Raw genomic sequence first — 113,191 nt, forward strand, 5'->3', positions numbered from 1 at the left:
TCGCCATGACGCGCCAGCTGCCAGGCCTCGATTTCCGCACCGCGAAGCTTCGGCAAGATATCCCTGGCGGTGGCCACCAGACGCTCGCCGGATGCCGTCAATACCAGGCGTCGCCCTTCCCGCAGGAACAGCGACACCCCCAGCCGACGCTCCATCTCGCGGATGCGATGCGTCGCCGCCGGCTGTGTCACACCGATCGCCGCGGCCGCCTCATGAACCGTACCGTGCGTCGCGATGGCATCGATCAGCACATAGAACTTGATATCCAGCATGGCGTTGCTCGCCTGGCCGACAGGAACCAGCCATCTTACCCAAGACGTGGATCGCCGACGACCGGCGCGGTCAGGCCTTTTCTTCACCGTATCGAAGCGGATTCCACGACGTGCGGGAACGGATTTCCAACCACAAGGCTGGTAGCGTCACGGCCCTGACCCTATAATGCGGCCCCACTTTTCCCAGCAGGATCCCGTCGTGATCGAGAATCTTCGCAACATCGCCATCATCGCTCACGTCGACCACGGCAAGACCACCCTGGTCGACAAGCTCCTCCAGCAGTCCGGCACCCTGGACCGCAAGGCTGAGGGCCAGGAACGCATCATGGACTCCAACGACCAGGAGAAGGAGCGCGGCATCACCATCCTGGCCAAGAACACGGCGATTCGTTGGCATAGTCCGGAAGACCGCGACTACCACATCAACATCGTCGATACGCCGGGACACGCCGATTTCGGCGGCGAAGTCGAACGCGTGATGTCGATGGTCGACTCGGTGTTGCTGATGGTCGACGCCGTCGATGGCCCCATGCCGCAGACTCGCTTCGTCACCCAGAAGGCCTTCGATCAGGGCCTCAAGCCGATCGTGGTGGTCAACAAGATCGACCGTCCGGGTGCACGCCCTGACTGGGTCATCGACCAGATCTTCGACCTGTTCGACAACCTCGGTGCCAGCGACGAACAGCTCGACTTCCCGATCATCTACTGCTCGGCCCTCAACGGCGTGGCCGGTGAAGAGCCGGACCAGCTCACCGACGACATGACGCCGATGTTCCGCGCCATCGTCGACATCGTCGAGCCGCCCAAGGTCGAGCTCAACGGCTCGCTGCAGATGCAGGTCTCGGCGCTGGACTACAACAGCTACGTCGGCGTCATCGGCCTGGGTCGCATCACGCGTGGCGCCCTGCGCCCCGGCCAGCAGGTCACCGTGGTCACCAAGGAAGGCAAGGAACGGCGTGGCAAGGTCGGCCAGGTGATGACTCACCTCGGCCTTGAACGCGTGCAGACCGACGAAGCTACCGCCGGCGACATCGTCTGCATCACCGGCATCGAGAACCTGGCGATCTCCGACACCATCTGTGATCCGAGCAACGTCGAAGCTCTGCCGGCCCTGACCGTCGATGAGCCGACCGTCTCCATGACCTTCCAGGTCAACGACTCGCCCTTCGCCGGCAAGGATGGCAAGTTCGTCACCAGCCGCAACATCAAGGACCGCCTCGACCAGGAACTGATCCACAACGTGGCATTGCGCGTCGAGCAAGGCGACAGCCCCGAGAAGTTCAAGGTCTCCGGTCGTGGCGAGCTGCACCTCTCCGTGCTGATCGAGAGCATGCGCCGCGAAGGCTTCGAGCTGGCCGTGGGCCGCCCCGAGGTGATCATCCGCGAGATCGACGGTGTGTCTCAGGAGCCCTACGAAGAAGTCATCATCGACTGCGAGGAGGAGCACCAGGGCGCCATCATGGAAGAGCTCGGCTACCGCAAGGGCGAGCTCAAGAACATGAACCCCGACGGCAAGGGCCGGGTGCGCCTGGACTTCATCATCCCCGCGCGCGGGCTGATCGGCTTCCGCGGCCAGTTCCTGACCCTGACATCCGGCACCGGCATCCTGACCAGCCGCTTCGATCAGTATGGCCCGCTCAAGCCCGACGCCTCCGTCGAGCGGCGCAACGGCGTACTGGTCTCCATGGTCAGCGGCAAGGCCCTGGCCTACGCGCTCTTTGCCCTGCAGGACCGCGGCAAGCTGATCGTCGAGCACGGCACCGAAGTCTACGAAGGCATGCTGATCGGCATCAACAACCGTGCCGAAGACATGGTCGTGAACCCGACCAAGGCCAAGAAGCTCGACAACATGCGCTCCTCCGGCAGTGACGAGGCCCTGGTTCTGACACCGCCGGTACGCTTCTCACTGGAGCAAGCCGTCGAATTCCTCGACGACGACGAACTGGTGGAGGTCACCCCCAACCACATTCGTCTGCGCAAGAAACTGCTCACCGAGAACGAGCGCAAGCGCGCCAAGAAGAAGTAATTGCCCCCACAGGTGGCAAAATGAGAGGGAGGGGGCCGCGCGCCCCCTCCCTCTCGTTCAGGCAGGACAAATATTCTGATTGACGCGGAACACGTTGTCCGGATCGTAGTGCCCCTTGATCCGCGCCAGTCGTTCGTAATTTGATCCGTAGGTCGCCTGAATACGTTCGCTGCCTTCTTCCATCATGAAGTTGACGTAGCCGCCCCCGGCATTGAACGGGTGGAGTGCCTCCCAGTAATCGCGCGCCCACTGGGTGACGGCGTCGGCATTGGCCGGATTCCGGTCGATCCCCGCGATGACCATCGACCAGGTGGCATCCCGGCAACGCCAGGCCATGGCGTCACTCTGGGTGTCATGTACAGCCCCGTCTATCGGGTACAAGTGCATGAGCGACAGACTGCCCGAAGGAATCCGGGAAGCGTGCTCGATGTGCGCGTCGATAGCGTCGTCGTGAAGCTCGTGAACGAAATCGCCTTTCCAGTACCACTGCAGCCCCTTGGGCAGAATGGCATCGAAAGCCGACTGCCAGGCAGGAAACGGCATGGACATCATGCCGTCCAGTAACGGCTCGGGAAGCGCCTCTCTCACCGACTTCATGACGGTCCGCCCTTCCTCCTCGGCGCCATTGTAGCAACACATCAAGGCGCAGACGGGGCGATCCCACAATGCCTCAGGGAAGGGGGCCACAGAGGGTACACGCTTCAGCCCCAGGAACATGCCCAGCGCTCGGGGGGCCTTGGGAAGGAAGTCGCGATACCAGGCCATGATGTCCCGGGCATGGGCCATGTCCCAGAAAATAGGGCCGGCATACACCGTATGCACCGGGTGAGCCTGGAGCAGGAAACTGGTGACGATACCGAAATTGCCGCCACCGCCTCGCAGCGCCCAGAACAGGTCATCATGCCGATTGATGCTAGCGATCACGATCCGCCCATCGGCGAGGACGACTTCGGCTTCGATCAGGTTATCGACCGTCAGTCCATGCAACCGGCTCAGATAGCCATGGCCACCCCCGAGGGTCAGCCCGGCGATGCCGGTGGTACTGACTATCCCGGCCGGGACCGCCAATCCATAGGCGTGGGTCGCGTGATCCAGGTCACCCTGGGTACAGCCGGGCTGAACCCTGACCGTATCGCTGTCTGGATCGACATAAATGCCTTTCATCGTGGACAGGTCAATCAGCAGACCGTCATCGCAGCTTCCCAGCCCCGGACCGTTGTGACCGCAGCCCCGGACCGCGATCAATAGCCCCTGTTCCCGCCCGAACTGGACGGCGGTAACGACATCTGCCGTATCGGTGCATCGCACGATAAGCCGAGGGCGTTTATCGATCATCCCATTGTAAAGGGCTCGGATCTCATCGTAGGTCGTGTCACCCGGCTTGATGATATCGCCCCGGAACTGCGCCTCAAGCGTCTCGATTGCTGCAGTATCCATTTCCGATCACCTCCTTGGCCGTATTGGTGTGTGGAGGACCAGGCCCGACAGCGACGGGCCTGAATGTCACGGTAGAAGGGCCAAGAAAGCGCGTCATGAGGCAGGTGTCCCGACGCGTACCAGAAAATCGCAACAATCCTGGGGCAGATGTCCCGACGGGGTATCAGGAGTGGCCAAACCCCGCTTCACGGGCCTTGACGATCAATTCCGACCGGCTGGAGGCCGCCAGCTTGCCGCCAATATTGCTGACGTGGTTCCTGACGGTCTTGGGGGCGATGGAAAATTCTCTGGCCATCTCCGAATTCGTCAATCCACGGGCAATGGCGTCCAGCATCGTCCGTTCGCGATGGGTGAGCGCGTCAAAACCAGGGGGCAACCACGATGTCTCGGCCGACATGCCGGCCAGAAATTGTCGCAACTCGGCCACCAGGACAGGCCAGCCGCTGTCCGACAGTTGGAGGATGTGGTTTTCGCCGTCCAACGGCAGGAATCTAGCGCCATGGATCTGGGCCGCCAGACTACGTCCGGCCTCGAAGGGCACCATTCGGTCGCCTTTGACATGCGCCACCAGCGTGGGAGCTTCAATCCTCTGCAACTGGCTCCGGATATCCAGCTCATGGAAACCACGCCACAGCCGGACAGCATCATCCGGCTCAGCCGTCAGGCGCTGCAACTGTTCCCACCAGGTAACCTGCTCCCCGGCCTCCCTTGGCGACATCAGGCGGGCAAACACTTCACGAAATGCGCCGCTACGACGTCCCCAGCCAACATCAATCAAGCGCTCCAGTGCTCGCGCTTCGTCGGCTTTGTCTTTCGAGACACCCGCCGTGTAAGCGCCATTCGAATAGGCATTGTAAAGAATGAGGTGACTGACCCGTTCGGGGTACCGTGCCGCATAGGCAGCGGCCACCGCACCACCCTGGCAGATGCCGAACAACGGGAAGCGCCGCCAGCCCAGGGCATTGGCCACCGCTTCCAGGTCCTGGACCCAGGCCTCCACTCCCTGACCCGGTACCTGATGATCGGAAAGGCCGGAGCCACGGATATCGAAGCGCCCCAGTGTATGGTCACGCGTCAGCTCCCGAAGCCAATGCCGCCAGACCGGGCTGTCCCAGTCGCGCTCCAGGTGCGTCATCCAGCCGCCCACGCGCAACAGTGGCGGGCCTCGTCCCGCCGTCGCGTAAGCGATGCAGACGCCATCCGGCGTCGTGCAAAAATTGATCATCTGCCTCATATAACGAGGCTAGCGTATTCGCTCACCGCGTGCGAAACGCCATGTTTCCTCTCCCCCGACGAAGTCGGCCACGACATCCTTTTGCCCGCCCCCCAACAGCGGCTAGTCTAGAAGGACATCCCCGCAGTGCGAGATACCACCATGCACAAGCACATCGACTGGGACGATCCCGGCGTCCAAGGCGTTCTGCGCTTCTATGCCGACCATCCCGATGACATGCCGGAGCCTCATGTGGGCAGCATCATCACCGGCCTGTATCGTGGCTCCTCGGTGCGCGTGCGGGTCGAAGCACGCATCGAGGATACCAGTATCGGCGACGTGGTCGCCCTGATCGCGCCGGACAACGGCCGTCGGCAGAAGAGCGTCGGTGAGCTCGAGCTGGGCGACACCGTGCGCCTCGCCGATACCCACCGCGCCATGGAGCCGAACCATCCTCACGAGGACGACGACGAAGAACAGGACTGAATTCCGCGTGCGGTTACCATCCTCCGCCACCAACGACGCCTAAACGCTTGTCGACTAGCCAAGCACCGCCCCTGTGTCGCAAAGTTGACGGCGATTCGGCTGGCCCCCCGGCGCGGACATCTTCCAGCCTTGGGCAATCGCGGAACCTCCATGAGCACGAACAACATCTGGACACACAAGGGTACCTTCCTGCTGGCCGCCGTCGGTTCGGCGGTAGGGCTCGGCAATCTCTGGCGTTTCCCCTATCTGGCGGGCGAGAACGGCGGTGGCGCCTTCCTGCTGATCTACATCGTGACGCTCTTTGCGGTCGGCGTGCCCATCCTGATCGCCGAGATCCTGCTCGGCCGCAGCAGTCGTCGCAGCCCGATCATGGGCATGCGCTTTCTGAGCCGCACGCATGACACCTCGCGGGCCTGGGAGTCGATCGGCTGGGTGGGCGCCGCCTCGGCTTTCATCATTCTCAGCTTCTATTCGGTCATCGCCGGCTGGTCCCTGCACTACACCTGGCGCATGCTCACCGGCTCGCTGGCCGGCGCCGATGCCGCCACTATCGCCAGCGGCTTCGACGCCCTGCTGGCCTCCCCGGCCCTGCTGACGCTCTACCACACCCTGTTCATCGCCGCCTCGGGCCTGATTGTCGGGCTCGGTATCCACCGAGGCATCGAGAACGGCCTGCGCGTACTGATGCCGGCACTGCTTGCCATCCTGCTGGTCATCCTGGCCTACAGCGTCATGAACGGCGACATCGGCACGGCATCAGACTTCCTGTTCACCTTCCAGCTGGGCGACCTCAGCCTCGAGGGCTGGCTGGCCGCCATGGGCCAGTCCTTCTTCACCCTGAGCCTCGGCATGGGTGCGATCATGGCCTACGGCGCCTATATGCCCGGAGACGCCTCGCTGAGCCGCACCGCCCTGGCCATCGTGGTGATCGACACCGCCGTGGCACTGATTGCAGGGCTGGCAATTTTTGCACTGGTTTTCGGCGCCGGGCTCGCCCCGGATGAGGGGCCCGGGCTGATGTTCGTCACCCTGCCGCTGGCCTTCGCCGAGATGCCCGGCGGCTCGCTGGTGGGCGCCGTCTTTTTCATTCTGGTGCTCGGCGCATCCATCAGCTCGGCCATCTCGATGATCGAACCGGTCGCCGCTTTCCTGGTGGAACGCTTCGACCTCAATCGCGCCCAGGCGGTGGCCGTGATGGCCATCGCCAGTTGGGCTCTGGGGCTGCTCACCGTGTTCAGCTTCAATGTCTGGGCCGACAGCAGCCCCTTCCACGATGTGCTGGGCATCAGCGCCTTCAGCCTGCTGGAACTATTGACCCATATCCTCATGCCCCTGGGCGGGTTGATGATTGCCCTTTTCGCCGGCTGGGCGCTGACCCACGGCGAAGTCATGAAGGAGCTGCGCACCAGCGAAGGCTGGCTCCACACTTGGCGCTTTCTGGTACGCTTCGTTTCCCCGGCGGCGGTGGCCTTCGTGTTCCTGCGAGCCATCCCTCAGGTGGAAGGCTACCTGTTGCCTCTGATCGGCGCCGTGGTGATCGTGGGAGCCTTCGCCGCCAGCCGCACCTTCCTGACGGAGAACCACCAGCCCCCCTGAAGATGCCAATGTGACGAGTGGCGGTCAGTCCCCCTCGGCGACAACAACGAACAAACAGAGACGTAATCACCATGTCTGCCATCATCGACGTACAACACGTCAACAAGGCCTTCGGCGGCCTGCAGGTCATCGACGACTGCTCAATCCAGGTCGAGCAGGGCTCGGTCACCGGCCTGATCGGCCCCAACGGCGCGGGCAAGTCGACCCTGTTCAATATCATTGCCGGCGCCCTGCCGCTGGACAGCGGCCAGGTATGGCTCGACGGCGAGAACATCACCAACCGTTCCGCCAACGACCTCTTCCACAAGGGCCTGCTGCGCACCTTTCAGATCGCCCACGAGTTCGCCAACCTGACGGCGCTGGAAAACCTGATGATGGTGCCGCCCCGCCAGGCCGGCGAGCACCTGTTCAGCACCTGGCTCAGGCCCGGTGCCGTGGGTCGCGAAGAGGCCGAGGTCTGCCGACGGGCCCAGGAAGTCATCGACTTCATCGGCCTGCATCATGTCCGCAACGAGCTGGCCGGCAACCTCTCCGGCGGCCAGAAGAAGCTTCTCGAGCTGGGCCGCACCATGATGACCGACGCCAAGGTGGTACTGCTCGACGAGATCGCCGCCGGGGTCAACCGCACCCTGCTCGGTGACCTCATGCGCAATATCGAACGACTCAACCGCGAGGTCGGCTACACCTTCCTGGTCATCGAACACGACATGGACATGATCGCACGCCTCTGCGACCCGGTGATCGTGCTCGCCCAGGGCAGCGTGATGGTCGAGGGCAGTATCGAGGACATACGCAACGACCAGCGAGTCATCGAAGCCTACTTCGGTGCCAACGTGGCCTGAGCCCTCCAGGCGATTCGGATCACTCGGATAACAACAGCAGCGGGCGACGCCGAGGCGAGCCCGACACAACGCAGAGACCTTTCTATGCCTCTACTCGACGCACGCAATGTGCACGGCGGCTATGGCGGCATGAACATCCTCAACGGGGTGGACATGGCGATCGAGTCCAACGAGATCGGCGTCATCGTCGGTCCCAATGGCGCCGGCAAGTCGACCATGCTCAAAGCCATCTTCGGCCTGCTCGACGTCAGCCAGGGCGAGATCCTGTTGAACGGCGACCCCATCCAGAACCAGGCCCCCAACAAGCTGGTGCGGCGCGGCATGGGCTTCGTGCCCCAGGAGCACAACATCTTCCCGAGCCTCACGGTGAAGGAAAACCTGCAGATGGGCGCCTACCTCAAGCCTGACAACGTCAAGCGCATGCTCGCGCGCATCTACGAGTTCTTTCCGCCCCTGCACGACAAGCGCCACCAGCCGGCCGGCGAGCTCTCCGGCGGGCAACGCCAGATGGTCGCCATGGGACGCGCCCTGATGGCCGAGCCCGACCTGCTGCTGCTCGACGAGCCGACCGCCGGGCTATCACCGCGCTACATGAACGAGATCTTCGCCCGGGTAAAGGAAATCAACGCCGCCGGCGTCGGCATCCTGATGGTCGAGCAGAACGCCAAGCAGGCGCTCGGCATCGCCGACAAGGGCTTCGTGCTGGCCGCCGGCCAGAACCGTTTCACCGACACCGGCGCGGCCCTGCTGGCCGACCCGGACGTCGCCAAGAGCTTTCTGGGCGGCTGAGCCTCGCTCGACGTCGACGGAACCATCTGGAGGCTGTGCCTTGAACGAAATCGTCTTTTTCATCAACAACGTGGTGATCGCCGGCAGCGTCTCCGGCTCGATCTATGCCATGGGCGCCGTGGGCGTGACGCTGATCTTCAGCATCATGCGCTTCGCCCACTTCGCCCATGGCGACATGATGACCTTCGGCGCCTTTATGGTGCTGCTACTGACCACGCTGTTCCCACAAGCCGGCGCGGCCATCGGCGTGCCCACACCGATCCTCATGATGCCTCTGGCCATGGCATTGACCGCGGGGCTGGCGGTCGGCATCGACCGCACTTTCTACAAGCCGCTGCGTGCCCACGGCGTCAAGCCCATCGTCATGGTAATCGCCTCGCTGGGCGTGACCCTGATGCTGCAGGGACTGATCCGGATATTTTCCGGCACCGGCGGCTCCAGCCTTTATGTGGATGACCGCAAGGAGATCTTTCGCCTGCCCATCCCCATCGAGGGAGTACGGGTACCGGTGGTGATCACCGAACCCCAGCTCTACCTGTTCGCCCTGACGCTCATCAGTGTGGTGGCGCTGCACTTTTTCCTCAGCCGTTCGCGGCTGGGCAAGGCCATGCGCGCCATGTCCGACAACCCCGATCTGGCCCAGGCCTCGGGCATCAACACCAACACCATTGTGGCGGTGACCTGGATACTCGCCGGCGGCCTGGCCGCCATCGCCGGCACCCTGTTGTCGCTGGACGTGACCTTCAAGCCTGATCTCAGCTTCTTCCTGCTGCTGCCGATCTTCGCCGCAGCCATCGTCGGCGGCGTGGGCCACCCCTTCGGCGCCATCGCCGGCGGCTTCGTGGTCGGCTTCGCCGAGTCGCTGGCCGTCTTCAATTGGAGCCTGCTGCTCCGCCCCTTCCGCGACAGCCTGCCGGAGTGGCTCGATTTACCGCAAAACCTGGCCTTCGTCGGCACCGAATACAAGATCGTGGTGCCCTTCTTCATCCTCGTTGCCATCCTGGTGTGGCGCCCCACAGGCATCTTCAAGGGCAAGGTGATCACATGACAGAACCACAACGCTCCGATACCGTCGCCGCGCCACGTCGCTTCCCGCTGCGCGAGCTGATCCTCTTACTCGGGTTGCTGGCCGTGGTGTTGGTGGTCTATGCCGCCATGGGGCCCGCCTACGGCACCCGCATGCTGGTGGAGTCGGCCTGCTACGCCATCCTGGCCCTGGGGCTGACCATCCAGTGGGGCTACGCCGGGCAGTTCAACGCCGGCGTCATGGGTTTCGTGGCCCTCGGCGGCTTCTGTGCCATGTTCTTCAGCATTCCGGTCAACGATGCCTTCTGGAACAGCGAGCTGCCCGGCGAGCTGGGGCTGGCACTGCTCTACATGGCCGGCGCCATCGTCCTGGTCGTCGCCGCCACCCGGCTCGACCGGATCGGCGTCCCCAGACTGCTGCGCACCGCCATCGCCGTGGTTCTCGGTGTGGTGCTCTACATGGCAGTGATCACCCACTTCCGCGAGGTCGCCGGCCAGATCGAATCACAGGCCGGCTTCATCGGCGGCATGGCCCTTCCCGTATGGTTCGGCTGGATCATCGGCGGCGCACTGGCCGGCGGGGTCGGTTATTTCATCGGCCATGTCTGCCTGGGGCTGCGCAGCGACTATCTGGCCATCGCCACCATCGGCATCGCCGAGATCATCAAGGCCTTCCTCAAGAACGCCGACTGGCTGACCCGAGGTACGGCCACCGTCTCGCCCCTGCCATGGCCGGTTCCCGGTCCTTCCGAGGTGGGCTTCACCCTGGCGCGGGCCCTGTACCTGTCGGTCACCGCCGTGATCATCGCGGCGATCTTCTTCCTGCTGCACCGCGCCTACAACGCTCCCTGGGGGCGCATGATCCGCGCCATCCGCGACAATGAAGTCTCCGCCGCCGCCATGGGCAAGGACATCAACAAGCGCCGCCTGGAGATCTTCGTGCTGGGCTGCATCCTGATGGGCATCGGCGGCGCCGTGCTGGCCAGCTTCAACAGCATCTTCGATCCGCAGGGCTACCTGCCCCTGAACCACACCTTTCTGGTCCTGGTGATGGTGATTCTCGGCGGACCGGGCAACAACCTGGGCACCATCTTCGGTGCGGTCGCGGTCTACGTCATCTGGATCATGTCGGGACCGTTGGCACTCAGCCTGATGGAGTGGGCTGCCAACGCCGGTGCCGGGGTCTTCGGCTGGGACGTTCCTACCAATCTCGACAGCCGCGCCCTGCAGGCCAGGGTCTTCGTGATCGGCCTGCTGATCAGCCTGGTACTGCGTTTCGCGCCCAAGGGCATGCTGCCCGAGACAGTCAGGCACGTGGATTGAGTGAAGAGTGAGGAGTGAGGAGTGAGGAGTGAGGCGTAAGGAGTGAGGGGTAAGAAAGAAGGAGTAAGGTGCGAGGGGGAGCACACCTACCCCCTCACCGCCTTACTCCTTACTTATCCTTACCCTTTACGTATCAGGCGCGTCGTGGCGCTTACTCGTCTTCGCTGACGTACCCCTGGCTGGTGAAGGCTCCGTCTTCGACCACCATCTCCAGCACCACGCCCGGCACGTCACCGTTCTCGTCGAACTCGTGGGTGCCCGAGGCGCCCTCGTAGTTGATCTCGGTGCCAGCGGCGATCAGCTCCTTGGCCTTCTCCCACTCACCCGGCAGGATGACTTCGCCCGGCGCGGAGGCAACGCTGCGCAGCGCCTCGGAAAGCCCCTCGCGCTCGGCATTGCCGTTCTGCTCGATGGCCAGGCCCAGCAGGAAGGCTGCATCATAAGCCTGAGCGGCGAACACCGCGCTGGGATCGATCTCGGCGGCCTTGGCGGCTTCGTTGAAGATCTCGGTACCCGGCAGCTCCGGGCTACCCGGCCGCGTGGCGATCATGCCGTCGAGCACATCGGCGCCGATCGCCTTGATCAGGCTATCGCCGACCATGCCGTCGGCCCCGATGTACTGGGTGAACATGCCGCTTTCGTAGGCCTGACGCAGCACCGTCTGGCCCGAAGTATCGGCATAGGCCAGAACCACCAGGTTGGGCACACCAGTGGAAGAGAGCCGGCCCAGTTCGGAACGGTAGTCGGCGCGGTTGTCCTCGTGGGGCAGGTTCTCCGCCACCGTGCCACCGCCTTCCTTGAAGGCCGTGGTGAAGGCCTCGTCCAGGCCGCTGCCGTAGTCATTGTTGACGTAGGTGACCACGACCTCTTCGATGCCCTTGTCCAGCAGCAGCTTGGCCAGCATCTTGCCCTGGAAGGCATCCGAGGGCACCGTGCGGAAGACGAGGTCGTTATCGTCGATATCGGTCACTGCCGGTGCCGTGGAAGCCGGCGACACCATGGTCACACCGCCGGGCACCGCCGCGTTGTTGGCCGCCGCAACGGTGGCCCCGGTACACAGGGCCCCGACGATGGCCGTGACCTGCTCGGTATTGACCATGCGATCCGCCGCATTGGACGCCGCCGACGCATCGGAACAGGTCGTGTCCCCGGTGGGCATGGCGATGTCCTCGCCGTCCAGCAGCCCTCCCTGCTCATTGATCTGCTTCACCGCCAGCTGGGCGCCGTCGAAGATCGGCGGCGTCAGGCTCTCGATCCCCCCGGTGAAGCCACCGAGGAAGCCAATCTTCACCTCGGCCTGAGCCAGGCCGGCAAATGCCACGGAGGACGCCGCCACCGCCATCGCTAGAACGCGCTTCTTCATGATTGTTGGTCTCGCTTCTGGTTACACAGGATCACACCCCCTCAATCTGGAAGGTGAGACGATAAAAAACAAGCCGGTTCTGCCAACGTTCGGCACCACACGAGGATGTCGTCCTATACTGAGGTGCCACTCCCCCGCCGGGAACCACGCTTTTCGTTCACCTTCCGACCACCACGACCTACGGGAGCCCTTTCATGAGACGCACCGCGACCCCGACGCTCCGAGGCCTGCTGCTCGGCAGCCTGATGCTTGCCGGCTTCACCGGCACCGCCCTGGCCGATGAGCCCGGCGGTCACGGCATCGACTATCAGGTAGGCGACGAGGCCTTTACCGGCTATCTCGCCAGCGCCCCCGACGAAGCCCGAGGCACCGTGCTGATCGTCCACGACTGGGACGGCCTGACCGACTACGAACGTCAACGCGCCGACATGCTCGCCGCCCAGGGGTATGACGCCTTCGCCATCGACCTCTACGGCAAGGGCAATCGCCCCGTGGAAACCGACGCCAGGAAGGCCGAGACCGCACGGCTCTACGACGACCGCGAACGCATGCGTCGCCTGACCCTGGCCGGCCTGGAGGAAGCACGCCAGCAGGGTGTCGCGCGGCCGACCGTGGTGATGGGCTACTGCTTCGGCGGCGCCGTGGTGCTGGAACTGGCCCGCTCCGCACAGGCCGAGGACGTGCATGGCTACGCCACCTTCCACGGCGGCCTCGGCACACCGGAAGGACAGTCGTATGCCGCCGACACCCCGCCCATCCTGGTCGCCCATGGGGGCGCCGACACCGCCATCACCATGTCCGACGTCGCCTCCCTCGCCGAGGAGCTGGAAACCGCCGGCGTCACCTACGAGATCGAGGTCTACTCCGGCGCCCCCCATGCCTTCACCGTCATCGGCAGCGACCGCTACCAGGCACGTGCCGACGAGAAGTCCTGGGCGGCTTTCCATTCCCTGCTCGACGAAGCCCTGTAGCCAACGCAGTCCACAAGGACGCATTTCTGCAAGTTACGCGCGACTCCTTTCTGTAGAATCCCGCGCTCACCATTGAAATTCACTACCCAAGAGCGCCGATACAGAAAGGAGTCACCTCTTGTCCAATCACGACCCGGCCGCCAGCCCCAATCTCTGGCAGCGCATCCCCCTGTGGCAAAAGATCCTCGCCGGCCTGGTACTGGGCGTGCTGGCCGGCGCCCTGATGGGCGAACAGGCCAGCCTCTTCAAGCCCCTCGGCGATATCTTCATCAACGCCATCAAGATGCTGATCGTACCCTTGGTGTTCTCGACCCTGGTGGTCGGCATCACCGCCATGCGCGACCCGCAGAAGATGGGCCGCATCGGCCTGCGCACCATCGCCCTGTACCTGCTGACCACGGCCTTCGCCATCGCCATCGGCCTGCTCGCCTCCTGGATCTTCCAGCCCGGCGTGGGGCTGGACATGACCTTCGAGTCCGGCGTCGAACCCAAGGAAGCGCCCACCCTGGTGGAAATCCTGGTCGGCCTGGTGCCCCAGAATCCCATCGACGCCCTGGCCAACGGCAACATCCTGCAGATCATCGTCTTCGCCATCGGGCTCGGCATCTCGCTGACCCTGATCGGCGAGAAAGGCGAGCCCGTAGTGAAGGTGTTCGAAAGCTTCGCCGAGGCCATGGTCAAGCTGACCAATATCGTCATGGCCTTTGCGCCTTTCGGCGTCTTCGGGCTGATCGCCCATGTGGCGGGCAACTACGGGCTCGAGGTGTTGCTGCCACTGGCCAAGGTGATCGGCGTGGCCTACCTGGCCAGCGCGCTGCATATCTTGCTGGTCTATTCCGGTCTGCTGGCCTTGCTCGGTCGCCTCAACCCGCTGCGTTACCTGCAAGGCATCCTCGACGCCCTGGTGGTGGCCTACTCCTCGGCCTCCTCCTCCGGCACCCTGCCGGTCTCGCTGCGTTGCGCCCGCAACAACCTCGGCGTCTCGGAAGGGGTGGCCGGCTTCGTACTGCCGGTGGGCGCCACCATCAACATGGACGGTACCGCCATCTATCAGGGCGTGGTCGCGGTGTTCATCGCGCAGTTGCTGGGTGTCGACCTGAGTATGGCCGACTACGGCATGATCATCGTCACCGGCACCCTGGCTTCGATCGGCACCGCCGGCGTGCCCGGCGCGGGCCTGGTGATGCTGTCCATCGTCATGGCCCAGATCGGCCTGCCGCTTGAGGCCATTGCGGTGATTGCGGGTATCGATCGCATCCTCGACATGGCCCGCACCAGCGTCAACGTGGCCGGTGACCTGATGGTTACCACCCTGGTCGGCAAGAGCGAAGGCGAACTGGACGAGAGCGTCTACAACGCCAGAACCCAGCGCTGATTCCCTCCCCGACCGCCGGAAGCAGGAAGGCCGCCACCAGGCAACAGCCGTGGCGGCCTTTGCCATCGCGGCCTCGCCACCTGACGCTCACTCCGCACCGGGACGAGGCGCTCGACGCCAGGCCCCCAGCCGAGGCATCGGCTCGAGCTCGCCCTTGAGATACTGTTCGGTGGTCAGCAGGAACAGGCGCCGAAAAAGATCATGGATGGCCTCCTCCCGGCGCATCGCCAGCAACTCCGGATCATCGTCGCGCTCCAGATCGTCCTTCGGATACTCCCAGGCCATGCGCACCGAGCCCGAGCTGACATCGCAGATCTGCAGGATAGGATTCGTACCGCGAAACGCCGTCTTGATGTGATAGGCCATGTCACTCTCCCTCGCGTTGCCCGCTCTCCGGACCGATACCAATCAGCCCTATGAATGATAACAATTATCATTTTTAAGCTTGGCCAGGGTGCGACAATCTGTCAAGGCGGTCACGAACGAAGCGCGGCCTCCACGATCTCCCTCGCCTCCTCGCTCATCGGCAACGCCAGGGCCAGCTCGCGCGCCTGCGGTGACATCTTGCCCCACGTCTTGCGCACGATGCGGATCAGGTGATCGCGTTCCACCTGACGTGAGAAATCCGCGAAATAGTTCTCCAGGAACACCAGACAGGCACAATCCTCCACCGCCTGGGTACCGGCATCGCGCCCCAGCCCCTGCTTGCGGATCATGCGCGCCACGCGCTCGGCGTCCTCCTCCTCGAAGCCAGCCTCGCACATCAGCTTCGCCGTGGTCTCGCCGGCCCGCTGCCCCTGGTCGCGCCGCCAGGTGAGATACCCCACGCGGCCCTCGGGATACGCATCGCGCGGCACTTCCCAGCGCTGCAGATGCTGGCCGCGCACCGCCAGGCGCACGAGCTCGTCGGGCGATGCCTCGAGACACTCCAGCCAGGCGCTCATACGCCCGGCGTGCCACAACTCCTTGGGCAAGGACTGCCCTTCGACCTCTACCCGGCGCGGATCCTCCGCGTGCAGGGCATCCAGAGCGTCGAGTGCCCGCTGATAGGCAGACGATGATGTCATGATGATCTCCAACTCAAGGCCTTATAGAAACGGTCGCCCCCATGTAAACACGCCGCGCCTGCCAGGGCACCGATTTGCAGGAAGCCCCATAGGGCGGTTAGGTTATTGCACGAACATTCAATAAAAGGATGCCTATGTTTTCACATCGCCCCGCCCTGTCGTCCACGCTCGCCCTGCTGGGCAGCGCCACCCTCATGGCACCGCTCGCCTCCCAGGCCGACGCGCTCGAACAGCAGCGCCAGGACCTCGAAGGCTTTCAGGTCATCGCCCATCGTGGTGCCAGCGGCCACGCGCCCGAACATACCTGGCCCGCCTACGACAAGGCACTGGCCATGGGCGCCGACTACCTCGAGCTGGACGTGCACATGAGCGCCGATGGACAACTGGTCGCCATCCACGACACCACCCTGGACCGCACCACGGACGCTCAGGGGCCGGTGAAGGAACGCCGCCTCGACGAACTCAAGACGCTGGACGCCGGCAGCTGGTTCAACGAGGCCCACCCCGAACGCGCCGACGACGCCTACGCCGGCGCCGAGATCCTCACCCTGGACGAAGTCATCGACCGCTACGGCCAGGATGTGCGCTACTACATCGAAACCAAATCTCCCGAGGATTACCCCGAGCTGCAGGACGCCCTGGTCAGCAAGGTCGAAGCCGAAGGCCTGGTACAATCGGGCTCGGTGATCATCCAGTCCTTCAGCCAGGCCAGCCTGAAGGAAGTGCACGACCTCAACCCCGACATCCCGCTGATCCAGCTGCTCTGGTACTCCCCCGGCGAAGACGGCGAGACGCTCGAAGAATGGACCGGCGTCACCCCCAGCCCGGAGAACATCACCGACGCCGACTTCCAGGCCATCGCCGACTACGCCACAGGCGTCGGCCCCAACTACCTCTACGACGGCCAGCCGGTGATCGACGCCGACTTCATCGACCAGGCCCACGCCAACGACCTGCTGGTGCACATCTACACCATCAACGAGAAAGACCCGATGCGCCAACTGCTCGACTGGGGCGTCGACGGCCTCTTCACCAACTTCCCCGATCGGTTGAAGGACGTCAGGGGAGAGTGAGCTGCCTGGAAAGCAACGCACCCTCCAAGCCGCCCGCGAGGCGGCTTTTCCTTTTCTTGAACTGCCTGAGCGGCAGCGAACGCTAGCATGAGAGGGGCAAGCACGCTGTTTTCTTTCTGAGCTGCCTGGGCGGCAGCGAACGTCGACCTGCGCGTCGAGTACGTCAGCGTCATTTTCTGAGCTGCCTGGGCGGCAGCGAACTCATCGCCACCCAGGTCACCGGTGCTGAGGTCTTTCTGAGCTGCCTGGGCGGCAGCGAACTAGAGCTTATCACAGCTAACCAACTGATTGTTAAAGAGCATCCCTGCAAAGAAAGCGCCACACCCTTTTCCAGGAAGTGGCGTTAACTTATTGATTTTCTATGCCTCAGCAGAGGGTTCTCGAAAAAGGGTCAAAACCAAGGCACGGTCGCTTCACGGCTCAAGCCATAATGATTGAAGCGTCCGGTCGTCGGTTCCGCTTGCAGATTTCCATGCTCAATGAACAGTGCAAAGCGCTGGCCGCTTGAGCGGCTGTTCACCTGCACGAACGGCAGTGAAATCTTTCGTTCAGCGGGTGCCGACATGCATTGGCGCGCCTCTTCTTCGCTGATGTCGTGGCGACGCGCGTAGCGCTTGACCCGGCTTGGACCACCCGTATTGAACTGCCGGCGCACCACGCAACGGTGACTCGCTTCCTCCGGAATCGGCGCAATGTCCGACAACGCTACGTGGTCACGCATACCCGCCAACCAGGAGAGTGCCATGAGTTCTTCGAGCCGACTCTGCTGAGCGTGCAGTCGTAACCGGCCCCCCGGTGTGCGTGCTCGCACGCCGGTCTTGTGATCGGGCAGGCTAACGCCGATGTCATCGGCCTGCAGATCGTAAAGCGCCCGGTGGAGCTTGCTGTAGAGTGCATTCATCAGCATTGCCGCCGGAAACTCGGGGTCAGGGCGTAGCCGAATATCGAGATAATGATCCATGGCTTACCCCGCTTCGCCGAAGACACCACCGCGAATCAAGGTCGCCATCACGAAGTGCTGTTGCTCCGTGTTCGGTACTTGGTCCTTGAGCATCCAGTTATCCAACAGCGAGTAGAAATCCACCTTCTGCTTGGGCTGGCGGTAGGCTGTGCCTTGAGTTGTCACGGAGCCATAAGGTTCGACGGCGATGGGACCAAGATCGCTGCCATCTGCCGGCGCCGGATACCAGGTATCGATGGTGCGGATGGCATTACCGAGCTTCTGTGTATGTATCGCCGCGATGTCTTGCTCTCCCACTTTTACTGTGTATAGAGTCTTACTCTTCTTAATGGCTTTTCCGTTCACAGTCCTTGTCTGGCTCTGGTCAACGATCAGTTCCTGAGAAGGGAAGACCTCCTGCCCGTTACCCACATGCGAAAAGGCAATGACTTCCAGGATCAAATGACGCTCGCCCGCGAGAGCGTCTGCAATATCCTGCGCCAGCTCCGAAGTCTGCGTATCACTGTCAAAGCCGCGGAGCGACAAACTCAGTGCATCGAATGTCCATTCTTTGGCGACGTGGCCCTTTTCCATGCGCCGAATGCGCACCTCGACTTGCTCGGCGCCGACACGGTTACGCCACAAAAATCGCCCATTCGCCAGATTATGGGCATAACGCCGGGCCAGTTCCCCAAACCCGTGCGTCTTCACATAGTCCGCAACGGCCTGTTGCAACTTGGCTTGATAGTCGGCGTTGTTGCACGCCGACGGGATACCAGCGCCGCCAAGCACCCGCAATGTGAAACGTGCCATCAGCGTGTCAGTGTTATGGGGCAAAGTGGCGACATCGACAGTCTGGAGGTTGGGCTTCTCGATTGCGGCATCAAGTTTCGCCGGGTCTTTATGCTCCTTGCTAGTATCCTTGAGGCGATTGGAGATCGTGCCGCGCACCGACTTTTCACGAATCGTCAACGCCTGCCAGTCTTCCAGCGCATCACGCTGCGACCATTGCCCGGCATAGAGCAATGCATCGGAGGGGTCTAGCTTGCGTTCGAAAGCAAGAACGGAAGCGGTTTTAAGTGCGTCGTCTTTCTTAGCCATCTTTCAGCTCCTGGTCATTAGGTGCGCTGGGCACGCTGGATATAGTCATTATTGAGGCGATACAAACCGGCATCGAGATCGTTATCGACATACCAGAGCAAATCCTCAGGGGACGTCAAACGATGAGGACTAACCCACTCGCCAATGGAGTAAATGCTTTCCACAAAACGGAACGGAACTTGCGTATCTCTTGCATTCGCCACGCTACCCGGTTCGAACTGCTTCGAGATCGCGGCATAGCCCACCGGGATCGGAACCAGCCATCCCGGGTAAGGACGCCGTACTTCCCAACGCAACTCGCCACTTTCGGAGTCGACCTGGCATTGATAGTTGAGACGCGAAAGGTCAAGCCAGGCATCCAGCGCTGTCGCGTTTTCGTCTTCAGCTTGTAGAGTACGGGAGTGTTCAGCAAGACGATCATCTCGTAATACCAGGGCGAAGCCTGGCAACCAACGGCGTTTCAAGCGCTTAAAGTGTTTTTCGCGTTCACTGGAATCATCGTCTAGAGCAATCCACGTGGGACGTTGCCGGTCAGGTGAAACCCGAGGGTTCGGCATCACACTGCCACCCGCGATGCGCATCCCGGAAACGATATCTCCTGTCTCTTGAGCGATATGCTGGCGCTGTTCGTCCGAAGCCTTGGCATCGATAGCGAATATCAGGGTAATATCCAGGTGCATACGCCCTTCCTCAACAAAAGAAGGCGTCGTAACGCTGCCATCCGTATTGATTTTCTTTTTCTCAGCATATGTTGAAAGAGGATTACGCGTGAGGTGAAAGGCTCGGGGATAGCCACCCTCGGTCGCTTGCGCCTCGACGTCATGGCACACCACACCGACACGCTCCAACGATACGTTAATATCCGCTGCAGCCAACTTGCGCTCCAATGCATGCATCATGCCCACAAAAGCACTCATGGCCGGGAACCCCCACGTCATAGGACTCGAAATCGCATTAGCGCTTTGTACACGGAGACGCGGCAGTACCAGAAGATTATTAACCTTGCTCATCACCTTCCTCCTGCCAATCGTCGATACTTTCCAGGTCGTCCATCAAGGCTTCCATCCAACGGCGGTCGCTATCCAACAAGCGTTGCTGATTGGCATCCCGGGAAAGTTCCTTGTGCCAGTGGCGAAATTCCACATCGCCCAAAGGCAACTTTCCGCCAAGCGCCTTATTGAGCCAATTGGCGAATCGTCGCCTAACCTCGCCAGGCCAGTCGGTATTATTACGCGCTTCACGAAAGTCGCTATCGTCCTGTGCGCGGCCAGGATCAAGCCAGAAAGCTTCTTCCATCGACAGGCGACAGTTTTCGTCAGCACTCCAGCCCGGCGAGAGCTCATGCATCTGCATCGTAAACAACGCGAGCTCATCCAGGATCATCGCAGTGTAGTCATCGCGCAGATCACGGGTATGCATATCCGTATTGGGGGCGGCTTCAAGAAAGTGCTTCAGGTCACCGACCAACGACCGCACTTCCTTTCGTCGACCAAATATACCGGGTTCGTCTAGTACCGAATCTACCTTTAGCGGCGGACGTATATCGCGTACATTCCAGCGGGGTGGCAACGAGGCCAGCAAGTAATTATTTCCGCCCCTCTCGCTATTCAATTGCGAAATATTCTGTGGCTTTGTGCCGCCCATTTTTTGTGCGGCCATATTGGGGTAATCATGAACTTCTTGTTCGCCAGCACGACCCTCGCGCTTTGCCTTGCGAGCCTCCTTGGCCATATCGCTGAAACGATCATGATTGATTGCCTGAAAGACTCGGTGCGCCAGCGAGGTCGCATAGAGCGGCGCCAATAGGTGGAATTCCTCATTATCGACCGCATCTTCGCCTGTCAGCCAATACACCTGCTTGGCACGGGTATGAGAAGCATGCTCACCGCGAGGCTCGGTAATGGCAGAAAAGGACTGCATCCAGACTTGTGACTGCTCAGGAGTATCGCTCAAGGCACGCGCCAGCTCAGCATCGTCCTCAAGCACCCGCTCCAGCAATGATGTGCCGTCGTACTCGATCTTCAAGAATTTATATACATCGAGAGCCGCGGCATTGCCCACGACATCGCCGTCGAAGTCTATTGGCAACACATGACTTCCCACCACGGAATGCTTGTCAAGAGACTCAGGGGGTGCATATAGGTTAGAGCCCTTGGCATCCGGATGAATGGGTTTTAGGGAGTGGGTCACGACTTGAAGCTGACTGACACGCCGAGCGGCATCCTCAAGCCAGGCATCACGCTGAAACTGTTCAACCAACGCTTGGTACTTGGAACCATCGGGAGCCAGCTTTTCCGCTTTGGCATCGAAGCGTTCCTTTATGAAGCGCTCGATGACCTCGCGTATGCCTGCTGCTTGTTGTGTCATTTCCATAGATCACCTTAATCGACACACTCATTGAATGAATAATAATTTACCGTTCACCTTATATTGCTTTATTTACCAATTCACTCACCTCTTTTTCACAAACCCCAACAAGGGGTGGTAGCACCATCCATGCGTGCTTTCGGGTGCGCTGACGATGCCAAACGTTCGTGCAGCTCGATCAAGCGAGATATCCAGATCCTCGGCGAGGTCGGCAAGCGCCGTCAGGTAGTCGTCGGCTCCCCAGGGTTGAATCCGGTCACCTTGCTCTGACGCCAGATCGACTCGCGTCAGCAGGCTTTCTTCCACCTCCACGTAAAGCGTTTCGCCACGCTTGGTACCGTCCTCAACCCGGTGCAGCGTCCAGGTTTCACCGCCCTCGTCGGGCAACAGGGCCAAGTCCACATCCGTCTGTGTTTGCTGACGGAATGGCTGACGCTGTATCAATACGCCGGTCAAATGCATGCGCGGTACGACATACCAGCTATAAGCCCCCAGTGGCGATAATGGCGGCTTTTTTCCCAACCTGAGTTCTTTCTTGGTCAATGGTGAAGCGGGTTGCTCGATCATCTGCGTTGTCAGACGTTGATGCTCCAGATCCACCAGGCTGTCACGCGGCTGCAAGGTCTCATGCGCCAGCACACGCGGCCGAGCATCGATGACCTGATAGTCTTCCGGCGCAAGCAATGCATTCAGCGAATGGCTATTGAGTCGCCAGGATTCGTCCGTCTCGAACCCCGGGCGCTGGAAGGCGAGGCGCCCGGGGTCTTCCAGATGTTTGAGGTTGGTCTCCAGGAGTTGGATATTCGGCGTATCGCAACGCTTTTCGCGATGCCGCCAGACACGCCCGGCCAGTTGAATGATCGAGCGCATGGAAGAGGGCTCGACAATCGCCCAGTCGTAATCGTGGTCACGACCGACTTCGGTTACCGGCGAGCCTAGAACGATAAATAACTGATCGCTCTCTTCGCTGCTATCCAGCAAGCGACGTATATCCGGTTGTTGAAACACGCGTTCTGGTTCGCCCTCTTTGGGCTCATGGCGCTGCAGTGTTTTATCTAGCCGGCGTTCGATCGCCGAGCGCATGACGAGCGGATGACGGGAGTGATAGACACACAGATGAATCCGCTGGCCATCGAGGGCGCCCAACTGGAACAGTTCAGTGGCGACATCCACCAGAGGGTCGATATTGGCCATGCGTATCAGGCCAAAGCTCACGCGTTTGCCCGTTATCGGGTCGCAAGAATGGTGACGCTCGTGCAGCTGGCCAGCTTGGTCACGTAGCAATCCGGCCAGGCCAGCGCGAATCTCTTCCGGTCGTTTTCCCAGAGACGGCATGGGGATGAGCTCCCCTCGCCGACGCACAGGGCTATCGGCCAAGCGCTTGAGCCGACGCTCAGCAAAAGCGGCATGCGCGGCGCTGAATGCGTCACCATCGGCACAGTCATGATGCTGGCGATCATTCTCATCGAACCACGCGCAACAGATATCCACCGGCAAACCCGGCTCTCCGCGATGGCGTTGGTACGCTTCACGCCCACTGCGGTAGGCATCGTACAAGCCTCGCACCAGAGCGGGAGGCAAGGTGGCCGATGACAGCAACACGCGCGAGCCCAGCAGCCCCGCCCAATGGACCAAGCGTGTTAGCGCAGGCAGATCGTTGATATCGAAGTCGTCGATTTCATCGAGCACCAGGTCGCTGCTCATCAGGCGCAACATGGGGATAATCTGCTGGCCCCCTCGCGTGCTTTCGGTCGCCGGCACCAAGTGATCCACGGTGCATACCAGAATAGGGGCGGCAACCAGTGAGCGCGTTCCCGGCTCATCTCCCAGACGTTTAAGCAGCGGATGACCCTCGAAATTGCCCTCGAACACGACGTGGGCATCTTCATCGATCAGTCCCTGACGAGAGGCGGAGCCGCTGGCCTCGGCTTCACGTTCGTAGTGATCGAAAAGCGCTTTGTTGGCACTGCCACCGACCCTCACCGCGAGTTCGTCTTCTCCCAGGTTGAGGCGTTCACGCAAGGCTTGACCGGTTTGCAAGGTGAGCGTGCGGAGTCCCAGCGCGATACAAAAGCGTGCACCCTGCTCCGGGTCGGCCAGCGCATACAGGATACGTCCGTTGGCCAGCGTCTTACCGCAGCCCGTGGAGGCCATGTTGACTCCGAAAAAACCTTGGCGCTGGCTGCGTTCACGCAGCGACTGGGCAAGATCGAACGCCTTGTCCTGCCAGCGGAAACGCACATGGTTACTACGTTTGCGAAAGCCTTTATGTCGGGCCAGGCGAGGCAGGTGGCTATCAACACTGGGGAGCGCCCGCGCCACCACTGCCGCATGTTTCTCGACACCCAGAATGTGCTCATCCAGCAATTGATTCGGTTGCCCTGTCTTGCGCACGGTATTGGCTACCAGCGGATACTGAGGCTCACCGGGCACACGGTGCACAGGGTCCTCGAGGCTAGAATAGTGATGATCGGCAAGCATCAGGCACAAGCGGGAAAGGTGCATGACATAAGGACTATCGAGCCAGTTGGTGTCGCCGCAAAGACGTGTCAAAAGGCGTTTCGCTTGCTTGGCCGCCCGCTCCTGCCAACGCCGTGTTTCCACCGGTAAGCCATGCTCGAATTGCCAATAGGGCGTGATACGTGCCGACTCTTGTGTTGCGGGAATTTCATTCCACTGCGCATCGATGAGCCCTAGCAGATCATCCAACTGCTCCATTTGTAGCGTGACATTACGGCTCCCCCAGCGGGCCGCCATGTCCGAAGTGTCGTCGGGAGGTTTGAGAGGTAAACGATGGTGGCTAATGACCAGCCAGCCAAGTGCGGCCGCTAACGGCGGCAATCGGCGGAATACAGCAGAAGGATTGGCATCTAGCCCATCGTGCTCCAACTCCTTTAGCCAGTCTTGCGTTTGATAGCGGCCTTCGGCGAGCCGCGTTAACCAGGCCACGTCATCGTCATCACCGACGAAGGCCTGGAAAAGGCGCAGCGACACCCACTCATGGCGATACAAGTTGCGCCCTTCCAGCTTGCCTTGCAGGCGTTGCTGGAAGGCTACGGACGCTTTCCCCAAGTCGTGCAGTAGTGCCGCCATGGACGCCAGCAGACGTATATCCTCGCCACTATGCCAGTCGTTTTCGTCTTCACGACGAAGGATATCCCGCGACGTCGTATTGGTGGGCACCGCTCCTTGCAGGTTGAAGCGCTTGGCATCACCTACCACCCACACCAGTTCACTGTGGTCGTGACCACGAATCCAGTGACACGCCACGGCGGTATTTTTGCGGGCCGTCTTGCGCAACAACTTCCGGAGGGTGTCGAGCCCCTCAAGTGTGATGGGGGTTTGCCAGGTGCGCTCCCCTCGGCGCTCGGCAAATTGATCCAGAATGCGCCGAGTTTCCTTGAGGGCATTCTTGTGACATTGAGAGACCAACAGCACATTCATGCGCCAGGCCCTCCGAGGTCCAGAGCCACGGCTTTTAGCGTATCGATCATGAAATCGAGAGATTCGGTGCGCGTCAGCCGTTCGATACAGGCCTGACGGAACTCCTGCTCTTCGTCGCCCCGCATGGCTGACAAAAACGCTTGCGGAAGAATGATGGCGTCCTTGACCAAGTCAGCGACATCGAAGACCAGCCCACCCCGGCGGGTCTTGCCATGCAGCACCGCCAAGCCATGAGGAATCCCCAATACCCATGTCGCGGTTGCCGCTAACCCATAGGCTAGGTAGTTGCCATGGTCGAGAAACCGGTTGGCAGGGTCGGTTCCGCTACCTCGTTTGGCACGCGTGAATTCGCCGTAACTCACCGCTTGCGTCGCCACTTTGAACAGCATCTTGGTCAAACGCGCTTCGAGGGTCAGCAATTCGACCGTATCGGCCGCATTGGCAATCGCGTTTCTATGCTGTGCCAATACATCACTCAGGTGCTGTGCGGATATTTCAAAGCCCGCTTCCTTGAGAGGTCGACTTTGCCATAGTGTCTCGATACGCGATAACCGAGCCATCTGGAAGGCGCGGGCAGCCTCTAGACGCTTTTCGTCGTCAAACCAGAAGCGCACCCAGTGCTGCAGATATTCAGTCGGTCGATATTCGCTCTGCGGTGTTAGCCAGGCAACATCGACATCCACTTCGTTGGCCGCGAAAAGTGGCGTTCCGCCACCTCCGCAGAAACCAACCAGTACTCCTGCCTTGGCTAGTTCGCGCATCGCGGCTTGGGTAATCGAGGTTCCCGTGCCCAGTAATAATGAAGTGGTGTTGGCAATGGGAATGTTCCAGTAACGCGACTCCTTGCCCTCGTCGGTCACATACTCGACACGGCCACCATTCACCAACACGCGACAATGCTGGAGGTAGTACAGGTTCGCACGCTTCGAGTGCAGAATCGTCTTGAGATCCGATGGAGAAAGGTCATCCATGCTGTTGCCCTTACTGCCCTGTCGTCCTCCCCATCCAAGCACGCCCTTTCTATCCCCGCCACCCATGGACATCCATCCACGATACTCTTCAACCCGGCTACAATTCGGGGCATGATCGTCGGGTTGAATATGGCAACCAAGGATGGAGGCCGTCATGAGTGCGCACACGCCCCTTGCCTGGGACACCCTGGCACGCTATCGGCTGATCGAGATTCTGGCGCTGTGGGAAGGCCGGGTCGTGGCCGGTCAGATCGGTGAGGCGTTCGGGATCGGTCGCCAGCAGGCGCAGAAGGTGCTGCGTCGCTACCGGGACCTGGCCCCGGAGAACCTGACGTACGACGATACCCGCCACGGTTTCCTGCCGAGCCTCGATTTCCTGCCTCGCTTCACCCAGGGCCGGGTCGATGAGTACCTACACCTGCTGAATGCCCACGATACGCTGGGGTCGCCTTTCGCCGGCCTCGGCATGGGGGCGGCGAACACCGAGTCGTTGCCGATGCCGAGCCGGGTGATATCCCCGCACGTAGTACGAGAGGTGGTCAAGGCGGCCCGGGAGGGGCGCCGGCTGGAGGCGACGTATGCGTCCTTCTCGAGCCCGGGGGGCGAGGATCGTATTCTCGTACCGCACACCCTGGTGTTCGCCGCCGGGCGCTGGCATGTGCGAGCCTACTGCGAGAAACATCGCAACTATCGGGATTTCGTGCTCAGCCGCTTTCGCGGCGTGCCGGAGGATGCAGGTCACATGCTCGGTGACCATGGTGCCGAGCACGACGAGCGCTGGCAGACCCGCGTGGCGGTACGCCTGATTCCCGATCGGCGTCTGCCCCGGGCTGAGCGTGACCTGCTGGCACAGGATTACGGCATGCACGACGGCGAGCTGGAGCTGCACTGTCGTGGTGCCCTGGCGCGCTATGCCCTGCGTGAACTGGGCGTCAACCCGCACCATGCGGAGGCCAACCCCCGCGCCCAGCAGATCGAGATTGCCAACCGCGAGTCTCTGGCCTCCTGGATTCTCTGGTCCTGAGCCCTGAGTCCTGATGTCAGGTCGGGGTCGGGCTTAAAAGGTATAGACCACGCCGGCCGTCACCATGTCCAGCTTGCCGATCTCGTCGGTATCGAGGCGCTCGAGCTCCAGGCGACCGGTCAACCCGAGCAGGCCGAACCGCGCACCCACGCCGTAGACGGGGTCGGTGCCGGAGAGATCAGCGCCGATGCCACGGCCGCGACGCTCGGCATCCCAGTCGGCCATGCCGGCCTTGGCATAGAGGCCCAGCGGCCCGAGGCTCCAGCCCAGCACGCCGGTGGCCTGCACGCTCTCGACATCGAGACTGGCCGACTGGCCATTCGCCTCGCCCTCGAGGGTGTCGGCATTGACGTAGGCCAGCTCCGCGCCCACGTCCAGGAAAGGCAACCAGCCAACGTTATAGCCACCCACCAGTTTCCAGTGCTCGGCCTCGTCGTCGAAATTGCCATCGCCATGGGTCTGGCCGACGCCGCCCCCGAGGTAGAGGCCGGTATCGCCGGTGGCCAAGGCATTGGGGGCCGCCAGGGCCAGCAGGCCGGCCACGCCCAGGGCGCCGAGCGTCGGCAATGCGCGTTCGAGAGACATTGCGTCATCCTTGCAGCAAGAGTGAGTGCCCAGTTTATCAGTCCACCCCGTCGAGGGGCCCATGGCAAAACGCCGCCGGCCCCTCGCGGGACCGGCGGCGTATCGCGGCGAGCCTCGGCCTTATCAGGCCGGTGGCTGCTCTGGACTGTCCGGCATATTGATATGGCCGGGCTCCAGCCGGTTGAGGTGCAGGAACTGCATGTGCCGTTCGTACTGGTCGAGCACATCCTCGATGACCTGTTCCTGGCTGTACCCCATCAGGTCATACCCCTGGCTACCTTCCAGCAAGTAGACCTCGACACGATAGTAGCGCTTGTCGGCCTGAGGCGTATGCATGGCGAAGCCTGGCGTGGGGAAGCCCTGACTCCACACCTGATAGGTGAAGTTCTGCTCGTCCTGCAGGTCGACGTTCAGGGACATGTAGTCATAGCCGTTCTGCACGCCCTGATTGACCTCCACCTCGACACCCTGCTCGCCCAGGGAGTCACGCACGGCCTCCAGCGCCGGCAGGCATGTCTCGTTCATGAAGCGCTTGGCCTGCTTCTCGTTGGGGAAACTCATGGATCGCTTGAGGCGGTGCTGCCAGTTATCGCGTCGGCCACGTTCGCCGCCGGTGCGACCGGACAGTTGGCCCGAGAGGCTGAGCAGGCGGCTGTCTTCCTTGAAGGCTTCCATTTTCAGTGCCTTGTGCAACCCGGCGATCATGAAGAACAGCACGATCGAGAAGGGCAGGCCGGTAATGACCACGGCGCTCTGCAAGGCACCCAGTCCCCCGGCGAGCAACAGGGAAAGCGTCAGCACCCCGATCACCATGGACCAGAGGATGCGCATCCAGATCGGGGCATCGGAATTGACGTTCTTCAAGATCGAGGTGAAGTTCGACAGCACCAGGGCACCGGAGTCACCCGAGGTGACGAAGAACACGATGGCCAGGATGCTGACCGCCATCGTCGTGACAATGGGGGCCGGATACTCCTCGAGGAACAGATAGATGCCGGCCGGCGGGTTCTCCATGATGCGCTGGCCGAAGTCCGTGGCACCGTTCATGGCCATGTCGATGGCGCTGTTACCCAGCAGAGACATCCACAGAATCATGAAGATGATCGGCAGTGTCAGCGTGCCCAGCACGAAGGTACGAATGGTGCGGCCACGCGAGATGCGCGCCAGGAAGAGACCGACGAAGGGCCCCCAGGCGATCCACCAGGCCCAGAAGAACAGCGTCCAGGCATTGAGCCAGCCTTCGGGCGGATCGAAGGCATAGGTGTTGAACGACATGCTGACGAAACCGGAGAGGTAATCGCCGATGTTCATCACCAACGCGTTGAGCAGGAAGATGGTCTTGCCGGCGAACAGCACGAACAGCAGCAACAGCACGGCCAGCAGAATGTTGAACTCCGAGAGCCGCCGAATGCCGCGCTCCACCCCGGTGACCGCCGAGATGGTGGCAAACAGCACGATCCCCAGCACCAGCACGACCTGGGTCCAGGTGCTTTCGGGAATGCCGAACATGTAGTCCAGCCCGAAGTTGAGCTGAATGACGCCGATCCCCAGGCTGGCCGCGATGCCGAATACCGTGCCGAGCACGGCCGCCGTGTCGACGACATGCCCGATGGCGCCGTAGATACGTTGCCCGAAGATCGGGTACAGGGCACTGCGAATGGTCAGCGGCAGGTTGTGGCGGTAGCTGAAGAAGGCCAGCGACATGCCCACCAGGGTGTAGATGCCCCAGCCGGACAGGCCCCAATGCAGAAAGGTCAACTGCATGGCGTGGCGTGCCGCGGCAACCTGTCCGTCGGGGGCTTCCGGCGCGTTGTAGAACTGGGTCACTGGCTCGGCCAGGGCAAAGAAGATGACCCCGATGCCGATGCCCGCCGAAAACAGCATGGCGGACCAGGAGAACAGATTGAAGTCGGGTCGCGAGTGCTCAGGGCCGAGGCGAATCTTGCCGTAGCGGGAAAAACCCAGATAGATCACAAAGCCCAGATAGATCACGACGGTCAAAAAGTAATACCAACCGAACGTCTGGGATATCCAGCCCAGTACGGCGCCGATCACGCCATTGGCCTGCTCGGTGGCCAGCATCGTCCACAGGGAAAAGACGACGATACCGACAACGGAGCTGTAGAAGACGACCGGATTGAGACGATCGCGCTCCTCGACCTCCTTGTGCGTATCCGTGGTCATAGGATGAACTCGTTTGGTGGAAAGATAAGGTAGTGACATGCGGAGTAATGATAGCCGCATGATCAGACTCTACCCGGCCAAAGGCGCTGCATCGCAACAATTTTCCCCGATGATGTCAACGCGGCGCCCCCGGCAAGGCAACGGCACCGTTTGGCCTCGCCTGTTATGTTATGTTATAACCCTGCGCCTTACCGGAGGTTCATCACCATGGCGCATCGCACTCACCGTCACCGCCCCGAGGGGCCGTGCCACTTTTCCCTGATGTCGCTGTCCGCGACGCGACGCCTGCTGCTCGCCGCGGCGCCACTGGTCCTGTTGTGGCTGGCGGTGGCCTGGGCACTCGGGGGAGCGGGCTGATGGCGCGTCTGCAGCTTCACGATCTGCAGTTGGCCCGAGGCGGACAGACGGTCCTCGAGCACCTGAACGGCCGTTTTCAGGATGGGGCGATCACCGCCCTGATCGGCGCCAATGGCGCCGGCAAGAGCACCTTGATCTCGGCGCTCATGGGGATGCTGCCGCCGGTGGCCGGCCGCGTGGAATGCAGCGTCTCGCGGGAGCGCTGCGCCTGGCTGCCCCAGCAGCTCGCTCTGGATCTGACGTTCCCGATGAGCGTCGAGGAGCTGATCATGACCGGCACCTGGCCGAGCCATGGCGCCCTGAAGGGATATTGCGCCGCGCATTATCGCCGGGGACGGGAGATCATGGCGCGGCTGGGCATCTCTCACCTGGCCCACCGTCAACTGGGCGAGCTCTCCGGCGGCCAGCGCCAGCGGGCCCTGATCGGCCGCACCCTGATGCAGGAGGCCGAGCTGCTGCTGCTCGACGAGCCCTTCGCCAATGTCGACGGTGAGACCGTCGAGGTGCTGATGGAGGTGCTGCGCGACATGGCCGCCGCCGGTGCCACCATCCTGGTGGTGCTGCACGACATGGAGCAGCTGTCTCGCCTGGCCGACGATGTCCTGCTGCTGGCCGGTGGCCATGGCCGCTGGGTGGGGCCCGAGGCCCTGCTCGACCATCACACGGGCCAGCCCGCTCGCGCGCCTCGCCTGCCCATCGACTTTTCGGACCTTCCCCATGCTGGCACTGCTTGACGCCTGGCTGATCGCCCCCTTCGAGTACGGTTTCATGAGCCGCGCCGTGGTCGCCGGCCTGGCCCTGTCGCTGGCCGCCCCGCCCCTGGGGGTCTTTCTGATGCTGCGCGGCATGAGCCTGATCGGCGATGCCATGTCCCACGCCATCCTGCCCGGCATCGCCCTGGGGTTTCTGTTCGCCGGTTTCTCGCTGCCGATCATGAGCCTCGGCGGCATTCTGTCGGGCATCCTGGTGGCCATACTCGCCGGCAGCGTCTCGCAGATGACCGGCCATCGCGAGGACTCGGCCATGGCCAGCTTCTTCCTGATCTCGCTGGCCGCCGGCGTCATGATGGTGTCACTAGGCGGCAGCAGCGTGGACCTGACCCATGTGCTGTTCGGCTCGATACTGGCCGTGGATACCACCGCCCTGCTGTTGATCGCCGGCATCGCTTCGCTGATCGTGCTGGCCCTGGCAGTGCTCTTCCGCGCCCTGGTGGTCGAGTGTCTCGATCCGCTGTTCCTGCGCGGGCAGGGCGTACGCGGCGGCCTGGTGCATGGCGTTTTCCTGGGCCTGGTGGTACTCAACCTGACCGCCGGCTTCCAGACCCTGGGCACCCTGATGGCGGTGGGTCTGATGATGCTGCCGGCCACCACCGCACGCTTCTGGAGCCAACGGCTGGAAGGCCTGATCGCCATCGCCATCGTCATCGCCCTGGTCGCCAACCTGGGCGGTCTACTGCTGTCGTATCACTTCAGCCTGCCCTCCGGCCCGGCGATCATCCTGCTGGCCGGCCTGGCGTACATTGTCTCGGCGCTGTTCGGCCGCCACCACAGCCTCATCGCTCGTCACCGGCGCCGTGCCGCACCGCTGGGCTCACCCACTCCTCACTGACTCTCCGGGAGATCCTCCGATGTCATCCATCACGTCCTTGAAGCACTACAGTGCGCTGGCCGTCGGCCTCTCCACCCTGCTGGCCGTGCCCGGTGCCCTGGCCGAGGATCGCGTGCAGGTCATCGCCAGCTTCAGCATCCTGGCCGACATGGTCGAACAGGTCGGCGGCGAACATGTCGAGGTCGACGCCCTGGTCGGCCCGGATGGCGATGCCCATGTCTATTCGCCACGTCCCATCGACGCGCGCAACCTGGCCGAGGCCGACCTGGTCGTGTTCAACGGCATGCACTTCGAAGGCTGGATGGAGCGCCTGCTCGGCGCCGGCGACTACGAGGGGCCAACGGTGGTCGCCACCGAAGGCATCGCGGATCAGGGCGGCACGGCCGCAGGCGACGACCATGGCCATGAGGCTCATGATCACGCGGTCCATGAACACGAGAGCCACGACCATGGTGAGCACGACCACGCTGAACATGATCACGCCAGCCATGACCATGACGAGCACGACCATGCCGGGCATGATCACGGCGGAGAAGACCCGCACGCCTGGCTGGACCCACGCCTCGGCAAGACGTATGTGACCAACATCCGCGACGGCCTGATCGCCGCCGACCCGGCCCACGAGGCCGACTACCGCGAACGCGCCCAGCGCTACCTCGCCGATATCGACGCTCTGGATACCAAGATCCGCGAGCAGATGGCGGCACTGCCCGAATCCACCAGCGTCATCACCGGCCACGACTCCTTCGGTTACTTCTCCCGCGCCTACGGCATCAGCTTCCTGTCGCCGGCCGGCCTGTCCACCGAGGCCGGCCCCAGCGCGGCACGCATGGCCGAACTGATCGAGGTGATCCGTGCCAACGATGTCCGTGCGCTGTTCCACGAGAACATGACCAGCTCAGCGCTCATCGATCAGTTGGCCGAGGAAACCGGCCGCCCGGTGGCCGGCACCCTCTACTCCGGCGCCCTGGCCCCCGAAGGCGAAGCCAGCACCTATCTCGGCATGATGCGTCACAACGCCCGCGTGCTGCACGACGCCCTGGCCAAGCCGGAAGCAGATGGCAAGTCAGGCACCGAGACGCAGCACGATCACGAGCACTGACTGACCGCCGAAGGAGCTCATGATCTCGCTGGATGCCAGCACGCCCTCACTCGCCCCCTGGCCCCCGAACCAGCACACGATGACAGAGGCCGGCTGGCCCATGGGCCAGCCGGCCCCAGGTGTCGGCGATATTCGGCAGAGTGCTAGACTTCTCATGAGTCAGTCTTTTCTGGAGCCTCCTAGTGCGCCTTAGCCACCAGCAACGTCATTGTATCCTCGACATTGCCAGACATCTGGTGGGTAGTGACGTGGATATTCGACTCTTTGGTTCCCGCCTCGATGAGACTCGGCGAGGTGGCGACCTGGACCTGTTGCTGGTTTCCTCCACGCCCATCCCGCTTCTGGCACGTGCCGAACTGAAGCAGGACCTGGAGACCAATCTACAGCTCCCTGTGGATATTCTAACTTATACACAAGGGGATGAGCCGACGCCCTTTCAAGCCATCGCCCTGCACCAGGCCCGCTCGATCAAGCTCGAGGATGCCGCATGAGCCAGGATATTCTCGATAGGCAACAACACCATCTGGCACAACTCCTGGAAGCCATTCAGCGTTGTGCCTGGTTCCTCCACCAATCCGAGGTCCGGGTCGCCTGGCCCCTCGAAGCCGCATGGCTCGAAGCACACAAGAAGGATATTGATCTCTTCGAGACACTCGCCGCCATCAACGAGCGATTCGCCAAATTACAGGATTCCCTGGCCTCCGCCATGCGACATAGCGCTCTTCTTGCGGGAGAGCCAAGTGATAACTTCTTAAAAGTCCTCGCCTTTTTCGAAAAGCAAGGGATCATCGACTCAACGGCCGACTGGCAACGCTGTCGCGCCATCCGCAACATGGCCGCGCATGAGTATGCCACCAACTACTCAGAGATTGCCGAGCATTTCAACTTGCTGCATGAGCTATCCCATATACTCTTTCATACGGCCCGACGTCTCCTTGCCTTGATCATCGATTGGCTCCAGATATCTCCCTCCAGCCAGGATTTCTCGGAAGAGTTCGAGCGCATCTTCGATTGATCGCCCAGGCACCGAACCAGCACATGATGACAGAGGCCGCCCGAAGGGGACGGCCTCTACGCTTTTGTCAGGGCTTGGGCTTGTCTCGCTGCTCGTGGCTCGTGGCTCGTGGCTCGTGGCTCGACACTGGCGACGCTAGTCGCCCTTGTCGGCCATCCGCGCAGCCTCGACCACTTCGATCCAGTAGCCGTCCACGTCCTTGACGAAGACCACATCCGGCATCTTGCCCTGGGCGGCACGCTTGATGAACTCGACCTCATTGGCATCGAACCACGCCTCGGCGGCATCCAGGTCCGGCACCGAGAAGCAGATGTGCCCGAACCCCTGGGGCTCGGCGTTGCCGTCGTGATAGGCGAAGTCCGCCTGATCCTCGGTCCCCCAGTTGTGGGTCAGCTCCAGCAGTCCTTTCTGGCTGAAGGTCCAGACGCTACGCTGCGCCTTGTCCTCCGGCACCGCATCGCCATTTTCTAGCTTGGCCAGAAAGTACAGGGAAAACTGCATCTCCTCGAAGTCCAGCCTGCGCAGTACCCGCATGCCGAAGACGCGCGAGTAGAAGTCCAGCGCCGCCTGCGGATCCTTGACCCGCAGCATGGTGTGATTCAGGCGGAAGCCTTCGGTCTCGGCGGCCGGTGCCTTCACGCCGGGATACTGCTCACCCTCAAAGCTCATGGCCCTCTCCTTTTCGCGTCGTGTGGGATGTCGTGTGGGATAGTGCTGCCTGAATGGGGGCGAAGCTCCGGAATTTCCACCCCGCCAGCGGGATGGCGGCGATCCCGGCGGGATTCTACATTGATAGACGACACCACCACGCGAAGGGGGCTCATCATGGCCGCCACCGACCTGTCTCCAGGTGATCGCCTCACCTACAAGCAACTCTCCCACGCCCTGGCCCACGGGTTCTCGCCCATCGTCGAGGTCGAGTCCCAGGATGGCATCTACACGGTGCGCTTCCATCACGCCAACGGCGTATCCACCCTGACCGACAAGGCCGGGCATACCTGCACCTACCTGGGTACCGGCGAACTCCGAGAACGCCTCGGGGAACTGGGGCTGACCCACGGTGTACTGACCTGGGATGACCAGTGCGGCGACGAAATGATCGGCGTTCCGGGGCATGCCATGACGCCCGAGGAACGTTTGACCCATGGCACGCGCATCGCCTTTCGTTGATGCTAGCCAGCGTCGGTATCAGCGCCTAGGCTATGCGAGGGAGACGGAACCTCACCGCCATGGAGCCGCGCATGCCATCAGATGTCATCTACCGCCACTCCACAATTCGCGTGACGAGATGGCCGCTGGCAATGCTGCTGCTCTTGTGGCTGGCCGGTTGCGCCGGGCCCGACCTGGCCACCCGCGACACGGGCAACCTCTCCATGGACCGCGCCATGATCCTCGCCGAGGCGCGTCAGGCACTCGGCACGCCTTACCGCTTCGGGGGTGATACGCCGAGCGGGCTGGACTGTTCGGGGCTGGTACAGCTCGCCTACGCCCGGGCAGGCATCAGTGTGCCACGCACCTCTCGCCGACAGTTCGAGACCCTGCCGCCGACCGACGAGGCACGCCCGGGCGACCTGCTGTTCTTCGACACCGCCGGAGGCGGCGATGCCAGTCATGTGGGGATCTACCTGGGCCATGACCAGATGATCCATGCGCCCGGCCGCGGGCGACGCGTCACCACCACGGCGCTGGGACTGGACTACTGGCGGGAGCGGTTTCTCGGTGCCGCCGCCCCAGCCCCTTAGGGACGGTACGAAACGTGCCTGCCCTCGACGCTCGAAACCCAAAGCATACGAGCGGCGAGATGCGAGACCCGAACCCCACCCCCGAAGCAAACGAGCGACGAGATACGAGATTCGAACCCCGCCCCCAGGGTTCACAGCTTCAAGCCTGCTACGCTCTGCTCGACTCTCGAGGCTCGGAACCCGCAGCTCGTCGCTCGACACTAAGCGTAAATTCGACTGAGCATATGGCCAGCGGTTGTTTCCACCCGCGCCATCATCGTGCAATGCTGGAAACCCTCGAGCCGGCACCGCGCCCGCGATGCCACTCACCCATCCATCAGGAGGCCAATATGGCACTGCAACTCGGCGACATCGCGCCAGACTTCACTCAAGAGAGCACCGCCGGCACCATCAACTTCCATGAATGGGCAGGAGACAACTGGGTCATCCTGTTCTCGCATCCCAAGGATTTCACCCCGGTGTGCACCACCGAGCTCGGCGAGGTCTCGCGGCTCAAGCCGGAATTCGACAAGCGCAACACCAAGGCCATCGGCCTTTCCGTGGACCCGCTCGAGGATCACGAAGCCTGGGCCGGCGACATCCAGGAAACCCAGGGGCAGGGGCTGAACTTCCCGCTGCTGGCGGACGGCGACCGCAAGGTCAGCAACCTCTACGGCATGATCCACCCCAACGCCAACGACACCCTGACGGTGCGTAGCGTCTTCATCATCGATCCGAACAAGAAGGTCCGCCTGACCATCACCTATCCGGCCAGCACCGGCCGCAACTTCGCCGAGGTGCTGCGTGTGCTGGACAGCCTGCAGCTCACCGACCAGCACAAGCTGGCCACGCCGGTGAACTGGCAGGACGGCGATGACTGCATCATTGTTCCCGCCGTGAGCAACGAGGAGGCCAAGACGCTCTTCCCGGACGGCTGGGACGAGCAGAAGCCCTACCTGCGCCTGGTCAAGCAGCCCAAGCGCTCCTGAGGTAAAGAGGCGGCGGCAAGCGCCGCCGCCTCTTTACAGGTGCCAACCGGGCACGGATAGTAGAAGGCCTGACGACAGGGGCGCCGGACGCCATGCCGCCCGGCTGAGATGCACCCTCACCACCTGACCCGGATAATGCCGGCGGAGGGAGTCGTGCCGGCTCTCCCGAGGCCAGCACCTCCCGCCGCCCGGGAGGCGCCATGCACACCATCGATCCTGCTCGCCACCTGAGCCGCGTGCGCGAGTCCCGCCCGCTGGTTCACAACATCACCAATCATGTCGCCATGAATACCATGGCCAATGTCTTGCTGGCCCTGGGTGCCTCGCCGGCCATGGCCCATGCCCGCGAGGAAGTCGGCGAGTTCGCCGCTCTGGCCGGCGCCGTGACCCTCAATATCGGCACCCTCTCGCCCGACTGGGTGGACGCCATGGAGGATGCCGCCCGTGCCGCCAATGGGGCCGGCACACCCTGGGTGCTCGACCCCGTGGCGGTGGGCGCCACGACCCTGCGCCGCGAAGCCGGCACCCGCCTGCTGGCACTGTCACCGACGGTGGTACGCGGCAATGCCTCGGAGGTCATGGCCCTGGCCGAGCAAGGCGGCGGTGGTCAGGGTGTGGACAGCACCGACACTACCGAGGCGGCAGAGCGCGCCGCCGTCGAGCTGGCTCGCCGCACGGGCGCCGTGGTTGCCGTCACCGGCGAGACCGACCTCGTCACCGATGGCCAGCGCCTGGCCCGCGTGGCCGGCGGGCACGCCCTGATGCCGCTCGTCACGACCCTGGGCTGTGCCCTGACGGGGGTGGTGGGCGCTTGCCTGGCCGTCGCCGAAGACCCATTCGAGGCCGGCGTCTCGGCGCTGGCGGGCTACGCCGTAGCCGGCAGCATCGCCGGGGAGAGCGCCCGGGGGCCGGGCAGCTTCGCCGTGGCCTTCCTCGATGCCCTGCATGCCCTCGACGCCGACACCCTGACCAACCGTGCCCGACTGGAGATCACCCATGCGAGTTGACCTGTCTCTCTACCTGGTCACCGACCCCGAGCTGTGCGCCGAACACGGCCTGGAGGAAACCGTCACCGCCGCTGTGCGCGGTGGCGTGACCCTGGTGCAGCTACGCGACAAGCACGCCAGCGATGCCGAACTGGTGCCGGTGGCACGACGCCTGAAGACCGCCCTCGCGGGCAGCGGCGTTCCCCTGCTGATCAATGACCGGCTGGAAGTGGCCCTGGCCAGCGGCGCCGATGGGCTGCACATCGGTCAGGACGACGGCGAGGCCGAGGACGCCCGCACCGCGCTCGGGGCGGATGCCATCCTCGGGCTCTCGGTACAGACCCACGAACAGCTCGCCCGGATCGAGCCGGCCAGGCTCGACTACCTGGGCCTGGGGCCGGTCTTCGCCACGCCCAGCAAGCACGACCATGCCGCCCCGCTCGGGTTCGACGGCCTGGCGGACCTGGCCGGCGCCAGCCCCTTGCCGACGGTGGCCATCGGGGGGCTCAAGGCTGAGCACGCCGAGGCGGTGCGTCGTGCCGGGGCCAACGGCCTGGCGGTGATCTCGGCGATCTGCGGCACACCGGATCCGGAAGCCGCGGCGCGTCGTTTCCTGCAGGGCACGTCCTCGGGGAGGCCTGGGCGCTGAGTCACCGCATCAAGTGGAAGGCCGACGGTTCAGGGCGACACGACGCTCGTGATAGGCGATGGCCAGGCCACTGACGATGATCAGGGTGCCGCCGACGAGTACCCACAGGTCCGGCACCTCGTCCCATAGCCACCAGCCCAGCAATATGGCCCAGAGCAGCGCCGTGTAATCGAAGGGCGCGGCGAGCGCCGCCGGCGCGTAGCGAAACGCCAGGGTCAGCCCGATCATGGCGCCGACACCCAGCACGCCGGCCAGCAGGAAGAATGGCCAGTGAATCGGCGCCGGCATCTGCCACACCCAGGGCAGGGTCGCTGCCGATACCAGCATCGGCACCAGAGTGGTATAGAAGACCATGGCCCAGAGGTGCTCACGGTCGCCATAGCGACGCGCGGTGATCATCGTCAGGGCGTAGAAAACCGCCGCACCGACCACGATCAGGGCCGCCGGCTGAAAGCTGCTGCCTCCCGGCCGCACCACCACCAGCACGCCGATAAAGCCCAGCAGGGTAGCCAACAGCGTGGTCCGATCGACCCGTTCGCCGAGCAGCGGCACCGACAACAGGTTAACGAACAAAGGTGCCGCGAAGGCGATGGCCGTGGTTTCGGCGAGCGGCAGCAGGGTCAGGCCCCACATGAAGCAGATCATGGTGCCGGTAAAAATCAGCCCGCGCATCAGGTGAATGCCGGGGCGACGTGTCGACAGCTTGCGAAGCCCGCCGTTGAAGCGAGCGATCAACGCGATCAGCGGCAGCGACACCAGGGTACGGAAGAAGATGAGCTGTAGCGGCGAATGCGTCTCGCCGAGCCACTTGGTGATGGCATCGCCCAGCGCCAGACACAAGACCCCGCCGCACATGCACAGGATTCCCTTGAACGATGACGACATCTCACCTCTCCCGACCGCTTGGCCTCAGAGCTCAGAACACTGAGCATGAACCAAAAAAACCACCCCACCGGTCGAACCGGCGGGGTGATGCATATTTGGCTACCAAGCTAATGGGTTTCGCGGGTAACGGCAACCCACCCTTTCGGGGACGCGCTGGGCAAACCGGCAAGCGGAGCCAAGCACCAGGCGCACAAGAACCGGAGCCTATGCCGTCATAGCCGGGATGCTGAGCACCGCGTCACGCAGTGCTTCCCTAAAGGGTGGCCTGCACCACCATGCAATCCATCCCCTGCGCCTGCAATCGCCGGCAGGCGTTACGCGCCTGCCCTTCCTGCATGTCCACCAGCCGCGCGCGATAGACGCCGGCCTCGGCAACATGCGGTACCGCCACGCGGGCATCGGCCAGCTCGGCGGTCAGGCGTTCGGCGGCTCGGGCAGCCAGGCGTCGCGCATGGTCGGCGTCGCTGAAGGCCCCGACCTGCACGCCCCAGCTTCCGGGCATCGCCGCCTCGTGCTGATCGACGACGCGCCGGATGGGGTCGGGCGCATGGCTGCGCGATGCCGCCGAGGCGACGGCAACGGTCGACGGCGAGGGAGACGAAGACGCCTGTTCGGGTGTCGAGGTCACGCCTGACGTTTCCCTGGCCGGCGTCGGCTCGGACACCGATGTCACGGCGCCCACGCCGGTACCGGCCGTCGCAATGACCTCATCCCGGGAAGGCGAGCTGATGGCCTGCGGTTCGGGTGTCGTGTCGTCGGCGCTCGCCAGCATCTGACCGGACGATGGTATCGGGCGCCGTGCCCCGGGCAGCAGGTGGTCATCGGTGATGCGAGTATTGGCCAGAAAACCTCGCCCGTCACTCAGCGAGGCGCGCAGGAAACCGCGATCCAGCAGGTTGGCCATGTGCTCGTCTCGAGAAGCCGCGGTATAGCCCCCCATGACCACCGAGAGAATGCGTCGCCCCCCCCGTTTCGCCGAGGTCGCCACATTGAAGCCGGAGGCACGGATGAAGCCGGTCTTCAGGCCATCGGCACCCGGATAGCTGTCCAGCAGATTATTGTGACCCGTCAGGGTCTTGCCGCGCCAGGTGAAGCGACTCAGGGAAAAGTAGGGATAGTACTGGGGGAAGTCGAGCATCAAGCGCCTGGCAAGCAGCGCCATATCCCGCGCCGTGGTGACCTGACGGTCGTCCGGCAGCCCGGAAGCGTTGCGAAAGGTCGTGTCCTCCATGCCCATTTCCCGGGCACGAGTGGTCATCATCCTCGCGAAGTGCGACTCGCTGCCACCGAGCGCCTCGGCCACGACCACGGCGACATCGTTGGCGGAGCGAACCACCAGGGCCTGGATGGCTTTCTCGACCGGGATACTGCTGCCCGGCTTCAACCAGAGCTTGGTGGCCGGCATGCCGGCGGCAGTGGATGACACCGGCAACCGCTGCCCCAATGTCATGCCGCCCTGGTCGAGCGTCTCGAACAGCATGTACAGCGTCATCATCTTGGTCAGAGAGGCGGGGTAGCGCGGTGCGTCGGCATTTTCGGCATAGAGGATCTCGCTGGTGTCGGTATCGATGACGATACCGGCATAGCGCGGATTGTTTGCCTGGGCGGTGCCGGCCAGCAGCGTGACGGCCAGCAGCAGAATGAGGGCGAGGTACCATCGCCGTGTCATTGTGAGCCCCATGGGAGTTCCCCTGAATTCATGGCTTCTTCTACATAAGCGCATTATGACCCACAATAGCGCCCTGTACAGGGGAAAAGTCCACAAAAATAGGCTTTTTCCTGACATCCGGAGCCGATCGGCCTTCTCGATCGGCTCGGATCTCAACCGATGACACCGAGACGCTGCAGCCCCAACCAGATCAGGCGCAGCGCCAGCAGGGTCAGGCCCCAGCGAAACAGGCCATCGAAGCGCCGCTCGGACAACCGACCCAGCAACCGCAATCCGAGCCAGGTGCCCACCACCCCGGCGGCGATCATCAGGGCGATCAGCCAGAGCCAATCGCGGAACATGAAGCCGGCGGCGCCGAACACGAAGGCCTTGGTGAGGTGCTGCAGGGTCATGCAGGCAGCGAAGGTCGCCACAGTCGCCTGGCGCGAGCCTCCGTGCTGCTTGATGAAGGCCGCGACCATCGGCCCGCTGGCGCCGACCAGGCTCGACAGCAGGGTCGTGACGCCCCCCGCGATAGCGGTGCCGAGCCGGCTCAGGCTGCGCTTGGGTAGCCCGGGGCCCCAGAGAGTGAACAGCACGAAACCGGCGATGGCCAGCTCCAGCACACCGGTCGAAAGACGCACCAGCATCCAGCTGGCCGCCACGGCACCGAGCAGTGCACCCGGCACGAAGGCGGCCAGGACCGACCCGTTCAGGTGACGCAGTGTCATCAGGGCTCGGCCACCGTTGGACCCCAGTTGCACCATGCCGTGTACCGGAACCAAGGCCGCGCCGGGCATGACCTGTGCCATGGTCATGATCAGCAGGGTTCCGCCGCCGACCCCCATCGAGGCACTGATCATGGAGGTCAGGGTCGAAAGCAGAATCAGCAGAAGCTCGATGCCGCCATCGAGCGGCGACAGGCTATCCAACCACGGCATGACACATCCTTGTTCGGGCTGAGCATCCCATCATACCCGAATCCTCGGGTCAGCCGCCGAGCGCCTCCAGTACTGCCTCGCGTGACAACCTTTCCCGCTCGCCATAGAGCGCCAGCTCGTCGGTCACCTGGGCGCCCAACGCCGCTTCGAAGGCGTCACGATTGGCGTTGCCGGCATAGGCGTCGTTACCGCCGCCACCGAGATTCGACTGGAAAATGCCGGCCGCGCTGACCGGCAGAAAGTCTTCGTAGGTGATCGGTCGAGCGACGACCAGCCCCTGTTCGATCAATGTCTCCAGCTCGGTCTCGATGACCACGCCGGCCTCGCGTCCCGCTTCGGTCAGCCGGTACTCGAAGAAGGCCAGGCCCTGACGGCGCAGTTCGGCCTCGGTATCCGGAAAGTCGGCGAACACCTCGCCCAGAACCCGCTGGTGCTCGGTGTTGTCCAGGCCAGCAGTGCGCCGACGCGACTCGGCCAGCAGGCGATCATAAAGGGCGCGCCCCTCGGCGGTCAGCGCCACGCCTCGCTGTTCGATCTCGCCGAAACGTGCCGTATGGGTTCCCTGGTGTTCGCCCGCAAAGCGGACCGGCTCCTCCAGGGCCTTGAAACTGGTCTGGCGCAGCAGAATCGGGCAGTCACGATGCGGCGGTCCTTCGATGACCTCCTTGGGGTTCATCCCCGCCGCCGGCATGCGACGCTGCGCTTCATCGATATCCAGGGTGCGCGGCGTCAGGTGGTTGATGTGCGGCCCATGGAAGCAGACCACGTCGGCGATCAACCGATGCTCGGCATGCAGCGCCTCGTAAGTTTCCAGGTCCACGGTGGCGTCCTGGTGCCAGCGGAAGGTCTCCAGCGCCTCGGTGACGAAACGGTCGGCCTGCTCATCGGTCAGGCCACCCTGGCGTTCGCTGAGCTCGATCATTTCCCGGGCGCCGGGCGTGAAGATGTCACGCTTGGCGAGGATGTCAGCGGCGCGCTCGCGCAGCTCGGCGTTCTCGACCAGTTCCAGGCGCAGCAACGAGGTGAAGACACGGAAGGGGTTGCGCGCCAGCGCCTCATCGTCAATGGGCCGGAAGGCAGTAGAGTGCACCGGCACGCCGGCCTCGGAGAGATCGTAGTAGCCCACCGGGAACATGCCCATCACCGCGAACAGCCGGCGCAACATGGCAAGTTCCTCGGCACTGCCGACGCGAATGGCGCCATGCCGCTCGACGCCGAGGCGATTCAGTTCGTCGTGGGCCTCGAGCCGCTCGGCCAGTTCGGGATCTCGCGCCAGGGTTTCGCGGTTCACTTCCGCCACCAGCTCGAGCAGGGTTTCGTACTGAGGCACCTCGGCCTGATACATGGCCGACATGGCCCTGGAAAAACGGTCACGAATCTCGTGATGGGAAACGGGGGACGTCATCGGGTATGCCTCTCGGTGTCGGTCATCATGAATTCGGTTCAGGGCTACAGCCGCCCCAGGGCTCGCTCGAGCCTCGCCAGCCCTTCGCCCAGCACCTCGGGCTCGGCGGTCAGCGGGGGCAGCAAGCGCAGCACGTTGCGCCGCCGCCCGCTTGGCATCAGCAGTATGCCCTCCTCCCGGGCCACGGCGAGCAGGGTCGACAAATGGTCAGCGCCGGAGGCCCGGGGCGTATCCTCGAAGACGATGCCCCGCATGGCGCCCACACCGGTCATCTCACCGAGCATCGGATAGCGGCCGGAAGACCGCCAGCCACGATACGCCTCCATGATCGTCGCTTCCTGACGCTTGTTCCAGTCAGCCAGGCCTTCCTCGCTCATTACGTCCATCACCGCCAGGGCCGCGGCGCAAGCGACGGCATTGCCCGAATAGGTGCCGCCCAGGCCGCCTTTCGGCGGAGCGTCCATGAGTTCCGCCTTGCCAGCCACCGCTGCCAGCGGCAGCCCGGCCGCCATGCTCTTGCCCATCAGCAGCAGGTCGGGTTCGACCCCCAGGTGGGAAAAGGCGAAACGCTTGCCGGTGCGTCCGAAGCCGGACTGGATCTCGTCGAAGATCAACACGATACCTCGAGCCTCGCACAACGCCCGCAGGCGCGCGGCGAAATCGGCGCACAGCAGACGAAAGCCGCCCTCGCCCTGGACCGGCTCGACGATGATGCAAGCCACCTCATCGGCGGGTACCTCGACCTCGAACAACCGCTCCAGGGCGGCCATGGCGGTGTCGGCATCGACGTCACTATCGCGGCTCGGGAAGGGCAAGTGATGCACCGGGCCGGGCAAGGCACCGAGGCGGTTCTTGTAGGGCTTGACCTTGCCGTTGAGATTCAACGCCGCCAGCGTGCGGCCATGGAAGCCGTCGTCGAAGGCGATCACGCCCTGGCGCCCGGTGGCGGCGCGGGCGATCTTGAGGGCATTCTCGGTGGCCTCGGCACCGCTGTTGGTGAGCATGCAGGACAACGGATACGACACCGGCACGAAGGCATCCAGGGCCCGGGCCACCTCGAGATAGCCACGATGCGGCAGGGCATTGAAGGCGGAGTGCATCAGGGTGCCGACCTGCGCCTTGACCGCCTCGACCACGGCGGGATGGCCATGCCCCAGGTTGAGCACACCGATGCCACCGACGAAGTCGACGTAATGCTTGCCCTGTTCGTCCCAGACCTCGGCGTTGCGGCCCCGTTCGATGCAGATGGGGTGCACGATGCCAAGCGAGTCACTAATGTGCGGGAGATCCATGTCATCGTCCTGTGGGAGCGTATGACCATGATGAGAACAGAGCCGCGTTCCGGGCTTCAAACGAAAAAAAGCGCGCTATTCATTCCTTGTCGTCATGGATTATTCTGGAAAGCCGAGGCATTGATGATTATTCGGCCTCACACCCGGTGCATCGCCCTTCCAGCATGACCCATGAGAATCCATGAAACACGGAGCCCTGGCATGACGGCACGTCACCTGCCCTCGACCATCACCATGCAGTGCTTCGAGGCGGCCGCGCGGCACATGAGTTTCACCCGTGCCGCCGATGAACTGAGCATCACCCAGAGCGCGGTCAGCAAGCAGGTGGCACAACTCGAGGCGTACCTGCAGCACAAGCTGTTCCGGCGCGTGCGCCGCACCCTGGTGCTGACGCCGGAGGGCTCGCTGTACCTTACCGAGGTGCGCAAGATCCTGGCCCAGATCGAGATGTCGGCCAATACCATCATGACCTACAGCGGCCAGGGCGAGGTGCTGCGAGTCGCCAGCCTGCCGACCTTCGGGGCCCGCTGGCTGGCCCGCCAACTGCCGGACTTCCTGAACGCCAATCCGCACATCGACCTGAGCGTTCGCGACCATGTCGAGGCCTTCGACCTGGACCAGGAGGACATCGACGTGGCCATTTTCCACGGCCATGGCAGCTGGCCGAACCTGGAGTGCCACAAGTTGTTCGACGAGGAGGTGGTCGCGGTCGGCGCACCCGACTACCTGGCCAGGCAGCAACCGACGCGCGCCGCCGACCTGGCCGGGTGCCGCCTGCTGCATCTCTCTACCCGCCCCGATGCCTGGCACCGCTGGTTCGCCGATCAAGGCATCACCACCGACCGCAGTTATCACGGCACGCGCTTCGAGACCTTCCAGATGCTGATCCGCACGGCGATGAGCGGCGGCGGACTCGCCCTGGTGCCGCGCTTCTTCGTCGACGCCGAGCTGACCGAGGGCCGGCTGTCCCTGGCCTGGTCCCACGTCCTCAAGGGGCCCGACGCCTACTACCTGGTGCACCCGGAACACCTCGGCGAACTCTCCCGGGTGCGCCGCTTCGTCGACCATGTGCTGGCGTGTGCCGAGGCGGATACGCCGGCCGGCACATCACGTTAGGGAACCCCACCGGGGCCATCCCGATGCTCGAGTATCCAGTCGATGAAGCCTCGCACCTTGGCGACCTCTCCCTTGTGTTCGGGGTAGGCCAGGTAATAGGCGTCCCGGCTGGCCAGGCCGAACGACCAGGGAATCGTCAGCAGGCCGGCCTGTAGTTCCTCCTCGGCCAGGAAACGCGGCACCAGGGCCACGCCGCAGCCGGCCCGGGCCGCACGCAGGGCCATGTAGAAGGTATCGAAACGCGGCCCGTGGTAGCTGTGTTCGGTATAACAGTCCTGAGCCTCGAACCAGTCGTGCCAGGCCTCGGGGCGTGTCGCGCTCTGCAAGAGTACCAGCCGTGTCAGCGCCAGCGGCTCCTGGATGCCGCCGTCAGGCAATGCAGCCGGCGCACAGACCGGCACCATTTCCTCATCGAGCAACCGGATGCATTCGGCCCGGGGCCAGGCGCCGTGGCCGAAGAAGAAGGCGACATCGACGCGCTCCTCCTCCAGGTCGAAGGGCTCCGAGCGGTTGGCGATGTTCAGGTAGACCCGTGGATGCCGGAAGCGAAAGCCATTGAGCCGCGGAATCAGCCAGCGCGCTCCGAAGGTCGGCAGGGTGGTGACATTGAGCACTTCGCTCTGGCCACCGTAGGACTGCATGTAGCGCGTGGACATCTCCACCTGCGCCAGGATCTTGCGCACCTCGGTGAGGTAAAGCGAGCCCTCGGGGGTGACCTGGAGCCGCTTGCGTACCCGCCGGAACAGCGGGTGCTCGAGCACTGACTCGAGCTGGGCAACCTGCTTGCTGACGGCGCTCTGGGTCAGGTTCAGCTCGTCGGCGGCACGAGTGAAACTCATGTGCCGCACCGAGGCCTCGAAACACTGCATGGCAGTCAGGGTGGGCAGGTGTCGGCGGTTCATGCGCGGCTCCAACCAGAAAAAAAGGAATAACCTCCATATAAAACGTCGTTTGAAGGGCGTCAACCACCGCGCCAATACTGGTTTCGTTTTCCGCATCCAGAAATGAACAGTAGGAGGAAGAATGATCGAATCCCTCATGCAGCGCCTCGGCGTCTCCGAGAACACTTACCGCCAGGGCGACTTCACGGTCACGTCACCCACCGATGGCAGTGAGCTCGGTCGAATCCACCTCGAGGGCGCCGATGCCGTCGAGGCCCGCGTGGTACGCGCCCAGCACGCCTTCGAACAGTGGCGCCGGGTGCCCGCCCCTCGCCGCGGCGAGCTGGTTCGGCTGTTCGGCGAGCAACTGCGCCGCCACAAGGAAGACCTCGGCGCCCTGGTCACCCTGGAGTGCGGCAAGATCTACCAGGAAGGCCTCGGCGAAGTGCAGGAGATGATCGACATCTGCGACCTGGCCGTCGGTCAATCGCGCCAGCTCTACGGCCTGACCATCGCTTCCGAGCGTCCCGGTCACCACATGCGCGAAAGCTGGCATCCGCTGGGGCCGATCGGTCTGATCACCGCCTTCAATTTCCCGGTGGCGCCCTGGGCCTGGAATGCCGCTCTGGCTCTGGTTTGCGGCAACAGCCTGCTGTGGAAGCCCTCCGAGAAGACCCCGCTCACCGCCCTGGCCTGTCAGTCGCTGCTGGAACGCGCCATGGTCGAATTCGGCGACGAGGCGCCCGAAGGCCTCAGTCAGGTGATGACGGGAGACCGCGAGGCCGGCGAGCGCCTGGCCGACGATCCGCGCGTGCCGCTGATCAGCGCCACCGGCAGCACCCGCATGGGTCGCGACGTCGCGCCTCGGGTCGCCGCTCGTTTCGGCCGCAGCATCCTCGAACTGGGCGGCAACAACGGCATGATCCTGGCGCCCAGTGCCGATCTCGACATGGCGGTTCGCGCCATTCTGTTCTCCGCCGTGGGCACGGCCGGGCAACGCTGCACGACCCTGCGCCGCCTGATCGTCCACGAATCGATCCGCGACGAGGTCGTCGAGCGCGTGAAGAAGGCCTATGCCGGCGTGACCATCGGCGACCCCATGGAAGGCAGCCTGGTCGGCCCGCTCATCGATGCCCAGGCCTTCGACCAGATGCAGTCCGTGCTCGACCAGGCGCGCCAGCAGGGCGCCAGCGTCGTCGGCGGCGAACGCCGACTCGCCGAGCAGTATCCCGACGCCTACTACGTGACCCCGGCCATCGTCGAGGTCGAACAGCAAGACGATCTGGTCAAGAACGAGACCTTCGCCCCGATTCTTTATGTGATGAGCTACCGCGACTTCGACGAGGCCATGGCCCTGCACAACGACGTTCCCCAGGGGCTATCGTCGTGCATTTTCACCAGTGATGTGCGCGAATCCGAAGCCTTCATCTCGGATGTCGGCAGCGACTGCGGCATCGCCAACGTCAACATCGGGCCGAGCGGCGCGGAGATCGGCGGCGCCTTCGGCGGCGAGAAAGAGACCGGCGGCGGCCGCGAATCCGGCTCCGACGTCTGGAAGAGCTACATGCGTCGCCAGACCAACACCGTCAACTACTCCCGCGAGCTGCCACTGGCTCAGGGCATCAAGTTCGACTGATCACGCGCGTCGCCGTCCCGGTCACGGGGCGGCACTTCGCTGCGCGGGTGTGCATGACATTCCGAAGAATGCGGCCGGTTTTCCTGCACGCCCGATCCTCCAGGACATGTCATGGAGTTCACAGATGACAACAACAATTTCCCGAGAACAATGGGGTAGTCGCTTCGGCTACCTGATGGCCGTCGTCGGCGCCATGGTCGGAGCCGGCAATATCTGGCGCATGCCCTACGTGACGGGAGAGAACGGCGGGGGCGCCTTCCTGATCGCCTACTTCCTGCTGCTCTACCTGATCGCGGTGCCCGGCCTGATGGGCGAGACCAGCCTCGGTCGCCATACCCGGCAGGGGTTGATCGGCACCTTCCGCAAGCTCTACGGCAACAACCGCCTTGTCGGCCTTGGGCTGGTGATCCTGATCTTCAACATCGTGCTGATGTCCTACTACTCGTCGATCGTCGGCTGGTCGATCTACTATGCCTTTCATGCCGTGATCGGTACCTTCACCCAGACCGACTTCGACACCGCCGCCCTGTGGCAGGCCTTCAGCGGGAACACCGCTCTGAACGTCGGTATGCACAGCGTCGCCATGCTGCTGGTCACTGGCATCCTGCTGTTTGGCATCAAGGGCGGCATCGAGCGCCTGGCCAAGTGGATGATGCCGATCCTGACCATTGCCTTGATCGCCATCGCCATTCGGGGCGTGACGCTGCCGGGCGCCATGGCCGGCCTGGAGTTCAGCTTCTCGCCGAACTGGGCCTATCTGGCACGGGGGGAAACCTGGCTGGCGGCCCTCGGCCAGGCGTTATTTTCCACCGGACTCGGCTGGGGCATCGCCCTGACCTATGGCAGTTACCTCAGCCGCAACGACGATATTCCCCTGGGCGGCGGCATCTTCACGGCGATCGGCAACACCAGTTTCGGGCTACTCGCCATCTTCGCCGTCTTTCCCATCGTCTTCGCTTTCGGCATCTCGCCCAGCTCCGGCGCTGAACTGGCCTTTGTGGCCCTGGCCAATGCCTTCGGCAGCATGACGGGCGGTTACCTCTGGGCCCTGCTGTTCTTCATGGGCTTCTTCTTCGCCAACCTGACCACCGCCATCGCCATTACCGAGGTCGGCGTCACCACCTACCGGGAGGAACGCAACACGAGTCGCACCAAGGCCGTGCTGGCCATCTGCGGCATCATCTGGCTGCTGGGCATCCCGAGCGCCATGAACGCCAATATCCTCGGCTACCTGGACTTCGTGGTCGGCAACTGGGGCCTACCACTGGCGACCTTCATCATCATGATCGCCATCGGCTGGAAGTTCGATGCCCGCCGGCTGCGCGTGCTGAGCCTCAACCGCGGCGCCGACCTTTACGTGCCGCACCTCTGGGAGCTCGTCGTGCGCTACCAGATCCCCGCCATCATGCTCGGCATCATGGCCTACTTCCTCTACACCAACCTCGGTCAGACGCCCTGGAAGACGGTCAGTGGCCTGGCCCTCCTGACGCTGATGATCCCGCTGTGCATGTGGATCATGAACCGTCGCCATGACACGCCCCAGGTCGCCACGTCCACAGGAGGTCAGTCATCATGAGCCTGTCCGCCATCATCGTCATGCTCGCGTCCATCGTTGCCCTGTGGGGCGTGGCCGGCTATGCCCTGATCGTCTCGATGCGCCACGAGGAACGCAAACTGTCCCTGCTTCACTCTCAGGGCGACTTCGAACCCTACTCGCCACGTGCCTTCCGGGATCTCGAGCACTGGCTGACGCTGCACCCCGACAGTGAACACGCCCCGGAGATTCGGGAATGGCAAGGCGTGCAGCGCCAGTCCCTGCAACGCAACCCGCAACGCTTCTACGACTGGTCGGACGTCGACGACGCTACCCGGGAGGCAGTATGAAATCGGCTTGTATCTGGACGTCCACCTCCCCCGAACGACAACGGGAGTATCCTCGTCTGGAAGGCGAGGCCAGGGCCGATGTCGCCGTCATCGGGGGCGGCATCACCGGGCTCAGTACCGCCCTGCACCTCGCCGAGACCGGCGTCTCGGTGGTGCTGCTGGAGGCGGGCGACATCCCCAGCGGCGGCTCCGGGCGCAGTGTCGGGCTGGTCAACGCGGGGATGTGGATCCCGCCGGACGATATCCTCGAGGCCCTGGGCCCGGAAAACGGCGAACGTGCCAACGAGGTGCTCGGCCGAGCCCCCGCCGAGGTCTTCGCGCTCATCGACCGGCACGGTATCGACTGTCAGGACACCCGGACCGGCACCCTGCACCTCGCGCACAACGGCAAGGGCGCCGAGGAACTGGTTCGCCGCTTCGAACAGTTCTCGCGGCGCGGCGCGCCGGTCGAGCTGCTCGAAGGAGAAGAGTGCCGGCGGCGCGTCGGCACGCCTCGCATCCGTCACGCCCTGCTCGACCGGCGAGCCGGCACCCTCAATCCAACGGCCTATACTCGGGGGCTCGCTCGAGCAGCCCATGCCGCGGGCGCCAGCCTGCACACGCACAGCGCTGCCGAGGGTATCCAGCGCGACGGTGACACTTGGCGGGTCGACACGCCGCTGGGCAGCGTCCGGGCACCGCAACTGGTGGTCGCCACCAATGCCTACACCGAGGGGCACTGGAACCAAGTGCGCGACCACTTCTTCCGCGGGCACTTCTACCAGGTCGCGTCTTCGCCACTGCCCGACGACGTCGCCGGCGACATCCTGGCCGAAGGCCAGGGAGCCTGGGATACCCGGACAGTACTGAGCAGCATGCGTCGCGACGCCGAGGGTCGATTGATCCTCGGCAGCCTGGGCTGCGGCGACAGCAAGCCGGCATCGTTCCTGCGCTGCTGGGCCGATCGGGTGCAGCGCCATTACTTCCCGCAACTGGGACGGGTGGACTGGGAATGCACCTGGACGGGTCAGGTCGGCTTCACGCCGGACCACACCCTGCGCCTGTTCGAGCCGGCACCCGGCATCCTGGCGGCGGCCGGATATAACGGCCGCGGCATCACCACCGGCACGGTGGTCGGCCAGGGCTTCGCCGGTTACCTCACCAGCGGCGATGACGGCTTGCTCCCGCTCCCCATCCAAAGCGTCCGGCCTCTACGTGCCAAGCCGCTCTGGAGCACCGCCTACGAAAGCGGCTTCACCCTCTACCACGCCGGGCAGTGCCTGCGCATCGTCGCCTGAGATGCGCACCTTCAGCCAGAAAACATTAGCCACAGAACGCAACACGAGCCAGAACACAAGGAAGCGCTGATTTATGTCGCGAACGAAGAGAGGCTGGCCGTCGCCGGAACGCAGCCCCCGGAGTTGACTTGTCGGTCAATGAGGACGGCGAGTACCGCCGACGGCCAGGATATCGAGTGCAGCAATAAATCAGTGTTTCCGTCAGTGGCCCAGGATCTGACTCAAGAACAACTTCGTCCGCTCGGATTCCGGGTTATTGAAGAAGGTCTCGGGCGGCGCCTGCTCGATGATCTGGCCCTGATCCATGAAGATCACCCGGTCCGCCACCGTCTTGGCGAAGCCCATCTCATGGGTCACGCAGAGCATGGTCATGCCGTCGTGGGCCAGTTCGACCATGACGTCGAGCACCTCCTTGATCATCTCCGGGTCGAGCGCCGAGGTCGGCTCGTCGAACAGCATCACCTCGGGACGCATGCACAACGCCCGGGCGATGGCCACGCGCTGCTGCTGCCCGCCGGACAGCTGTCCCGGATACTTGTGGGCCTGATCGGCGATCTGCACCCGCTCGAGGAACTCCATGGCGGTCTTCTCGGCCTCGGCGCGGGGCTTCTTCTGCACCCAGGTCTGGGAAATGCAGCAGTTGTCGAGCACCGAGAGGTGCGGAAAGAGGTTGAAGTGCTGGAACACCATGCCGACGTTGCGGCGGATCTGCTCGATGCGCTTGACGTCCTGGGTCATGGTCACGCCATCGACCGTGATGCGGCCCTGCTGGTGCTCCTCCAGGTGATTGAAGCAGCGGATCAGGGTCGACTTGCCCGACCCCGAGGGGCCGCAGACGACGATGCGCTCGCCCCGCGCCACCGTCAGATCGATGTCGCGCAGCACATGAAAGTCGCCGTACCACTTGTTGAGCCCCTCGACCTCGATCATCGGAGAGTCCGAGGAGGACACACTTGCCGAATTGCTTGCCGTCATGACGGTATTTCCTTGTTGTCAGGGGGGCTGAATCAGTGACCCGTGTGGAGACGTCGCTCGATATACTGGCTATACCGCGACATGCTGAAACAGAACACCCAGAACATCAGCGCGGCGAATACATAGCCTTCGGTGGCGAACCCCAGCCAGTTGCTGTCGGTGAGCCCCGCCCGGATGATCGCCAGCAGGTCGAACAGGCCGATGATCAGCACCAGCGACGTGTCCTTGAACAGCGCGATGAAGGTATTGACGATCCCCGGGATCACCAGCTTCAGTGCCTGGGGCAGCACGATCAGCCCCATGCGACGCCAGTAGCCCAGGCCGAGCGCCTTGGCGGCTTCCTCCTGGCCCGAGGGAATCGCCTGCAGGCCGCCGCGTACCACCTCGGCCATGTAGGCGCTCCAGAAGAACATGATGCCGATCAGCGCACGCAGCAGCTTGTCGAACTCCACTTCGGTGGGCACGAACAGCGGCAGCATCACCGAGGCCATGAACAGCACCGTGATCAGCGGCACGCCACGCCAGAACTCGATGAACACCACGCACAGACTGCGCACCAGCGGCATCTGCGAACGCCGGCCCAGGGCCAGCACCACACCGATCGGCAGCGAGCCGACGATGCCCACGGTGGCCACGGTCAGGGTCAGCATCAGCCCGCCCCATTCGCGGGTCGGCACGGCCACCAGACCGAAATGCCCGCCCAGCAGCAGGAAATAGGCCAGGATCGGAAAGCCGACCAGGGAAAAGAGGCCGACCCAGCGCTTGGCCGGCAGGCGTGGAATCGCCAGCCAGGCGATCAGCAGTGCCATCATCGCCAGGACGAGATCCACCCGCCATCGCTCGGCATCCGGATAGAAGCCATAGATGATGGTCTCGAAGCGGGCACTGATGAACACCCAGCAGGCGCCTTCGCCCGTGCAGGCCTCGCGGGTCGACCCCAGCCAGTCGGCATCGATCAGCGCCCACTTCGCCAGAGGCCACAGCGCCATGCTCAGCAGCACGATGGCCACCAGGCTGAGCACGCTGTTGAGGGGGCTGTTGAAGAGGTTGGCGCGCAGCCAGCCGACCGCGCCACGGCGCATGTCCGGCGGACGACGCGCCTCGATCATCTCGGTTCGTGTCGCCATCTCATCGCTCCTTGAGCAGGGTACGCGCGTTGTAGAGGTTCATCAGCGCCGATACCACCAGGCTGATCACCAGATAGACCGCCATGGTGATGGCCACGATCTCGATGGCCTGGCCGGTCTGGTTGAGCGCTGTGCCGGCGAATACCGCTACCAGGTCCGGGTAGCCGATGGCGGTGGCCAGCGACGAGTTCTTGGTCAGGTTAAGGTACTGGCTGGTGAGCTGCGGCACGATCACGCGCATCGCCTGGGGGATGACGATCTTGCGCAGGGTCACGTCGCCGGGCAGGCTGATCGCCTTCGCCGCCTCGGTCTGTCCCTTGGGCACCGACTGGATGCCCGAACGCACGATCTCGGCAATGAAGGACGCCGTGTAGATGGACAGTGCCAGCCACAGGGCCACCAGCTCGGGAATGACCGTCACCCCGCCCTGGAAGTTGAAGCCGGCCATCTCGGGCATTTCCCAGGCCAGCGGCTGGCCGGTTGTCAGAAAGACCACCAGTGGCAGGCCGATCAGAATCAATGCCCCCAGTCGGAAGACCGGTAACGCCTTGCCGGTGCGGATCTGCCGACGCCGCGCGAAGACGCTCAACCCGACCACCGCGATGACGGCCAGCAGCAGCGCCCAGAGGGTGGCCGAGAACCCCGGCAACGGCTCGGGAGCGGGCACCACCAGCCCCCTCACGTTGAGAAAGACGGCCTCGAACAGCGACAGACTCTGACGCGGGCTCGGCAAGGCCTGCAGGACCGCGAAGTACCAGAACAGGATCTGTACCAGCAACGGGATGTTGCGGAAGATCTCCACATAGGCGGCGGCGAGCTTGGCCATCAGCCAGTTGGTCGAGAGCCGGGCGATGCCCACGGCAAAGCCGATGATGGTCGCCGCCACGATCCCCATGCCCGACACCAGCAGGGTGTTGAGCAGGCCCACCACAAAGGTGCGCGCATAGGAACTGTCGCCGCTGTAGTCGATCAGAGTCTGCGGAATGGAAAACCCGGCGCGTTCCTGGAGAAAGCCGAACCCCGTGGTGATGCCACGGGCCTCCAGGTTGGCCAGGGTGTTGGTCACGATCATGGCGATGAAGCCCAGCAGAGCCAGCAGCAGGGTCGCCTGAATCACCAACGCACGAACGGCGGGGTCACGCCATAGCGGCCCCCGTTCGGTAGAAGAAGAACGCTGCATGTCGAGCCTCGAACGGAATAGCACGACCGCCGCTGCCCATCGGGGAGGGAGAACGGCGGAAGCAGGAATCAGCCGGCCTGGTACGGCTTGACCGTCACGACGGCCCCGACAGCATGCCGGGGCCGTGGATACCCGCCTTGCATGGCGGTTATCGCGCAGCGATCAGGCCGTGCAGGCCCGTCACCCAGTGATACGCTCAGCGAATGGGCGGTGCGTAGAGAATCCCGCCTTCGTTCCACAGTGCGTTCATGCCACGGCTGATGCCCAGCGGCGAGTTTTCGCCCACGGTATCGGCGAAGACCTCACCATAGTTACCCACCTGGGCAATGATGTTGTAGGCCCAGTCATTGCCGAGACCCAGCTGCTCGCCATAGGTACCGTCGACACCGAGCAGGCGCGCCACGCCGGGATTGGGCGGATTCTTCTTCATCTCCTCGACGTTGTCGCTGTTGATGCCCATTTCCTCGGCATTGACCATGGCGAAGATCGTCCACTGGACGATGTCGAGCCATTGGTCATCGCCCTGGCGCACCACCGGCCCGAGCGGCTCCTTGGAGATCAGTTCGGTGAGAATCTCGACGCTGTCCGGCTCCGGCAACTGCAGGCGCAGGGCGCTGAGCTGAGAGGTGTCGGACGTCAGGACGTCACAGCGACCGCTGGCGAAGCCCTGAGCCGTCTGGTCCGGGGTATCGAAGGTCACGGTGTTGATATCGATGTCGCGGGAGGGGAAGTAGTCCGCGAGATTGAGCTCGTGGGTCGTGCCGGACTGGATGCAGATCGAGGCGCCGTTCAGGTCCTCGAGACTCTCGATGCCCAGTTCCTTGTCGACCATGAAGCCCTGGCCGTCGTAGAAAGTGGTAGCAGTGAAATTCAGCCCCAGGGAATTGTCCCGGGTCGCCGTCCAGGTGGTGTTGCGCGAGAGCACATCGATCTCGCCGGATTGCAGCGCGGTAAAACGCTCCTTGGCAGTCAGCGGGGTGAAAGCCACCTTTTCGGGATCACCGAAGATGGCCGAGGACACGGCGCGGCAGGTCTCCACGTCCAGGCCTTGCCAGGTGCCGTCCTCGTCCGATGACGAGAAGCCAGCCAGCCCGACATTGACACCGCAATGCAGCTCGCCGCGTTCCTTGACCTCGTCCAGGGTTGCCGCCGAGGCGGAGGCGGCCGTTCCAAGCGACAGGGTGGCGAGGGATAGTGCCACCAGCGTCTTGTTGTTATTGCGCATGACCAGAAACTCCGTTGTTGTCTTTTACGATGCCTGCATGGTCGCAATGCAGCATCTGCGAATCGAGTGTCCTGTATCAGAGGTTGACGGTAGAATTCTGGCGGCCCCTTGAGCCGCCACCTCTTCAACGAACCTCCGAAGCAGGACACTAGCAACCTTGCCGTCATCGCGGCAACGCCACCATTAAACGTTTGTCACAATGCTGCGGGAGCGCGGTAACGTCAGCGTCACGGTGGTGCCCTTGCCTTCCCGGCTGTCGACGTCCAGCGTCGTGCCATGCCGTTCGCAGATCTCGCGCACGATTGACAGTCCCAGCCCGCTCCCTTCGCCCCGCGCCCGGCTCGCTGCGGTGCGATAGAAACGTTGCGTCACCAGCGGCAGGTCGGCGGCGGCGATGCCTTCGCCGTCATCGCTCACCCTGATGCGCACACCCTGCTCGGTCGCCTCGCCTTCCAGCCATGCCCGTCCCTCGGGCGACGCGGCGATCAGGGCATTGTCGATCAGGTTGGAGAGCGCGCGGTCGATGAGTCCCAGATCGGCATCGACCCAGGGCAATGCCGGGTCGACGTCGACGCTCAGGGTCACGCCGAGGCGCTCGGCCTGGGGCTGAAACTTGCCGGCGATGTCGTGGGCCAGCTCGGCGAGCGCGAAGGGTTCGCGCCGCAAGGGGTGGTCATAGGCATCGAGCCTGGCCAGGGTCGAGAGTTGCCGTGCCAGTCGCGTCAGCCGCTCGGCGTTGTCGAAGATCGCTGTCAGGGCCACGCGACGTTCCTCGTCCGACAACGGCTCGCGCCGCTGCAGTTGTTCGACGTAGCCACGCAGCGAGGTCAGGGGCGTACGGAAATCGTGCGACAGATTGGCGACCAGTTCGCGGCGCTGGCGATCGGTTTCGCGTAGCGCCGCCAGCTGCGCCTCGATGGTCCCGGCCATGTCGTTGAAGGCACGCCCCAGCTGGCCGATCTCGTCGCTGCGGGGCTCGGCGATGCGGGCCTGGTATTCACCATCGGCGAAACGCTGCACCACCGAGGTCAATCGCGAAAAGCGACGGGTCAGCAGACCGAACCACAGCAGGCCAAGCAAGCCGGAGAGCCCCAGCGCCAGCAGGCCGGCGGCCACCAGGGTTCGGGTGATCGAGCTGGTGCGCAGCATCGCGGTCATGGAGGTGTGGCTGGCGTTGTTCAGATCGGCATACAGATAGCCGGGGGTCTCGCTCGGGCCGTACGCGATCCGGGCCACCGAAAACACCCCGGGCTGTCCACTGCAGGGCGAATCGGCCAGCACAGGCAGCATGGGCTCATCATCGAGCAGTGCCTCGAGGGAGGCCGGCGCTACCCGGCTGCCCAGGCCACAGGTCGGCTCGGCATAATCGGCGATGACGCGTCCGCCCGCATCGAGCACATAGAGCGATAAGGAAGGGTTGATCGATACGATGTGCCGCGCCGTCTCCCGAGCCCTCTCGCTGTCGGCGCCGGCGCGCAGGGCAGGCGCCATCACGCCGGCCAGATTGTCGGCCAGGCCCACCTCCTGGCGCTGCTGGAGTTCACGCCCCAGTTGATCGAACTGACTGGTGGCAAACCAGGCCACGGCCGCCGAAAGCAGCAGCAGCCCCGTCAGATAGACCAGCGCGATACGCGCGTAGAGGCTGCGTCCAAGGGACACCAGCCGATGCCATAGCGATGTCACGATGGATCGCTCTCCTCGTCGGCGAACCGATAGCCGATGCCCCACACGGTCTGGATGAACCCAGGGCGGGCCGGGTCGGCCTCGATCTTGTTGCGCAGGCGGTTGATATGGGTGTTCACGGTGTGGTCGTAGCCATCGAACTCCTCGCCCCAGACCCGGTCGAGCAACTCGCCCCGTGTAAAGCTGTGCCCCGGGTGGCGCGCGAACAGGGCCAGCAGGGCGAATTCCTTGGCGGTCAGTTGCACGACACGCCCCGCCAGGGTGACGCGATGGCGGGCCGCATCGATGACCAGCTCGCCACGGACCACGGGCGGCGTCTCGACGATACCATCGTCGTCCGGGACCGGATGGCGATGCCGCCTCAGCAGGGCCTGGACCCGGGCCAGCAGGATCGGCATGTGGAACGGCTTGGTGACATAGTCGTCGGCGCCGATCTCGAGCCCCAGCACCACATCGCGAATGGCCGCCTTTGCCGTCACCATCAGCACTGGTGTGTGGCTGTCTCGACGACGCAGCCGCCGACACACCTCCAGGCCATCGAGGCCGGGCAACATCAGGTCCAGCATCACCAGATCATACCCCGCCGCCGACGCGCCGCCTTCCAGCGCGGCCAGGGCCGACTCGCCATCGACCACGCGGTCGCAATGATGCCCCTCATCGGCCAGGCGTTCGACCAGCATCCGCCCGATCTCGGGGTTGTCCTCGACACACAGGATTCGATAGGTCATGGCGCCATCCTCTGTCAGCCTTGCCCCACTGTAGGGCTGGGCTGCGCCCCCTGCATCACAAAACCCTCTCGGCGACGTGATGATTTCGTGATGAATGGCGATACGACGCCCACTAGCGTGATCCATGCAGTCCCGGCATTTCGCCGGTGACTCTTCCGAGACCGGAGGTGCACGATGTTGACGACAACGCCGAACAAGACCCTTCTGTTCGCTGCCCTGCTCGGCGGCGCCCTGCTGCTGCCCACTGCCGCCCTGGCAGACCACCACGAAGAGGACGCCATGTCCAATGGCGACAGCATGGAGCAATCCGGCGATGCCATGTCCGGTGACGCCATGGAGGGCGATGCGATGGAAGGCGATGCGATGGAAGGCGATGCGATGGCGGAAGATGCCATGCACGAAGGCGACGCCATGGAAGAGGATGCCATGCACGGAGACGACGCCATGAAGGAGGATGGCGACGCCATGATGGAAGAAGACGGCGAGATGTGACGCTCGCTTTCCTGCCGGCCGCAGGGCTATCACGCTCGAATCTGAGCGCTATCCACGATAGCTCCGTGGCCGGCCGACTTCGTTTTCCCATACCTCCAGGAAGGCGCCATGTCCACGCCCAGGTACCCGACCGTCATCAAGCGGCATGCCCTCTTCACCCGTCTCTGGCACTGGGTGAACGTCGTCTGCCTGATCGTGCTGTTGATGAGCGGCCTGCAGATCTTCAATGCGCACCCTTCCCTGTACTGGGGCAAGGATTCCCACTTCGATACGCCGGCCCTGTCGATCGGCGCCATGCGCGCCGACAACGGCGAGTTGCGGGGCATCACCCGCCTCGGCGGCTATCGCTTCGACACCACCGGCGTGCTGGGCGTCTCGGGTCCCGACACTGATCGCGAAGTCCGCGCCTTCCCCGCCTGGTCGACCCTGCCCGGACCGCGCTGGCTCGCCATGGGCCGCCAGTGGCATTTCCTGGCCGCCTGGATCTTCGCCCCCATGCTGATCGGCTATCTGGCCTACCTGGTGATCGGCGGACAGCTTCGGCGCCGCCTGCTGCCACGCGCCCAGGAGTGGCGACATCTCGGCAAGACCCTCATCGACCATGCACGACTACGCTTCCCGCGTGGCGAAGAGGCCCGTCACTACAACCTGCTGCAAAAGCTGACCTATCTGCTGATCCTGTTTCTCATCACCCCGATGGTGATACTCACCGGCCTGACCATGTCGCCGACCATGGACGCCGCCTGGCCCTGGCTACTGGACCTGTTCGGCGGCCGGCAGACGGCACGCACCCTGCATTTCCTGTGCGCCTCGGCGCTGGTGGCCTTCTTCATCATCCATGTGCTGCTGGTACTGGTGTCCGGTTTCGTCAATAACATGCGTTCGATGATCACCGGCCGCTACGCCCTGCCCCCCGAAAAGGAGCCTCGTGATGACGCGTCCCGATGACCCGAGCCGCCGCCGCTTCCTCGGTCGCTCCCTGCTGGCGGGAAGCGCCCTGCTGCTCGGCGGCTGCGAGCGCGTCACGCGCAGTGACGCCATGCAGACCCTGTTCGATGCCAGCGGCGCCCTGACGCAGAAGGCGCATCGGCTGCTGGCCTCGCAAGAATCGCTGGCCCGGGAATACTCCCCGGAGGATATCGCGCCCGAGTTCCGCGCCAACGGCACCACCGATCCGACCTCGGCCGATTATCGGCGCCTGGCGGCGAACGCCTTCAACGACTGGCAGTTGCGCGTCGACGGCCTGGTCGAGCACGCCGGCCGCTTCTCCCTCGCGGCCCTGCGAGACATGCCGGCGCGTACCCAGATCACCCGTCACGACTGCGTCGAAGGCTGGAGCTGCATCGGCCAGTGGACCGGCGTACCGCTCGGCGATGTGCTCGATCGGGTCGGCGTGCATGACACCGCCCGCTTCGTGGTCTTCCACTGTGCCGACCGCTACGGCGGCGGCGACCCTTACTACGAGAGCCTGGACCTCCGTGAGGCCTATCACCCCCAGACACTGCTGGCCTATGACCTCAACGGCGCGGCCCTGCCCATCGCCAACGGTGCGCCGCTGCGGCTGCGCGCCGAGCGGCAACTGGGCTACAAGATGGCCAAGTACGTGATGCGGCTCGAGCTGGTGGACAGCTTCGACCACATCGGTCGCGGTCGGGGCGGTTTCTGGGAGGATCGGGGGTATCAGTGGTGGGCAGGCATTTAAGGAAACACTGCTTAAATGCCTGCGCATGCAAATCGCTTCGTTATACGGTGCTCGAAAGCTCGCCTAACTACCCGTTATGTCTCGCTTTCTGTGCTCCGTACGCCTTGCGCTTTACTATGCTCGGCGATTTATGCAGCGTTTCCCTAAGGGGAAGCGCTGATTGATTGCTGCGCTCGACGTCACCATTCTGCTCACTGGTCACCCAATTCGCGCTGCAGCCACTGAACCAGTTGATCGATCTCCCTGCCCGGTTCGCCCGGCGGCCGCCACAGGCCGAGCCGGGCCGGTGTGTCGATGAAGCCCCAGGGCGCGACGAGGCGCCCGGTCCGTAGATCTTCCTCCACGAGGTAGGCCGGCGCGATGGCAACGCCCAGGCCCACCAGGGCCGCTTCCAGCATGTAGTTGAGATGCTCGAAGGATTGATCCTTGCGCCCCTCTGCGGCATCCAGTCCCTGTGTCGTGAACCAGCGCGGCCATGCCTGGTCTCGAGACTCGGTATGCAGCAGTGGCAACGTCAGCAGTTCGCCGGGCTCGGGGGACGCCTGCGTCTCGAGCATGCCGGGCACCATCACCGGCCCGATGCGTTCCGGCGCCAGGTCGATCACCCGGGCATCGGCCGGCCAGGGCGGCTCGGCGAAACGCATCACGGCATCGACCTCGGGACCCAGCGGCCACTGCTCCCCCTCATCGGCCGTCAGGTGCAGGTTCAGGTCCGGATACTCCGCCTGCAGCCGAGGCAGGCGCGGAATGAACCAGCGCGCCAGAAAGCTGCCCGAACAGCCCAGCACGATGGGCGCTCCCGCCGCACGCCGTCTCACGTGACCGCAGGCCTGGGTCAACTGCTCGAATGCCTGTGAGGTCGATGCACGAAGATATTCCGCCTCCGCCGTCATCGCCAATCCCCGTCCCTCACGCCGAAAAAGCCTCACCCCGAGCTGTCCCTCGAGCTGGCGAACCTGCCGACTGACCGCCCCATGCGTGACATTCAGCGTCTCTGCCGCCCGCGTCACACTGAGCGTTCGAGCGACCTCATTGAAGGCCCTGAGGGCATTCAGCGACGGTAGTGATCGGCTCAAGACCCACTCCTTATATGTCAGCTTTTCTCACATATTAGCGCACAAGAATCGATTTTCACTGCCTCGGTGGCCGGCTAATCTCCGTGCATCACCCGCCGCGAGAGAATGACTGCCATGGGCTTTCCCGCACAGAGGCTCGAATCGGTTCCCGATGCCAACGGCTGCTTCGGCCATTTCGGGGGGCGCTTCGTCGCCGAGACCTTGATGCCACTGACGCTCGACCTCGAGGCGCAATACGCGGCCGTGAAGGACAGCGCCTCCTTCCGTGCCGAGCTGGCCGCCTTGCAGCGAGACTTCGTCGGCCGTCGAAGTCCCCTGTACTTCGCCGAGCGCCTGACCGGCCGCTTGAAGGGCGCGACGATCTACCTCAAGCGCGAAGACCTGATGCACACCGGCGCGCACAAGATCAACAACTGCCTGGGCCAGATGCTCCTCGCCCGGCACATGGGCAAGCAGCGGATCATCGCCGAGACCGGCGCCGGCATGCACGGCGTGGCAACCGCGACCGTGGCCGCACGCTTCGGGATGGACTGCACCATCTACATGGGCAGTGCCGATATCGATCGTCAGCGTCCCAATGTCGAGCGCATGCAACTGCTCGGTGCCGAGATCGTGCCGGTGTCCCACGGCACGGGCACTCTGAAGGACGCGATGAACGAGGCAATGCGCGACTGGGCCACGAACGTGGCCTCCACCTTCTATATCATCGGCACCGTGGCCGGCCCTCACCCTTACCCGACCCTGGTGCGAGACTTCCAGTCCATCATCGGCCAGGAAGTTCGTGAGCAGGTGCTCGACCGGGAGGGGCGGCTGCCCGACTCCCTGCTGGCCTGCATCGGCGGCGGCTCGAATGCCATGGGCCTCTTCCATCCCTTCCTGCAGGACCCCGACGTCCGCCTGATCGGCGTGGAAGCGGCCGGGCAAGGCATGGCGACCGGCCGGCACGCCGCCAGTCTCCAGGGTGGCGTTCCCGGCGTGCTGCACGGCAACCGCACCTACCTGCTGCAGTCCGAGGATGGGCAGATCCTCGATGCGCATTCCGTCTCGGCGGGGCTCGATTACCCGGGCATCGGCCCGGAGCATGCCTGGCTGCACGAAACGGGGCGCGGCGACTATGTCGCCATCACCGATGACGAGGCGATCGACGCCTTCCGGACCCTGTGCCACCTGGAAGGGATCATTCCGGCCCTGGAGTCCTCCCATGCCCTTGCTCACGCCATCAAGCTGGCGCCGACATTGCCGAGCTCGCACATCATGGTGATCAACCTGAGCGGACGCGGCGACAAGGACATGGCGACCGTCACGCGTTATCTGGCAGACACGTCCACCAACCAAGGAGCCGCGTGATGACATCCCCCCGTCACCGCATCGCCCAGCGTTTCACCGAGCTTCAGGCCGCCGATCGCGCCGGGCTCGTCACCTTCATCAGCGCCGGCGACCCCGACTACGACACCAGCCTCGACATCCTGCGCGGCCTGCCGGCCGCCGGCGCCGACATCATCGAGCTGGGCATGCCATTCAGCGACCCGATGGCCGACGGACCGTCGATCCAGCAGGCCTCCCGTCGCGCGCTCCAGGCAGGCCAGGACATGCACAAGACGCTGGCCATGGTCCGCACCTTTCGCGAGCATGACCGCGAGACACCGTTGGTGCTGATGGGCTATTACAACCCGATCCACCGCCTGGGCGTGGCACGCTTCCTGGAACTGGCGTCCGACGCCGGTGTAGACGGGCTGATCGTGGTCGATCTGCCGCCGGAACATGATGAGGAGATCCACCGCCCGGCACGGGCATACGGCCTGCACGTTATCCGCCTGGCCACGCCGACCACCGACGAGCGGCGCCTGCCACGAATATTGCAGGACGCCTCCGGGTTCCTCTACTACGTCTCCAGCACCGGCGTGACCGGCGCGACGGCAGCCATGCCGGAACAGGTCGAAGCGCAGTGGCAGCGAATCCGTCGGCAGACCGACCTGCCGATCGGCGTCGGCTTCGGCATCCGGACGCCCGACCAGGCACGCCGCCTCGCCGAGTTTGCCGACGCCGTCGTGGTCGGGTCCGCGCTGACCGACTGCCTCCAGCATGCCGAGTCTGCGGTCGAGGGCAAGCACGCCGTGCTGGAGCGGGTTCGCGCGCTGGCCGACGCCATCGCCGAGGCGCGCTGAGAGGCCGGACAGCCGGAGGGGCATCATGCTAGCCTGCGCGGATCACGGCTCTGGAATATCCCATGCGTCTCGTCACGATCCTCGCGAGCGGGCTGCTGCCGCTCGCCGCCCTGTTCGCCACACCGGCCCCGGCCACCAGTTACAATACCGGTGATGTTCAGGCCCATGGCGACTGGCACTCGCTGAGCCTGACCCTCGGCGAGGAACGTCATGTCCGTGCCATCGAACAGCACAGCTACGCCGACAGCGTGTTCAGCGTCAACGCCACACCCGGCGCCTGCGAACGCCCCTGGCTGGAAATACGCGTGGCGCTCGATGACGTCCAGGCCAGCAGCACCACCTGGGACCGGGTGCCGGTGGATGTGCTGGTCGACCGCGACAATGTCCACAGCGGCGAAGCGGCCTTCATCACCGAGCGCGGCGACGACGGCTTCTACGTGCGCCTGTCGATGCCGGAAACCGACGCCCTGCTCGACGACGTGCGTCACGGCGAGACACTGCGCCTGCGCATCCACCGGGCACCGGAGGACTACTGGTTCATGGTCTTCAGCCTGAACGGCGCCGACCAGGCACTCGTCCGCATGAACCGACTGTGCGAAACATCGCCCTCAAGCCCAAAAGACAACGCCCCCGCCGGTAAACCGACGAGGGCGTCATCCGCCACGGGATGATGGCTTGACCAGGATTTACTGACGAATCAGGTAATCGAAAGCCCCCAGTGCCGCTCGCGAGCCTTCGCCCAGCGAGATGACGATCTGCTTGTAGGGCACGGTAGTCACGTCGCCGGCGGCGAAGATGCCCGGCACCGAGGTCATGCCGCGCTCGTCGGTGACGATCTCACCATGCGAGGACAGTTCGATGGGCGAGTCCTTGAGCCACTCGGTGTTCGGCACCAGGCCGATCTGCACGAAGACACCTTCCAGCTCGAGATCGCGGAGTTCGCCGCTGGCACGCTCTTCATAGGTGAGACCGGAAACCCGGGCCCCATCGCCATTGACCTGCGTCGTCCGCGCGCCCTTGATGATCTCGACATTGGGCAGGCTGGCGAGCTTCTTCTGCAGCACCTCATCGGCACGCAGCTCGTCCATGAACTCGATCAGGATGACTTCCTTGACCAGGCCGGCCAGGTCGATGGCCGCCTCGACGCCGGAATTGCCGCCGCCGATCACCGCCACACGCTTGCCCTTGAACAGCGGGCCATCGCAGTGCGGGCAGTAGGCCACGCCCTTGTTGCGATACTCGGCCTCGCCCGGCACGTTCATTTCGCGCCAGCGCGCGCCGGTGGCCAACACCAGCGTCTTGCTTTTCAGGCTCGCGCCCGAGGCGTAACGCACTTCATGTTCACCGCCCGGCTCGCTGGCAGGCACCAGCTCGACGGCCCGCTGGAGGTCCATGATGTCGACGTCATACTGCTTGACGTGTTCTTCCAGGGCCGCGGCCAGCTTGGGCCCCTCGGTATAGGGCACCGAGATCAGGTTTTCGATGCCCAGGGTATCGAGCACCTGGCCGCCGAAACGCTCGGCAGACACGCCAGTACGAATGCCCTTGCGCGCCGCATAGACCGCTGCCGAGGCGCCGGCCGGACCGCCACCCACCGTCAGCAGATCGAAGGCCGGCATGGCGTTGAGCTTCTCGGCCTGACGCGCCTCGGCGCCGGTATCCACCTTGGCCAGGATCTGCTCGAGGCTCATGCGGCCCTGGTCGAAAGGCTCGCCATTGAGGAAGATCCCGGGAACCGACATCACCTCACGGGCATCGACCTCGTCCTTGAACAGGGCGCCATCGATGGCCACGTGGCTGATACCGGGGTTGAGGACCGCCATCAGGTTGAGCGCCTGCACCACGTCCGGGCAGTTCTGGCAGGACTGCGAGAAATAGGTCTCGAAGTGCAAGCCACCGGGCAGCGCCTTGATCTGCTCGACCGTTTCGTCGCTCGCCTTGGGCGGATGGCCGCCCACCTGCAGCAGGGCCAGAACCAGGGAGGTGAACTCGTGGCCCATGGGAATCCCGGCGAACACCACGCCAGTGGACTCCCCGTCGCGGTGCAGGGCGAAGGACGGCGCACGGGCATCGTCACCATCCTCGCGCAGCGTGATCTTGTCGCTCAGGTCCGCGACCTCTTTCAGCAGGGTATGCAGCTCTCGGGACTTGTCGCCGTCATCGAGGGTGGCGACGATCTCGAACGGCCGCGTGACCTTCTGGAGATAAGCATTGAGCTGTGATTTCAGATTGTCGTCCAACATGACGGCGTTCCTACATGTTCGGGATTCGGAATCACGAGGGGGGCGTGCGATAGCCAAACGGCACCGCCGTAGAATCTCGTGATGAGGGGCCCCAGGCAGGACTGCCCGGGAGGGGGCGGCGAAGCCCTGGGCCGGGCCTCGCAACGCTTTCAGAGAAGCCGGTGATTCATGTCGCGAGCGAAGAGAGGTTGGCCACCGCCGGAACGCAGTACCGAGCGAAGCGACAAACAGCCGTAGGCTGGCCCCGAAGGGGCGAGAAGCCGAAGGCTGCGAGTCAACCGGAGCCTATGCGGTACTAGGTGAGGATTTCGAGTACCGCCGGTGGCCAAGATCGCAAGCGCAGCAATGAATCAACGCTTCCTTTAGATCTTGCCGACCAGATCCAGGGAAGGCGCCAGCGTCTCTTCGCCTTCTTCCCACTTGGCCGGGCAGACCTCGTTGGGGTTGGCGCGCACGTACTGAGCGGCCTTGACCTTGCGCAGCAGCTCTTCGGCGTTACGGCCGATGTTGCCGGCGTTCAGCTCGACGATCTGGATCTTGCCGTCGGGATCGACCACGAAGGTGCCACGATCGGCGACGCCGTCTTCCTCGATCAGCACGTCGAAGTTGCGAGACACGACGTGAGTCGGGTCGGCCAGCATCGGGTACTGGAGCTTGCCGATGGTCTCGGAGCTGTCGTGCCAGGCCTTGTGAGTGAAGTGGGTGTCGGTGGAGACGCTGTAGATTTCCACGCCCAGCTTCTTGAACTCTTCGTAGTTGTCGGCCAGGTCACCGAGTTCGGTGGGGCAGACGAAAGTGAAGTCGGCCGGGTAGAAGAAGAAAATGCTCCACTGTCCCTTCAGGCTCTCATCGGTGACGTCGATGAATTCGCCGTTGTGGTAGGCGGTGCCTTTGAACGGCTTGACTTCGGTATTGAGCAGTGACATCGATGATGCTCCTTGCTGTCGTGGATGTACGTGATAAGACGGTGCCTAGAATATCTACCAAGGTCGCATAGGGTAAATTGAACGTGCTGATCCAGCCGATAGGCCACTCCTAAGAGCCGTCCGCTCCCTATGACCCATCCGCCTCCCTGAGACGTCCGCGCAGACGGCTCACCGCCTGGCTGTGCAGCTGGCAGACCCGCGACTCGGTGACCCCCAGAACGGCGCCGATTTCCTTGAGGTTGAGTTCTTCCTGATAGTAGAGCGCCATCAACAGTTTCTCGCGCTCCGGCAGCGCCTCGATGGCCGCCACCAGGCGGCCGCGACGCTCCTCGTCGACCAGCAGCGAAAACGGCGTCTCGCCGGTTTCGTTGTCCCGCAGGCGACTCTCGCCACCCTCGGCCATCAGTTCTTCGAAGGGCAACAGTTGACCACTGTTGGTATCGCTGAGCAAGCGCCGATAGGTAGCGAGGTCCATGCCCAGCGACTCGGCGATCTCGGTCTCCTCCGGCGGCCGCCCCAGGGACTGCTCCAGACGCCGGGCCGCCTCGTCGGCGGCCCGCGCGCCACGACGCACGCTGCGCGGCAGCCAGTCGCGACTGCGCAGTTCGTCCAGCATGGCACCGCGAATGCGCTGGCTGGCGAAGGTCGAGAAACTGGCCCCCTGGGCGGCATCGAAACGCCCGAGGGCTTCGAGCAGGCCCTCGGTGCCGGCCTGGATCAGGTCGTCGAGCTCGATGCTCGCCGGCAACCGAACCTGCAGTGCCAATGCCTGGCGGCGCACCAGGGGCAGGTACTCCTCCAGCAGGTCGCGTTGTTCGATCTTGCCTTGTGCTGTGTACATGCTCATGCCTCGCGGCTCGTCGACCTCACCGATAGTTCACGATTACCTGCAGCCCCTCCACGGTCAGGGGCGCTTGCCCCGCCTTCGGCGCAAAGCGGAATCGCAATGGGGCATCGGCCGCCAAGCCTGCCAATGCCCGTGTCATGCCACGCTGACCGGATACGGATACGCACTTCTCGGGATGGCAGAGGCGCGCCGTCACGGCACTGCCCGGCGGTAACCGGAACCGCCAGCGCACATCGTCGATGACCCGGCCGGTCGCCACCTGCCCGCCCGACATCAGCGCCGCGCTGGCGGTTTCCCGGTCGACCAGGCTGACATACAGCCGTGCGTCGCGATCCACCCAGCTGCCGGCGGCCAGCGCCATGCCGCTTACCGACAGCAGCAGGAGCGGCCATGCCCACCGGTGGCGTCTCATCGCTTACTGCCCTCCCACCAGGGTCGTGACCTTCAACGTGCGGTCGTCGGGGATCTCGGCCTGGGACATCACCACCAGATGGCGCATGCGCCGGCGCAGGAAGCGCGCCAGCACGGCACGCAGGCCGTGCTGCACGACCAGGACCGGTGGCTCGCCACTGGCCTCATGCCGCGCCAGTGCCTGTTCGGCCTGTTCCATGAGGGTCTCGGCCAGGCCCGGTTCCAGGGCGCCACTGCCGTTCATCGCCTGGGTCAGCACCTGTTCGAGCTGGCCGTCCAGGCCAATGACGTTGAGGATGTCGTGCCCGGCGAACCACTGCTGGGTAATGGCCCGCCCCAGGGCCAGGCGTACCGCGGCCGTCAGCTCGCCCGGGTCCTGCTGCTGGGGGGCGTGCTCCGCCAGGGTGTCGAGGATGGTGCGCAGGTCGCGGATCGAGACGTCTTCATCCAGCAGGTTCTGCAGGATGCGTTGCAGGACGGTCAGCGAGATGGCCTTGGGCACCACTTCTTCCACCAGCCCCTTCTGGTCCTCGCCGAGCTTGTCGAGCAGCTTCTGTACTTCCTGGCGACCCAGCATCTCGGCGGCATGGCGATGCAGCAGATGGTTGAGATGCGTCGCCACCACCGTGCTGGCATCGACCACCGTATAGCCGTAGACCTGGGCATGCTCGCGCTGCTCGGTATCGATCCACACCGCCGGCAGACCGAAGGCCGGGTCCTTGGTCGAGGTCCCCTCCAGCTCGCCGGACACCTGACCGGGATCGATGGCCAGCCAGCGCCCGGGGTAGGCCTCGGCACGGCCGATCTCGGCATCCTTGAGCGTCAGCCGATAGGCATTGGCCGACAGCTCCAGATTGTCGCGGATATGTACCACCGGCGGCAGAAAGCCAACTTCCTGGGCGAACTTCTTGCGCACGCTCTTGATGCGTCCGAGCAGCTCGCCCTGCTGCTGTGCGTCCACCAGGGGGATCAGGCGATGCCCCACTTCCAGCCCCAGGGTGTCGACCAGCTGTACATCGTCCCAGCTGGCCTCAGGGGCTTCCGGCGCCGGCGGCGGCGCTTCCTGGTTCTGCTCCTCGACCAGACGACGCTCCTTCTCGCGCATCAGCCACCAGGCGAGCCCGCCGAGCAGGGCAGTGAAGATCAGAAACACCAGGTTGGGCATGCCCGGCACCAGGCCGAGCAGCCCCAGGACGCCGGCGGCCAGCACCATCACCTGAGGCTTGACGAAAAGCTGGCCGATCATCTGCTGGCCGACGTCCTGGTCGGTGTTGACCCGCGAGACGGTGACACCGGCCGCGGTGGAGATCACCAGGGCGGGAATCTGCGCCACCAGGCCATCGCCGATGGTTAGCAGCACATAGGTGCGACCGGCACTGCCGAAGTCCATGTCATGCTGGAGCATGCCGATCAGCAAGCCGCCGATGATATTGACCACCATGATCACCAGGCCGGCCATGGCATCGCCGCGCACGAACTTGCTGGCGCCATCCATGGAACCGTAGAAATCGGCCTCCTGGGAGATCTCGGCGCGGCGCTGGCGGGCGTCGTCCTCACCGATCAGGCCGGCATTGAGGTCGGCGTCGATGGCCATCTGCTTGCCCGGCATGGCATCGAGCATGAAGCGGGCGCCCACCTCGGCGATGCGTCCCGCCCCCTTGGTGATGACCATGAAGTTGATGATCACCAGGATGGCGAACACCACCAGGCCGACGGCGAAGTTGCCGCCCACCAGGAACTGGCCGAAGGCCTCGATGACCTTGCCCGCCGCATCGCCGCCCTGGTGGCCCTCCATCAGCACCACCCGGGTGGAGGCCACGTTGAGCGACAGACGCAGCAGGGTGGTGAACAGCAGCACCGCCGGGAAGGCGGCGAAGTCCAGCGGCTTCTGGGTAAACATGCTGACCAGCAGCACCATCACCGCCAGGGCGATATTGAAGGTGAACAGCAGATCCAGCACGAAGGGCGGCAGCGGCAGGATCATCATCGCCAGGATCATGAGGATCAGCAGCGGGCCGGCCAGCACCTTCATGGGCACGTCGGCCATCCAGTTGCGTCGCGGCAGGTATTGGCTCCAGGCCTTCATCCTCGTGCCTCGCTCGTTGCATCACGGTCCGGCGCTTCCATGGCGGCCGGCACCGACAGGTTCTCGGGGGTCGGAGGCGCCTCGCCACCTTCGGCGGCGGCCCGTTTCAGGCCAAAGGCCCAGGCCAGCACCTCTGCCACCGCGGTGTAGAGATCGGCGGGAATCTCCGCCTCGAGATCGACATGGTGGTAGAGCGAACGCGCCAGCGGGGGTGCCTCCAGCAGTGGCACGCCCGCTTCCTCGCCCAGCTCGCGAATGCGCGCCGCGACGGCGTCGGCCCCCTTGGCCACCACCCTGGGCGCGGCCATGCCGGTCTCCTCGTAGCTCAGTGCCACGGCATAGTGCGTAGGGTTGGTGACGATCACATCGGCCTCGGGGACCTGGCTCATCATTCGACCACGCGCCATGGCCTGCTGCTGCTGACGTATGCGGCCCTTGACCTGCGGGTCGCCCTCCGACTCCTTGTGCTCGCGCTTGACCTCGTCCTTGGTCATGCGCAGTTGCTTGGCATGACTCCATAGCTGGTAAGGCACGTCGATCAGGATCACCACCAGCAGGGTCAACACCATCAGGCCACAGGCCTCCGCCGCCATGCCCATGGCGCGGGCCAGCGCCTGATGGATCGGCTGGCTCATCAGCGCCATGAACTCGCCACGATGCAGATACAGGTAGGCCATGCCCACACTGCCGACGAGCACCGCCTTGGCGATGGCCTTGGAAAGCTCCACCAGCGCCTGGGTGCCGAACATCCGCTTGAGGCCCTTGAACGGATTGAGCTTGGACGCCTGGGGCTTGAGCGACTTGGCGGAAATCAGCCAACCGCCCAGCAGGGCCGGCGCCACCAGCGCCACCACCGTCAGCAGCAGAAACAGCGGCAACAGGCTGATCAGGGTCCGACGCCCCAGCATCAGGGCCTCGGCCAGCATCGGCGAGGTCTCCATGGCCTGGCGCCGATCGAACAGGAAGGCCTGTTCCATCACGCCACCGACCTGGTCATAGAGAGTGCCACCCATGGTGGCCAGCCCCAGCACGCCGGCCAGCAACAGCATGAAGGTCGCCAGCTCGCGGGAACGGGCCACCTGGCCTTCCTCGCGCGCCTTCTCCATGCGTCGCGGTGTCGCGTCTTCGGTCTTTTCGTCGTCGCTGCTATCGTCGGCCATGGCCAGTTACCGGGCACTCCTGCGCACCCTGGCCATTATCCGGGTATCGGGGAAGCAACGGTCACGCGAAAAGGGCCGATTTTCGTGGGCTTATCCACGTGTCTCGGCCGCTTGCCATCGATGGGCGGGCGGGAAAGATGGCGGTGGGGAGTGCCTCGGCATCCCCATCACCCTCTGGTCATCAGCCGAAAAGCCGGTGAGCACAACCACTTGTCGGCGAGAGTCTAGAACCCCAACTGGTCCAGCAGGTCATCCACCTGATCCTGGTCGGCCACGATATCCTCGCCCTCCGACTTGACCTGCGGACCGTTGAGCAGCTCGTCCTGGCGACGGCGGGTGTCGCTTTCGCGCTGGTCATCGGCGCGTCGCTGCATGTCCTCACGGGCTTCGCCCTGGGGCACGCTGTCGATCAGGACCTGCACGAGCTGATGTTCGATCTCGCGGATCACGTCCATCATCTTCTTGATCACCTGGCCTGTCAGGTCCTGAAAGTCCTGCGCCATCATGATCTCGAGCAATTCCTTGCCGGTGGCCTGGGTCATGTCGGGCACTTCGCCCAGATAGGACCGGGTGTCCTGGACCAGCTCACGGGCCTCGTCGAGCTCCTTGGGTTCGGCGAACCACTCGGCCCAGCGCGCATCGAGCTGCCGAGCCTGGTCGCTCAGCCGGTCCTGCATCGGCTGGGCGCGGTCGATGGCGTTGAGGGCGCGTTCCGCCGCCTGCTCGGTCATGACCGCCACGTAACTCAGTCGATCGCGAGCGTCGGGGATCGCCTCCGCCGCGCGTTCGATCTCCTTGTCCAGCCCCAGCTCGCGCATGCTGTCGCGCAGCATGCGGGTCAGGTGGCCAATCCGCAGGACCAGTTCGTCGCTATTGGCCTGAGGATTCTCGGACTGATTCTCCGTGCTCATCATCGCCTCTCCTGGTGGTCGGGCCCGAAGCCCGACGCGGTGTCACATGCCCAACTTTTCGAAGATCTTGTTGAGCTTTTCTTCCAGGGTCGCCGCGGTGAAGGGTTTGACCACATAGCCGCTGGCACCGGCCTGGGCCGCCGCGATGATGTTCTCCTTCTTTGCCTCCGCCGTGACCATCAGCACCGGAAGCGCCTTGAGCGCCTCGTCCTCGCGAATCTGCTTGAGCATCTCCAGGCCGTCGAGGTTGGGCATGTTCCAGTCGGAGACCACGAACTCGAAGTTGCCCGCCCGGAGCTTGTTCAGGGCGTCCTGGCCATCCTCGGCCTCCTCCACGTTGGTGAAGTCGAGTTCCTTGAGCAGGCTGCGCACGATGCGCCGCATGGTCGGAAAATCATCCACCACCAGGATGCTCATGTTCTTGTCCGCCATCGGGGGTCCTCTATCTCATTGGGTATCATGGCTAGCGGCCGGCGACACCGGCCCTTGTCCGAAAACTGACTACACTCGCTGGCTCCGGCCGGAGGCGGCGACCCGCTTGAGCAATCGGGCGGCCATGTCGTCGAGGCCGACCACCTCCTCGGCGGCACCGAGGGCGATGGCCTCGCGCGGCATGCCGAAGACCACGCAGCTGGCTTCGTCCTGGGCCAGGGTGGCGGCACCCGCCCGGCGCATTTCCAGCAACCCGGCAGCGCCATCCTTGCCCATGCCGGTGAGCAACACACCGATGGCGTTGCGTCCCGCCTGATCCGCCGCCGAGCGAAACAGCACATCCACCGAGGGTCGATGGCGATTGACCGGCGGTCCGTCATCCAGGCGCGCCACATAGTTGGCGCCATTGCGCACCAGCTTCAGGTGGACATCGCCGGGCGCGACATAGGCATGCCCCGGCAGGATTCGCTCACCATCCTGCGCCTCCTTGACCGCGATCCGGCAGATCCGGTCCAGACGCTCGGCGAAGGAGCGCGTGAAGCCGCCGGGCATGTGTTGGGTGATCAGGACCGCCGGCCCATTGGCCGGCATGGGTTCCAGCACGCTGCGTATCGCCTCGGTCCCTCCGGTGGAGGCGCCGATGATGAGCAGTTTCTCGCTCGACACCAGGGGCGCTTCCAGCGCCCGGGGTGCCGGGGTGTCCCGCTTCCGCGCGCGCCTTGGCCGAGAACGCGCCGCCGCGCGCAGCTTCTCGGTAATTTCCTCGGCATAGGCCTTCATGCCGCTGCGGATGCCGAGCGACGGCTTGGCCACGAAGTCCAGGGCGCCCAGCTCCAGCGCCCGCAGGGTGACCTCCGAACCGGCCTGGGTCAGCGAGGAGACCATCAGTACCGGCATGGGGCGCAGGCGCATCAGCCGCTCGAGGAAGTCCAGGCCGTCCATGCGCGGCATCTCGACATCCAGGGTCAGCACATCGGGGTTGTGTCGCTTGATCAGATCCCGCGCCACCAGGGGGTCGGGAGCCGTGGCCACCACCTCCATGTCGGGTTGCTCGTTGATGATCTCGCTCAGCAGGTCGCGTATCAGCGCCGAGTCGTCGACGCACAGCACCTTGATCCGGGGTGCACTCAAGAGTCTCTCCTTCACTGGGTGACCGACGCGTCCCTGTCGACGCCACCAGCCATGCCCGGGTTATCGGCCAGTATCCGCCTGACTTTAGGGTCCATCATTAGCGCGGGCGGCGGACATAGACGGTCTGGCCACGCAGACGGAAGGTGTCGGTGATATAGGAAAAATTCTCCGAGTGTCCGGCGAACAGCAGACCGTCCGGCTTGAGCAGGGGCGCGAAACGCTCGAGGATCCGTGCCTGGGTCGGCTTGTCGAAGTAGATCATCACGTTGCGACAGAAAATCGCATCGAACGGCCCCTCGACGGACCAGGAGGGCGCCAGCAGGTTGAGCGGCAGGAAGCGCACCATCGACTTCAGCTCCGGCCGGACCCTCGCCAGGCCTTCGTGTCGCCCACGCCCCCGCTGGAAATAACGCTTGACCCGCGCGTCGTCGAGCTTGCGGATCTGGTCCAGGGCATAGACGCCGGCCTCGGCACGCCCCAGGGCCTCGGTGTCGATATCGGAGGCCAGCACCTCGACGTTCGAGGTGCGCCCGTCGAGCGCCTCATCCAGCGTCATGGCAATGGAGTAGGCCTCTTCGCCGGTGGAGGCCGCCGCGCTCCAGACACGCAGCGCACCCCGCCGCTGACGCGCATGCTGCGCCAGCAACGGAAAATGGTGAGCCTCGCGGAAGAAGGCCGTGAGGTTGGTGGTCAAGGCATTGGTGAAGGCCTCCCACTCGGCGGACTCCGCCCGCCTCTCCAGACGCGCCAGATAATCGGTGAAGCGCACCAGGCCATGGTGGCGCAGCCGCTTGGCCAGCCGGCTGTAGACCATTTCCCGCTTGTGTTCAGCCAGCACGATGCCGGCGCGCTGATAGATCAGGTGCCGAATCCGGGCAAAATCGGCGTCGGTCAGCTCGAGGTCACGCTCGACACCCGCCCACTCCCCGAAATCGGGGGTGGGCGCTTCACGGGACAGGGTCAAAACGATTCCCACTCCTCGGTCGTCGCCGGCGATGCCTGGCGCTCGCGGCGTGGCGTTTCCTCGGGCTCACCGGCAGGCGCTGAAGCCGGCGTGGTCTCGGTAGCGGACGATGCCTCGCGCCGGGTGCGTGACGGGATCGTCTCCATGCCCGCACCGCGCAGCCGGAAGGCCGAGGCGGCATGCGTCAGCCCCTTGGCCTGGTGGTCGAGCTCGGCGGATGCCTGGGCCGAGGCCTGCACCCGGGCGGCATTGCGCTGGGTCACCTGATCCATTTCCACGACGGCCTGATTGATCTGGCCGATACCGTTTTTCTGCTCCTCGGACGCGGCGGTGATTTCGCCCATGATGTCGTTGACCCGGGTCGAGGCTTCCATCACCTCGCCCAGCGACGCCTCGGCGCGTTGCACCAGTGCCGCGCCGCCCTCCACTTGCTGCGAGGAACCGTCGATCAGCGCCTTGATCTCCTGGGCCGCCGAGGCGGAACGACCGGCCAGGTTGCGCACCTCCCCGGCGACCACCGCGAAGCCGCGTCCCTGCTCGCCGGCACGCGCCGCCTCGACGGAGGCATTGAGCGCCAGGATATTGGTCTGGAAGGCGATGCTGTCGATGACATCGATGATCTCGGTCATCTTGCGCGAGCCCTCGGTGATCTCGCCCATGGTCGTGACCAGTTGTTGCATCAGCTCGCCCGACTCGCGAGTGCGAGAGGCATTGTCCGAGGCCAGGCCGCTGGCCTGACGGGCATTGTCGGCGTTGTGGCCCACCGTGGTGGTCATCTCCTCCATGCTGGAGGCGGTCTGCTGCAGCGAAGCGGCCTGCTGCTCGGTGCGCGCCGACAACTCCTCGTTGCCGGAGGCGATATCGCGAGCGGCCGGCGCGACCCGCTCGATCCCGGCATTCACGTCGGCGACGATGCTGCCCAGGCTCTTGCGCATCAGGTCCAGGGCGTCCAGCAGCCGGCCGAGTTCGTCGCGCTGACGGCTCGGGGATTCCGCGGCCAGATTCCCCGAGGCGACCTGCAGGGTGAAGGCCTCGGCATCGCGCAATGGCCGCAGCAGGGAGCGCAGGATCAACCCGCCCAGTACGCAGAGCAGCAGCAGGCCGACCGCCAGGGTGCCCGCCAGGATCATCAACATGCGCTGCTGGGCCTCGCGTGCCTCGGTGGCCAGGGCGACCGCCGCCTCGCGCTTGCCCTCGATCAGGGTGTTGATCTGATTGGACAGCTCGCGGCCCCAGTCACGCATCTGCTCGGCGTGCGACGGCAGGTCGGCGAAGACCCGGAAGTTATCCTCGCTGCCCAGCAGCTCGAGGGAAAGGTCAATGCCGTCAGCGATATAGGCGTTCAGGTCCTCGCCAAAGGCATCGGCCTGCTCGCCCTGATTGAGGTCGCGCTCCCGGTAGGTCGCCCACATCGAGTTCATCGAGGACTCGATGCCCTCGAGCCGTTCGATCAGCGTATCCCGGTTCTCGAGCAGCTCCACCGGCGCGCTGCTGGTCAGCATCTGGTGGCTGCGCGTCACCTGCTGGTCGATCTGCTGCAGGCGGGCCACGTCCTGAAGACCATCACGGTCCAGCGCCTCCAGGCGTGCATCGGCACGGTCCAATCCCCACATGCCGATCCCGCCGCTGGCCAGCAGCAGCACGCCGGCCACCAGGATCATGGCGATGACCTTGGCACGCATGCTGCGTACGTTGAGACGACCCAGCCAGCCGCTCAGCCCCTTGCGCTTGAGCTGGCCATGATCGAGCGCATGACCGGTCGAACGTCCCTCGTTCATCCGCGCATAGACCGACTCGGCACGCTCCACCTCGGCTTTCGACGGCTTGGTGCGCATCGACACGAAGCCCACCGCCTTGCCGTCCTCGAGGATCGGCGAGACGCTGGAGCTGACCCAGTAATGGTCGCCGTCCTTGCGGCGGTTCTTGATCACGCCCCGCCAGCGACGACCGGCCTTCAGGGTGCGCCACAGGTCCTCGAAGGCCGCCGGCGGCATGTCGGGATGACGCACCAGATTGTGCGGCGAACCGATCAGTTCATCGTGCTCGAAGCCACTCACCTCCACGAAGGCAGGGTTGGCATAGGTGATGCGCCCCTTGAGGTCGGTGCGGGAGATCAGGAAATGATCGTCCTGCAGGACGTACTCTCGTTGCGTGACGGGTTGGTTGTTGCGCATATGGTCTCCCCACGGCGGCTAGAGGCCGCTACCGATGGCATTGTTATCGATCGGCGCCGGCGCGGTGGCCGGCGCAGCCTGCCCTTCAGAAGGATTCCCACTCTTCGTCGCGGCCCGTGTCGCGGGCCTTGCTCGAAGCGTTGGTCTCCTTGTCGGCCGGCTCTCGACCCGCCGGCATCAGCGCCGGCATCCAGCGCGCCAGGTCACTGGTGTCATTCCCGTCGGCCGATTCGCTGACCGCTCGCATGGTCCCGGCGTCCTCGCGCAGACGAAAGCGCTGGGTGGCCTCGCGCAGACGCCCGCTCTCGGACTCAAGCTGCGTCGCGGCACTGGCGGCCTGCTGGACCAGCTCGGCATTCTGCTGCGTGACCTGATCCATCTGGGTCACGGCCTCGTTGACCTGGGAAATGCCGTTGCTCTGCTCGGTGGACGCGGCGGCAATCTCGTCCATGATGTCGCTGACCCGCTGGACGGACTGGACCACCTCGGTCATGGTCCGGCCGGCCTGGTCGACGCTGCCGGTGCCGGCATCCACCTGCTTGACCGAAGCCTCGATCAGCTCGCGAATCTCGCTGGCGGCGGAAGCCGAACGGCTGGCCAGGTTGCGCACCTCCTGGGCCACCACGGCGAAGCCACGGCCGTGCTCGCCGGCACGGGCCGCCTCCACCGAGGCGTTGAGCGCCAGGATGTTGGTCTGGAAGGCAATGGAATCGATGGTGCCGATGATCTCGGCGACACGATGGGAGCCACGGCTGATCTCGTGCATGGTCGTGACGACCTCGCCCACCACCTGGCCACCTTGCTCGGCGGTGCGCGATGCCTCGGCGGCCAACTGGCTGGCCTGCTGGGCGTTCTCGGCGTTCTGCCCCACCGTGGAGGACAGTTCCTCCATGCTCGATGCCGTCTCTTCCAGGGAGGCGGCCTGCTGTTCGGTGCGCGACGAGAGGTCGTTGTTGCCGCTCGCGATGCTCTGGGTGCCCTGGTGGATCGACTCGCTGCTGGCGCGCACAGTGCCCACTGTCTGGGCCAGGCCGGCCTGCATCTGGCCAAGCGAGCTGTACAGGCGACCGATCTCATTGTTGCCCCGGGTCGGGATGTCCTGGGACAGGTCGCCCTGCTCCATGCGCTCGAAGTAGCCGACCAGCCGGCCGAGCGGGCGCACGACATTGGCGGTCACGCCCCAGAGCACCAGGATGATGGTCAGCACGGCGATCACCAGCACCACCACCATGGCGATCTCCAGCACCTTGACCAGGTCGAAGAAGTCGTCGTACAGGGCGGCGCCGTTCTTCTCGGCGGTGGAGAAGAAGACGACGGCGTCGTCATAGAATTGCTGGGTGAGCTGCTCCACGTCGGGCAGCAGATCCGTGAACGCCTGGGCGCTGCCGTCCAGCAAGGCCTGCTGCTGCGGACGCAGCCCCTCGTTCATCAGCGCCTCGAAACTCTCCCTGACCGCCTCGATACGCGGCTGCTGCCCGTCCTGGCGGGGCAGCGCCAGGAATTCCTGGAAGGTCGATTCGACCTCGTCGAAAGCCTCGGTCAGCGCCTCGGCATCGGCCTGCACCGCTTCGCGATCCTCCGGCCAGACGGCCTGCGACAGCCTGGCCTGGAGGTTGCGCAGTTCCATCTGGGCGAACAGCATCTGCGAGTTGGTGCGATTGAGGGTCGACTGCTGGTCGACATTGACCTCATTGAGGGTACGCAGCGAATCCTCGCTGTAGCGTACGGTGTAGAGGCCAAGGGCACTCAGCACCAGCACCAGTGCGGCGAAGACCGCAAGTACCAGACTCCAGCTGACCCGAACGGTCATGTTATCGAGAAGCTTCACGACTCTCTCCTGTCATCGGGCGGTTCATCGCCGCCCGGTTGTTCCAACGGTCTTGCATCATCCCGTGCTCCTTCAGCAGGTTTCCGCCGACTCGGGCGCACCGGTCCGACGCGATACCCCCTCGGTATCCGGCGTGGCGGGCTCATCCCGCTCGGCGGCGACCCGGAAGCGCGCCACGCGCTCGCGCAGGTGCTGGCTGCGCTCCACCAGGCGCCGGGACGCATCGGTATGGCCTTCCACCAGGCTGGCGTTCTGCTGCGTCATCTGATCCATCTGGGTGACCGCCTCGCCGACCTGCTCGATGCCCTGGCTCTGCTCCTGGGTGGCGGTCGAAATCTCGCCGACCAGGGCGGTGAGCTGCTGGATATCGGCAGCGATGCCGGCGATGATCTCGTCGGTCTCCTTGACCCGCCGGGTGCCCTCGACGACCTTGCCGTCGGAGCGCTCGATCAATGTCTTGATCTCGCGGGTCGCCGATGCCGAGCGGCTGGCGAGCTGTCGCACCTCCTCGGCGACCACCGCGAAACCGCGCCCGTGTTCGCCGGCACGGGCCGCCTCCACCGAGGCGTTGAGCGCCAGGATGTTGGTCTGGAAGGCGATGGAATCGATGGTGTCGACGATGCCGTTCATCTGGGTGGCGCTGTCGTTGATCTCGTTGATCGCGGCCACCACCTCTTCCATGGCCGACCGACCACGCGCCGCGTTCGAGGCGGTCTCGCCGGACAAGGTGCGGGCCTGCTCGGCATGATCGGCGTTGTGACGCACCGTGGTGGTCAGCTCTTCCATGCTCGAGGCCGTCTCGCTCAGCGCCGAGGCCTGCTGCTCGGTGCGGGTGGCCAGCTCGTCGTTGCCGGCATCGATCTCGTCGACCACGCCTCCCACGTCGTCGACGTCCCGGCGGATATCCCCGATGGTGCTGCCCAGGGCACGACGCATGCGCTCGATATCGAACAGCAGGCTGCCCTGGTCACCCTCGCGCAGTCGTACCTCGCGGGAGAGATCGCCGTCGGCGATGGAGCGCGCCACGTCCACGGCGTAGCGGGGATCACCCCCCAGCCCTCGCGTGATGCCCCGGATCACCAGCAGCATCATCAGGCTGACCGGCACGCCGATGACCAGCAGCGCCAGCAGGCTACGGCTCAGCGAGGCGATGAAGGCGGCATTGATATCGTCGATGTAGACCCCGGTGCCGACGGTCCAGCCCCAGTCGTCGAAGCGCGCGTGGAAGGAGGACTTGGGCGCCGGTTCGCTGCCTTCCTCGTGGGCCCAGAGGTAGTCGACGAACCCATCGTCCTCGGCCACATCCTCGAGGAACTCGCGGAACAGGAAACGCTCCTCGACGTTCTGGAAGTCGGCGACGGAGGTGCCCTCCGGCAGGCGCGGATGGCTGAGCAACGCCAGATCGTCGTTGAAGACATAGAAATAGCCACGCCCCTCGTCGTAGCTCATGTTCTTGATGATCTCGGCGGCACGCTGCCTGGCCTGCTCGGTGTTGATCTCGCCGGCCTCGGCGCGCGCGTCCTGCTCCTCGATCACGCCCATCGCCAGGTCGATGTAGACCTCGAGGCCCGCTCGACGCTCGTCGAGCCTGGTCTCGCGGTTCTCCCAGGCTCCCCAGCCCACCATCAGCAGCATGGCCAGCCAGATGAGTCCCAGGGAGGCCCACAGTTTTTGTGTCGTTGTCAGTCGGCGCATAGCTCCCCCACGGGTTTTATCGTTATGGGTCGACGCTTACTCGCCGACGGAGTCCACCAGGGCCATCTCGTCGCTGGTCAGCAGCTTGTCGATATCGACCAGCACCAGCATGCGGTCTTCCAGGCTGCCCAGGCCGCTCAGAAAATCGGACGAGAGGGTGACGCCGAACTCCGGTGCCGGCTTGATCTGCTCGGGGGTGAGGGTCATGACGTCGGAGACGCCATCGACCACGATGCCGACGATCCGGTCGCCGACATTGAGCACGATGACCACGGTCTGGCCGCCGTATTCCACCTTCTCCAGGCGAAACTTGATGCGCAGGTCGACGATCGGCACGATCACGCCGCGCAGATTGGTCACACCCTTGATGAAGTCGGGCGCGTTGGCGATGCGCGTGACATTCTCGTAGCCACGGATCTCCTGCACCTTGAGGATGTCGATGCCGTACTCTTCGTCGCCCAGCGAGAAGACCAGGAACTCGCGGTTCTGCTCCTCGGTGGCGGCCAGGGCGGCATTGGTGTTCGGGGTACTCATGACGGCTCTACCTCCTTGGGATGGGCAGTCGGCACGTCGCCGGGATGCTGGCCGCGACGCGCCTCCTTCTTGGTACGGTTGAGACGGTGCAGATCGGCGATGTCGAGGATCAGGGCCACGCTGCCATCGCCGAGAATGGTGGCCGCCGACACACCCGGCACCTTGCGGTAGTTGGTCTCCAGGTTCTTCACCACCACCTGCTGCTGGCCGATCAGGTCATCCACCAGCAAGGCGTAGCGACGCCCCTCACCCTGGACGATCACGGCGATGGTCTCGTCGAGCTCGGTACGCGCCCCGGCCACATCGAGGGCCTCGTGGACGGGCACCACCGGCAGGTATTCGTCGCGCACCTTGAGCACCACGTCGTCGCCGGCCATGGCGTAGAGATCCCGCTTGTCCGGCTGCAGCGACTCGAGCACCGCCGACAGCGGCAGGATGAAGACCTCGTCACCGACCTTGATCGACATGCCGTCGAGGATCGCCAGGGTCAGCGGCAGCACGATGCGGGTGGTGGTGCCCTCGCCGGTCACCGAGGCGATCTCGACGTGGCCGCCCATGTTCTGGATGTTGCGCTTGACCACGTCCATGCCGACGCCGCGCCCGGACACATCGCTGACTTCCTGGGCCGTGGAGAAGCCGGGGGCGAAGATCAGCTGCCAGACCTCATCGTCACTCATGCTGTCGCTGACCGGCAGATCGTTGCTGCGCGCCTTGGCCAGGATCCGGTCGCGGTCCAGGCCGGCGCCGTCGTCGATCACCTCGATCAGGATGTTGCCGCCCTGGTGCTGGGCCGACAGGGTCAGCCGGCCGGTGCGCGGCTTGCCGGCCGCCTCGCGTGCTTCCGGCGACTCGAGGCCATGATCCAGGCTGTTGCGTACCAGGTGGGTGAGCGGGTCGATGATGCGCTCGGTCAGGCTCTTGTCGAGCTCGGTGGACTCGCCCTCGGTGACCAGCTCCACGTCCTTGTCGAGCTTGCCGGCCAGGTCGCGCACCAGGCGCGGATAGCGACTGAACACATAGTCCATCGGCACCATCCGCACCGACATCACCGCCTCCTGCAGGTCGCGAGCATTGCGCCGCAGCAGGTTGAGGCCGTTGTTCAGCCCGGTGTGATTGACGTCTTCCAGCTCGCTGACGGTCTGGTCGAGCATCGACTGGGTGATGATCAGCTCGCCGACCAGGTTGATGATCTGGTCGACCTTGTCCACGGAGACACGGATCGAGGATGTCTCCCCACCACTCTTGGCCTTTTTCTTCGACTTGCTCGACGGCCTGGGCTTGCCGGACCCGGCAGGCGTCCCGGAGGCATCGGGCTGGCTGGCAGTATCGGACGAGGACGGTGCCGCCTCGTTGGCGCTTGCCGCGCCGGATGCCGGTGACGGCTGGTCGGTGCCCGTTGTTTCGGTGATCGTTGTTTCGGTGACCGTTTCTTCGGCCACCTTCGCTTCCGTCGCGGCGGCCTCGCCCGCCGCGGGCGCGGACGCCGCCTCGACACGGAGCTGTTCGGGCTCGACGATGAAACACATCACCGCCTCGATATCCTCGCGCCCCACCGAGGTCTCGAGGGTCACCCGGTAGCAGTCCGTATCGCCCTCCCGGGCCTGAACCTCGCCCAGTTGCTCGAGCTCCTCCACCAGCAGGTCGCGATCCTTGTCGCCGACCCCGAGCAGGGAGACCACCAGCCGGCCATCGTCCGGCGCCTGCTCGGGCTCCGCCCCGGCATCAGGCGCCGGTGACGTCTCATCGGCGGGCGCTGTCTCAGTCTCCGGCGCCGGGGATTCGGGCTCGGAGGACATGCCGTCGGCACCATCGAGCGCCTGACCGATCTCCTCCATCGCCAGTTGTTGCAGGGTCCGGCAGATGCGGTCGAAAGCGGCCCGGTCGGGCACGTCATCGCTACGGTAGGCGTCCAGCTGGTCGTGGAGCATGTCCTTGGTTTCCAGAAAGGTATCGACGATGTCCCGACGCAGCGTCAGTTCGCCGCGCCGGGCATGATCCAGCAGGTTCTCGAACAGGTGCGTGGTCTGCTGCAACACATCGAAGCCGAAGGTGCCGGCACCCCCCTTGATCGAGTGCGCCGCCCGGAAGATGGCATTGAGCTGCTCGACATCCGGGTCGTCGACATCGATCGCCAGGAGGTGGCGCTCCATGTCGGCCAGCAGTTCTTCGGCCTCCTCGAAGAAGGTGTCGTAGAAATCAGTGATATCCATGCACGTCTCTCCAGCCTGGATGTTGACGGCCCGTCAGGACTCGGGCGGCTTGCCAAACGTCTCACGCAGGCTCTCGTTGAACTCCTCCAGCGGCGTCGAGACGCCGGAGGGGCCATTACGGGTGGGCGAAGGCACGCCCAGATCATCCAGTTGCCCCGGCGCGCGGATGCGCTCGGCCACCTGCTCGAACAGGATCAGCAACTCGATGCGTCGGTTGATCGGATCGCTCGGCTCGGTATCCGGCATCACCACCTGGTCGGCGAAACCGGCGACCCGCAGCAACTTGGCCGGATCCAGCCCCCCGGCGACCAGCTCGCGACGCGACGCGTTGGCGCGCGCAGAGGACAGTTCCCAGTTGCCGTAACCGTGATACCCGTTCAGGTAGGCCAGGCTGTCGGTGTGGCCACTGATGCTGAGGTCGTTGGGCAGCTCGTTGAGCATCGGCGCCATCAGGCGCAGCAGGTCACGCATGTAGGGCGCGACCTGGTCGCTGCCAAGCTCGAACATGGGGCGCTGCTCGGAATCCACCAGCTGGATGCGCAGCCCTTCCGGCGTCATGTCGAAACGCAACTGGTCGCGGAGTTGCTTGAGGTCCGGGTCGGCATCGATGGCCATCTCGATGCGCCGCTGCAGGTCGCGGAAGGCGCGGCGCTGCTGCTCGCTGGGACGCGAGCGCTGGCGCATGTCGACCCGTGCGCGTTCGCCCTCGGTATAGACGGGATCGGGCCCGCCGCCGGGAATGACGTTCTCGCTCATCGAGGCGCTGTCGCCACCGGCAATGGCGGTCACCAGGGGCGTGCTGAAATACTCGGCTACGCCCTCGCGCTCCTGGCGGCTGGCCGTCGACAGGATCCACATGACCAGGAACAGGGCCATCAACGCCGTCATGAAGTCCGCCAGGGCGATCTTCCAGCTACCGCCATGGTGGCGATGAACGACCCGCTTGCGCCGAATGATGATCGGTCGTCTGTTGTCGCCCTGACTCATGCACTCCCCGCCACCGACTTGGCCTGTCGCACGTACTCTTCCATCTCGGTGAAGCTCGGCCGGTCAGCCGTATGCAGCGCCTTGCGCCCGAACTCCACGGCCAGTTGCGGGGCATAGCCATGCAAGCTCGCCAGCAGGGTGACCCGAATGCACTGCAGCATCTTCTCGGCTTCCTTGGCCTGGCGCTCGATGCGGCTCGCCAGGGGCATGATGAAGCCATAGCCGAGCAGGATGCCCAGGAAGGTGCCGACCAGGGCGTGGGCGATCATCTGCCCCATCTGTTCGGGGCCGGCGGCGGCGGTGCTCAGGGCCTTCACCACCCCCATCACCGCCGCCACGATGCCGAACGCCGGCATGGCATCGCCGATGCGACCGATGGCGTCGATCGGGACATGGGCTTCCTGCTCGAAGGCCTCGATCTCGTGGAGCATCAGCTCGTCGAGCTCCATGGGATCCATGCTGCCGCTGACCATCAGACGCAGATAATCGGTCAGGAAGGTCATGATCATGGGGTCGGCCAGGACCTTGGGATGGTCGTTGAACAGCGAGCTTTCCTGCGGGTCGTCGATGTCCCGCTCGATGCCGAGCATGCCGTCGCGGCGAATCTTGGTCAGGATCTTGTACTGCAGCGTCATCAGTTCCAGGTACATCGCCTTGTCGTACTTCTTGGAGCGACGCAGCCGGGGAATGATGCGGAACGACGCCTTGAGCGCCTTGCCGTTGTTGGAAGCCACGAAAGCCCCCACCCCCGCACCGCCGATCATCAGCAGCTCCGTGGGCTGGAACAGCGGCCCGAGACTACCGCCGGCCAGCACGAAGCCGCCGAAAACGGAGAGCAGGACGATCAAGTAACCTATGGGGATCAGCACGGCCGACATCCTTAGCAGGAACGTGAATGACGTAACTGTCTTGGATATCGGCGCCGGCGTAACAAAACTTGAGGGCGCGGCACAAAAAACTGCGGCGCCCCTCGACAGGGACGCCGCCCGGCTCTCAAGCCTGGCTCGAGGCCTCCAGGGCTGGGGGTACGCGACGTGCCGCGTCGGCCTGTTCGCGACGCTTGCGCGTCTTGCCGGCCCGCGAAGGCGGCTGACAGATGCCGCAGACGTAGTCGTGGCTGGGGCTGTGGGCATGGGCCACGAAACGGCCATGGCAGCGCGTGCAACTGGAAAGCTGCAGTTGCTCGCTTTCGAAGAAGCGCACCAGGGTCCAGGCTCGGGTCAAGCCCAGCACGGCATCGGCATCATCGATCGCGACCTGCTCCAGATAGAGGCGGTAGGCCTTGATAAAGCCCGACATGCGCGAACAGCCATGATCCTCGCGCAGGCGCAGGTAGACGTTGTAGAACAACGACGAATGGATGTTGGGCATCCAGGTGATGAACCAGTCCGTGGAGAAGGGCAGCATGCCCTTGGGGGGCGACATGCCGCGCACTTCCTTGAACAGCCGGATGAGTCGGGCACGGCTGAGATCGGTTTCGGTCTCGAGCACCTGCAGCCGGGCTCCCAGTTCGATCAGGTCAATGGCGAGGCGGACCTGTCGCCACTCATCCAGCAGGCTCTTAGTCGACATGGCCACGCCCCTCCTCTGGCGACAGACTCGACGACAGGGGCCGGGACGCCATCAGCAATGAGGAGTGAAAGTGGGACAACCCCTGTTCGCGCGGATTGTCGACCACCTGGCGCAATGGCTCGACGCCGTCATGACCGAGCTGGCATAACAGCTGGTTGGTATTTGCTAACCTCGAAAGCTGCTGGGCGCCTAATGAGAAAAGAAAATCGGCCATGGCATCATCGATCTTGAGCCGAAACATGGCTTCTTCTCGATCGGCATGCAGCAGGCGCTGCGCCAACAGGAGATACGCAAGATTCATTTCCCGGATCTCATCCAGGTATTCGTTCGTTTTCATAATTCCCTGCTTTTACCGCATTTATTTATTCGGCACGGCCTCATACGCCCTACCTGTCGTGATGCCTTCATCTCACGAAAAGCACAGCATACGACCGCTTTTTTTCATTTGTGCAACATTGTCTATGCTCCACCGGTGGATGCAACATCGCGCCACCAACGGTCGGGTCCTAAGGGAATTTTGCATTGCCCAATGTGATGAAAAAGCGCTAGCAAATCATCTTATTAAGGCAATGCTATTGCACAGGCAGGAAAGAGAATTCGGGCAGGATCGTTACAAAAAAATACAAAAAAGACGACATCATGCCGACGAAATGGCCGTCATTCAACGCTCATCACCGGCCCTTTCGTGCAGCCAGAGCAGCAGTTCGGCGATGACCCGATACAGCCTGGGCGGAATTTCTTCGTCCAGATCAAGCTGCATCAACAGCCCCACCAGCTCCGGGGCATCGTGGACATGAACGCCCTGGCGTCGCGCTTCCTCGACGATGCGCTCGGCCAATTCGCCATAGCCACGCGCCACGACCCGGGGTGCCGCGTCATCATCACCATAAGCCAGCGCCACGGCCCGTCGACGTGCGTCATCGTCGGTCATTCGCCTTCCTCCCGCCAGGTTTCCAGACGTAACTGAACACGCTCGAAGCCATGGCGTTCCAGCCGCTGGCGCAGCGTCTCGAGCGCCGTCGCCAGATCCGACAGGACCGTCTCGTCGCGCGCTTGCAGGGTGACATCCAGTGTCGTCGCCCCCATTCGCAGGGCCACCCGCATGGCGCCCAGCCCCGCCACGTCCAGGGTCAGCTCAGAACGACAGGTACCCGCTTCACCGTGCGAGGGCGCTTCATCGTCGTCGCGCCGATGTTCCCGCCCTTCGGGTGGCAGGTGCACCGCCAATGCCATGAACAGGCCGGTCCAGACATCGCCCTCCCAGCGCAGGGTCGGCGCCGCCAGCATTTCCAGTTGATGGCGAACCAGCCCCTGCAAGTGCTCATGAACCGGCGCGCGATGCTCGGCCACGGCACCGGACGGCGAGGAACGTGGTGCCTCCCCGGTCGGGCTTCCCGCTTCGCCGGCGGCCGCAGTGGCGCCGATCAAGGGAGCGGCCCCCGTTCGCGAGGTCGCCGCCGGCGTGAAGACCAGGGTCCGCCACATCTGAGGCTCGCGTTCGAGCTGCTGACGCGACAGCCCTCCCGCGAACCAGCGCGCCAGGTGCGATTCGTAGAAGAGCCCGCTGTCTCGCACGCTGCCCTTGAGGCGTTGCGCCAGCAGGGAGGGCGAGATCGACTGATCGGCATTCAGCAGGGCGGCGGCAGGGGTCACGACCGAGGTAGGGGCGGGAAAACGCAGCAGCAGGTCGGCGATGGCCCGTGCCGTCGCGCTGAAGTGGGTATGCGTCGAGGCCGGGGCCGCGGCCTCCGCACCCGGCAGTGGCACGGCGGTGCGTGGCGCCTCCCGAGCGGTGGGCACGGCATGCCCCGGCGGCGAGCGGGCGTCGAGTCGCGAGTCGCTGTGCAGGGCGCGGGGCGCATCGCCGGGGGCGACCGGCTTGACCGGTTGGTTCAGGTCCCTGGGGGGCGGCACATCGGCGCGCTTGCCCAGCACCTGGTGCAGCAGCGTGTCCAGCAGCGGCGTGATACCGCTCACGACGAATCCGCCCCGAAGCGCGACCCGGCATCGATGACGCCGGGCCTGGCGCCGGCCCCGTAGGTACGCTGCAGATCGCGCTGCCGCCGGGAGACGCCGATCAGCTCGCCCAGCTCATCGCGACGCTGGATGAGGTGGCGGCGTATCTCCAGGTCGTTCGCGAGGATACGCTCCAGCAATTCGGCCTTGTGTCGCTGCTCCTCGCCATCCAGGGAGACGCCGGCATCGAGGGTCGACAACCGCTCCACCTGCTGCACATATTCGGTTTCCTGATCGACCAGGGCCTCCCAGTCGGCCGCCAGGGCGGATTCCAGCATGCTTTCGCTGCGCGTCAGCAGGCGGGTGTAGGCGTCGAGCACGGCATCGCTCGAAACGAGCGCTCCATCGAGAGACTGCCCCATGCTCAAGCTCCCGCGGCCTGGGGCTCGATGTCCCGCCAGGCCGAGGCGATGTCATCCAGCAGGCGCTCCGCCTCGTTCAGGGCGTCGACGTCATTGTGGGCATTGGCGGCCAGCAGGCGACGGGCAATGTACTCGTAGAGCGACGCCAGGTTACCCGCCACCTCGCCGCCGCGCTCCCCGTCCAGAGCCGCCAGCAAACCATTGTTGACGATATCCAGCGCCTTGGAGATCGACTTGCCTTTTTCGGCCAGATTGCCTGCCTCGAGGTGGATACGAGCCGCCCGAATGGCCGCCTGGGCGCCGTCGAACAACATCGTGATCAGCTGATGCGGGCTGGCGGACATCACGCCACTCTCCACCCCGATCCTGGCATAGGTGCTTGCACCGCGCCCATAGGTAGCGCCGTATGTGCCTGTCATCTCGCTCTCCTCTACTCCCGCTCGCCCAGATCACGTCGGCGAATTGTCACATTAACCGCTGAGCGCGCTGAACTGCTGGCTCAGGTAGGTACTGGTCTGGTTCATATTGGCAATCATGCCGTCCAGTTGGCTGAACTGACTGCGATAGCGCTCGATCGTCCGATCGATGGAGCCCTCCATGCGGGTATATCGCTCGTTGAGCCCCTCGATACGCGACTCCACGCCACTGGTCGCGTTATCGAGTGTGCCACCCTCCTTCAACATGCTTTCCAGGGCCGTATCGAGGGTATCGGTGAGCCCGTCGTTCGACTCGGTGCCGGCAAACAGGTCGGCCAGCGCCTGACGGTTGTCCATGATGGTGTCATCGAGCGCATCATCATCGAGTGTCAGAGTACCCTCGACCTCCAGGTCGATCCCCACCTCGCTGAGCATGTTGAGCTCGCCACCACCGACCTGCCCGCCGATGATGTCACGCAACCTCGACTCGATGCCGCGCAGAGTGCTGTCGCCGAGCAGCTCGCCGGCCTCGCCGGTTTCGGCGTTGAAGCTGGTCAGCGAATCGATGGTCCCACGCAGGCTGTTGTAGGCATCGACGAAGCCCGACACCCCGTCACGCAGGCCGCGATTGTTGAGCTCGACCTCGACGGTGGAATCGCCCGTCTCGGCGATGTCCAGGGTGACCCCCTGAATGGCGCCCTCGACCTGATTGGACTGACTGCTGATACTCAAGCCGTTGACCCTCAGGGCCGCATCCTTGGCCTGCACGGTCTGCTCCATGGTGGCATCGGCGACCCCATAGGAGAGCTTGGCATCCAGAGTGCCATCGCCCGCGTCGCTGTCGAAATCGACCGACTGGATGGTCGACTCGGTCCCCGTCTTGTCGCTGGTGAGCACCAGGCGATGCGGGTTGTCCTTGCCGTCGTTGACGATGGATGCCGTCACGCCGGATCCCTCGGCATTGATGGCATCGCGGATGCCCTCGAGGGAACTGTCAGCCTGGGCGATATCGAGGTTCAGGGTCTGGGCAGCGTCGCCGGTGCCGACTTCGACGGTCAGGCTACCGGCTCCGAGTTCGGCGTCACGCTCGGCGAAGCCCTGGGACGCCAGGCTCTGGGCGCGCGCCAACTCGTCCACCGACACGTCATAGCGCCCCGCCTGAGCCTCGCTGGAGGCAGTCGCGGTGACACTGTCACCACTCACGTTGCTGGAAAGGCTCTGGTAAAGCTCCTCGCCGTTGAGCTTGGCCGCCGCGTCCTGAAAGGATGACAAGGCGCTCTTCAGCTTGCCGTAAGCGGAAACCTTCGCTTCATAACTCTGCTGCTGAGCGGTAATGGGCTCGAGCTGTTCGCGCTCGGCCGATTTCAACTGATCCAGCAAGCCATTCAGGTCCATGCCGGACCCGATACCCAGCGATGATATCGACGCCATGACGTTTCCTTACCGAGACGAAGTGGGCCAGTCTGACAAGCGCCGTCGGCAACGATGCCACGAGCAGACCTTGTCGAATGGGCTATTTTCTCCTTTATCGGCCAGCCCCCCAGGAACTTTAGGCACTGTATTCACACGCCCACCACGACTTCTTCGACCACCTCACCCAGGCGCTGGCTCACGTCACCCTGAAGGACCTTGCCCAGCTCATCCGTCGGCGGGCCGACCGTCTCGGTAAGCTGGACACGAGCGATCGCCCCGCTGTCGTCCAGCCCCTGGACCCACCCCAGGGTTCCGCTCGAAAAGCGCACCAACGAGCCGACCGGATAACGCCCGAATCGCCGGCAGTAACGCCGCACCCAGCGTGCATCGAACGCCTCGGGATGTGCCACCAGATGGCGCTGCACTTCCTGGACGCTCCAGGCGGGGCGATCCGCTCGGTCGCGTCGCATGGCATCCCCGACATCGACCACGGCGGCGGCGCGTTCGAGTTCTCCCAGTTGCTCGTCGCCCAGGCCCTGTGGATAACCGCTGCCATCCAGGCGTTCGTTGATGCGCTCCACCACCGAGGCACGGACCGCGCCGGCCAGCCAGTGGCAATGACGCAGGCGAGGCCCGAGGGCAGCGACATGCTCCCGCATCCGTTGCCGCTCCTCGTCACTCGGCGAGGCCTGCTCCCAGAGCTCGTTCGGCAACAACGCCTTGCCCAGATCGTGCAGCATGGCCGAGGCCGCAATGGCCTTGCACAGCTCGCGGGGCGGCGAAGCATCCTGCAACAGGTCGAGCAACTGCACCGCCACGCTCAGGCAGTGGCGCACCAGCCAGGTCTCCTCGTGCAGGCAGCGTGTGGCGAACAGCAGCCCCTCGCGATCCTCGTCACGCAACGACAGCAGCAGATCGGCGTGGCGCGACAACTGCACCGAGGAGACCTCGCCGCCTTGCTGCAGTTCGAGGAGCTGGGCATCCAGATAGCCGGCCACGCGCGACAAGCGCTTCGCCATGGGCGTGGCATAACGGCACATGTTGCGACGCCCTATCGTGGGGGAAGCGCTCACCGAGGCCTGGAACAAGGGGGACGGCAGCCGGGACGCATCGTCGCCCTCGACATGGCGCGCCGCCTCCTGCTCGATCGCACGCACGAAATACCACAGCTTGCGCTCCTGCTCGGCGCCGCCCTGTTCGAACCGGAACCCTGCCTGGATCACGCGACGCTCCATATCCGCGTGCCGGTGCCGCAGCGATGCCTGACGGACGGCGTAGCGCGTGCCATCGGGAAAGCAGAGCTCGATCTCCAGCGGCACCGACACTTCCCCCAGCAGACCGCCCGCAGCCAGCGGCAACTCCAGCCGGCACCCCTCCAGGGAGAGGTCCTTGAGATCCCCCTGGATCGCGCGACCGCCCCCCTCGATGGTGCGCAGGATCGCCCCGACCTCCATGCCGAGCCGCAACCCGGCGCGGAACGTCTCGCGGCGCTGCAGGACCTCGAGGCTGCGCGGATAGTCACTGCGACAGACCAGCCGGCCCTCGTCGTCCTGGCACGCCTGCATGCTCAGGACCGAGGTGCGCACCATCTTGCCCTGACTGCGACCCAGCAGGCGGAAGGGACGACCGCGCTGCAGCGACCCCGCGACCTCGCGGATCGCGCTGATGTCCAGCTGCAGTTCCTCGCCGGGCCGATGATCCATCACCAGCACCGGCAACGGCTCTCCCCCGGCGTCCTCCAGTTGGAGCGAGGCGCCACCCGGCGCCATCAACGCCTCGAGCAGTGCCTCGATCTCCATGGGACTTTCCACCCGGTCGTAGCCGTCCTCCACCATCCTTGTGCCTCTCGTTGCGCTATAAAGAAACGTGTTCGTACTACATCGGCCGACACCGGCACAACTTGAAACCCGCGCATGCCCTGTCATGGCCCTGGCATATCAGGCCTTGCCGTCGACCTGCCCTAACCCGCAATCTTCCGATATGCCGCTGGACACGACGGCCCCGGAACAACAACACTGACACGGGGGAGGAACCCACCCATGCCCGCTCGGATCACTGCCGAAGAGGCCTTCCGGCAACTCGCCGAAGGGCTTGGCCACAGCGGTTCCACCGACTTCTTCGACACCCTGGTGGAACGGCTGGCCCAACTGCTCTCGGCCGATCATGTACTGATCGCCCGGGTGCGGGACGACAAAGCCCAGACCCTGGCCATCTGGTCCCGAGGACAGCATCTGGCGAACGTGCAGTATGCCTTGGCCGGCACGCCCTGCGAGACGGTGGCCAGCCACGAAATGTGCCTGTACCCCGGCAATGTGCAGTCCCGTTTCCCCCATGACAGCATGCTGCGGGAGCTCGAGGTCGAGAGTTACCTGGGCCTGCCGTTGTTCACGACAGACGGCGCCCACCTGGGGCTACTGGCCGTCCTCGCCAACCGCCCCATCGCACCCAGCGACCAGGAGTACGAGCTGCTGCGCATCGCCGCGACCCAGGCCGGTGCCGAACTGGGCCGACGAGAAGCCGAGTGCGCCCTCCAGGAAAGCGAGCGTCACGCCCGGGAGAGCGAACGCCGCCTGGACACCCTGCTCAATCATCTGCCGGGCATGGCCTACCGCTGCCTCAACGACACGGACTGGACCATGCTGCTGGTCAGTCAGGGGGCCACCGACCTGATCGGCTACTCCCCCGCCGATCTTACCCATAACCGTCGGATCAGCTACCTCGAGCTCATCCACCCGGACGACCGCCAGCACGCCGACGACGCCGTGCAGCAGGCCATCGCCCGGCGAGAGCCGTTCCAGGTCGTCTACCGCCTGCGGACCGCCAACGGCGGCCTTCGCTGGATGTGGGAACAGGGCCAGGCGGTGTTCGACGCCAACGGCCAGGTCGACTGCCTGGAAGGCTTCATCACCGACATCACCGAGCAGCACGAGGCCCAGCGCGTGCAGGAGGCGGTGATGCAGATCGCCTCCACCGTCACCAGCCGCGTCGGCGACGACTACTTCCATCAACTGGTGAGCACCCTGACCCGCACCCTCGAGGCCGACGCCGGCTTCGTCGCCCTGCTGGAGCCCGCCTCCACGGCAGACGCCAGTGCCTCGCCTCTTCCCGACGAGACTATCGTCAGCCTGATCAGCGCCCTCTCCGATGGCCGCACCCTGGCCCCTGGCCGCCTGCCCCTGGCCGGCACGCCCTGCGCGACGCTGCTCCACGAGCAAGAGATCATGATCCAGCACGAAGGCCTTTCCGGGCTGCCGGGCTTCCCGGCGGATACCTGTGCCTGGATCGGCCGCCGGCTGGACAACACCCGAGGCGAGCCCATCGGCTTCATCATGGTGCTGTATCGCCAGCCGCTGGAGGCCGACGCCTTCGCCACCTCGGTGCTGCGTATTCTCTCCACCGGCGCCGCCGCCGAGCTGGAACGTCGCAACGACCACCGACGCATGCACCAGCTGGCCTATACCGACGGCACCACCGGCCTGCCCAATCGCATTCGCTTCATGGAAGACCTGAGCCATCAGCGCCAGGCCGCCGAACGCGACCAGACCCCGCTGGCACTGCTGCTGATCGACATCCGCCGGTTCAAGGAAATCAACGACACCCTCGGCCATCAGGTCGGCGACCGGCTGCTCGCGACTCTCGGCGGGCGGCTGCGCGCCGCCCTGGGGCCACACGAGCGTCTGGCCCGGCTCTCCGGCGACGAGTTCGCCCTGCTGGTGCCCCGAGCCACGGCGCCGGAGCTGGAACAATGCCTCGAGCGCATGCGCCAGGCCGTAGGCCGCCCCCTCACCCTCGACCACCACCGTTTTACGCTCTCGGCCAGCATCGGTACCGCCCAGTATCCGCGGGATGCCGTCACGCCCGAAGAGCTGTTCAAGTTCGCCAGCATCGCCCTCTACCACGCCAAGCACCAGGCTGACGGCACCTGCCCCTTCGACCCCTCGATGACCCTGGCCCTGCAGCGCCGCCAGCGGATGACCGAACGGCTCCACCTCGCCCTCGGTGAGGGCAAGCTCGAGCTGTACTATCAGCCGAAGTTCGATCTCGCCAGCGGCGAGCTGGTGGGGGCCGAGGCGCTATGCCGCTGGTACGACGAGGACTGGGGCTGGGTCAGCCCCGGGGAGTTCATCCCGCTGGCCGAAGAGCGCGGGCTGATTCGTCCGCTGGGCGAATGGGTGCTCGAAAAGGCCGCTCGCCAACTGGCCACCTGGCGACACAACGGCCACCCCCTGCCGGGCCGGCTGTCGATCAACGTCTCGGCCCAGCAATTCACCGACCCCGACCTGGCCCGGCGCATCGCCGAACTGACCCGCCACACACCGACCTCGTCCATCGACCTGGAACTGACGGAAAGCGACGTCATGCGGGACCCCGAACAGGCCATCGCCATCACCCAGACCCTGCGCAAGGCCGGCTACACCCTCTCGATCGACGACTTCGGCACCGGCTATTCCTCGCTGGCCTACCTGCGTCGCTTCGCCGCCGACACCCTCAAGATCGATCTTTCCTTCGTGCGCGAGATGCTCGACGGCCCCCACGACCGCGCCATCGTGGAAACCATCATCGCCATGGCCCGCAGCCTGGGCATGCAGACCATCGCCGAAGGGGTGGAAACACCGAAACAGGCCCGCGAACTGGCCCAGCTGGGCTGCGACCAGGCCCAGGGCTTTCACTTCGGCCGCCCGCAGCCCCCGGCCGACTTCGTGGCAAGCTGGGTCGCGGCCATGACCTCCCGATAAAACCGCACCGCAAGCGCCGTATCAGCGACTGTCCGGCGGCGCCGAAAGCCGCCGAATCCCCTCGAAGCGACCCTCGGGCGAGACATACAAACGAAAGACGCCATGCACCCCGTCCCGCGTCACCACCCGCCGCAGCGCCTCGGCCGGAAACTGCACGCTACGCCCATCCAGGCTACGAGTATGCACCACGCCCACCCGGCCCTCGTAATGGGCCAGGCAGGCGGCGGGGGAAAGCTCGATAATTACGTCGATGGTGGGCATGGGGTTCAGAAGCAAGAAGTAAAGGGTAAGGAGTAAAGAGCAAGGAGCCCGAGTCTATCACCGCCCTCCTGGCCCACCGCATCCCAGGTGACTTGGCTTGGTGTTCGCCCCAGGCCGAGAGCAAAATTTTTCACGTCACACCCTAAAGGTCCCTTCCAGGCCACCGATATAAGGAGTAACGGCCAACGGCGCCGTTGCGGCAGGCCCGGAGCGCCCACGTGACGGGTCCGCCAATGGAGCCCTCAACAGCTTGGAAGGAAATCACCATGTCAGTGATCAATACCAACATCACCTCGATGATCGGTCAGCAGAACCTGAACGAATCGAAGAATGCCCTCTCTACCTCCATGGAGCGCCTGTCCTCCGGCCTGCGCATCAACAGCGCCCAGGACGACGCGGCCGGTCAGGCCATCGCCAACCGCATGTCCAGCCAGATCACCGGCCTTTCCCAGGCACAGCGCAACGCCAACGACGGCATCTCCGTCGCCCAGACCGCCGAAGGCGCCCTCAACCAGGTCAACGATAACCTGCAACGTGTTCGTGAACTGAGTGTGCAGGCTCAGAATGGGACAAACTCCCAGGATGACCTGGACTCAATCCAGGCAGAGATTGACCAACGTCTTGGCGAAATCAATCGAATTTCTCAGCAAACTGACTTCAATGGCGTAAAAGTTCTGGAAGATAATCAGGCGCTCGGCATTCAAGTTGGCGCAAACGATGGTGAACAAATCACTGTCAATCTGGAGGAAATCACTTCTTCCACGCTGGGGCTGAGCACTTTCAGCGTTTCTGGACCTGATGTTGCCGGTGGATTAACTGCTCAGACTGGTGGTCCTACTTCAGCCATGAAAGAAGCATATGGTGATACTACGTCGGTAGCTGAGACTACCATCAATGACTTCTCAAATGACCTGCAAACTTCCCTGGGCTTGAGCGGCAACGGCAGTGTCACAATTGGTGATACATCAACTGGCAATGCCCAAGTAGACAGCAATGGCAACTGGTATGCTGAGGTTAGCATTACGCTGGCGGACGACGCCGCAGGCCAAGCTGCTTCTGATAGCCTGGCCAATAAGGGGCTGGATATCGATGCGGACGGTAGTGCCAAGACCTTTTATGTAGCACTGGATCCTCAGGAAGCAGATACCACTTCCACTGCTAGTACTGCAGCGTTCACTGTCGATGGTACCTCTCTGAGCGCCTCTAGCCTTCAGAATGGAAGTACTGACAACCCTCTCAAGCAGCTTGACGACGCGCTTAGCAAGGTTGACACATTGCGTTCCGATCTTGGTGCCGTTCAAAACCGGTTTGAGTCTGCCATTACCAACCTGGGCACCAACGAAACCAACCTCTCCGCCGCTCGTTCGCGCATCGAAGATGCCGACTACGCCACCGAAGTGGCCAATATGACCAAGAATCAGATCCTGCAGCAGGCAGGCACCTCCGTACTGGCGCAGGCCAACCAGCTTCCGCAGAACGCCCTGTCGCTGCTGGGTTAAGCGGTCTAGCCGACAAGCCCAGAGTGACAAAAATGAGCGGGGGCCTCCGGGCTCCCGCTTTTATGGATAAAGGAGAGGAAAAAGCAAAATGGCGTGTTCTATCTGTGGCTCGGGTAGCCATACAGCAAGAAACTGCCCCAAGCCGCAGCGATGTTCGCATTGCGGCAGCATTGGTCATAATGTTCAAACTTGTCCCGCGGCTAGGCGCTGCAGCCTTTGCGGCAGCTATCAGCACGACAAGAGAACTTGCCCAGATAGGTAGTGACTGTTTCGACCCGCGATGTGGTCTACGACCTTATCTCCAAGCTCCATGCCACCGAGCGGCTTGTGGATAGTACGCTGCAAGGCCGCATCGTGCGCTGTACCGATAAGGACGAGACGGCCAGGCTGGAGGAGCTGAAGATCGAGTTCGAGCTGGAGATCTCGATGATTCGCATGAACCTCGAGCATCTGATTCAGCGCTACTCCCGGCAGTTGGAAGACGCCAGCCAAGGCTGCCAACAGAGCAATAGTGCCTCACTGACGCTCGATACCCATGAGGCCGTAGCCATCGAGAGCGCTCGGGTGCTCTACCGCCGCGTTCAGGAACTCGCCACATGACCGAAGACGAACACCAGCGGGTGATCGACGAGCTCGATGAGGTGATTCGGGATGCCCGCACCCTTATGGATCGCTTCGAAGCCGGCGGCATGGTTGAGGCCATGGCCGGCGACTACCAGCAGCTTCTCGACCTGCATGCCCGCGCGGTCGGCGACCAGAAGGCCCATACCCTGGCGATGCTGGGACAACTACTCTCCCACTAAGCCGGTTACATTATTCAGAATGTCCCTTGAAAGGTGGTGAGTTCCCCGAAGCCTCAGTTGTCAAGCAGTCCTTGACAACTGCCAGGCACCGAAAAAACATCGTGTCAAGTCATCACACCTGTCCATCGGTTGTCAGGTATGCCCCCTTCACCACGACATCCAGACGATACCACCGACCTCACCGATGCTCGGACACTTCCAGCACATGGGTGATCGCCTGTTGCCTGCCATCCCATAGATAACGCAGATGCGGGCCCTGGTCCGGAATGCTGAGGGCGGGTGGCCGAAAGATAGCGGCGCACTCGTGACCGGGGTCGCGAACGCTCTGGTAGAGCAACCCGAACGCGCCCGCCTCGCGTCGTCGAGTGGCGAAGGCCTGAGCCTCCCCATAGCGCGCCGGGTCTGGGTCGTGCAACCCGTCATGGCCCTGCCGGATATCCTCCAGCTCCTGGGTGATGGTGTTGATATAGGTCCGCATGGTGATCTCGACAGTGCCCTCCCGAGTGGCCTGCAGAAACTCGGACAGATGGAAACGCGTCTCGGCGATGGCCGTATCCAGGCGGCTGGCGCAGTCGTAGACCCCGAAGGTACCGTCGCTGAATCGTGACCGCCTGCCGATATGAGTGAAGGCGGCCATGATCGACGTCGAGCCGGGCCCGGAGACGCGATCAACACGAGGCACGCGGGCCAGTTCGCCGGCCTCCTCGAGCAGCCTGTCGTTGGTCATCCCTTCGATGGCGAAGGCGAGTTCCAGGTCCTCGGGATCGAGCGTGTCCTCGAACACATCGATCGGCGGAAAGGCGCTGTTGATGACGCGATAGGCGTGGTGCCAGGCGGGCAGGATGCGAGGCAAGCGCAAGGGTCACCCCCTGACGGCATCGAGATACCGGCGCGTATCGGCCAGGTCCACCACGCGACCCTGAAGCATGTACGCGAGGGCCGATTGACCATTGAAGGGCGCCGCCTCATTGGGCTTGTGCACCCATTCGTAGGCCTTCTCCGGGCTGTTGCTGAACAGGATCCGCAGCGCCTTGTGGATGCCCATCAGGTAGGAAATCCGCTCCATGGTGTCGCGAGGCAGGCGCACCTCGGGCAGCTTCCGATACTTGTGGTAGGTGGTATTGCCGATGCCGCCCAGCAGGGTGCGCTGCTGGGTAACAGAGCACCCCCAGGCCTGCATGATGTTGAAGAAGAACTTGAGCGCGACGCGCCCTGCTTCCGGGGTATTGGTCGCAGGGCGCTGCTGTGCCTGTGCCGCCATCATGGCCGTTTCTCCGGTATCGGATCGAATATCCACATCCGAAGTATAAGCCATATTTTGTCCCCATGTGTTATTTCATGTCACCGGGACAAGGACACGACACCTCAGGCGAACGCTTCTTCGGCATCTTCCTCGACGCGGCGCCGTGCCGGTGCCGGGCGGGCCGGGGCGTCGTCGGCGCGACGCTGGCTCAGGGTGAAGCCACCCACGGCGGCGGTCAGGCGGTCGGCCTGGTCCTTGAGCTGCTCGGCGGCGGTGGTCGATTCCTCCACCAGGGCGGCGTTCTGCTGGGTCATGCGGTCGAGCTCGGAGACCGCCACGTTGACCTGGCTGATGCCTTCGCTCTGCTCGCCGGTGGCGGCGGTGATCTCGCCCAGCACGTCGGTCACCCGGGTGACGCTCTCGACGATCTCGGCCATGGTCTGGCCGGCCTGGCGTACCTGGTCGGCGCCTTCCTCGGTGCGTTCCACGGAGGTGTCGATCAGGCCCTTGATCTGCTTGGCGGCCTCGGCGCTGCGGCTTGCCAGCTGGCGGACCTCACCGGCCACTACCGCGAAGCCGCGGCCCTGCTCGCCGGCCCGGGCCGCTTCCACCGAGGCGTTGAGCGCCAGCAGGTTGGTCTGGAAGGCGATGCTGTCCATCACGCTGACGATCTCGCTGATCTGCCGCGAGGAGGCGGTAATGCCCTCCATGGTCTCGACCACTTGGTCGACCGCCTCGCCGCCGCGCCGGGCGACATCGGAGGAGGATTCGGCCAGGCCGTTGGCCTGACGCGAAGATTCGGCGGTGTGCTCCACGGTGCTGGTGATTTCCTCCATGGAGGCCGAGGTCTGCTGCAGACTGGAGGCGGCGTTCTCGGTGCGGCGCGACAGGTCCTGCCCACCGGTGGCGATCTCGGTGGCGGCGACCCGCACCGATTCGCTGCTGTCGCGAATGGTGGTCATCACCTCTTCCATGCGCGACACGAACTGGTTGAAGGAGGTGGCGATCTGCGCCACTTCGTCCTTGCCGTCCGCCGGCAGTCGCCGGGTCAGGTCGCCGCTGCCGCTGGCCACGTTGTCCATGGCATCGCGCACCGCCAGCAGGCGGCGGAAGACGACCCGCAGCAAGGCACCCAGCAGGAGGGCCGCACCCAGGGCGACCAGCACCAGGGTGATCCCGGAAGCGCTCATCACGCCTCGCAGGCCGGCGGTAGCCTCGAACTCGTCCAGAGCCACCACCAGTTGCCAGTCGGTACCGTCGATGGGCTGGCCACGCAGCAGCTTGTCCGACTCGCCCAGCATGACGTGACGCGGTGCCTCGGCGCCGGGCAGTTCGCCCAGTGACGCGGCCGTCAGGGCCGGGGAGAGCTCGCCGACCGGCTCGAGGCTCATCTCGGGATCGGGATGGGCCACCAGGGTGCCGTCGGCGGACGCCAGGAACGCCAGGCTGGAGGGGGTGGGAGCGATCTGGTCGACGATATCGACGATGGCGTCGATGGCCACGTCGCCGCCGGCCACGGCGACCAGCTTGCCGTCGCGATAGAAGGGGGTGGCGAAGGTCACCACCAGCTTGTCGGAGGTGGCGTCCTCGTAGGGCGCGGTGACCACGGTGGATTCGGCCTCCACGGCCTGGCGATACCAGGGACGTTCGCGCGGGTCGTAACCCTCCGGGGTCTCGCTGGCCGAGAAGACGACATCACCATTCGCCGGATCGGCGATATAGGTATTCATGAAGTCCCCGGACACCAGCAGCTGCTCGAGGGCAGGCATGGGGGTTTCGCTGGTCGCCACGGCATCCAGGGCCTCGAGCATGCCGATGCGGGCGTCGACCCATTCCTCGATGGCCTGACCATTGCCGTGCGCCACGGCCCGGAGATTCTGGTCGATCTGGCGTTCGTTGTGGGATTCGACGGTGAAGTAACTGGCCGCGCCGTTGATGATCAACGCCACGGCAATCACCGTCAGGGTGGCGATGAGAATACGCAGTCGCAATGAGGTCAGCATGAACACTCTCGTGGATGGGGAGGTTGGGATGAGTGACGGTTATCGGCGAGAACCGCGCCAACTTGAGCCCCCTCCTGTGGACCACGGTGCTCATCGTGCTGACGGGCCACTGGCGCCGGTCGATGAACAGGCTGTTGCCCGGTTGATGCTTGGCCTGCGACTTGAGTTCAGCCAGCACGCGGGGCGCTGGCATCGACCCTGGGTGACCCGATGCCCGGGTACTTCGATAGCATCATCCCGTCCCCTGCCTACGCGGGTTGCAGCGCCGCGCCTTCCGCTTCTTCCTTTCGGGCCACGTCCGATGATGTCTCGGCGGCCGGCGTCAGGCTGTCTTCCTCCAGCGCGCTCGGGGCAATGTCGGCCGCCGCCAGCATGAAGCGCCCGGTGAAGTCGCGCATGTGGCCGGCCTGGACTTCCAGCGCCTCGGCGGTCTCGTTGGCACGCTCCACCAGGCCATGGTTGCGCTGGGTCACGGTTTCCATCTGGTTCATGTCCCGATTGAGCGCCACCAGCCCTCGATGTTGTTCCTCCGAGGCCTGGGCGACCTGCTCGATGCGCTCGCCGACCCCCTGAATGGCGGCGACGATGTCGCGCATGTCGTCGCCGGCCTGACGGGACAGCGACTTGCCCTGCTCCACGCTGGCCGCGGAGGCTTCGATCAGCTCGCGAATGTCACGGGCCGCGCGGCCGCTGCGCGATGCCAGGTTGCGCACCTCGCCGGCCACCACCGCAAACCCGCGACCATGCTCGCCGGCCCGCGCCGCCTCCACGGAAGCGTTGAGCGCCAGCAGGTTGGTCTGGAAGGCGATGTCGTCGATCAGCCCGACGATCTCGCCGATACGCCCCGAGCGTTCGTGCACCTCGCCCATGGTATCGACGAAGGCCTTCACCACTTCACCGCCACGGCAGGCCTTGTCGCTCGCCCGCTCCGCCAGTTGGCTCGCTTCGCGCACATGCTCGGTATTGTCGGCCACCGAGACGGTCATCTCATCGAGGTTCGCGGCGGTCCGTTCCAGGGAGCCGCCCTGCTGCCGAGTACGCGCCGCGAGTTCCTGATTGCTCTCGCTCATGTGCGAGGCGCCGTCGAACACCCGGTCGGCGCTTTGCCGCACCTGCCGCACCGTGCCGGCCAGCGCCCGCCGCATGCCGTCGAGCTCGCGGAAGAGTCGGTCGATCTCGTTGTCGCCGCGTGCCGCCACCTCACCGGTCAGGTCGCCCTCGGCGATACGCCGAAAATGGGCGATGACGTCCCCCAACGGGCGCAGCACATTGCGCCGCACGCCCCAGACCACCACCGCGACGATGAGCAGCGCCGCGACCAGGGCACCCCCCAGGGCCAGATTGAGCCAGCCCGACAGCTCGACGAATCGCGCTGCCTGGGCATCGCCCTGCGTCTCGGCATTGGCGAAGAAGCCATCCGCCTCCTGCATGAAGGCCTGGCTCATGTCACTGACCCGCGACTGGCCCGAGTCATAGGCGCCGACATCGCCCTCCTGCAACAGCATCAACTGCAACGACAGGCCGGTCCCCAGCAGCGACTGGAAGCGTGACGCCAGGGTGTCCACGATCGCCTGGTCGGCGGCCGGCACGGCCAGGAAGCGCTCGAAGGCCGCCTCGGCCTCCTGCATGCGCTGCTCGGCACGCTCGAGCACCGGCCCGGGGCGATCGAAGGACGGCGTACGCAGCAGATGAGCGGCTCGGTCCATGGCCACCTGGGTCCGCAAGGTAGCGATATAGGCCTGATGGAGGGCCCGGGATTGCTCGACATTCTGCTCGCGCAGCGTATCGAAGGCCGTGCGACCGTGCTGGTTGGCGTAGAGGCCGAGGGCGCCGAGGGTCACCAGGATCACCGTGAAGGCGATCAGCACCAGGAGACCGCTGACGCGGATGGACATTCGCTCGATGAAGCGCATCGGAAGATTCCATGACTGACGGTTGGCGATGACGGGCCACGCAGCGCGGCCTCGACGACGCTTCTATCAGCGTTTCATGACATTCCGATGGCACGACCGACTCAAGCTACTGAATTTCCTGTTTTAACGCCAGATCGCTCCATGACCCTAAAGGATCGAAGCCCCTGGCCGATAACGTTCAGAGTCGCTATCTCCAAGCGGCAAGCCAAGGAATGATCCACAAGAAAAAGAGGGAGGCTGACGATGACATCGCCACTGACCGATGCGACCTCGGCGCAGGGACGGGCCGGCGTCGACACGAGCTCGACACGACGACAGGTCGAAGCGGCCCTGGATGCCCTACCCCCGGCGGGCAGCGTGCTCGGCGAGGGCGAAGGCCGCGAGACCGTCAAACGCGGCGAGCTGGTGGCGCCGTTGCAGCGCGTCAATGAGGTGCTTCGCCCCTATGGCGTGGAGTTCGAGCTCGACGAGGGAACTTCCCGCGTGGTGACACGGCTGGTCGACCGGGAGAGCGGCGAGGTGATCCGTCAGATCCCCGCCGAGGAGGTACTGCGCGTCGCCGAGCGCATCGAGGAGTTGCGAGGAGGCTTGATCCAGCAGCGGGCCTAGACTCGCATGTTCATGACATCCTTATAGGCCGAGATCAGTCGGCTGCGCACCTGCTTGCCCATCTCGAAGGCCACGCTGGCCTTCTGCACGTCGACCATGACGTCATCGAGCTCCACACCTGGCTTGCCGGCCTGGAAGTCGCGCGTCTTTTCCGCGGCTTCCTGCTTGAGGGTGTTGATGCGCTCGATGGAGGTCTGCAGCTCGTCGACGAAGCCTCCCTCTCCCACCGTCGTGGAAAGATGCTGCCCCTTGGACGACTGGCCGGCGGCCTGGCTGGCGAGGCTCTGCATCTGGGTCAGGGCCGACTCGAGGGTGGGTGAACTCATTTCGACTCCGGGGTTGGGGGGCCATGTCATCGGCGTCAGGACAGCACTCTCCGATGGTTCGGGCAAAGCCTAGCAGGGCGCGGCGGCGCATCATGCCACCAAATAACGCGCAAAAACCGGGCTTTTCACACCTTTGGGTCGACGTGCGCCACGGATAATAGCCCCATCAAAGCTCCGCCCCCGACCCGGGCGGCGAACCGTGATGGACGGAACGCAGTCGATGCCTTCTTCTTTTGACACCCTGGACGCTGGCGCCGAACGAGCGGGGAGGCCCGCATGAGTAGTGGCGCTTCCGCCACCGGCCGCCAGGATAATCAGTCCTCCTCATCGTTCGCGCGACTGAAACGTCAGTTGCGCGGCAGTCCCCTCGTCCCCCTGCTGATCGCGGGCGCCGCTGCGATCGCGGTGATTGCCGCCCTGCTGCTGTGGGCCAGCGCGCCGCAGTACCGCGTGCTGTACAGCAACCTCAGCGAGGCCGACGGCGGCAGCATCATCGGCGAGCTGGACAGCCGCGGGATTCCCTATCGCTTCAGCCAGGGCGGCCAGGCCCTGATGGTGCCCGGCGAGCAGGTCCACAAGCTGCGCCTGCAGCTTGCCGAGCAGGGCCTGCCGAAGGGCGGCAACGTGGGTCTGGAGTTGATGGAAAACCAGGCCTTCGGCATCAGCCAGTTCGCCGAGCAGGTCAACTACCAGCGCGGCCTCGAGGGCGAGCTGGCGCGTTCCATGGAGTCGCTGGGGCCGGTCGCCGGCGCCCGGGTACACCTGGCGCTGGCCAAGGACTCGGTGTTCGTGCGCCGCCGCGAGCCGGCCAAGGCCTCGGTGGTGCTGACCCTGGAGCCCGGCCGTGCCCTCGGCGAGGGACAGGTCAACGCCATTGCCCACATGGTCTCGAGCAGCGTGCCCGACCTGCCCACCGAAGCGGTCACGGTGGTCGATCAGGACGGGCGCCTGCTGTCGAGCCCGGACGGCGGCTCCACAGGGCTCGACGGCACCCAGCTGGATTACGTCGCCGAGGTGGAGCGCACCTATCGGCAACGCATCGAGGCCATCCTCACGCCGATCCTCGGCCGCGACAATGTCCGCGCCCAGGTCACCGCCCAGCTCGACTTCTCCCGGCGCGAGGAAACCGCCGAACGCTACACGCCCAATCAGCCGCCCAACGAGGCCGCGGTGCGCAGCCGCCAGACCAGTATCAACCTCAACGGCGATGACCTGGCCAGTGGCGTTCCGGGGGCGCTGAGCAATACCCCGCCCGGTTACGCCGAATCGCCCATCGCGACACCGGCGGAAGACGGTGAAGACGGTGAAGACGGAACGGAAGGCGAGGAGCAGGGTGCCGACGACGAGGCGACCGACCCGGCCACCCAGTCCCGGCGCCGCCTGAACCGTGACGACGTGATCAACTACGAGGTCGATCGCCAGGTCTCCCACGTGGAGCACCAGCGCGGCCAGGTCGAGCGCCTGTCGGCGGCGGTGGTGATCGACTACCGACAGACCCCTGCCGACCAGCCCGACGGCGAGCCGACGGCCACCCCCCTCGACGAGGACGAGCTGGCCCAGGTGGAGCGACTGGTACGACAGGCACTGGGCTTCTCGGAGGCGCGTGGCGACCAGGTAACGGTGGTCAACCGTCCCTTCGCCGACCAGGCGTCGCCGGAGGCCGAGCTGGCCTGGTGGCAACGGCCCGAACTGCAGCGCCTGGCCTTCGGCCTGGGCCGCTACCTGCTGGTGGGCCTCGCCCTGCTGCTGCTCTATCTGCTGATCCTGCGTCCGCTGATCCGGCGCTACACCGAACGGCCTCTGCCCGCCGCCGCGCCGCCGCCGCCCAGCGTCGACGCCCGGGTCGGCGATGAGGCCTCGGACGAGGAGGCGACGGACGGCGAGGAAGAAGAAGCGGCGAGCTACGAGTCGCCTCGACGCCGGCGCAAGGCCTCGGCCTATGAGCAGAACCTCAACGACCTGCGGGAGATGGCCCAGGAAGATCCCCGCATGGTGGCCATGATCGTTCGCGGCTGGATGAACAAGCATGAGCAATAAGATGAGCGGCACACGCCGCAGCGCCATCCTCCTGCTGGCCCTGGACGAGGACAGCGCGGCCGAAGTGTTCAAGCACATGACGGCCAAGGAGGTGCAACAGATCAGCCTGGAGATGGCGACCCTGGAACAGATCTCTCACGAGGAGATGCGCCAGGTGCTGCAGTACTTCCACGACGAGACCGAGGAGTTCATTGCCCTGAACCTCAACTCCAGCGACCACATTCGCTCGGTGTTGACCAAGGCGCTGGGCAGCGAACGCGCCTCGAGCCTCATCGAAGACGTCATGGAAACCTCCAGCACCAGCACCGGCATCGATGCCCTCAACCTGATGGAAGCCTCCATGGTGGCCGAGCTGATCCGCGACGAGCACCCGCAGATCATCGCCACCATCCTGATCCATCTCGACCGCCATCAGGCCGCCGACGTGCTCGAGATGTTCGATGACAAGCTGCGCAACGATGTGGTGCTGCGCATCGCCACCTTCAGCGGCGTCCAGCCGGCCGCCCTGCAGGAACTCACCGAGGTGCTGACCAACATGCTCGACGGCCAGAACCTGAAACGCAGCAAGATGGGCGGCGCCCGCACCGCGGCGGAGATCCTCAACCTGATGAACACCCATCAGGAGGAAGCCGCCATCGATACCGTGCGCTCCCACAACGAGGATCTCGCGCAGAAGATCATCGACGAGATGTTCCTGTTCGAGAACATGCTCGACCTGGACGACCGCAGCATCCAGCTGGTGCTCAAGGAGATCGACTCCAATTCCCTGGTGGTCGCGCTCAAGGGGGCCCCGGAGGCGCTCCTGGAGAAGTTCCTGCGCAACATGTCGCAGCGTGCCGCCGACCTGCTGCGCGAGGACATGGACGCCCGCGGGCCGATCCGGGTCTCCCAGGTGGAGGCCGAACAGAAGGCCATCCTGCAGGTGGTTCGCCGCCTGGCCGACGCCGGCGAAGTGGTGCTGAGCGGTGGAGACGAAGCCTATGTCTGACGACGCGCGAAACGCTCGGGACGCCGCCGCGATCTCGACCTGGCGACGCTGGCGCATGGGCGAGCTGCGCGCCGATCGGGAGAACGTCGCCACCGAAGCCGAGGCCCACGCCGCGCAGACGCGCCGCCAGGAGGCCCAGCGCCAGCAGGAAGCCCTCGACGCGCTCCGCGAACAGGTCCGTCGCGACGCCTACGAGGAAGGGCTGCGTCAGGGCCGAGAGGCAGGACATGCCGAGGGCCTCGCCCAGGGACGCGAGGACGCGCAGCGAGAAGCCGATGCGGCCTTCGAGCGCCGCCTCGAGGAAGAGATCGCGCCCCTGCGGGAACTGACGAGCCAGTTCAATGAGGCGCTGACCTCGCTGGACGACGCCATCGCCGATGACCTGGTCGAGCTCGCCCTGGCCACGGGACGCCAGCTGGCCGGCGAGGCCCTCAAGGCACGACCGCGGCAGGTGCTCGAACTGGTGCGCGCCCTGCTGCACACCGAGCCGCCGCTGGTCGGCCAGCAGCGGCTCTGGCTGCATCCCCTCGACCTGCGCCTGGTCGAGAAGACCCTGGGCGATGAGCTCGCGGCCGCCGGCTGGCGCCTGCAGCCGGATGACCAGCTCAGTCGCGGCGGCTGCCGGGTGACCAGCGAGAGCGGAGAACTGGACGCCACCTGGGAATCCCGCTGGCAGGCGGTACGCGACCAGCAGCGCAAGCGGCCGGCAGCCACCGGTGCCACCACGGAGTGAATGATGGACGCGACAGGCCCCCTCGACCCTCACCGTGACCACTGGCAGCGCGCGCTGCGCAGCATGCGCGGCCGCGTCGAGGCCCTGCCGACCCACCGGGCCAGTGGCCGCGTGGTGCGCGCCACCGGCATGGTGATCGAGGTCGTCGGCCTGCGGGTCGCCCTCGGCAATGCCTGTCGCATCGAACTGCCCGACATGCCCGGGCAACCGGCGACCCGCTATGCCGAGGCCGAGGTGGTCGGTTTCTCCGGCGACCGGCTGTTCCTGATGCCGCTGGCCGGCCTGTCCGGCCTGATGCCCGGAGCCCGGGTCCACCCTCTGGGCGAAAGCACCGGCGACGCCGCGCGACGTTTCCCGATCGGCGAGGCCCTGCTGGGCCGGGTGGTGGATGGCAACGGCGAGCCGCTGGACGACCTCGGCCCGCTGGACGACTCGCCACGCGCGCCCCTGGCGCAGCCCCCCTTCAACCCCCTGGCGCGGGCCCCGATCGACACCCAGATCGACGTCGGCATCCGCGCCATCAATGCCCTGCTCAGCGTGGGCCGCGGCCAGCGCATGGGCCTGTTCGCCGGCTCCGGCGTCGGCAAGTCGGTACTGCTGGGCATGATGGCCCGCTATACCCGCGCCGACGTCATCGTGGTCGGCCTGATCGGCGAGCGCGGCCGCGAGGTCCAGGACTTCATCGACAATATCCTCGGCGCCCATGGCCGAGAGCGTGCCGTGGTGGTCGCGGCCCCCGCCGACACCTCACCGCTGCAACGCCTCCAGGGTGCCTCCTACGCCACTCGGCTCGCCGAGGGCTTCCGCGACCAGGGGCGCGACGTCCTGCTGATCATGGACTCGCTGACGCGCTACGCCATGGCGCAGCGCGAGATCGCCCTGGCCATCGGCGAGCCGCCGGCCACCAAGGGCTATCCGCCCTCGGTCTTCGCCAAGCTGCCGAACCTGGTGGAGCGCGCCGGCAACGCCGAGCGCGGCGGCGGCTCGATCACCGCTTTCTATACCGTTCTGACCGAGGGCGACGACCAGCAGGACCCCATCGCCGACTCGGCACGCGCCATCCTCGACGGCCACGTGGTGCTGTCCCGCGTGCTGGCCGAGGCCGGCCACTATCCGGCCATCGATATCGAAGCGTCCATCAGCCGGGCGATGAACGCCGTCATCGACGACAACCAACGACGCCAGGCCCAGCGTTTCAAGGGCCTCTTCTCACGCTATCAGCGCAACCGCGACCTGATCAGCGTCGGTGCCTACCATCCGGGCAACGACGAACGGCTCGACGACGCCGTGCGCCGCTACCCGGACCTGGAGGCCTTCCTGCAACAGGACATCGACGAATGCGCCGACCTCGAGGCCTCGCGCCTCGCCCTGGCCGGCGTATCGGGAGGCACGACATGAGCCGCACACCACTGGACACCCTGACCGAAATGGCCCGCCAAGCCCGCGACCAGGCCGGACAGCGCCTGGCCGGCGACCGCCGCGACGCCCAGCAGGTCGCCGAACAACTGGAAGCCCTGCAACGCTACCGCGCCGAGTACGCCGCGCGGCTGCAGACGGCCCTGCGCGAGGGGATCGACCCGGCCTCCATGCACAACTACCAGCGCTTCCTGGCCTCGCTTGACGACGCCCTGGAACGCGCTCGCCAGGCCCTGGGCGAACAGCAACGCCGCGTCGACCGGAGCCAGCAACACTGGCAGAGCGAGCAGCGTCGGCTGCGCTCCTACGACACCCTGGCCGAGCGCCGTGACGCCTCGCGCCGGCGCACCGAGCAACGACGCGAACAGCGCGCCAGCGACGACCTGGTGAACAGCACACGGCAACGGGCGCCTCTGTTCGGGGGCTGAGCCGAACATCAAGGAGACATTGATGGATACCCTACCGCGACTCATGGGCGCGCTCGGCAAGAATGCCTCGACCGACGCCACTGGCGCCGTCGCCAAGGCCGACGCCTCCGAACGAGGCGCCTTCGCCGAAGCCATGGCGTCACTCTCGCCCTCGGGCAGCAGGCGTGACGGTGCTGCGGATGCCGCAGCAACCGGTGCCGCCACGGCCGAGACCGCGACGCTGGTGCGGCACGCGAATGACTGGACGCAACGAATCGACACGGCCACCCCCGAGGACTCCGCGTCCTCGCCCGAGCTGGCGGCCGCCATGGAGCGCCTGCAGTTGATCGAACAGGCCGGCACCCAGGCCACGGCACAAGGCCCTCAGGCGGTCGCACAAGGCGCCGAGCAAGCGACCCGGGGCACCCAGGCAGTGATGACCGCAACGACCTCGGGCCAGCGGGAGACGATGGCTCGCCTCCATGGAGATGCCACGGCCCGAGCCGCCGCCGTGAATGCCGCCGCGCCTCGGGAAGGGCTCGCGCAGGACGGCATGCCACGGGTCGACATGTCGCAGCAGGCCATATCGCGGGACGCCATGCGGCAAGCCACCGTCGCCCGACAGGCCGGGACCCCATTCGATGCGGCCATGATGCGCGAGACACGCGCCGGTGCCGAAGCGCCCCGCCCGGCCACGACCTCCGGCGAGCTGCCCTCGGCCCGGATGCAGGCCCAGGCCCCGGAACAACGGCCGAGCCCGATCGCCCAGGCGGTGTCCTCCGCCCTCGCGGTGGCGCAACGCGACCCGGCGGATGCCACGGCCTTCGTGCCGACGCGGGGCGATGCCGGCGCGGCCTCGCCACTGCTCGACACGACCACCTCAGCCTCGATGCCGGCCCAGCATGCCGGTACCGGCGCTCCCGGCCAGGGCACGCCCCCCCTGACCGGCGCCGCCACGACGCCCGTCCAGGCCAGCCTGACCGCTCCGGTGGGCAGTCAGGACTGGACCCAGCAACTGGGGCGACAGTTACTGCGCTTCAGCCAGGGGAGTGGCGAGCAGCGTATCGAAATGCGCCTGCACCCAGCCGAGCTGGGCCCGCTCTCGGTCTCCCTGAAAATTGGCGACCAGGGGGCTCATGCCCAGTTCCTCTCCGCCCACGCACCGGTCCGGCAAGCTCTGGAGCAGGCCATACCGCAATTGCGCGAGGCCCTGGCGGAGCAGGGCATCACCCTCGGCGAGACCTCGGTGGGCGAGCACCAGCAGGGTAACGCCGACGACACGGGCAGCGGCCTTGCCGGCAGCGGTCCTGGCCTGCCCGGAGCCGATGACGAGACGTCCGGCGGCGAACTCGCCACCGACCGGCAAGCGCCCCTGGCGATGCCCCTGGATGGGCGAGTCGACCTCTACGCCTGAGAGGGCGCCGATCATGTGCCGTTCTCGAGCCGGAGCTCGCGCAAAAACCCAAGATAGGCCCATTCACTGGGCCTGTTCGTTTCATCATGGCCGGCCTCGAGTCGGCATAATTCCCCACACATTGGCCCTCATCGACAAACAGGAGCGGTAATGGCGACATCCGTAGGCGGCTCACGGAAGCTGCTGTGGTTGCTGGTGGTATTGGTCGTCCTGAGCCTGTCGGCCGCCGCCACGGCACTGTTCATGCTGTTTACCCAGCAAGGGGGCATGGAACAGGCCCGTGCGGAAGAGCCCGCGGCCATCGAGTACCAGGCACCGATCTTCGTCGAGATCGACCCCTTCACCGTCAACCTGGCCGAGGATAACTATGGTGCCAGGCTGCTCTATGCCGGCATCTCACTGAAGGTGGCCGACGCCCGGAGTCGCGAACTGCTCGAGACCCACATGCCGCAGGTGCGCAGCCGGCTGCTGACCCTGCTCTCGGGCAAACAGGCAGAGGATCTGACGTCGGCGAATGGCAAGAAGCGCCTGGCCGACCAGATCATCGCCGCGCTCGAGGTCCCGATGTCGGAGACACAGCCCGACCTCGCCATCGAGGATGTGCTCTTTACCGAATTCATCGTGCAATAGCGGCGAGGTCGCGGAGTCACCCCATGTCTCAGGACGATCTGCTGTCCCAGGATGAAATCGATGCCCTGCTCAAGGGCGTCAGCGGAGAGGATGAGCCCAGTGGCGGCAGCGGCAACGCCCCCAAGGTGCGCCCCTTCGACCCGGCCTCTCAGCACCGCATCATCCGTGAACGCCTGCATACGCTGGATATCATCAACGAGCGCTTCGCTCGTCATTTCCGCATGGGCCTGTTCAACCTGATCCGGCGCAGCGCCGATATCACCGTGGACTCGGTGCGCTATCAGAGTTACAGCGAGTTCTCGCGCAATGTCCCGGTGCCCACCAACATCAACATGATCGCCATGAAGCCGCTGAAGGGCTCGGCGCTCATCGTCTTTCCGCCCAACCTGGTGTTCATGGTGGTGGACAACCTGTTCGGTGGTGACGGCCGCTTCCTGGCCAAGTCGGAGGGGCGGGAGTTCACCAACACCGAACAGCGCATCATCCAGCGCATGCTGCGCCTGGCCATCGAGGCGTACAGCGAATCCTGGCGGTCGGTCTACCCGCTCGAGATCAGTTTCCTGCGCTCCGAGATGCAGGCGAAGTTCGCCAACATCACCAATTCGCCCAACGAGATCGTGGTCAACACCAGCTTCAACCTCGAGGTGGGCAACCTGGCCAGCAGCTTCCAGGTGTGCATGCCCTACTCGATGATCGAGCCGTTGCGCGACCTGCTCACCAACCCCTTGAGCGATGGCCACCAGGATCAGGACGGCACCTGGACACGGCGCATGGCCGGCGAGATTCGCCATTCGGCGGTCGAACTGGTCGCCGACTTCGCCGACCTCCCCTCGCGAATCTCCGATGTCACGAAGCTCGAGGTGGGCGACATCCTGCCTCTGGAGTTGCCCGAAACGGTGACCGCCAAGGTGGATGGCGTGCCGGTCATGGAGTGCGAGTACGGCAGCCAGCACGGCCAGCGGGCACTGCGCGTATTGCGCCTGTTCGACCACGCCGCCGACCACGCGCCGTCCGATTCCTTCGTCAAGGCGTCCGAGCCGAAACCCGAGGACCCCCATCATGACTGACCCCAACAAGCCCGATAAGAACGTCGGCGACGACGACTGGGCCGACGCCATGTCGGAACAGGAGGGCGACAGCGCGTCCGAGGATGCCGCGGAGCAGGCGGATCCCTGGGCCGAGGCCCTGGCCGAGCAGGAAGCCGCCGAGGGTGCCGATACCGAGGCGTCCGACACCTCGTCGGAGACCGCGCGCGCCGCCGGCGACAGTGTCTTCCAGCCACTGGAGCAGGGCGACAACGCCTCCTTGCCCCGCGACCTCGAAATGATCATGGACATCCCGGTCAAGCTGACCGTGGAGCTGGGCCGCACTCGCCTGACCATCAAGCAGTTGCTCGAGCTGGCCCAGGGCTCGGTGATCGAGCTCGAGGGGCTGGCCGGCGAGCCCATGGATATCCTGATCAATGGCTACCTGATCGCCCAGGGCGAGGTGGTGGTCGTCGAAGACAAGTACGGCATCCGCATCACCGAGATCATCACGCCGTCCGAACGGGTCCAGAAGCTGAACCGATGAGCCAGAACGCCGAGCTCGATGGCGCCGTCGCCGACGGCATCGCCCAGGGAGGCGATGCCCTGATCGGCATGGCGACCCTGGGCAAGACGGTCGCCGCCCTGGCGCTCGTCATCGCCATCATCCTGATCTGCAACCACCTGCTGCGCCGCCTCGGTGGCGCCGGCACGGGTCGAGGGCCGCGCCCGACGCTCATCGGCGGCACCAATGTGGGCAACCGCGAGCGGGTGGTGATCGTCGAGGTCGAGTCCACCTGGCTGGTGCTCGGTGTCGGCGGCGGCCAGGTCAACAAGCTGCATGAGCTGCCGGCGCCGCAGGATGAGGCTCCACCGGCCGCCACGGATACCGACGACGGCGGCTTTGCCAGGCGCTTCGCCCGGGCCTTGCGCCAGCAAGCCACGGGACGCGATGACGGGCCGCGGGGGACGTCATGACCGGCATGCCGCATCGCTCCTGGCGCTTCTCCCTGCTGCTTCTGTTGACGCTGTCCTTGCTGGCGCTGTGTCTATTGGCCCTGCCCTCCCCGGCACTGGCCCAGCAGATTCCCGGCATCATCAGCGAACCCATGGAAGACGGTGGCCAGAAGTGGTCGCTGTCGCTGCAGACCCTGTTGCTGCTGAGCTCCATGGCCTTCCTGCCGGCGGCCTTGCTGATGATGACCAGCTTCACTCGCATCATCATCGTGCTGAGCTTGCTGCGCACCGCCATGGGCACCCAGGCCACGCCGCCCAATCAGATCCTGCTGGGGCTGGCGCTGTTCCTGACGTTCTTCATCATGGCGCCAGTCTTCGGCGAGGTGCATGCCCAGGCCTGGGTGCCGCTGTCCAACGGCGACATCAACTTCCCCGAGTTCCTGAATCAGGCCCAGGGCCCGCTGCGGGAATTCATGATGGCCCAGACCCGGGAACCGGACCTGGCGCTGTTCGCTCGCCTGGCCGACATCGGCGAAATGCAGGGCCCGGCGGACGTGCCCTTGCGAGTCCTGGTGCCGTCCTTCGTGACCAGCGAGCTGAAGACGGCCTTCCAGATCGGCTTCACCATCTTCATTCCCTTCCTGATCATCGAC

General features: G+C 64.6%; 108 protein-coding genes and 1 riboswitch (2 of these 109 cut by a window edge). Of the genes, 49 read left to right on the forward strand and 59 right to left on the reverse strand.

The window, feature by feature from the left end; all coding sequences use genetic code 11:
* Window positions 1-272: the beginning of a LysR family transcriptional regulator gene (locus tag RSO41_RS00500; protein WP_315616709.1), read on the reverse strand. 613 nt of this gene lie to the left of the window's left edge; the window shows 272 of its 885 coding nt (coding positions 1-272); it begins with the start codon at window positions 270-272; its stop codon lies off the left edge, out of view.
* A gap of 166 nt (window positions 273-438) precedes the next feature.
* On the opposite strand from RSO41_RS00500, the gene typA reads away from it, so the two are divergent.
* Window positions 439-2,298, forward strand: a complete 1,860-nt coding sequence (typA, locus tag RSO41_RS00505; protein WP_315616711.1) for a translational GTPase TypA — start codon at window positions 439-441, stop codon at window positions 2,296-2,298.
* Window positions 2,299-2,355: 57 nt separating this feature from the next.
* Here the strand turns inward: typA and RSO41_RS00510 are convergent, their stop codons facing one another.
* Together RSO41_RS00510 and RSO41_RS00515 are read right to left on the reverse strand one after the other, a co-directional pair.
* Window positions 2,356-3,735 (reverse strand): FAD-binding oxidoreductase, encoded by a 1,380-nt coding sequence (locus RSO41_RS00510; protein WP_315616713.1) that lies wholly within the window; start codon window positions 3,733-3,735, stop codon window positions 2,356-2,358.
* Window positions 3,736-3,898: 163 nt separating this feature from the next.
* Window positions 3,899-4,960 (reverse strand): alpha/beta fold hydrolase, encoded by a 1,062-nt coding sequence (locus tag RSO41_RS00515; RefSeq protein ID WP_315616715.1) that lies wholly within the window; start codon window positions 4,958-4,960, stop codon window positions 3,899-3,901.
* Between the two features lie 150 nt (window positions 4,961-5,110).
* On the opposite strand from RSO41_RS00515, the gene RSO41_RS00520 reads away from it, so the two are divergent.
* The 6 genes from RSO41_RS00520 (at window position 5,111) to RSO41_RS00545 (ending at window position 11,010) form a co-directional block, all read left to right on the forward strand.
* The gene (locus RSO41_RS00520) at window positions 5,111-5,434 is read left to right on the forward strand and encodes a hypothetical protein (protein ID WP_315616717.1); all 324 of its coding nucleotides are present in this window, start codon (window positions 5,111-5,113) and stop codon (window positions 5,432-5,434) included.
* A 150-nt stretch (window positions 5,435-5,584) separates the two neighbouring features.
* Window positions 5,585-7,030, forward strand: a complete 1,446-nt coding sequence (locus RSO41_RS00525) for a sodium-dependent transporter (protein WP_315616719.1) — start codon at window positions 5,585-5,587, stop codon at window positions 7,028-7,030.
* A 71-nt stretch (window positions 7,031-7,101) separates the two neighbouring features.
* On the forward strand, window positions 7,102-7,872 hold the full coding sequence (locus RSO41_RS00530) for an ABC transporter ATP-binding protein (protein WP_315616721.1): 771 nt from the start codon (window positions 7,102-7,104) through the stop codon (window positions 7,870-7,872).
* Between the two features lie 84 nt (window positions 7,873-7,956).
* A complete protein-coding gene (locus tag RSO41_RS00535) occupies window positions 7,957-8,661 on the forward strand; it encodes an ABC transporter ATP-binding protein (protein WP_315616723.1) in 705 nt (234 codons plus the stop codon).
* Between the two features lie 40 nt (window positions 8,662-8,701).
* Window positions 8,702-9,709 (forward strand): branched-chain amino acid ABC transporter permease, encoded by a 1,008-nt coding sequence (locus tag RSO41_RS00540; RefSeq protein WP_315616725.1) that lies wholly within the window; start codon window positions 8,702-8,704, stop codon window positions 9,707-9,709.
* A complete protein-coding gene (locus RSO41_RS00545; protein WP_315616727.1) occupies window positions 9,706-11,010 on the forward strand; it encodes a branched-chain amino acid ABC transporter permease in 1,305 nt (434 codons plus the stop codon). Before RSO41_RS00540 ends, RSO41_RS00545 begins: the two co-directional genes overlap by 4 nt.
* Before the next feature lie 151 nt (window positions 11,011-11,161).
* Here the strand turns inward: RSO41_RS00545 and RSO41_RS00550 are convergent, their stop codons facing one another.
* Window positions 11,162-12,376, reverse strand: coding sequence for an ABC transporter substrate-binding protein (locus RSO41_RS00550; protein WP_315617579.1), 1,215 nt, complete (start codon window positions 12,374-12,376; stop codon window positions 11,162-11,164).
* A gap of 191 nt (window positions 12,377-12,567) precedes the next feature.
* Between RSO41_RS00550 and RSO41_RS00555 the strand changes: the two genes are divergently transcribed.
* Window positions 12,568-13,344, forward strand: a complete 777-nt coding sequence (locus tag RSO41_RS00555; RefSeq protein WP_315616729.1) for a dienelactone hydrolase family protein — start codon at window positions 12,568-12,570, stop codon at window positions 13,342-13,344.
* A gap of 118 nt (window positions 13,345-13,462) precedes the next feature.
* Window positions 13,463-14,719 (forward strand): dicarboxylate/amino acid:cation symporter, encoded by a 1,257-nt coding sequence (locus tag RSO41_RS00560; RefSeq protein ID WP_315616731.1) that lies wholly within the window; start codon window positions 13,463-13,465, stop codon window positions 14,717-14,719.
* Between the two features lie 87 nt (window positions 14,720-14,806).
* On the opposite strand, the gene RSO41_RS00565 is transcribed toward RSO41_RS00560, so the two are convergent.
* Window positions 14,807-15,085: a hypothetical protein gene (locus tag RSO41_RS00565; protein ID WP_315616733.1), complete on the reverse strand. Its 279-nt coding sequence runs from the start codon at window positions 15,083-15,085 to the stop codon at window positions 14,807-14,809.
* A gap of 110 nt (window positions 15,086-15,195) precedes the next feature.
* A complete protein-coding gene (locus RSO41_RS00570; protein WP_315616735.1) occupies window positions 15,196-15,786 on the reverse strand; it encodes a DUF4202 domain-containing protein in 591 nt (196 codons plus the stop codon).
* Window positions 15,787-15,920: 134 nt separating this feature from the next.
* Between RSO41_RS00570 and RSO41_RS00575 the strand changes: the two genes are divergently transcribed.
* Complete coding sequence (locus tag RSO41_RS00575) at window positions 15,921-16,859, forward strand: glycerophosphodiester phosphodiesterase (RefSeq protein WP_315616737.1); 939 nt, start codon at window positions 15,921-15,923, stop codon at window positions 16,857-16,859.
* Window positions 16,860-17,250: 391 nt separating this feature from the next.
* Here the strand turns inward: RSO41_RS00575 and cas6f are convergent, their stop codons facing one another.
* From cas6f to cas1f, 6 genes are all read right to left on the reverse strand, one after another.
* Entirely contained in the window at window positions 17,251-17,820 is a 570-nt protein-coding gene (gene cas6f / locus RSO41_RS00580) for a type I-F CRISPR-associated endoribonuclease Cas6/Csy4 (protein ID WP_315616739.1), read from the reverse strand.
* 3 nt (window positions 17,821-17,823) lie between these two features.
* Complete coding sequence (gene csy3, locus RSO41_RS00585; protein ID WP_315616740.1) at window positions 17,824-18,900, reverse strand: type I-F CRISPR-associated protein Csy3; 1,077 nt, start codon at window positions 18,898-18,900, stop codon at window positions 17,824-17,826.
* Between the two features lie 17 nt (window positions 18,901-18,917).
* Window positions 18,918-19,910, reverse strand: a complete 993-nt coding sequence (csy2, locus tag RSO41_RS00590) for a type I-F CRISPR-associated protein Csy2 (protein ID WP_315616741.1) — start codon at window positions 19,908-19,910, stop codon at window positions 18,918-18,920.
* On the reverse strand, window positions 19,897-21,273 hold the full coding sequence (gene csy1 / locus RSO41_RS00595; RefSeq protein ID WP_315616742.1) for a type I-F CRISPR-associated protein Csy1: 1,377 nt from the start codon (window positions 21,271-21,273) through the stop codon (window positions 19,897-19,899). The genes csy2 and csy1 overlap by 14 nt, the downstream gene beginning before the upstream one ends.
* 78 nt (window positions 21,274-21,351) lie before the next feature.
* Window positions 21,352-24,711 (reverse strand): type I-F CRISPR-associated helicase Cas3f, encoded by a 3,360-nt coding sequence (gene cas3f, locus RSO41_RS00600; RefSeq protein WP_315616744.1) that lies wholly within the window; start codon window positions 24,709-24,711, stop codon window positions 21,352-21,354.
* Window positions 24,708-25,682, reverse strand: a complete 975-nt coding sequence (gene cas1f, locus RSO41_RS00605; RefSeq protein ID WP_315616746.1) for a type I-F CRISPR-associated endonuclease Cas1f — start codon at window positions 25,680-25,682, stop codon at window positions 24,708-24,710. Before cas1f ends, cas3f begins: the two co-directional genes overlap by 4 nt.
* Window positions 25,683-25,836: 154 nt before the next feature.
* On the opposite strand from cas1f, the gene RSO41_RS00610 reads away from it, so the two are divergent.
* Window positions 25,837-26,706 (forward strand): WYL domain-containing protein, encoded by an 870-nt coding sequence (locus RSO41_RS00610; RefSeq protein ID WP_315616748.1) that lies wholly within the window; start codon window positions 25,837-25,839, stop codon window positions 26,704-26,706.
* 33 nt (window positions 26,707-26,739) lie between these two features.
* Here RSO41_RS00610 and RSO41_RS00615 read toward each other — a convergent pair whose 3' ends face one another.
* Window positions 26,740-27,291, reverse strand: a complete 552-nt coding sequence (locus RSO41_RS00615; RefSeq protein WP_315616750.1) for an outer membrane beta-barrel protein — start codon at window positions 27,289-27,291, stop codon at window positions 26,740-26,742.
* Between the two features lie 123 nt (window positions 27,292-27,414).
* Window positions 27,415-29,475 (reverse strand): choline BCCT transporter BetT, encoded by a 2,061-nt coding sequence (gene betT, locus RSO41_RS00620; RefSeq protein ID WP_315616752.1) that lies wholly within the window; start codon window positions 29,473-29,475, stop codon window positions 27,415-27,417.
* A 207-nt stretch (window positions 29,476-29,682) separates the two neighbouring features.
* Between betT and RSO41_RS00625 the strand changes: the two genes are divergently transcribed.
* From RSO41_RS00625 to RSO41_RS00650, 6 genes are all read left to right on the forward strand, one after another.
* Window positions 29,683-29,832, forward strand: a complete 150-nt coding sequence (locus RSO41_RS00625; protein WP_275288141.1) for a hypothetical protein — start codon at window positions 29,683-29,685, stop codon at window positions 29,830-29,832.
* Window positions 29,832-30,566, forward strand: a complete 735-nt coding sequence (locus RSO41_RS00630; protein ID WP_315616755.1) for an ABC transporter ATP-binding protein — start codon at window positions 29,832-29,834, stop codon at window positions 30,564-30,566. The genes RSO41_RS00625 and RSO41_RS00630 overlap by 1 nt, the downstream gene beginning before the upstream one ends.
* Window positions 30,550-31,440: a metal ABC transporter permease gene (locus tag RSO41_RS00635; RefSeq protein ID WP_315616757.1), complete on the forward strand. Its 891-nt coding sequence runs from the start codon at window positions 30,550-30,552 to the stop codon at window positions 31,438-31,440. Before RSO41_RS00630 ends, RSO41_RS00635 begins: the two co-directional genes overlap by 17 nt.
* A gap of 19 nt (window positions 31,441-31,459) precedes the next feature.
* Window positions 31,460-32,542, forward strand: coding sequence for a metal ABC transporter solute-binding protein, Zn/Mn family (locus RSO41_RS00640; protein WP_315616759.1), 1,083 nt, complete (start codon window positions 31,460-31,462; stop codon window positions 32,540-32,542).
* A 182-nt stretch (window positions 32,543-32,724) separates the two neighbouring features.
* Window positions 32,725-33,033: a nucleotidyltransferase domain-containing protein gene (locus tag RSO41_RS00645; protein ID WP_315616761.1), complete on the forward strand. Its 309-nt coding sequence runs from the start codon at window positions 32,725-32,727 to the stop codon at window positions 33,031-33,033.
* Window positions 33,030-33,557: a hypothetical protein gene (locus tag RSO41_RS00650; RefSeq protein ID WP_315616763.1), complete on the forward strand. Its 528-nt coding sequence runs from the start codon at window positions 33,030-33,032 to the stop codon at window positions 33,555-33,557. The genes RSO41_RS00645 and RSO41_RS00650 overlap by 4 nt, the downstream gene beginning before the upstream one ends.
* A 135-nt stretch (window positions 33,558-33,692) precedes the next feature.
* Here the strand turns inward: RSO41_RS00650 and gloA are convergent, their stop codons facing one another.
* Window positions 33,693-34,226 (reverse strand): lactoylglutathione lyase, encoded by a 534-nt coding sequence (gene gloA / locus RSO41_RS00655; RefSeq protein ID WP_315616765.1) that lies wholly within the window; start codon window positions 34,224-34,226, stop codon window positions 33,693-33,695.
* A gap of 156 nt (window positions 34,227-34,382) precedes the next feature.
* Here gloA and RSO41_RS00660 point away from each other — a divergent pair, with 156 nt between their 5' ends.
* The 5 genes from RSO41_RS00660 (at window position 34,383) to thiE (ending at window position 37,902) form a co-directional block, all read left to right on the forward strand.
* Window positions 34,383-34,727 (forward strand): hypothetical protein, encoded by a 345-nt coding sequence (locus RSO41_RS00660; RefSeq protein ID WP_315616767.1) that lies wholly within the window; start codon window positions 34,383-34,385, stop codon window positions 34,725-34,727.
* Window positions 34,728-34,798: 71 nt separating this feature from the next.
* Entirely contained in the window at window positions 34,799-35,299 is a 501-nt protein-coding gene (locus tag RSO41_RS00665) for a C40 family peptidase (protein WP_315616769.1), read from the forward strand.
* Between the two features lie 329 nt (window positions 35,300-35,628).
* Window positions 35,629-36,267 carry a peroxiredoxin gene (locus RSO41_RS00670; protein WP_275289439.1) on the forward strand — a complete coding sequence of 213 codons (639 nt, stop codon included), beginning with the start codon at window positions 35,629-35,631 and terminating at the stop codon, window positions 36,265-36,267.
* A 66-nt stretch (window positions 36,268-36,333) separates the two neighbouring features.
* A riboswitch (TPP riboswitch) is annotated at window positions 36,334-36,434 on the forward strand.
* Between the two features lie 33 nt (window positions 36,435-36,467).
* A complete protein-coding gene (gene thiM, locus RSO41_RS00675) occupies window positions 36,468-37,274 on the forward strand; it encodes a hydroxyethylthiazole kinase (protein ID WP_315616774.1) in 807 nt (268 codons plus the stop codon).
* The gene (gene thiE / locus RSO41_RS00680; protein WP_315616776.1) at window positions 37,264-37,902 is read left to right on the forward strand and encodes a thiamine phosphate synthase; all 639 of its coding nucleotides are present in this window, start codon (window positions 37,264-37,266) and stop codon (window positions 37,900-37,902) included. The genes thiM and thiE overlap by 11 nt, the downstream gene beginning before the upstream one ends.
* A 9-nt stretch (window positions 37,903-37,911) precedes the next feature.
* Here the strand turns inward: thiE and RSO41_RS00685 are convergent, their stop codons facing one another.
* The 5 genes from RSO41_RS00685 to RSO41_RS00705 all read right to left on the reverse strand — a co-directional run bounded on the left by RSO41_RS00685 (window position 37,912) and on the right by RSO41_RS00705 (window position 44,073).
* Complete coding sequence (locus RSO41_RS00685) at window positions 37,912-38,787, reverse strand: DMT family transporter (protein WP_315616778.1); 876 nt, start codon at window positions 38,785-38,787, stop codon at window positions 37,912-37,914.
* A 253-nt stretch (window positions 38,788-39,040) separates the two neighbouring features.
* Window positions 39,041-40,456 carry a serine hydrolase gene (locus RSO41_RS00690; RefSeq protein WP_315616780.1) on the reverse strand — a complete coding sequence of 472 codons (1,416 nt, stop codon included), beginning with the start codon at window positions 40,454-40,456 and terminating at the stop codon, window positions 39,041-39,043.
* Between the two features lie 152 nt (window positions 40,457-40,608).
* The gene (locus RSO41_RS00695; RefSeq protein ID WP_315616782.1) at window positions 40,609-41,376 is read right to left on the reverse strand and encodes a sulfite exporter TauE/SafE family protein; all 768 of its coding nucleotides are present in this window, start codon (window positions 41,374-41,376) and stop codon (window positions 40,609-40,611) included.
* Window positions 41,377-41,425: 49 nt separating this feature from the next.
* The gene (locus tag RSO41_RS00700) at window positions 41,426-42,781 is read right to left on the reverse strand and encodes a VOC family protein (RefSeq protein ID WP_315616784.1); all 1,356 of its coding nucleotides are present in this window, start codon (window positions 42,779-42,781) and stop codon (window positions 41,426-41,428) included.
* 44 nt (window positions 42,782-42,825) lie between these two features.
* The gene (locus RSO41_RS00705; protein ID WP_315616786.1) at window positions 42,826-44,073 is read right to left on the reverse strand and encodes an aspartate aminotransferase family protein; all 1,248 of its coding nucleotides are present in this window, start codon (window positions 44,071-44,073) and stop codon (window positions 42,826-42,828) included.
* A gap of 201 nt (window positions 44,074-44,274) precedes the next feature.
* On the opposite strand from RSO41_RS00705, the gene RSO41_RS00710 reads away from it, so the two are divergent.
* Window positions 44,275-45,189 carry a LysR substrate-binding domain-containing protein gene (locus RSO41_RS00710; RefSeq protein ID WP_315616788.1) on the forward strand — a complete coding sequence of 305 codons (915 nt, stop codon included), beginning with the start codon at window positions 44,275-44,277 and terminating at the stop codon, window positions 45,187-45,189.
* On the opposite strand, the gene RSO41_RS00715 is transcribed toward RSO41_RS00710, so the two are convergent.
* On the reverse strand, window positions 45,186-46,091 hold the full coding sequence (locus RSO41_RS00715) for a LysR family transcriptional regulator (RefSeq protein ID WP_315616790.1): 906 nt from the start codon (window positions 46,089-46,091) through the stop codon (window positions 45,186-45,188). The two genes, RSO41_RS00710 and RSO41_RS00715, sit on opposite strands and share 4 nt — an antisense overlap.
* A 121-nt stretch (window positions 46,092-46,212) precedes the next feature.
* Here RSO41_RS00715 and RSO41_RS00720 point away from each other — a divergent pair, with 121 nt between their 5' ends.
* The 4 genes from RSO41_RS00720 (at window position 46,213) to RSO41_RS00735 (ending at window position 50,867) form a co-directional block, all read left to right on the forward strand.
* Complete coding sequence (locus RSO41_RS00720; protein WP_315616792.1) at window positions 46,213-47,706, forward strand: aldehyde dehydrogenase family protein; 1,494 nt, start codon at window positions 46,213-46,215, stop codon at window positions 47,704-47,706.
* Window positions 47,707-47,830: 124 nt separating this feature from the next.
* Window positions 47,831-49,282, forward strand: coding sequence for a sodium-dependent transporter (locus tag RSO41_RS00725; protein WP_315616794.1), 1,452 nt, complete (start codon window positions 47,831-47,833; stop codon window positions 49,280-49,282).
* Complete coding sequence (locus tag RSO41_RS00730) at window positions 49,279-49,590, forward strand: hypothetical protein (protein WP_315616796.1); 312 nt, start codon at window positions 49,279-49,281, stop codon at window positions 49,588-49,590. Before RSO41_RS00725 ends, RSO41_RS00730 begins: the two co-directional genes overlap by 4 nt.
* Complete coding sequence (locus RSO41_RS00735) at window positions 49,587-50,867, forward strand: FAD-binding oxidoreductase (RefSeq protein ID WP_315616798.1); 1,281 nt, start codon at window positions 49,587-49,589, stop codon at window positions 50,865-50,867. Before RSO41_RS00730 ends, RSO41_RS00735 begins: the two co-directional genes overlap by 4 nt.
* Before the next feature lie 201 nt (window positions 50,868-51,068).
* On the opposite strand, the gene RSO41_RS00740 is transcribed toward RSO41_RS00735, so the two are convergent.
* The 6 genes from RSO41_RS00740 to RSO41_RS00765 form a co-directional block, all read right to left on the reverse strand.
* Window positions 51,069-51,797, reverse strand: a complete 729-nt coding sequence (locus RSO41_RS00740; protein WP_410000306.1) for an amino acid ABC transporter ATP-binding protein — start codon at window positions 51,795-51,797, stop codon at window positions 51,069-51,071.
* 77 nt (window positions 51,798-51,874) lie between these two features.
* Window positions 51,875-52,969 (reverse strand): amino acid ABC transporter permease, encoded by a 1,095-nt coding sequence (locus tag RSO41_RS00745; RefSeq protein ID WP_315616802.1) that lies wholly within the window; start codon window positions 52,967-52,969, stop codon window positions 51,875-51,877.
* A 1-nt stretch (window position 52,970) separates the two neighbouring features.
* Window positions 52,971-54,149 (reverse strand): amino acid ABC transporter permease, encoded by a 1,179-nt coding sequence (locus tag RSO41_RS00750; protein ID WP_315616804.1) that lies wholly within the window; start codon window positions 54,147-54,149, stop codon window positions 52,971-52,973.
* 196 nt (window positions 54,150-54,345) lie between these two features.
* Window positions 54,346-55,374 (reverse strand): amino acid ABC transporter substrate-binding protein, encoded by a 1,029-nt coding sequence (locus RSO41_RS00755; protein ID WP_315616806.1) that lies wholly within the window; start codon window positions 55,372-55,374, stop codon window positions 54,346-54,348.
* A gap of 183 nt (window positions 55,375-55,557) precedes the next feature.
* Entirely contained in the window at window positions 55,558-57,057 is a 1,500-nt protein-coding gene (locus RSO41_RS00760) for a HAMP domain-containing sensor histidine kinase (protein WP_315616808.1), read from the reverse strand.
* On the reverse strand, window positions 57,054-57,785 hold the full coding sequence (locus RSO41_RS00765; RefSeq protein ID WP_315616810.1) for a response regulator transcription factor: 732 nt from the start codon (window positions 57,783-57,785) through the stop codon (window positions 57,054-57,056). The genes RSO41_RS00760 and RSO41_RS00765 overlap by 4 nt, the downstream gene beginning before the upstream one ends.
* Before the next feature lie 174 nt (window positions 57,786-57,959).
* Between RSO41_RS00765 and RSO41_RS00770 the strand changes: the two genes are divergently transcribed.
* The 3 genes from RSO41_RS00770 to RSO41_RS00780 all read left to right on the forward strand — a co-directional run bounded on the left by RSO41_RS00770 (window position 57,960) and on the right by RSO41_RS00780 (window position 59,979).
* Entirely contained in the window at window positions 57,960-58,277 is a 318-nt protein-coding gene (locus tag RSO41_RS00770) for a pentapeptide MXKDX repeat protein (protein WP_315616812.1), read from the forward strand.
* Window positions 58,278-58,385: 108 nt separating this feature from the next.
* Entirely contained in the window at window positions 58,386-59,225 is an 840-nt protein-coding gene (locus RSO41_RS00775; protein ID WP_315616814.1) for a cytochrome b/b6 domain-containing protein, read from the forward strand.
* A complete protein-coding gene (locus tag RSO41_RS00780; protein ID WP_315616816.1) occupies window positions 59,209-59,979 on the forward strand; it encodes a molybdopterin-binding protein in 771 nt (256 codons plus the stop codon). Before RSO41_RS00775 ends, RSO41_RS00780 begins: the two co-directional genes overlap by 17 nt.
* 191 nt (window positions 59,980-60,170) lie before the next feature.
* Here the strand turns inward: RSO41_RS00780 and RSO41_RS00785 are convergent, their stop codons facing one another.
* Window positions 60,171-61,055 (reverse strand): LysR family transcriptional regulator, encoded by an 885-nt coding sequence (locus RSO41_RS00785; RefSeq protein ID WP_315616818.1) that lies wholly within the window; start codon window positions 61,053-61,055, stop codon window positions 60,171-60,173.
* A 114-nt stretch (window positions 61,056-61,169) separates the two neighbouring features.
* On the opposite strand from RSO41_RS00785, the gene trpB reads away from it, so the two are divergent.
* The 3 genes from trpB (at window position 61,170) to RSO41_RS00800 (ending at window position 63,891) form a co-directional block, all read left to right on the forward strand.
* Complete coding sequence (trpB, locus tag RSO41_RS00790; protein ID WP_315616820.1) at window positions 61,170-62,402, forward strand: tryptophan synthase subunit beta; 1,233 nt, start codon at window positions 61,170-61,172, stop codon at window positions 62,400-62,402.
* On the forward strand, window positions 62,402-63,220 hold the full coding sequence (trpA, locus tag RSO41_RS00795; protein WP_315616822.1) for a tryptophan synthase subunit alpha: 819 nt from the start codon (window positions 62,402-62,404) through the stop codon (window positions 63,218-63,220). Before trpB ends, trpA begins: the two co-directional genes overlap by 1 nt.
* A 62-nt stretch (window positions 63,221-63,282) precedes the next feature.
* Window positions 63,283-63,891, forward strand: a complete 609-nt coding sequence (locus tag RSO41_RS00800; RefSeq protein ID WP_315616824.1) for a hypothetical protein — start codon at window positions 63,283-63,285, stop codon at window positions 63,889-63,891.
* A 15-nt stretch (window positions 63,892-63,906) separates the two neighbouring features.
* On the opposite strand, the gene ahpF is transcribed toward RSO41_RS00800, so the two are convergent.
* From ahpF to RSO41_RS00925, 25 genes are all read right to left on the reverse strand, one after another.
* Window positions 63,907-65,463 (reverse strand): alkyl hydroperoxide reductase subunit F, encoded by a 1,557-nt coding sequence (ahpF, locus tag RSO41_RS00805; RefSeq protein ID WP_315616826.1) that lies wholly within the window; start codon window positions 65,461-65,463, stop codon window positions 63,907-63,909.
* Window positions 65,464-65,825: 362 nt separating this feature from the next.
* Complete coding sequence (ahpC, locus tag RSO41_RS00810; protein WP_275287448.1) at window positions 65,826-66,389, reverse strand: alkyl hydroperoxide reductase subunit C; 564 nt, start codon at window positions 66,387-66,389, stop codon at window positions 65,826-65,828.
* 127 nt (window positions 66,390-66,516) lie between these two features.
* Window positions 66,517-67,230: an RNA polymerase sigma factor FliA gene (locus RSO41_RS00815; protein WP_315617580.1), complete on the reverse strand. Its 714-nt coding sequence runs from the start codon at window positions 67,228-67,230 to the stop codon at window positions 66,517-66,519.
* Window positions 67,231-67,255: 25 nt separating this feature from the next.
* Window positions 67,256-67,648, reverse strand: coding sequence for a flagellar protein FlhE (locus RSO41_RS00820; RefSeq protein WP_315616830.1), 393 nt, complete (start codon window positions 67,646-67,648; stop codon window positions 67,256-67,258).
* A gap of 3 nt (window positions 67,649-67,651) precedes the next feature.
* A complete protein-coding gene (gene flhA, locus RSO41_RS00825) occupies window positions 67,652-69,733 on the reverse strand; it encodes a flagellar biosynthesis protein FlhA (RefSeq protein WP_315616833.1) in 2,082 nt (693 codons plus the stop codon).
* Window positions 69,730-70,893 (reverse strand): flagellar biosynthesis protein FlhB, encoded by a 1,164-nt coding sequence (gene flhB, locus RSO41_RS00830; RefSeq protein WP_315616835.1) that lies wholly within the window; start codon window positions 70,891-70,893, stop codon window positions 69,730-69,732. The genes flhA and flhB overlap by 4 nt, the downstream gene beginning before the upstream one ends.
* Before the next feature lie 224 nt (window positions 70,894-71,117).
* Window positions 71,118-71,804 (reverse strand): protein phosphatase CheZ, encoded by a 687-nt coding sequence (gene cheZ / locus RSO41_RS00835; RefSeq protein WP_315616836.1) that lies wholly within the window; start codon window positions 71,802-71,804, stop codon window positions 71,118-71,120.
* Between the two features lie 42 nt (window positions 71,805-71,846).
* Window positions 71,847-72,236 (reverse strand): chemotaxis response regulator CheY, encoded by a 390-nt coding sequence (cheY, locus tag RSO41_RS00840; protein WP_315616838.1) that lies wholly within the window; start codon window positions 72,234-72,236, stop codon window positions 71,847-71,849.
* 69 nt (window positions 72,237-72,305) lie between these two features.
* Window positions 72,306-73,367 carry a chemotaxis response regulator protein-glutamate methylesterase gene (locus tag RSO41_RS00845; RefSeq protein ID WP_315616841.1) on the reverse strand — a complete coding sequence of 354 codons (1,062 nt, stop codon included), beginning with the start codon at window positions 73,365-73,367 and terminating at the stop codon, window positions 72,306-72,308.
* Between the two features lie 97 nt (window positions 73,368-73,464).
* Window positions 73,465-74,331, reverse strand: coding sequence for a CheR family methyltransferase (locus tag RSO41_RS00850; RefSeq protein ID WP_315616843.1), 867 nt, complete (start codon window positions 74,329-74,331; stop codon window positions 73,465-73,467).
* Window positions 74,328-76,505 carry a methyl-accepting chemotaxis protein gene (locus RSO41_RS00855; protein WP_315616845.1) on the reverse strand — a complete coding sequence of 726 codons (2,178 nt, stop codon included), beginning with the start codon at window positions 76,503-76,505 and terminating at the stop codon, window positions 74,328-74,330. Before RSO41_RS00855 ends, RSO41_RS00850 begins: the two co-directional genes overlap by 4 nt.
* An 85-nt stretch (window positions 76,506-76,590) precedes the next feature.
* Window positions 76,591-78,333: a methyl-accepting chemotaxis protein gene (locus RSO41_RS00860; RefSeq protein WP_315616846.1), complete on the reverse strand. Its 1,743-nt coding sequence runs from the start codon at window positions 78,331-78,333 to the stop codon at window positions 76,591-76,593.
* A gap of 72 nt (window positions 78,334-78,405) precedes the next feature.
* The gene (locus RSO41_RS00865; protein ID WP_315616848.1) at window positions 78,406-80,028 is read right to left on the reverse strand and encodes a methyl-accepting chemotaxis protein; all 1,623 of its coding nucleotides are present in this window, start codon (window positions 80,026-80,028) and stop codon (window positions 78,406-78,408) included.
* Between the two features lie 36 nt (window positions 80,029-80,064).
* The gene (gene cheW, locus RSO41_RS00870; protein WP_275287437.1) at window positions 80,065-80,562 is read right to left on the reverse strand and encodes a chemotaxis protein CheW; all 498 of its coding nucleotides are present in this window, start codon (window positions 80,560-80,562) and stop codon (window positions 80,065-80,067) included.
* Window positions 80,559-82,772: a chemotaxis protein CheA gene (gene cheA, locus RSO41_RS00875; RefSeq protein ID WP_315616851.1), complete on the reverse strand. Its 2,214-nt coding sequence runs from the start codon at window positions 82,770-82,772 to the stop codon at window positions 80,559-80,561. The genes cheW and cheA overlap by 4 nt, the downstream gene beginning before the upstream one ends.
* Window positions 82,773-82,805: 33 nt before the next feature.
* Window positions 82,806-83,759, reverse strand: a complete 954-nt coding sequence (gene motB, locus RSO41_RS00880) for a flagellar motor protein MotB (protein WP_315616853.1) — start codon at window positions 83,757-83,759, stop codon at window positions 82,806-82,808.
* Window positions 83,756-84,628, reverse strand: coding sequence for a flagellar motor stator protein MotA (gene motA / locus RSO41_RS00885; RefSeq protein WP_315616855.1), 873 nt, complete (start codon window positions 84,626-84,628; stop codon window positions 83,756-83,758). The genes motB and motA overlap by 4 nt, the downstream gene beginning before the upstream one ends.
* Before the next feature lie 124 nt (window positions 84,629-84,752).
* On the reverse strand, window positions 84,753-85,331 hold the full coding sequence (gene flhC, locus RSO41_RS00890) for a flagellar transcriptional regulator FlhC (RefSeq protein WP_315616857.1): 579 nt from the start codon (window positions 85,329-85,331) through the stop codon (window positions 84,753-84,755).
* Entirely contained in the window at window positions 85,321-85,668 is a 348-nt protein-coding gene (gene flhD / locus RSO41_RS00895; RefSeq protein WP_315616860.1) for a flagellar transcriptional regulator FlhD, read from the reverse strand. Before flhD ends, flhC begins: the two co-directional genes overlap by 11 nt.
* A 324-nt stretch (window positions 85,669-85,992) precedes the next feature.
* Window positions 85,993-86,262 carry an EscU/YscU/HrcU family type III secretion system export apparatus switch protein gene (locus RSO41_RS00900; RefSeq protein WP_315616862.1) on the reverse strand — a complete coding sequence of 90 codons (270 nt, stop codon included), beginning with the start codon at window positions 86,260-86,262 and terminating at the stop codon, window positions 85,993-85,995.
* Window positions 86,259-87,308, reverse strand: a complete 1,050-nt coding sequence (locus tag RSO41_RS00905; RefSeq protein WP_315616864.1) for a flagellar hook-length control protein FliK — start codon at window positions 87,306-87,308, stop codon at window positions 86,259-86,261. Before RSO41_RS00905 ends, RSO41_RS00900 begins: the two co-directional genes overlap by 4 nt.
* Window positions 87,305-87,709: a flagellar protein FliT gene (locus tag RSO41_RS00910; RefSeq protein WP_315616866.1), complete on the reverse strand. Its 405-nt coding sequence runs from the start codon at window positions 87,707-87,709 to the stop codon at window positions 87,305-87,307. The genes RSO41_RS00905 and RSO41_RS00910 overlap by 4 nt, the downstream gene beginning before the upstream one ends.
* Before the next feature lie 2 nt (window positions 87,710-87,711).
* Window positions 87,712-88,128 carry a flagellar export chaperone FliS gene (fliS, locus tag RSO41_RS00915; protein WP_315616867.1) on the reverse strand — a complete coding sequence of 139 codons (417 nt, stop codon included), beginning with the start codon at window positions 88,126-88,128 and terminating at the stop codon, window positions 87,712-87,714.
* 51 nt (window positions 88,129-88,179) lie between these two features.
* Complete coding sequence (gene fliD, locus RSO41_RS00920; protein WP_315616869.1) at window positions 88,180-89,556, reverse strand: flagellar filament capping protein FliD; 1,377 nt, start codon at window positions 89,554-89,556, stop codon at window positions 88,180-88,182.
* Window positions 89,557-89,687: 131 nt separating this feature from the next.
* On the reverse strand, window positions 89,688-91,373 hold the full coding sequence (locus RSO41_RS00925) for an HD domain-containing phosphohydrolase (protein ID WP_315616871.1): 1,686 nt from the start codon (window positions 91,371-91,373) through the stop codon (window positions 89,688-89,690).
* 204 nt (window positions 91,374-91,577) lie between these two features.
* Between RSO41_RS00925 and RSO41_RS00930 the strand changes: the two genes are divergently transcribed.
* Window positions 91,578-94,274, forward strand: coding sequence for an EAL domain-containing protein (locus RSO41_RS00930; protein ID WP_315616873.1), 2,697 nt, complete (start codon window positions 91,578-91,580; stop codon window positions 94,272-94,274).
* 21 nt (window positions 94,275-94,295) lie between these two features.
* On the opposite strand, the gene RSO41_RS00935 is transcribed toward RSO41_RS00930, so the two are convergent.
* Window positions 94,296-94,535, reverse strand: a complete 240-nt coding sequence (locus RSO41_RS00935) for a DUF2835 domain-containing protein (protein ID WP_315616875.1) — start codon at window positions 94,533-94,535, stop codon at window positions 94,296-94,298.
* A gap of 266 nt (window positions 94,536-94,801) precedes the next feature.
* Between RSO41_RS00935 and RSO41_RS00940 the strand changes: the two genes are divergently transcribed.
* The 3 genes from RSO41_RS00940 to RSO41_RS00950 all read left to right on the forward strand — a co-directional run bounded on the left by RSO41_RS00940 (window position 94,802) and on the right by RSO41_RS00950 (window position 96,837).
* A complete protein-coding gene (locus RSO41_RS00940) occupies window positions 94,802-96,034 on the forward strand; it encodes a FliC/FljB family flagellin (RefSeq protein ID WP_315616877.1) in 1,233 nt (410 codons plus the stop codon).
* A 261-nt stretch (window positions 96,035-96,295) separates the two neighbouring features.
* Entirely contained in the window at window positions 96,296-96,634 is a 339-nt protein-coding gene (locus RSO41_RS00945; RefSeq protein WP_315616880.1) for a hypothetical protein, read from the forward strand.
* Complete coding sequence (locus tag RSO41_RS00950) at window positions 96,631-96,837, forward strand: hypothetical protein (protein WP_315616882.1); 207 nt, start codon at window positions 96,631-96,633, stop codon at window positions 96,835-96,837. The genes RSO41_RS00945 and RSO41_RS00950 overlap by 4 nt, the downstream gene beginning before the upstream one ends.
* A 178-nt stretch (window positions 96,838-97,015) precedes the next feature.
* On the opposite strand, the gene RSO41_RS00955 is transcribed toward RSO41_RS00950, so the two are convergent.
* From RSO41_RS00955 to RSO41_RS00970, 4 genes are all read right to left on the reverse strand, one after another.
* Window positions 97,016-97,696 (reverse strand): RES family NAD+ phosphorylase, encoded by a 681-nt coding sequence (locus RSO41_RS00955; RefSeq protein ID WP_315616883.1) that lies wholly within the window; start codon window positions 97,694-97,696, stop codon window positions 97,016-97,018.
* A 3-nt stretch (window positions 97,697-97,699) separates the two neighbouring features.
* Window positions 97,700-98,152, reverse strand: a complete 453-nt coding sequence (locus tag RSO41_RS00960) for an MbcA/ParS/Xre antitoxin family protein (RefSeq protein ID WP_315616885.1) — start codon at window positions 98,150-98,152, stop codon at window positions 97,700-97,702.
* A gap of 50 nt (window positions 98,153-98,202) precedes the next feature.
* Window positions 98,203-100,083, reverse strand: coding sequence for a methyl-accepting chemotaxis protein (locus RSO41_RS00965; protein WP_315616887.1), 1,881 nt, complete (start codon window positions 100,081-100,083; stop codon window positions 98,203-98,205).
* Window positions 100,084-100,331: 248 nt separating this feature from the next.
* Window positions 100,332-101,996 (reverse strand): methyl-accepting chemotaxis protein, encoded by a 1,665-nt coding sequence (locus tag RSO41_RS00970; protein WP_315616889.1) that lies wholly within the window; start codon window positions 101,994-101,996, stop codon window positions 100,332-100,334.
* 243 nt (window positions 101,997-102,239) lie between these two features.
* Here RSO41_RS00970 and RSO41_RS00975 point away from each other — a divergent pair, with 243 nt between their 5' ends.
* The gene (locus RSO41_RS00975; RefSeq protein WP_315616891.1) at window positions 102,240-102,605 is read left to right on the forward strand and encodes a flagellar protein FlaG; all 366 of its coding nucleotides are present in this window, start codon (window positions 102,240-102,242) and stop codon (window positions 102,603-102,605) included.
* Here the strand turns inward: RSO41_RS00975 and fliE are convergent.
* Entirely contained in the window at window positions 102,602-102,931 is a 330-nt protein-coding gene (gene fliE, locus RSO41_RS00980) for a flagellar hook-basal body complex protein FliE (RefSeq protein ID WP_315616893.1), read from the reverse strand. The two genes, RSO41_RS00975 and fliE, sit on opposite strands and share 4 nt — an antisense overlap.
* A 276-nt stretch (window positions 102,932-103,207) precedes the next feature.
* Here fliE and fliF point away from each other — a divergent pair, with 276 nt between their 5' ends.
* The 11 genes from fliF to fliP all read left to right on the forward strand — a co-directional run.
* The gene (fliF, locus tag RSO41_RS00985; RefSeq protein ID WP_315616895.1) at window positions 103,208-104,968 is read left to right on the forward strand and encodes a flagellar basal-body MS-ring/collar protein FliF; all 1,761 of its coding nucleotides are present in this window, start codon (window positions 103,208-103,210) and stop codon (window positions 104,966-104,968) included.
* Complete coding sequence (gene fliG / locus RSO41_RS00990; RefSeq protein ID WP_315616897.1) at window positions 104,958-105,956, forward strand: flagellar motor switch protein FliG; 999 nt, start codon at window positions 104,958-104,960, stop codon at window positions 105,954-105,956. The genes fliF and fliG overlap by 11 nt, the downstream gene beginning before the upstream one ends.
* Window positions 105,949-106,689, forward strand: a complete 741-nt coding sequence (locus RSO41_RS00995; RefSeq protein WP_315616899.1) for a flagellar assembly protein FliH — start codon at window positions 105,949-105,951, stop codon at window positions 106,687-106,689. Before fliG ends, RSO41_RS00995 begins: the two co-directional genes overlap by 8 nt.
* Window positions 106,690-108,087, forward strand: coding sequence for a flagellar protein export ATPase FliI (fliI, locus tag RSO41_RS01000; protein ID WP_315616901.1), 1,398 nt, complete (start codon window positions 106,690-106,692; stop codon window positions 108,085-108,087).
* Window positions 108,084-108,533: a flagellar export protein FliJ gene (gene fliJ, locus RSO41_RS01005; protein ID WP_315616903.1), complete on the forward strand. Its 450-nt coding sequence runs from the start codon at window positions 108,084-108,086 to the stop codon at window positions 108,531-108,533. The genes fliI and fliJ overlap by 4 nt, the downstream gene beginning before the upstream one ends.
* Window positions 108,534-108,555: 22 nt before the next feature.
* Window positions 108,556-109,926: a flagellar hook-length control protein FliK gene (locus tag RSO41_RS01010; protein WP_315616905.1), complete on the forward strand. Its 1,371-nt coding sequence runs from the start codon at window positions 108,556-108,558 to the stop codon at window positions 109,924-109,926.
* A 150-nt stretch (window positions 109,927-110,076) separates the two neighbouring features.
* On the forward strand, window positions 110,077-110,556 hold the full coding sequence (gene fliL / locus RSO41_RS01015) for a flagellar basal body-associated protein FliL (protein WP_315616907.1): 480 nt from the start codon (window positions 110,077-110,079) through the stop codon (window positions 110,554-110,556).
* 23 nt (window positions 110,557-110,579) lie between these two features.
* On the forward strand, window positions 110,580-111,623 hold the full coding sequence (gene fliM / locus RSO41_RS01020; protein WP_315616909.1) for a flagellar motor switch protein FliM: 1,044 nt from the start codon (window positions 110,580-110,582) through the stop codon (window positions 111,621-111,623).
* Window positions 111,616-112,128, forward strand: a complete 513-nt coding sequence (fliN, locus tag RSO41_RS01025; protein ID WP_315616911.1) for a flagellar motor switch protein FliN — start codon at window positions 111,616-111,618, stop codon at window positions 112,126-112,128. Before fliM ends, fliN begins: the two co-directional genes overlap by 8 nt.
* Window positions 112,125-112,559: a flagellar biosynthetic protein FliO gene (gene fliO, locus RSO41_RS01030; protein ID WP_315616913.1), complete on the forward strand. Its 435-nt coding sequence runs from the start codon at window positions 112,125-112,127 to the stop codon at window positions 112,557-112,559. Before fliN ends, fliO begins: the two co-directional genes overlap by 4 nt.
* Window positions 112,556-113,191: the 5' portion of a flagellar type III secretion system pore protein FliP gene (fliP, locus tag RSO41_RS01035; RefSeq protein ID WP_315616915.1), read on the forward strand. 147 nt of this gene lie beyond the right edge of the window; 636 of the gene's 783 nt are visible here — the first part of the coding sequence; the start codon lies at window positions 112,556-112,558; the stop codon falls past the right edge of the window. Before fliO ends, fliP begins: the two co-directional genes overlap by 4 nt.

The organism is Halomonas sp. I1 (genome assembly GCF_032334135.1).
Taxonomy (GTDB): domain Bacteria; phylum Pseudomonadota; class Gammaproteobacteria; order Pseudomonadales; family Halomonadaceae; genus Halomonas.

What these genes read in the sequence shown, in the direction of transcription:
- typA (WP_315616711.1), top strand. Translation starts at nt 439, where the DNA reads ATGCGGCCCCACTTTTCCCAGCAGGATCCCGTCGTGATCGAGAATCTT.
- RSO41_RS00510 (WP_315616713.1), bottom strand. Translation starts at nt 3,735, where the DNA reads ATGGATACTGCAGCAATCGAGACGCTTGAGGCGCAGTTCCGGGGCGAT.
- RSO41_RS00515 (WP_315616715.1), bottom strand. Translation starts at nt 4,960, where the DNA reads ATGATCAATTTTTGCACGACGCCGGATGGCGTCTGCATCGCTTACGCG.
- RSO41_RS00520 (WP_315616717.1), top strand. Translation starts at nt 5,111, where the DNA reads ATGCACAAGCACATCGACTGGGACGATCCCGGCGTCCAAGGCGTTCTG.
- RSO41_RS00525 (WP_315616719.1), top strand. Translation starts at nt 5,585, where the DNA reads ATGAGCACGAACAACATCTGGACACACAAGGGTACCTTCCTGCTGGCC.
- RSO41_RS00530 (WP_315616721.1), top strand. Translation starts at nt 7,102, where the DNA reads ATGTCTGCCATCATCGACGTACAACACGTCAACAAGGCCTTCGGCGGC.
- RSO41_RS00535 (WP_315616723.1), top strand. Translation starts at nt 7,957, where the DNA reads ATGCCTCTACTCGACGCACGCAATGTGCACGGCGGCTATGGCGGCATG.
- RSO41_RS00545 (WP_315616727.1), top strand. Translation starts at nt 9,706, where the DNA reads ATGACAGAACCACAACGCTCCGATACCGTCGCCGCGCCACGTCGCTTC.
- RSO41_RS00555 (WP_315616729.1), top strand. Translation starts at nt 12,568, where the DNA reads ATGAGACGCACCGCGACCCCGACGCTCCGAGGCCTGCTGCTCGGCAGC.
- RSO41_RS00565 (WP_315616733.1), bottom strand. Translation starts at nt 15,085, where the DNA reads ATGGCCTATCACATCAAGACGGCGTTTCGCGGTACGAATCCTATCCTG.
- RSO41_RS00570 (WP_315616735.1), bottom strand. Translation starts at nt 15,786, where the DNA reads ATGACATCATCGTCTGCCTATCAGCGGGCACTCGACGCTCTGGATGCC.
- RSO41_RS00575 (WP_315616737.1), top strand. Translation starts at nt 15,921, where the DNA reads ATGTTTTCACATCGCCCCGCCCTGTCGTCCACGCTCGCCCTGCTGGGC.
- cas6f (WP_315616739.1), bottom strand. Translation starts at nt 17,820, where the DNA reads ATGGATCATTATCTCGATATTCGGCTACGCCCTGACCCCGAGTTTCCG.
- csy3 (WP_315616740.1), bottom strand. Translation starts at nt 18,900, where the DNA reads ATGGCTAAGAAAGACGACGCACTTAAAACCGCTTCCGTTCTTGCTTTC.
- csy2 (WP_315616741.1), bottom strand. Translation starts at nt 19,910, where the DNA reads ATGAGCAAGGTTAATAATCTTCTGGTACTGCCGCGTCTCCGTGTACAA.
- csy1 (WP_315616742.1), bottom strand. Translation starts at nt 21,273, where the DNA reads ATGGAAATGACACAACAAGCAGCAGGCATACGCGAGGTCATCGAGCGC.
- cas3f (WP_315616744.1), bottom strand. Translation starts at nt 24,711, where the DNA reads ATGAATGTGCTGTTGGTCTCTCAATGTCACAAGAATGCCCTCAAGGAA.
- cas1f (WP_315616746.1), bottom strand. Translation starts at nt 25,682, where the DNA reads ATGGATGACCTTTCTCCATCGGATCTCAAGACGATTCTGCACTCGAAG.
- RSO41_RS00610 (WP_315616748.1), top strand. Translation starts at nt 25,837, where the DNA reads ATGAGTGCGCACACGCCCCTTGCCTGGGACACCCTGGCACGCTATCGG.
- RSO41_RS00615 (WP_315616750.1), bottom strand. Translation starts at nt 27,291, where the DNA reads ATGTCTCTCGAACGCGCATTGCCGACGCTCGGCGCCCTGGGCGTGGCC.
- betT (WP_315616752.1), bottom strand. Translation starts at nt 29,475, where the DNA reads ATGACCACGGATACGCACAAGGAGGTCGAGGAGCGCGATCGTCTCAAT.
- RSO41_RS00625 (WP_275288141.1), top strand. Translation starts at nt 29,683, where the DNA reads ATGGCGCATCGCACTCACCGTCACCGCCCCGAGGGGCCGTGCCACTTT.
- RSO41_RS00630 (WP_315616755.1), top strand. Translation starts at nt 29,832, where the DNA reads ATGGCGCGTCTGCAGCTTCACGATCTGCAGTTGGCCCGAGGCGGACAG.
- RSO41_RS00635 (WP_315616757.1), top strand. Translation starts at nt 30,550, where the DNA reads ATGCTGGCACTGCTTGACGCCTGGCTGATCGCCCCCTTCGAGTACGGT.
- RSO41_RS00640 (WP_315616759.1), top strand. Translation starts at nt 31,460, where the DNA reads ATGTCATCCATCACGTCCTTGAAGCACTACAGTGCGCTGGCCGTCGGC.
- RSO41_RS00650 (WP_315616763.1), top strand. Translation starts at nt 33,030, where the DNA reads ATGAGCCAGGATATTCTCGATAGGCAACAACACCATCTGGCACAACTC.
- gloA (WP_315616765.1), bottom strand. Translation starts at nt 34,226, where the DNA reads ATGAGCTTTGAGGGTGAGCAGTATCCCGGCGTGAAGGCACCGGCCGCC.
- RSO41_RS00660 (WP_315616767.1), top strand. Translation starts at nt 34,383, where the DNA reads ATGGCCGCCACCGACCTGTCTCCAGGTGATCGCCTCACCTACAAGCAA.
- RSO41_RS00665 (WP_315616769.1), top strand. Translation starts at nt 34,799, where the DNA reads ATGCCATCAGATGTCATCTACCGCCACTCCACAATTCGCGTGACGAGA.
- RSO41_RS00670 (WP_275289439.1), top strand. Translation starts at nt 35,629, where the DNA reads ATGGCACTGCAACTCGGCGACATCGCGCCAGACTTCACTCAAGAGAGC.
- thiM (WP_315616774.1), top strand. Translation starts at nt 36,468, where the DNA reads ATGCACACCATCGATCCTGCTCGCCACCTGAGCCGCGTGCGCGAGTCC.
- thiE (WP_315616776.1), top strand. Translation starts at nt 37,264, where the DNA reads ATGCGAGTTGACCTGTCTCTCTACCTGGTCACCGACCCCGAGCTGTGC.
- RSO41_RS00685 (WP_315616778.1), bottom strand. Translation starts at nt 38,787, where the DNA reads ATGTCGTCATCGTTCAAGGGAATCCTGTGCATGTGCGGCGGGGTCTTG.
- RSO41_RS00690 (WP_315616780.1), bottom strand. Translation starts at nt 40,456, where the DNA reads ATGACACGGCGATGGTACCTCGCCCTCATTCTGCTGCTGGCCGTCACG.
- RSO41_RS00695 (WP_315616782.1), bottom strand. Translation starts at nt 41,376, where the DNA reads ATGCCGTGGTTGGATAGCCTGTCGCCGCTCGATGGCGGCATCGAGCTT.
- RSO41_RS00700 (WP_315616784.1), bottom strand. Translation starts at nt 42,781, where the DNA reads ATGACGTCCCCCGTTTCCCATCACGAGATTCGTGACCGTTTTTCCAGG.
- RSO41_RS00705 (WP_315616786.1), bottom strand. Translation starts at nt 44,073, where the DNA reads ATGGATCTCCCGCACATTAGTGACTCGCTTGGCATCGTGCACCCCATC.
- RSO41_RS00710 (WP_315616788.1), top strand. Translation starts at nt 44,275, where the DNA reads ATGACGGCACGTCACCTGCCCTCGACCATCACCATGCAGTGCTTCGAG.
- RSO41_RS00715 (WP_315616790.1), bottom strand. Translation starts at nt 46,091, where the DNA reads ATGAACCGCCGACACCTGCCCACCCTGACTGCCATGCAGTGTTTCGAG.
- RSO41_RS00720 (WP_315616792.1), top strand. Translation starts at nt 46,213, where the DNA reads ATGATCGAATCCCTCATGCAGCGCCTCGGCGTCTCCGAGAACACTTAC.
- RSO41_RS00725 (WP_315616794.1), top strand. Translation starts at nt 47,831, where the DNA reads ATGACAACAACAATTTCCCGAGAACAATGGGGTAGTCGCTTCGGCTAC.
- RSO41_RS00730 (WP_315616796.1), top strand. Translation starts at nt 49,279, where the DNA reads ATGAGCCTGTCCGCCATCATCGTCATGCTCGCGTCCATCGTTGCCCTG.
- RSO41_RS00735 (WP_315616798.1), top strand. Translation starts at nt 49,587, where the DNA reads ATGAAATCGGCTTGTATCTGGACGTCCACCTCCCCCGAACGACAACGG.
- RSO41_RS00740 (WP_410000306.1), bottom strand. Translation starts at nt 51,797, where the DNA reads ATGATCGAGGTCGAGGGGCTCAACAAGTGGTACGGCGACTTTCATGTG.
- RSO41_RS00745 (WP_315616802.1), bottom strand. Translation starts at nt 52,969, where the DNA reads ATGGCGACACGAACCGAGATGATCGAGGCGCGTCGTCCGCCGGACATG.
- RSO41_RS00750 (WP_315616804.1), bottom strand. Translation starts at nt 54,149, where the DNA reads ATGCAGCGTTCTTCTTCTACCGAACGGGGGCCGCTATGGCGTGACCCC.
- RSO41_RS00755 (WP_315616806.1), bottom strand. Translation starts at nt 55,374, where the DNA reads ATGCGCAATAACAACAAGACGCTGGTGGCACTATCCCTCGCCACCCTG.
- RSO41_RS00765 (WP_315616810.1), bottom strand. Translation starts at nt 57,785, where the DNA reads ATGACCTATCGAATCCTGTGTGTCGAGGACAACCCCGAGATCGGGCGG.
- RSO41_RS00770 (WP_315616812.1), top strand. Translation starts at nt 57,960, where the DNA reads ATGTTGACGACAACGCCGAACAAGACCCTTCTGTTCGCTGCCCTGCTC.
- RSO41_RS00775 (WP_315616814.1), top strand. Translation starts at nt 58,386, where the DNA reads ATGTCCACGCCCAGGTACCCGACCGTCATCAAGCGGCATGCCCTCTTC.
- RSO41_RS00780 (WP_315616816.1), top strand. Translation starts at nt 59,209, where the DNA reads ATGACGCGTCCCGATGACCCGAGCCGCCGCCGCTTCCTCGGTCGCTCC.
- trpB (WP_315616820.1), top strand. Translation starts at nt 61,170, where the DNA reads ATGGGCTTTCCCGCACAGAGGCTCGAATCGGTTCCCGATGCCAACGGC.
- trpA (WP_315616822.1), top strand. Translation starts at nt 62,402, where the DNA reads ATGACATCCCCCCGTCACCGCATCGCCCAGCGTTTCACCGAGCTTCAG.
- RSO41_RS00800 (WP_315616824.1), top strand. Translation starts at nt 63,283, where the DNA reads ATGCGTCTCGTCACGATCCTCGCGAGCGGGCTGCTGCCGCTCGCCGCC.
- ahpF (WP_315616826.1), bottom strand. Translation starts at nt 65,463, where the DNA reads ATGTTGGACGACAATCTGAAATCACAGCTCAATGCTTATCTCCAGAAG.
- ahpC (WP_275287448.1), bottom strand. Translation starts at nt 66,389, where the DNA reads ATGTCACTGCTCAATACCGAAGTCAAGCCGTTCAAAGGCACCGCCTAC.
- RSO41_RS00815 (WP_315617580.1), bottom strand. Translation starts at nt 67,230, where the DNA reads ATGTACACAGCACAAGGCAAGATCGAACAACGCGACCTGCTGGAGGAG.
- RSO41_RS00820 (WP_315616830.1), bottom strand. Translation starts at nt 67,648, where the DNA reads ATGAGACGCCACCGGTGGGCATGGCCGCTCCTGCTGCTGTCGGTAAGC.
- flhA (WP_315616833.1), bottom strand. Translation starts at nt 69,733, where the DNA reads ATGAAGGCCTGGAGCCAATACCTGCCGCGACGCAACTGGATGGCCGAC.
- flhB (WP_315616835.1), bottom strand. Translation starts at nt 70,893, where the DNA reads ATGGCCGACGATAGCAGCGACGACGAAAAGACCGAAGACGCGACACCG.
- cheZ (WP_315616836.1), bottom strand. Translation starts at nt 71,804, where the DNA reads ATGAGCACGGAGAATCAGTCCGAGAATCCTCAGGCCAATAGCGACGAA.
- cheY (WP_315616838.1), bottom strand. Translation starts at nt 72,236, where the DNA reads ATGGCGGACAAGAACATGAGCATCCTGGTGGTGGATGATTTTCCGACC.
- RSO41_RS00855 (WP_315616845.1), bottom strand. Translation starts at nt 76,505, where the DNA reads ATGCGCAACAACCAACCCGTCACGCAACGAGAGTACGTCCTGCAGGAC.
- RSO41_RS00865 (WP_315616848.1), bottom strand. Translation starts at nt 80,028, where the DNA reads ATGCGCCGACTGACAACGACACAAAAACTGTGGGCCTCCCTGGGACTC.
- cheW (WP_275287437.1), bottom strand. Translation starts at nt 80,562, where the DNA reads ATGAGTACCCCGAACACCAATGCCGCCCTGGCCGCCACCGAGGAGCAG.
- cheA (WP_315616851.1), bottom strand. Translation starts at nt 82,772, where the DNA reads ATGGATATCACTGATTTCTACGACACCTTCTTCGAGGAGGCCGAAGAA.
- motB (WP_315616853.1), bottom strand. Translation starts at nt 83,759, where the DNA reads ATGAGTCAGGGCGACAACAGACGACCGATCATCATTCGGCGCAAGCGG.
- flhC (WP_315616857.1), bottom strand. Translation starts at nt 85,331, where the DNA reads ATGTCGACTAAGAGCCTGCTGGATGAGTGGCGACAGGTCCGCCTCGCC.
- flhD (WP_315616860.1), bottom strand. Translation starts at nt 85,668, where the DNA reads ATGAAAACGAACGAATACCTGGATGAGATCCGGGAAATGAATCTTGCG.
- RSO41_RS00900 (WP_315616862.1), bottom strand. Translation starts at nt 86,262, where the DNA reads ATGACCGACGATGACGCACGTCGACGGGCCGTGGCGCTGGCTTATGGT.
- RSO41_RS00910 (WP_315616866.1), bottom strand. Translation starts at nt 87,709, where the DNA reads ATGGGGCAGTCTCTCGATGGAGCGCTCGTTTCGAGCGATGCCGTGCTC.
- fliS (WP_315616867.1), bottom strand. Translation starts at nt 88,128, where the DNA reads ATGACAGGCACATACGGCGCTACCTATGGGCGCGGTGCAAGCACCTAT.
- fliD (WP_315616869.1), bottom strand. Translation starts at nt 89,556, where the DNA reads ATGGCGTCGATATCATCGCTGGGTATCGGGTCCGGCATGGACCTGAAT.
- RSO41_RS00925 (WP_315616871.1), bottom strand. Translation starts at nt 91,373, where the DNA reads ATGGTGGAGGACGGCTACGACCGGGTGGAAAGTCCCATGGAGATCGAG.
- RSO41_RS00930 (WP_315616873.1), top strand. Translation starts at nt 91,578, where the DNA reads ATGCCCGCTCGGATCACTGCCGAAGAGGCCTTCCGGCAACTCGCCGAA.
- RSO41_RS00935 (WP_315616875.1), bottom strand. Translation starts at nt 94,535, where the DNA reads ATGCCCACCATCGACGTAATTATCGAGCTTTCCCCCGCCGCCTGCCTG.
- RSO41_RS00940 (WP_315616877.1), top strand. Translation starts at nt 94,802, where the DNA reads ATGTCAGTGATCAATACCAACATCACCTCGATGATCGGTCAGCAGAAC.
- RSO41_RS00950 (WP_315616882.1), top strand. Translation starts at nt 96,631, where the DNA reads ATGACCGAAGACGAACACCAGCGGGTGATCGACGAGCTCGATGAGGTG.
- RSO41_RS00960 (WP_315616885.1), bottom strand. Translation starts at nt 98,152, where the DNA reads ATGGCTTATACTTCGGATGTGGATATTCGATCCGATACCGGAGAAACG.
- RSO41_RS00965 (WP_315616887.1), bottom strand. Translation starts at nt 100,083, where the DNA reads ATGCTGACCTCATTGCGACTGCGTATTCTCATCGCCACCCTGACGGTG.
- RSO41_RS00970 (WP_315616889.1), bottom strand. Translation starts at nt 101,996, where the DNA reads ATGCGCTTCATCGAGCGAATGTCCATCCGCGTCAGCGGTCTCCTGGTG.
- RSO41_RS00975 (WP_315616891.1), top strand. Translation starts at nt 102,240, where the DNA reads ATGACATCGCCACTGACCGATGCGACCTCGGCGCAGGGACGGGCCGGC.
- fliE (WP_315616893.1), bottom strand. Translation starts at nt 102,931, where the DNA reads ATGAGTTCACCCACCCTCGAGTCGGCCCTGACCCAGATGCAGAGCCTC.
- fliF (WP_315616895.1), top strand. Translation starts at nt 103,208, where the DNA reads ATGAGTAGTGGCGCTTCCGCCACCGGCCGCCAGGATAATCAGTCCTCC.
- fliG (WP_315616897.1), top strand. Translation starts at nt 104,958, where the DNA reads ATGAGCAATAAGATGAGCGGCACACGCCGCAGCGCCATCCTCCTGCTG.
- RSO41_RS00995 (WP_315616899.1), top strand. Translation starts at nt 105,949, where the DNA reads ATGTCTGACGACGCGCGAAACGCTCGGGACGCCGCCGCGATCTCGACC.
- fliI (WP_315616901.1), top strand. Translation starts at nt 106,690, where the DNA reads ATGATGGACGCGACAGGCCCCCTCGACCCTCACCGTGACCACTGGCAG.
- fliJ (WP_315616903.1), top strand. Translation starts at nt 108,084, where the DNA reads ATGAGCCGCACACCACTGGACACCCTGACCGAAATGGCCCGCCAAGCC.
- RSO41_RS01010 (WP_315616905.1), top strand. Translation starts at nt 108,556, where the DNA reads ATGGATACCCTACCGCGACTCATGGGCGCGCTCGGCAAGAATGCCTCG.
- fliL (WP_315616907.1), top strand. Translation starts at nt 110,077, where the DNA reads ATGGCGACATCCGTAGGCGGCTCACGGAAGCTGCTGTGGTTGCTGGTG.
- fliM (WP_315616909.1), top strand. Translation starts at nt 110,580, where the DNA reads ATGTCTCAGGACGATCTGCTGTCCCAGGATGAAATCGATGCCCTGCTC.
- fliN (WP_315616911.1), top strand. Translation starts at nt 111,616, where the DNA reads ATGACTGACCCCAACAAGCCCGATAAGAACGTCGGCGACGACGACTGG.
- fliO (WP_315616913.1), top strand. Translation starts at nt 112,125, where the DNA reads ATGAGCCAGAACGCCGAGCTCGATGGCGCCGTCGCCGACGGCATCGCC.